At 36.9% G+C, this 115,343-nt stretch carries 121 protein-coding genes and 14 tRNA genes (1 of these 135 running past the window's edge); 22 read left to right on the top strand and 113 right to left on the bottom strand.

Features of this window, described 5'->3' with window-relative positions; all coding sequences use genetic code 11:
- The 15 genes from infB to rpsB all read right to left on the bottom strand — a co-directional run.
- Positions 1 to 57, bottom strand: partial view of a translation initiation factor IF-2 gene (infB, locus tag AC6UDG_RS03550; RefSeq protein WP_500706410.1) — the 5' portion only. It extends 2,457 nt beyond the left edge of the window; the window shows 57 of its 2,514 coding nt (coding positions 1-57); it begins with the start codon at positions 55 to 57; its stop codon lies beyond the left edge, outside the window.
- 23 nt (positions 58 to 80) lie between these two features.
- Positions 81 to 380: a L7Ae/L30e/S12e/Gadd45 family ribosomal protein gene (locus AC6UDG_RS03545; RefSeq protein ID WP_500693840.1), complete on the bottom strand. Its 300-nt coding sequence runs from the start codon at positions 378 to 380 to the stop codon at positions 81 to 83.
- Entirely contained in the window at positions 367 to 669 is a 303-nt protein-coding gene (rnpM, locus tag AC6UDG_RS03540; RefSeq protein ID WP_500695579.1) for an RNase P modulator RnpM, read from the bottom strand. Before rnpM ends, AC6UDG_RS03545 begins: the two co-directional genes overlap by 14 nt.
- 19 nt (positions 670 to 688) lie before the next feature.
- Positions 689 to 1,801, bottom strand: coding sequence for a transcription termination factor NusA (gene nusA / locus AC6UDG_RS03535; protein WP_500695578.1), 1,113 nt, complete (start codon positions 1,799 to 1,801; stop codon positions 689 to 691).
- Positions 1,802 to 1,814: 13 nt separating this feature from the next.
- A complete protein-coding gene (gene rimP / locus AC6UDG_RS03530; RefSeq protein WP_500695577.1) occupies positions 1,815 to 2,288 on the bottom strand; it encodes a ribosome maturation factor RimP in 474 nt (157 codons plus the stop codon).
- A gap of 117 nt (positions 2,289 to 2,405) precedes the next feature.
- Positions 2,406 to 6,716: a PolC-type DNA polymerase III gene (locus AC6UDG_RS03525; RefSeq protein ID WP_500706409.1), complete on the bottom strand. Its 4,311-nt coding sequence runs from the start codon at positions 6,714 to 6,716 to the stop codon at positions 2,406 to 2,408.
- A gap of 55 nt (positions 6,717 to 6,771) precedes the next feature.
- Entirely contained in the window at positions 6,772 to 8,478 is a 1,707-nt protein-coding gene (locus tag AC6UDG_RS03520; protein WP_500695575.1) for a proline--tRNA ligase, read from the bottom strand.
- An 18-nt stretch (positions 8,479 to 8,496) separates the two neighbouring features.
- Positions 8,497 to 9,768 carry an RIP metalloprotease RseP gene (gene rseP, locus AC6UDG_RS03515; RefSeq protein ID WP_500695574.1) on the bottom strand — a complete coding sequence of 424 codons (1,272 nt, stop codon included), beginning with the start codon at positions 9,766 to 9,768 and terminating at the stop codon, positions 8,497 to 8,499.
- A gap of 24 nt (positions 9,769 to 9,792) precedes the next feature.
- Positions 9,793 to 10,581 (bottom strand): phosphatidate cytidylyltransferase, encoded by a 789-nt coding sequence (locus AC6UDG_RS03510; protein WP_500693847.1) that lies wholly within the window; start codon positions 10,579 to 10,581, stop codon positions 9,793 to 9,795.
- A 10-nt stretch (positions 10,582 to 10,591) separates the two neighbouring features.
- Positions 10,592 to 11,329, bottom strand: a complete 738-nt coding sequence (gene uppS / locus AC6UDG_RS03505; RefSeq protein ID WP_500706408.1) for an undecaprenyl pyrophosphate synthase — start codon at positions 11,327 to 11,329, stop codon at positions 10,592 to 10,594.
- Positions 11,330 to 11,382: 53 nt separating this feature from the next.
- Positions 11,383 to 11,796 (bottom strand): hypothetical protein, encoded by a 414-nt coding sequence (locus tag AC6UDG_RS03500; RefSeq protein ID WP_500706407.1) that lies wholly within the window; start codon positions 11,794 to 11,796, stop codon positions 11,383 to 11,385.
- A gap of 20 nt (positions 11,797 to 11,816) precedes the next feature.
- The gene (gene frr / locus AC6UDG_RS03495) at positions 11,817 to 12,380 is read right to left on the bottom strand and encodes a ribosome recycling factor (protein ID WP_500693850.1); all 564 of its coding nucleotides are present in this window, start codon (positions 12,378 to 12,380) and stop codon (positions 11,817 to 11,819) included.
- A 1-nt stretch (position 12,381) separates the two neighbouring features.
- Complete coding sequence (gene pyrH, locus AC6UDG_RS03490) at positions 12,382 to 13,104, bottom strand: UMP kinase (RefSeq protein ID WP_500695573.1); 723 nt, start codon at positions 13,102 to 13,104, stop codon at positions 12,382 to 12,384.
- Between the two features lie 127 nt (positions 13,105 to 13,231).
- Positions 13,232 to 14,113, bottom strand: coding sequence for a translation elongation factor Ts (tsf, locus tag AC6UDG_RS03485; RefSeq protein ID WP_500693962.1), 882 nt, complete (start codon positions 14,111 to 14,113; stop codon positions 13,232 to 13,234).
- An 80-nt stretch (positions 14,114 to 14,193) separates the two neighbouring features.
- Positions 14,194 to 14,949, bottom strand: coding sequence for a 30S ribosomal protein S2 (gene rpsB / locus AC6UDG_RS03480; protein ID WP_500693852.1), 756 nt, complete (start codon positions 14,947 to 14,949; stop codon positions 14,194 to 14,196).
- Positions 14,950 to 15,169: 220 nt separating this feature from the next.
- Here rpsB and AC6UDG_RS03475 point away from each other — a divergent pair, with 220 nt between their 5' ends.
- The gene (locus AC6UDG_RS03475; RefSeq protein WP_500701140.1) at positions 15,170 to 15,868 is read left to right on the top strand and encodes an HAD family hydrolase; all 699 of its coding nucleotides are present in this window, start codon (positions 15,170 to 15,172) and stop codon (positions 15,866 to 15,868) included.
- Positions 15,869 to 15,910: 42 nt separating this feature from the next.
- On the opposite strand, the gene AC6UDG_RS03470 is transcribed toward AC6UDG_RS03475, so the two are convergent.
- From AC6UDG_RS03470 to AC6UDG_RS03460, 3 genes are read right to left on the bottom strand one after another with little or no spacing between them, the layout of a single operon-like run.
- Complete coding sequence (locus AC6UDG_RS03470; protein WP_500693854.1) at positions 15,911 to 16,912, bottom strand: D-2-hydroxyacid dehydrogenase; 1,002 nt, start codon at positions 16,910 to 16,912, stop codon at positions 15,911 to 15,913.
- 46 nt (positions 16,913 to 16,958) lie between these two features.
- Positions 16,959 to 17,240: a GIY-YIG nuclease family protein gene (locus AC6UDG_RS03465; RefSeq protein ID WP_500693855.1), complete on the bottom strand. Its 282-nt coding sequence runs from the start codon at positions 17,238 to 17,240 to the stop codon at positions 16,959 to 16,961.
- Positions 17,230 to 17,970 carry a tRNA1(Val) (adenine(37)-N6)-methyltransferase gene (locus tag AC6UDG_RS03460; protein ID WP_500693856.1) on the bottom strand — a complete coding sequence of 247 codons (741 nt, stop codon included), beginning with the start codon at positions 17,968 to 17,970 and terminating at the stop codon, positions 17,230 to 17,232. Before AC6UDG_RS03460 ends, AC6UDG_RS03465 begins: the two co-directional genes overlap by 11 nt.
- A 96-nt stretch (positions 17,971 to 18,066) precedes the next feature.
- Between AC6UDG_RS03460 and AC6UDG_RS03455 the strand changes: the two genes are divergently transcribed.
- Positions 18,067 to 18,711, top strand: a complete 645-nt coding sequence (locus AC6UDG_RS03455; protein ID WP_500693857.1) for a lysophospholipid acyltransferase family protein — start codon at positions 18,067 to 18,069, stop codon at positions 18,709 to 18,711.
- Between the two features lie 12 nt (positions 18,712 to 18,723).
- On the opposite strand, the gene AC6UDG_RS03450 is transcribed toward AC6UDG_RS03455, so the two are convergent.
- Together AC6UDG_RS03450 and AC6UDG_RS03445 are read right to left on the bottom strand one after the other, a co-directional pair.
- On the bottom strand, positions 18,724 to 18,942 hold the full coding sequence (locus AC6UDG_RS03450) for a YneF family protein (protein WP_500693858.1): 219 nt from the start codon (positions 18,940 to 18,942) through the stop codon (positions 18,724 to 18,726).
- A 69-nt stretch (positions 18,943 to 19,011) separates the two neighbouring features.
- Positions 19,012 to 19,263 (bottom strand): DUF896 domain-containing protein, encoded by a 252-nt coding sequence (locus tag AC6UDG_RS03445; RefSeq protein ID WP_500693859.1) that lies wholly within the window; start codon positions 19,261 to 19,263, stop codon positions 19,012 to 19,014.
- A gap of 147 nt (positions 19,264 to 19,410) precedes the next feature.
- Here AC6UDG_RS03445 and lexA point away from each other — a divergent pair, with 147 nt between their 5' ends.
- A complete protein-coding gene (gene lexA, locus AC6UDG_RS03440) occupies positions 19,411 to 20,046 on the top strand; it encodes a transcriptional repressor LexA (protein WP_500706406.1) in 636 nt (211 codons plus the stop codon).
- Positions 20,047 to 20,058: 12 nt separating this feature from the next.
- Here lexA and AC6UDG_RS03435 read toward each other — a convergent pair whose 3' ends face one another.
- From AC6UDG_RS03435 to AC6UDG_RS03390, 10 genes are all read right to left on the bottom strand, one after another.
- Positions 20,059 to 21,243, bottom strand: coding sequence for a hydroxymethylglutaryl-CoA synthase (locus AC6UDG_RS03435; protein ID WP_500706405.1), 1,185 nt, complete (start codon positions 21,241 to 21,243; stop codon positions 20,059 to 20,061).
- 46 nt (positions 21,244 to 21,289) lie between these two features.
- Positions 21,290 to 22,177, bottom strand: coding sequence for a triphosphoribosyl-dephospho-CoA synthase CitG (gene citG, locus AC6UDG_RS03430; RefSeq protein WP_500706404.1), 888 nt, complete (start codon positions 22,175 to 22,177; stop codon positions 21,290 to 21,292).
- Positions 22,170 to 22,712: a citrate lyase holo-[acyl-carrier protein] synthase gene (gene citX, locus AC6UDG_RS03425; RefSeq protein WP_500706403.1), complete on the bottom strand. Its 543-nt coding sequence runs from the start codon at positions 22,710 to 22,712 to the stop codon at positions 22,170 to 22,172. Before citX ends, citG begins: the two co-directional genes overlap by 8 nt.
- Before the next feature lie 60 nt (positions 22,713 to 22,772).
- Positions 22,773 to 24,272 carry a citrate lyase subunit alpha gene (gene citF / locus AC6UDG_RS03420; RefSeq protein ID WP_500706652.1) on the bottom strand — a complete coding sequence of 500 codons (1,500 nt, stop codon included), beginning with the start codon at positions 24,270 to 24,272 and terminating at the stop codon, positions 22,773 to 22,775.
- A 28-nt stretch (positions 24,273 to 24,300) separates the two neighbouring features.
- Positions 24,301 to 25,215, bottom strand: coding sequence for a citrate (pro-3S)-lyase subunit beta (gene citE / locus AC6UDG_RS03415; protein WP_500699429.1), 915 nt, complete (start codon positions 25,213 to 25,215; stop codon positions 24,301 to 24,303).
- A complete protein-coding gene (citD, locus tag AC6UDG_RS03410) occupies positions 25,215 to 25,508 on the bottom strand; it encodes a citrate lyase acyl carrier protein (RefSeq protein ID WP_500693865.1) in 294 nt (97 codons plus the stop codon). The genes citE and citD overlap by 1 nt, the downstream gene beginning before the upstream one ends.
- The gene (citC, locus tag AC6UDG_RS03405) at positions 25,498 to 26,550 is read right to left on the bottom strand and encodes a [citrate (pro-3S)-lyase] ligase (RefSeq protein WP_500706402.1); all 1,053 of its coding nucleotides are present in this window, start codon (positions 26,548 to 26,550) and stop codon (positions 25,498 to 25,500) included. The genes citD and citC overlap by 11 nt, the downstream gene beginning before the upstream one ends.
- Positions 26,551 to 26,574: 24 nt before the next feature.
- The gene (locus AC6UDG_RS03400) at positions 26,575 to 27,543 is read right to left on the bottom strand and encodes an AEC family transporter (RefSeq protein ID WP_500693867.1); all 969 of its coding nucleotides are present in this window, start codon (positions 27,541 to 27,543) and stop codon (positions 26,575 to 26,577) included.
- 11 nt (positions 27,544 to 27,554) lie between these two features.
- A complete protein-coding gene (locus AC6UDG_RS03395) occupies positions 27,555 to 28,745 on the bottom strand; it encodes an NAD(P)-dependent malic enzyme (RefSeq protein ID WP_500706400.1) in 1,191 nt (396 codons plus the stop codon).
- A gap of 161 nt (positions 28,746 to 28,906) precedes the next feature.
- Positions 28,907 to 29,695, bottom strand: a complete 789-nt coding sequence (locus tag AC6UDG_RS03390) for an alpha/beta fold hydrolase (RefSeq protein ID WP_500706399.1) — start codon at positions 29,693 to 29,695, stop codon at positions 28,907 to 28,909.
- Between the two features lie 118 nt (positions 29,696 to 29,813).
- On the opposite strand from AC6UDG_RS03390, the gene AC6UDG_RS03385 reads away from it, so the two are divergent.
- Positions 29,814 to 30,071 (top strand): hypothetical protein, encoded by a 258-nt coding sequence (locus tag AC6UDG_RS03385; protein WP_500693870.1) that lies wholly within the window; start codon positions 29,814 to 29,816, stop codon positions 30,069 to 30,071.
- Between the two features lie 40 nt (positions 30,072 to 30,111).
- Here the strand turns inward: AC6UDG_RS03385 and AC6UDG_RS03380 are convergent, their stop codons facing one another.
- The gene (locus AC6UDG_RS03380; protein WP_500693871.1) at positions 30,112 to 31,479 is read right to left on the bottom strand and encodes an FAD-dependent oxidoreductase; all 1,368 of its coding nucleotides are present in this window, start codon (positions 31,477 to 31,479) and stop codon (positions 30,112 to 30,114) included.
- A 235-nt stretch (positions 31,480 to 31,714) separates the two neighbouring features.
- Here AC6UDG_RS03380 and arsC point away from each other — a divergent pair, with 235 nt between their 5' ends.
- Positions 31,715 to 32,143 (top strand): arsenate reductase (thioredoxin), encoded by a 429-nt coding sequence (gene arsC, locus AC6UDG_RS03375; RefSeq protein ID WP_500706398.1) that lies wholly within the window; start codon positions 31,715 to 31,717, stop codon positions 32,141 to 32,143.
- A gap of 148 nt (positions 32,144 to 32,291) precedes the next feature.
- Here arsC and AC6UDG_RS03370 read toward each other — a convergent pair whose 3' ends face one another.
- The gene (locus AC6UDG_RS03370; RefSeq protein ID WP_500693872.1) at positions 32,292 to 32,504 is read right to left on the bottom strand and encodes a helix-turn-helix domain-containing protein; all 213 of its coding nucleotides are present in this window, start codon (positions 32,502 to 32,504) and stop codon (positions 32,292 to 32,294) included.
- A gap of 276 nt (positions 32,505 to 32,780) precedes the next feature.
- Between AC6UDG_RS03370 and AC6UDG_RS03365 the strand changes: the two genes are divergently transcribed.
- The 7 genes from AC6UDG_RS03365 to AC6UDG_RS03335 all read left to right on the top strand — a co-directional run bounded on the left by AC6UDG_RS03365 (position 32,781) and on the right by AC6UDG_RS03335 (position 37,319).
- Positions 32,781 to 33,407, top strand: coding sequence for a helix-turn-helix domain-containing protein (locus AC6UDG_RS03365; protein WP_500693873.1), 627 nt, complete (start codon positions 32,781 to 32,783; stop codon positions 33,405 to 33,407).
- Between the two features lie 167 nt (positions 33,408 to 33,574).
- Positions 33,575 to 33,781, top strand: a complete 207-nt coding sequence (locus AC6UDG_RS03360) for a hypothetical protein (RefSeq protein WP_500693874.1) — start codon at positions 33,575 to 33,577, stop codon at positions 33,779 to 33,781.
- 182 nt (positions 33,782 to 33,963) lie between these two features.
- Positions 33,964 to 34,284: a hypothetical protein gene (locus AC6UDG_RS03355; protein ID WP_500701145.1), complete on the top strand. Its 321-nt coding sequence runs from the start codon at positions 33,964 to 33,966 to the stop codon at positions 34,282 to 34,284.
- A 129-nt stretch (positions 34,285 to 34,413) separates the two neighbouring features.
- The gene (locus AC6UDG_RS03350) at positions 34,414 to 35,226 is read left to right on the top strand and encodes a PH domain-containing protein (protein ID WP_500706397.1); all 813 of its coding nucleotides are present in this window, start codon (positions 34,414 to 34,416) and stop codon (positions 35,224 to 35,226) included.
- Between the two features lie 166 nt (positions 35,227 to 35,392).
- Positions 35,393 to 36,151 carry a hypothetical protein gene (locus AC6UDG_RS03345; protein ID WP_500693877.1) on the top strand — a complete coding sequence of 253 codons (759 nt, stop codon included), beginning with the start codon at positions 35,393 to 35,395 and terminating at the stop codon, positions 36,149 to 36,151.
- Between the two features lie 68 nt (positions 36,152 to 36,219).
- Complete coding sequence (locus tag AC6UDG_RS03340; RefSeq protein ID WP_500693878.1) at positions 36,220 to 36,930, top strand: Arm DNA-binding domain-containing protein; 711 nt, start codon at positions 36,220 to 36,222, stop codon at positions 36,928 to 36,930.
- Positions 36,931 to 37,076: 146 nt separating this feature from the next.
- On the top strand, positions 37,077 to 37,319 hold the full coding sequence (locus tag AC6UDG_RS03335; protein ID WP_500706396.1) for a tyrosine-type recombinase/integrase: 243 nt from the start codon (positions 37,077 to 37,079) through the stop codon (positions 37,317 to 37,319).
- A gap of 250 nt (positions 37,320 to 37,569) precedes the next feature.
- Here the strand turns inward: AC6UDG_RS03335 and AC6UDG_RS03330 are convergent.
- From AC6UDG_RS03330 to rnz, 5 genes are all read right to left on the bottom strand, one after another.
- Positions 37,570 to 37,658, bottom strand: a tRNA-Ser gene (locus tag AC6UDG_RS03330).
- 72 nt (positions 37,659 to 37,730) lie between these two features.
- Positions 37,731 to 38,252: an adenine phosphoribosyltransferase gene (locus AC6UDG_RS03325; protein ID WP_500695562.1), complete on the bottom strand. Its 522-nt coding sequence runs from the start codon at positions 38,250 to 38,252 to the stop codon at positions 37,731 to 37,733.
- Positions 38,253 to 38,275: 23 nt separating this feature from the next.
- Positions 38,276 to 40,591 carry a single-stranded-DNA-specific exonuclease RecJ gene (gene recJ, locus AC6UDG_RS03320; RefSeq protein ID WP_500706395.1) on the bottom strand — a complete coding sequence of 772 codons (2,316 nt, stop codon included), beginning with the start codon at positions 40,589 to 40,591 and terminating at the stop codon, positions 38,276 to 38,278.
- 18 nt (positions 40,592 to 40,609) lie between these two features.
- On the bottom strand, positions 40,610 to 41,008 hold the full coding sequence (locus tag AC6UDG_RS03315) for a LapA family protein (RefSeq protein ID WP_500706394.1): 399 nt from the start codon (positions 41,006 to 41,008) through the stop codon (positions 40,610 to 40,612).
- The gene (rnz, locus tag AC6UDG_RS03310) at positions 41,005 to 41,952 is read right to left on the bottom strand and encodes a ribonuclease Z (protein WP_500706393.1); all 948 of its coding nucleotides are present in this window, start codon (positions 41,950 to 41,952) and stop codon (positions 41,005 to 41,007) included. Before rnz ends, AC6UDG_RS03315 begins: the two co-directional genes overlap by 4 nt.
- Before the next feature lie 106 nt (positions 41,953 to 42,058).
- Here rnz and AC6UDG_RS03305 point away from each other — a divergent pair, with 106 nt between their 5' ends.
- Positions 42,059 to 42,337: a hypothetical protein gene (locus AC6UDG_RS03305; protein WP_500693884.1), complete on the top strand. Its 279-nt coding sequence runs from the start codon at positions 42,059 to 42,061 to the stop codon at positions 42,335 to 42,337.
- 33 nt (positions 42,338 to 42,370) lie between these two features.
- Here AC6UDG_RS03305 and obgE read toward each other — a convergent pair whose 3' ends face one another.
- Together obgE and uvrC are read right to left on the bottom strand one after the other, a co-directional pair.
- Positions 42,371 to 43,675 carry a GTPase ObgE gene (gene obgE / locus AC6UDG_RS03300; RefSeq protein ID WP_500706392.1) on the bottom strand — a complete coding sequence of 435 codons (1,305 nt, stop codon included), beginning with the start codon at positions 43,673 to 43,675 and terminating at the stop codon, positions 42,371 to 42,373.
- Positions 43,676 to 43,693: 18 nt separating this feature from the next.
- Complete coding sequence (uvrC, locus tag AC6UDG_RS03295; protein WP_500706391.1) at positions 43,694 to 45,502, bottom strand: excinuclease ABC subunit UvrC; 1,809 nt, start codon at positions 45,500 to 45,502, stop codon at positions 43,694 to 43,696.
- 119 nt (positions 45,503 to 45,621) lie between these two features.
- On the opposite strand from uvrC, the gene AC6UDG_RS03290 reads away from it, so the two are divergent.
- Entirely contained in the window at positions 45,622 to 45,789 is a 168-nt protein-coding gene (locus AC6UDG_RS03290; protein WP_500695557.1) for an SPJ_0845 family protein, read from the top strand.
- 35 nt (positions 45,790 to 45,824) lie between these two features.
- Here the strand turns inward: AC6UDG_RS03290 and yihA are convergent, their stop codons facing one another.
- The 7 genes from yihA to rpsO form a co-directional block, all read right to left on the bottom strand.
- Positions 45,825 to 46,409, bottom strand: coding sequence for a ribosome biogenesis GTP-binding protein YihA/YsxC (gene yihA / locus AC6UDG_RS03285; protein ID WP_500693888.1), 585 nt, complete (start codon positions 46,407 to 46,409; stop codon positions 45,825 to 45,827).
- 16 nt (positions 46,410 to 46,425) lie between these two features.
- Complete coding sequence (gene clpX / locus AC6UDG_RS03280) at positions 46,426 to 47,712, bottom strand: ATP-dependent Clp protease ATP-binding subunit ClpX (protein ID WP_500699412.1); 1,287 nt, start codon at positions 47,710 to 47,712, stop codon at positions 46,426 to 46,428.
- A 143-nt stretch (positions 47,713 to 47,855) separates the two neighbouring features.
- Positions 47,856 to 49,193, bottom strand: coding sequence for a trigger factor (gene tig / locus AC6UDG_RS03275; RefSeq protein ID WP_500706390.1), 1,338 nt, complete (start codon positions 49,191 to 49,193; stop codon positions 47,856 to 47,858).
- A 166-nt stretch (positions 49,194 to 49,359) separates the two neighbouring features.
- A complete protein-coding gene (tuf, locus tag AC6UDG_RS03270; protein WP_500693891.1) occupies positions 49,360 to 50,547 on the bottom strand; it encodes an elongation factor Tu in 1,188 nt (395 codons plus the stop codon).
- Positions 50,548 to 50,725: 178 nt separating this feature from the next.
- The gene (locus AC6UDG_RS03265) at positions 50,726 to 51,634 is read right to left on the bottom strand and encodes a hypothetical protein (protein ID WP_500706389.1); all 909 of its coding nucleotides are present in this window, start codon (positions 51,632 to 51,634) and stop codon (positions 50,726 to 50,728) included.
- Positions 51,635 to 51,686: 52 nt separating this feature from the next.
- Positions 51,687 to 53,405 carry a ribonuclease J gene (locus AC6UDG_RS03260; protein ID WP_500693893.1) on the bottom strand — a complete coding sequence of 573 codons (1,719 nt, stop codon included), beginning with the start codon at positions 53,403 to 53,405 and terminating at the stop codon, positions 51,687 to 51,689.
- A gap of 171 nt (positions 53,406 to 53,576) precedes the next feature.
- Complete coding sequence (gene rpsO, locus AC6UDG_RS03255; RefSeq protein WP_500693894.1) at positions 53,577 to 53,846, bottom strand: 30S ribosomal protein S15; 270 nt, start codon at positions 53,844 to 53,846, stop codon at positions 53,577 to 53,579.
- A 236-nt stretch (positions 53,847 to 54,082) separates the two neighbouring features.
- Between rpsO and rpsT the strand changes: the two genes are divergently transcribed.
- On the top strand, positions 54,083 to 54,346 hold the full coding sequence (gene rpsT, locus AC6UDG_RS03250; protein ID WP_500695552.1) for a 30S ribosomal protein S20: 264 nt from the start codon (positions 54,083 to 54,085) through the stop codon (positions 54,344 to 54,346).
- A 13-nt stretch (positions 54,347 to 54,359) separates the two neighbouring features.
- Here rpsT and holA read toward each other — a convergent pair whose 3' ends face one another.
- From holA to AC6UDG_RS03185, 13 genes are all read right to left on the bottom strand, one after another.
- Positions 54,360 to 55,394 carry a DNA polymerase III subunit delta gene (gene holA, locus AC6UDG_RS03245; protein ID WP_500706388.1) on the bottom strand — a complete coding sequence of 345 codons (1,035 nt, stop codon included), beginning with the start codon at positions 55,392 to 55,394 and terminating at the stop codon, positions 54,360 to 54,362.
- On the bottom strand, positions 55,391 to 57,430 hold the full coding sequence (locus tag AC6UDG_RS03240) for a DNA internalization-related competence protein ComEC/Rec2 (RefSeq protein ID WP_500706387.1): 2,040 nt from the start codon (positions 57,428 to 57,430) through the stop codon (positions 55,391 to 55,393). Before AC6UDG_RS03240 ends, holA begins: the two co-directional genes overlap by 4 nt.
- Positions 57,431 to 57,648: 218 nt before the next feature.
- Positions 57,649 to 58,134 (bottom strand): ComE operon protein 2, encoded by a 486-nt coding sequence (locus AC6UDG_RS03235; RefSeq protein ID WP_500706385.1) that lies wholly within the window; start codon positions 58,132 to 58,134, stop codon positions 57,649 to 57,651.
- A gap of 65 nt (positions 58,135 to 58,199) precedes the next feature.
- Positions 58,200 to 58,883, bottom strand: coding sequence for a helix-hairpin-helix domain-containing protein (locus AC6UDG_RS03230; RefSeq protein WP_500706384.1), 684 nt, complete (start codon positions 58,881 to 58,883; stop codon positions 58,200 to 58,202).
- A 42-nt stretch (positions 58,884 to 58,925) separates the two neighbouring features.
- Positions 58,926 to 59,981, bottom strand: coding sequence for a SepM family pheromone-processing serine protease (locus AC6UDG_RS03225; protein ID WP_500693900.1), 1,056 nt, complete (start codon positions 59,979 to 59,981; stop codon positions 58,926 to 58,928).
- Entirely contained in the window at positions 59,978 to 60,457 is a 480-nt protein-coding gene (gene coaD, locus AC6UDG_RS03220) for a pantetheine-phosphate adenylyltransferase (RefSeq protein WP_500706383.1), read from the bottom strand. The genes AC6UDG_RS03225 and coaD overlap by 4 nt, the downstream gene beginning before the upstream one ends.
- Positions 60,458 to 60,468: 11 nt before the next feature.
- Positions 60,469 to 61,023 (bottom strand): 16S rRNA (guanine(966)-N(2))-methyltransferase RsmD, encoded by a 555-nt coding sequence (gene rsmD / locus AC6UDG_RS03215; protein ID WP_500706382.1) that lies wholly within the window; start codon positions 61,021 to 61,023, stop codon positions 60,469 to 60,471.
- Positions 61,024 to 61,032: 9 nt separating this feature from the next.
- Entirely contained in the window at positions 61,033 to 61,296 is a 264-nt protein-coding gene (locus tag AC6UDG_RS03210) for a YlbG family protein (RefSeq protein ID WP_500696605.1), read from the bottom strand.
- Positions 61,297 to 61,305: 9 nt separating this feature from the next.
- Complete coding sequence (locus tag AC6UDG_RS03205; protein ID WP_500706381.1) at positions 61,306 to 62,478, bottom strand: FtsW/RodA/SpoVE family cell cycle protein; 1,173 nt, start codon at positions 62,476 to 62,478, stop codon at positions 61,306 to 61,308.
- A gap of 113 nt (positions 62,479 to 62,591) precedes the next feature.
- A complete protein-coding gene (typA, locus tag AC6UDG_RS03200; RefSeq protein ID WP_500706380.1) occupies positions 62,592 to 64,427 on the bottom strand; it encodes a translational GTPase TypA in 1,836 nt (611 codons plus the stop codon).
- Positions 64,428 to 64,526: 99 nt separating this feature from the next.
- On the bottom strand, positions 64,527 to 65,321 hold the full coding sequence (locus AC6UDG_RS03195) for an inositol monophosphatase family protein (protein ID WP_500706379.1): 795 nt from the start codon (positions 65,319 to 65,321) through the stop codon (positions 64,527 to 64,529).
- On the bottom strand, positions 65,318 to 65,614 hold the full coding sequence (locus tag AC6UDG_RS03190) for a UPF0223 family protein (RefSeq protein WP_500706378.1): 297 nt from the start codon (positions 65,612 to 65,614) through the stop codon (positions 65,318 to 65,320). The genes AC6UDG_RS03195 and AC6UDG_RS03190 overlap by 4 nt, the downstream gene beginning before the upstream one ends.
- On the bottom strand, positions 65,598 to 66,530 hold the full coding sequence (locus AC6UDG_RS03185) for a Rossmann-fold NAD(P)-binding domain-containing protein (RefSeq protein WP_500706377.1): 933 nt from the start codon (positions 66,528 to 66,530) through the stop codon (positions 65,598 to 65,600). The genes AC6UDG_RS03190 and AC6UDG_RS03185 overlap by 17 nt, the downstream gene beginning before the upstream one ends.
- Before the next feature lie 187 nt (positions 66,531 to 66,717).
- On the opposite strand from AC6UDG_RS03185, the gene def reads away from it, so the two are divergent.
- A complete protein-coding gene (def, locus tag AC6UDG_RS03180) occupies positions 66,718 to 67,278 on the top strand; it encodes a peptide deformylase (protein ID WP_500693908.1) in 561 nt (186 codons plus the stop codon).
- A 25-nt stretch (positions 67,279 to 67,303) separates the two neighbouring features.
- Here the strand turns inward: def and AC6UDG_RS03175 are convergent, their stop codons facing one another.
- Positions 67,304 to 67,798, bottom strand: coding sequence for a hypothetical protein (locus AC6UDG_RS03175; protein WP_500693909.1), 495 nt, complete (start codon positions 67,796 to 67,798; stop codon positions 67,304 to 67,306).
- 184 nt (positions 67,799 to 67,982) lie between these two features.
- Between AC6UDG_RS03175 and AC6UDG_RS03170 the strand changes: the two genes are divergently transcribed.
- Together AC6UDG_RS03170 and rnjA are read left to right on the top strand one after the other, a co-directional pair.
- Complete coding sequence (locus AC6UDG_RS03170) at positions 67,983 to 68,198, top strand: DNA-directed RNA polymerase subunit epsilon (RefSeq protein ID WP_500693910.1); 216 nt, start codon at positions 67,983 to 67,985, stop codon at positions 68,196 to 68,198.
- 2 nt (positions 68,199 to 68,200) lie between these two features.
- The gene (gene rnjA / locus AC6UDG_RS03165; RefSeq protein WP_500693911.1) at positions 68,201 to 69,880 is read left to right on the top strand and encodes a ribonuclease J1; all 1,680 of its coding nucleotides are present in this window, start codon (positions 68,201 to 68,203) and stop codon (positions 69,878 to 69,880) included.
- Positions 69,881 to 69,988: 108 nt separating this feature from the next.
- On the opposite strand, the gene AC6UDG_RS03160 is transcribed toward rnjA, so the two are convergent.
- From AC6UDG_RS03160 to AC6UDG_RS03025, 28 genes are all read right to left on the bottom strand, one after another.
- Positions 69,989 to 70,984, bottom strand: a complete 996-nt coding sequence (locus tag AC6UDG_RS03160) for an aldo/keto reductase (protein ID WP_500693912.1) — start codon at positions 70,982 to 70,984, stop codon at positions 69,989 to 69,991.
- Between the two features lie 21 nt (positions 70,985 to 71,005).
- Positions 71,006 to 71,965, bottom strand: a complete 960-nt coding sequence (locus AC6UDG_RS03155) for a ribose-phosphate diphosphokinase (protein ID WP_500706376.1) — start codon at positions 71,963 to 71,965, stop codon at positions 71,006 to 71,008.
- A gap of 54 nt (positions 71,966 to 72,019) precedes the next feature.
- Positions 72,020 to 74,476, bottom strand: coding sequence for an SF1B family DNA helicase RecD2 (gene recD2 / locus AC6UDG_RS03150; protein ID WP_500706375.1), 2,457 nt, complete (start codon positions 74,474 to 74,476; stop codon positions 72,020 to 72,022).
- 10 nt (positions 74,477 to 74,486) lie between these two features.
- The gene (locus AC6UDG_RS03145) at positions 74,487 to 75,218 is read right to left on the bottom strand and encodes a tetratricopeptide repeat protein (RefSeq protein ID WP_500706374.1); all 732 of its coding nucleotides are present in this window, start codon (positions 75,216 to 75,218) and stop codon (positions 74,487 to 74,489) included.
- Positions 75,219 to 75,231: 13 nt separating this feature from the next.
- On the bottom strand, positions 75,232 to 75,888 hold the full coding sequence (locus AC6UDG_RS03140) for a histidine phosphatase family protein (RefSeq protein ID WP_500706373.1): 657 nt from the start codon (positions 75,886 to 75,888) through the stop codon (positions 75,232 to 75,234).
- Positions 75,889 to 75,987: 99 nt separating this feature from the next.
- Complete coding sequence (gene mnmA, locus AC6UDG_RS03135; RefSeq protein WP_500693917.1) at positions 75,988 to 77,112, bottom strand: tRNA 2-thiouridine(34) synthase MnmA; 1,125 nt, start codon at positions 77,110 to 77,112, stop codon at positions 75,988 to 75,990.
- Positions 77,113 to 77,220: 108 nt separating this feature from the next.
- Positions 77,221 to 77,565, bottom strand: coding sequence for a hypothetical protein (locus AC6UDG_RS03130; RefSeq protein ID WP_500706372.1), 345 nt, complete (start codon positions 77,563 to 77,565; stop codon positions 77,221 to 77,223).
- The gene (locus AC6UDG_RS03125) at positions 77,565 to 78,722 is read right to left on the bottom strand and encodes a cysteine desulfurase family protein (protein WP_500706371.1); all 1,158 of its coding nucleotides are present in this window, start codon (positions 78,720 to 78,722) and stop codon (positions 77,565 to 77,567) included. The genes AC6UDG_RS03130 and AC6UDG_RS03125 overlap by 1 nt, the downstream gene beginning before the upstream one ends.
- Complete coding sequence (locus AC6UDG_RS03120) at positions 78,715 to 79,437, bottom strand: 5'-methylthioadenosine/adenosylhomocysteine nucleosidase (RefSeq protein ID WP_500693920.1); 723 nt, start codon at positions 79,435 to 79,437, stop codon at positions 78,715 to 78,717. The genes AC6UDG_RS03125 and AC6UDG_RS03120 overlap by 8 nt, the downstream gene beginning before the upstream one ends.
- 19 nt (positions 79,438 to 79,456) lie before the next feature.
- Entirely contained in the window at positions 79,457 to 79,825 is a 369-nt protein-coding gene (locus tag AC6UDG_RS03115) for a hypothetical protein (RefSeq protein ID WP_500706370.1), read from the bottom strand.
- Between the two features lie 11 nt (positions 79,826 to 79,836).
- Positions 79,837 to 80,382: an NUDIX hydrolase gene (locus AC6UDG_RS03110; RefSeq protein WP_500693922.1), complete on the bottom strand. Its 546-nt coding sequence runs from the start codon at positions 80,380 to 80,382 to the stop codon at positions 79,837 to 79,839.
- 54 nt (positions 80,383 to 80,436) lie between these two features.
- Complete coding sequence (locus tag AC6UDG_RS03105; protein WP_500706369.1) at positions 80,437 to 80,640, bottom strand: cold-shock protein; 204 nt, start codon at positions 80,638 to 80,640, stop codon at positions 80,437 to 80,439.
- Between the two features lie 50 nt (positions 80,641 to 80,690).
- Complete coding sequence (gene ileS / locus AC6UDG_RS03100; protein ID WP_500706368.1) at positions 80,691 to 83,492, bottom strand: isoleucine--tRNA ligase; 2,802 nt, start codon at positions 83,490 to 83,492, stop codon at positions 80,691 to 80,693.
- Between the two features lie 209 nt (positions 83,493 to 83,701).
- Positions 83,702 to 84,382 carry a DivIVA domain-containing protein gene (locus AC6UDG_RS03095; protein WP_500693925.1) on the bottom strand — a complete coding sequence of 227 codons (681 nt, stop codon included), beginning with the start codon at positions 84,380 to 84,382 and terminating at the stop codon, positions 83,702 to 83,704.
- 11 nt (positions 84,383 to 84,393) lie between these two features.
- Positions 84,394 to 85,185: a YlmH family RNA-binding protein gene (locus tag AC6UDG_RS03090; RefSeq protein WP_500696592.1), complete on the bottom strand. Its 792-nt coding sequence runs from the start codon at positions 85,183 to 85,185 to the stop codon at positions 84,394 to 84,396.
- Between the two features lies 1 nt (position 85,186).
- Positions 85,187 to 85,468 carry a YggT family protein gene (locus AC6UDG_RS03085; protein WP_500699379.1) on the bottom strand — a complete coding sequence of 94 codons (282 nt, stop codon included), beginning with the start codon at positions 85,466 to 85,468 and terminating at the stop codon, positions 85,187 to 85,189.
- A 5-nt stretch (positions 85,469 to 85,473) separates the two neighbouring features.
- Positions 85,474 to 85,890, bottom strand: coding sequence for a cell division protein SepF (locus tag AC6UDG_RS03080; RefSeq protein WP_500693927.1), 417 nt, complete (start codon positions 85,888 to 85,890; stop codon positions 85,474 to 85,476).
- Positions 85,891 to 85,910: 20 nt separating this feature from the next.
- Positions 85,911 to 87,194 carry a cell division protein FtsZ gene (gene ftsZ / locus AC6UDG_RS03075; RefSeq protein WP_500706367.1) on the bottom strand — a complete coding sequence of 428 codons (1,284 nt, stop codon included), beginning with the start codon at positions 87,192 to 87,194 and terminating at the stop codon, positions 85,911 to 85,913.
- A gap of 20 nt (positions 87,195 to 87,214) precedes the next feature.
- Positions 87,215 to 88,570 (bottom strand): cell division protein FtsA, encoded by a 1,356-nt coding sequence (gene ftsA / locus AC6UDG_RS03070; RefSeq protein ID WP_500706365.1) that lies wholly within the window; start codon positions 88,568 to 88,570, stop codon positions 87,215 to 87,217.
- Positions 88,571 to 88,669: 99 nt separating this feature from the next.
- On the bottom strand, positions 88,670 to 89,485 hold the full coding sequence (locus AC6UDG_RS03065; RefSeq protein ID WP_500706364.1) for a cell division protein FtsQ/DivIB: 816 nt from the start codon (positions 89,483 to 89,485) through the stop codon (positions 88,670 to 88,672).
- A 12-nt stretch (positions 89,486 to 89,497) separates the two neighbouring features.
- Positions 89,498 to 90,610, bottom strand: a complete 1,113-nt coding sequence (gene murG, locus AC6UDG_RS03060; protein ID WP_500706363.1) for an undecaprenyldiphospho-muramoylpentapeptide beta-N-acetylglucosaminyltransferase — start codon at positions 90,608 to 90,610, stop codon at positions 89,498 to 89,500.
- Entirely contained in the window at positions 90,610 to 91,986 is a 1,377-nt protein-coding gene (gene murD, locus AC6UDG_RS03055) for a UDP-N-acetylmuramoyl-L-alanine--D-glutamate ligase (protein ID WP_500706362.1), read from the bottom strand. Before murD ends, murG begins: the two co-directional genes overlap by 1 nt.
- Positions 91,987 to 92,010: 24 nt before the next feature.
- Positions 92,011 to 92,967: a phospho-N-acetylmuramoyl-pentapeptide-transferase gene (gene mraY / locus AC6UDG_RS03050; protein ID WP_500701174.1), complete on the bottom strand. Its 957-nt coding sequence runs from the start codon at positions 92,965 to 92,967 to the stop codon at positions 92,011 to 92,013.
- Between the two features lie 21 nt (positions 92,968 to 92,988).
- The gene (locus tag AC6UDG_RS03045; RefSeq protein WP_500706361.1) at positions 92,989 to 95,130 is read right to left on the bottom strand and encodes a penicillin-binding transpeptidase domain-containing protein; all 2,142 of its coding nucleotides are present in this window, start codon (positions 95,128 to 95,130) and stop codon (positions 92,989 to 92,991) included.
- On the bottom strand, positions 95,127 to 95,510 hold the full coding sequence (ftsL, locus tag AC6UDG_RS03040) for a cell division protein FtsL (protein ID WP_500695530.1): 384 nt from the start codon (positions 95,508 to 95,510) through the stop codon (positions 95,127 to 95,129). The genes AC6UDG_RS03045 and ftsL overlap by 4 nt, the downstream gene beginning before the upstream one ends.
- A gap of 12 nt (positions 95,511 to 95,522) precedes the next feature.
- Positions 95,523 to 96,467 (bottom strand): 16S rRNA (cytosine(1402)-N(4))-methyltransferase RsmH, encoded by a 945-nt coding sequence (gene rsmH / locus AC6UDG_RS03035; RefSeq protein WP_500706360.1) that lies wholly within the window; start codon positions 96,465 to 96,467, stop codon positions 95,523 to 95,525.
- A gap of 16 nt (positions 96,468 to 96,483) precedes the next feature.
- Positions 96,484 to 96,909: a division/cell wall cluster transcriptional repressor MraZ gene (gene mraZ, locus AC6UDG_RS03030; protein ID WP_500696584.1), complete on the bottom strand. Its 426-nt coding sequence runs from the start codon at positions 96,907 to 96,909 to the stop codon at positions 96,484 to 96,486.
- A gap of 133 nt (positions 96,910 to 97,042) precedes the next feature.
- On the bottom strand, positions 97,043 to 97,432 hold the full coding sequence (locus AC6UDG_RS03025) for a DUF3397 family protein (RefSeq protein WP_500706359.1): 390 nt from the start codon (positions 97,430 to 97,432) through the stop codon (positions 97,043 to 97,045).
- 96 nt (positions 97,433 to 97,528) lie between these two features.
- Between AC6UDG_RS03025 and AC6UDG_RS03020 the strand changes: the two genes are divergently transcribed.
- Positions 97,529 to 97,654: a DUF4044 domain-containing protein gene (locus tag AC6UDG_RS03020; RefSeq protein WP_500693939.1), complete on the top strand. Its 126-nt coding sequence runs from the start codon at positions 97,529 to 97,531 to the stop codon at positions 97,652 to 97,654.
- A 49-nt stretch (positions 97,655 to 97,703) separates the two neighbouring features.
- Here the strand turns inward: AC6UDG_RS03020 and AC6UDG_RS03015 are convergent, their stop codons facing one another.
- Entirely contained in the window at positions 97,704 to 100,097 is a 2,394-nt protein-coding gene (locus AC6UDG_RS03015) for an FtsK/SpoIIIE family DNA translocase (RefSeq protein WP_500706358.1), read from the bottom strand.
- Between the two features lie 18 nt (positions 100,098 to 100,115).
- The gene (locus tag AC6UDG_RS03010) at positions 100,116 to 100,628 is read right to left on the bottom strand and encodes a tRNA (cytidine(34)-2'-O)-methyltransferase (protein ID WP_500695525.1); all 513 of its coding nucleotides are present in this window, start codon (positions 100,626 to 100,628) and stop codon (positions 100,116 to 100,118) included.
- Between the two features lie 129 nt (positions 100,629 to 100,757).
- Here AC6UDG_RS03010 and AC6UDG_RS03005 point away from each other — a divergent pair, with 129 nt between their 5' ends.
- Complete coding sequence (locus tag AC6UDG_RS03005) at positions 100,758 to 101,339, top strand: copper homeostasis protein CutC (RefSeq protein ID WP_500695524.1); 582 nt, start codon at positions 100,758 to 100,760, stop codon at positions 101,337 to 101,339.
- 80 nt (positions 101,340 to 101,419) lie between these two features.
- Here the strand turns inward: AC6UDG_RS03005 and AC6UDG_RS03000 are convergent, their stop codons facing one another.
- The 5 genes from AC6UDG_RS03000 to AC6UDG_RS02980 all read right to left on the bottom strand — a co-directional run bounded on the left by AC6UDG_RS03000 (position 101,420) and on the right by AC6UDG_RS02980 (position 107,391).
- Positions 101,420 to 102,217 (bottom strand): MucBP domain-containing protein, encoded by a 798-nt coding sequence (locus AC6UDG_RS03000; protein ID WP_500706357.1) that lies wholly within the window; start codon positions 102,215 to 102,217, stop codon positions 101,420 to 101,422.
- Positions 102,218 to 102,289: 72 nt separating this feature from the next.
- Positions 102,290 to 104,824 carry an SH3 domain-containing protein gene (locus AC6UDG_RS02995; protein WP_500706356.1) on the bottom strand — a complete coding sequence of 845 codons (2,535 nt, stop codon included), beginning with the start codon at positions 104,822 to 104,824 and terminating at the stop codon, positions 102,290 to 102,292.
- A gap of 248 nt (positions 104,825 to 105,072) precedes the next feature.
- Positions 105,073 to 105,954 carry an RluA family pseudouridine synthase gene (locus tag AC6UDG_RS02990; RefSeq protein ID WP_500695521.1) on the bottom strand — a complete coding sequence of 294 codons (882 nt, stop codon included), beginning with the start codon at positions 105,952 to 105,954 and terminating at the stop codon, positions 105,073 to 105,075.
- The gene (locus AC6UDG_RS02985) at positions 105,947 to 106,759 is read right to left on the bottom strand and encodes an NAD kinase (protein ID WP_500693946.1); all 813 of its coding nucleotides are present in this window, start codon (positions 106,757 to 106,759) and stop codon (positions 105,947 to 105,949) included. Before AC6UDG_RS02985 ends, AC6UDG_RS02990 begins: the two co-directional genes overlap by 8 nt.
- Positions 106,756 to 107,391: a GTP pyrophosphokinase gene (locus tag AC6UDG_RS02980; RefSeq protein ID WP_500693947.1), complete on the bottom strand. Its 636-nt coding sequence runs from the start codon at positions 107,389 to 107,391 to the stop codon at positions 106,756 to 106,758. Before AC6UDG_RS02980 ends, AC6UDG_RS02985 begins: the two co-directional genes overlap by 4 nt.
- A gap of 176 nt (positions 107,392 to 107,567) precedes the next feature.
- Between AC6UDG_RS02980 and AC6UDG_RS02975 the strand changes: the two genes are divergently transcribed.
- Positions 107,568 to 108,152 (top strand): DsbA family protein, encoded by a 585-nt coding sequence (locus AC6UDG_RS02975; protein ID WP_500693948.1) that lies wholly within the window; start codon positions 107,568 to 107,570, stop codon positions 108,150 to 108,152.
- 51 nt (positions 108,153 to 108,203) lie between these two features.
- Here the strand turns inward: AC6UDG_RS02975 and AC6UDG_RS02970 are convergent, their stop codons facing one another.
- The 5 genes from AC6UDG_RS02970 to AC6UDG_RS02950 all read right to left on the bottom strand — a co-directional run bounded on the left by AC6UDG_RS02970 (position 108,204) and on the right by AC6UDG_RS02950 (position 113,501).
- The gene (locus tag AC6UDG_RS02970; RefSeq protein ID WP_500706355.1) at positions 108,204 to 109,013 is read right to left on the bottom strand and encodes an aldo/keto reductase; all 810 of its coding nucleotides are present in this window, start codon (positions 109,011 to 109,013) and stop codon (positions 108,204 to 108,206) included.
- Positions 109,014 to 109,093: 80 nt separating this feature from the next.
- Positions 109,094 to 110,896, bottom strand: a complete 1,803-nt coding sequence (gene pepF / locus AC6UDG_RS02965) for an oligoendopeptidase F (RefSeq protein ID WP_500706354.1) — start codon at positions 110,894 to 110,896, stop codon at positions 109,094 to 109,096.
- Between the two features lie 15 nt (positions 110,897 to 110,911).
- Positions 110,912 to 111,988 (bottom strand): competence protein CoiA, encoded by a 1,077-nt coding sequence (locus tag AC6UDG_RS02960; RefSeq protein ID WP_500706353.1) that lies wholly within the window; start codon positions 111,986 to 111,988, stop codon positions 110,912 to 110,914.
- Between the two features lie 52 nt (positions 111,989 to 112,040).
- Complete coding sequence (locus AC6UDG_RS02955) at positions 112,041 to 112,745, bottom strand: adaptor protein MecA (RefSeq protein ID WP_500706352.1); 705 nt, start codon at positions 112,743 to 112,745, stop codon at positions 112,041 to 112,043.
- A gap of 15 nt (positions 112,746 to 112,760) precedes the next feature.
- On the bottom strand, positions 112,761 to 113,501 hold the full coding sequence (locus AC6UDG_RS02950; RefSeq protein WP_500706351.1) for an MBL fold metallo-hydrolase: 741 nt from the start codon (positions 113,499 to 113,501) through the stop codon (positions 112,761 to 112,763).
- Positions 113,502 to 113,604: 103 nt separating this feature from the next.
- Here AC6UDG_RS02950 and AC6UDG_RS02945 point away from each other — a divergent pair, with 103 nt between their 5' ends.
- On the top strand, positions 113,605 to 114,105 hold the full coding sequence (locus AC6UDG_RS02945) for a hypothetical protein (RefSeq protein ID WP_500693954.1): 501 nt from the start codon (positions 113,605 to 113,607) through the stop codon (positions 114,103 to 114,105).
- Between the two features lie 54 nt (positions 114,106 to 114,159).
- Here AC6UDG_RS02945 and AC6UDG_RS02940 read toward each other — a convergent pair.
- From AC6UDG_RS02940 to AC6UDG_RS02880, 13 genes are all read right to left on the bottom strand, one after another.
- Positions 114,160 to 114,234: transfer RNA gene (locus AC6UDG_RS02940), tRNA-Asp, on the bottom strand.
- 4 nt (positions 114,235 to 114,238) lie between these two features.
- Positions 114,239 to 114,312: transfer RNA gene (locus tag AC6UDG_RS02935), tRNA-Met, on the bottom strand.
- 24 nt (positions 114,313 to 114,336) lie between these two features.
- Positions 114,337 to 114,409, bottom strand: a tRNA-Glu gene (locus tag AC6UDG_RS02930).
- An 8-nt stretch (positions 114,410 to 114,417) separates the two neighbouring features.
- Positions 114,418 to 114,505 (bottom strand) — tRNA-Ser (locus AC6UDG_RS02925).
- A gap of 2 nt (positions 114,506 to 114,507) precedes the next feature.
- Positions 114,508 to 114,582: transfer RNA gene (locus AC6UDG_RS02920), tRNA-Ile, on the bottom strand.
- A 16-nt stretch (positions 114,583 to 114,598) separates the two neighbouring features.
- Positions 114,599 to 114,669: transfer RNA gene (locus tag AC6UDG_RS02915), tRNA-Gly, on the bottom strand.
- Between the two features lie 19 nt (positions 114,670 to 114,688).
- Positions 114,689 to 114,761 (bottom strand) — tRNA-Phe (locus AC6UDG_RS02910).
- A gap of 7 nt (positions 114,762 to 114,768) precedes the next feature.
- A tRNA-Asp gene (locus AC6UDG_RS02905) sits at positions 114,769 to 114,843 on the bottom strand.
- A 4-nt stretch (positions 114,844 to 114,847) separates the two neighbouring features.
- A tRNA-Met gene (locus AC6UDG_RS02900) sits at positions 114,848 to 114,921 on the bottom strand.
- A gap of 9 nt (positions 114,922 to 114,930) precedes the next feature.
- Positions 114,931 to 115,020, bottom strand: a tRNA-Ser gene (locus AC6UDG_RS02895).
- A 66-nt stretch (positions 115,021 to 115,086) separates the two neighbouring features.
- A tRNA-Ile gene (locus tag AC6UDG_RS02890) sits at positions 115,087 to 115,160 on the bottom strand.
- 9 nt (positions 115,161 to 115,169) lie between these two features.
- Positions 115,170 to 115,243: transfer RNA gene (locus tag AC6UDG_RS02885), tRNA-Met, on the bottom strand.
- A 25-nt stretch (positions 115,244 to 115,268) separates the two neighbouring features.
- A tRNA-Pro gene (locus AC6UDG_RS02880) sits at positions 115,269 to 115,342 on the bottom strand.
- Position 115,343: the final 1 nt, after the last annotated feature.

Raw genomic sequence — 115,343 nt, 5'->3', positions numbered from 1 at the left:
ACGTTTACTAGGTATATTAAGCTCTTTGGCTAATTCATAAATTCTTTTTTTGGCCATATAATCACACTCCTTTACTTGTATTATTTTAATTCTTTAAATTTTTTCGAAAATCCTTTATCCTTAATCGCTACGATTGATCGTTTCATCCCAATCGCGTCGCTAAGATCATCTTTAAGCATACCAGTATTAACTGGAACTTCATAGAATTTACTTTTATCGAGAAACTTCTTTTTGGTACTTGCACCACAGTCTGATGCAATAAACAGGTAATTAATCTGTCCCTTTTTAATTGCATTCAAGACAATCCCCTCACCTGAGATTATTTTACCAGCTCGTCTTGCAATTCCCAATAAGTTTAAGACTTTATTATAATTTGTCATTATCAATCAATTCCTGTCGAGCCTGCTTATGGTCGACGTAACTAATAAGTTCATCATAAAAATCATTTGTTAAAGTTACATCAAAAACTTGATCAAGGATTTTATCCCGCTTGGCTTTTTTGGCAATTGTTACGTCAATTTTTACGTAAGCTCCTCGACCAGATTTTTTCCCAGTTGGATCGACTGACACATTACCCTCTTTATCACGAACAATTCTTACTAATTGTCGTTTAGGTGCCATTTCACCCGACACCACATCTTTTCGCATTGGCACTTTTCTTTTTCTCATAACAGTACCTCCTCAAAAATTATTCCTCGTTTTCGTCTTCATTTGATGAAACATCATCAGTAGAATGATTATCTTCACTGTCACTTTCGTCAGTGCCATCCATTTCTGATTCGGATTTAATGTCAATCTTGTATCCAGTCAGTCTAGCGGCTAACCGTGCGTTCTGACCACGTTTCCCAATTGCTAACGACAACTGATCGTCTGGAACAACAACGGTACAAGAACGATCGTCTCCATCTTTAAAAATAACGTCAATAACGTCAGCGGGTTTCAATGCATTGGCAATGTACTCAGCTGGATTCTCATCCCATTGGACAATGTCCATATTTTCTCCACCAAGTTCATTTACAATTGTTTGCACTCTGGTTCCTCTAGGTCCAACACTAGTTCCCACTGGATCAATATCAGAACTATTAGAACGAACAGCCACCTTAGCACGGTCGCCGGCCTCCCTTGCAATCGAGACAATTTCAACTGTTCCATCATAAATTTCGGGAACTTCTTGTTCAAAGAGTCGTTTTAGCATTCCAGGTGCAGTTCGACTTACAAAAATTTGTGGTCCCTTTGAGGAATTTTCAACGTTTGTAACATACACTTTTAACTTGTCCTGTGGACGATAAGTTTCATTTGGCATCTGATCATTTTTAGCCATCACGGCCTCAACTTGACCAAGGTTCATATACACAAAACGACTATCTTGACGTTCTACTTCAGCAGTTACAAGTTCATCTTGATACTTACTGTACTTGTCATAAACGGTCTCACGTTCAGCTTCACGAACCCTTTGAGTAATAACTTGTTTAGCGGTTTGGGCAGCAATTCTTCCAAAGTTCTTTGGTGTAACTTCAAATTTAATTTCGTCACCAAGTTCGTATCCTTTATTAATCTTTAAAGCTTCATCCAAACTAACTTCCAAACGTTGATCTTCCACTTTATCAACGACTTTTTTGACGGCGTATACATGGATACTTCCAGTTTTTTCGTCGAAGTTAACTTCGACGTTCTGAGCCTGATCAAAGTTACGTTTGTAAGCCGAAGACAATGCTGCTTCTAAGGCATCGATCACAACCTCTTTTTTTACGCCCTTTTCTTTTTCAAGTTGATCAAGCGCACTTACTAATTCTTTACTCATTTTAATCTCCTAACTAAAATTCAATTGCTAATCTAGCTTTTGAAATTAATTTTCGCGGAATTTCAAGTTCACTAATTCGCGTTTTATCTTTAATTGCTAACGTTAATTTATCATCATCAACACTTTTGAGGGTTCCCTCAAAAGACTTTTTCCCATTGAGTTTTTGATATAAAGAAACGTGGATATAATCACCAATTGCATTTTGATAATCAGACTCCCGTTTTAATGGCCGTTCGGCACCTGGCGAAGACACCTCTAAGAAGTATGGTTCGTCAAATGGATCTGGATCCAATTCATCAAGTTTTTCACTTAACTGATCACTAACCAAAACACAGTCATCCAAACTAATTCCTTGGTCTTTATCAATATAAACTCGCAAATACCAGCTTCCACCCTCTTGAACATACTCAATGTCATAAAGGTAAAAATTGTTATCATCTAAAATCGGTTGAACGGTTTTAGTAACTCTATCAATAACTTCGCTCAAATACTTTACCTCCTAAAAAATACCAATAAAAAGAGCGAGCATTCCTGCTCACTCATCAGAAGAGTTTATTATTACTGGTATAACTATACCATATAACCCAAATAATATCAAAAAGCCCTAGATATCAAACAGACTTAACTGATTTTCATCGGGTAATTCACTTAAGACTCCATTTTGGGTCATAAATTCAATAATGGTTTTAGAAACTTTACCACGTTTAGCAAGATCTTCCTTTGAAATAAATGGTTTATCTTCTCGAGCCGCCACGATTTGTTTAGCAACGTTTAAACCTAATCCAGGAATTGCTCGAAATGGTGCGATTAATTTTTTACCATCAATTAACCACTCAGAAGCGTCCGAGCGATTAATGTCGACCATCTCAAATTCATAGCCCCGCTCCAACATTTCATTGGCAATTTCCAAAACAGTCAAAAGATTTTTCTCTTTAGTGGATGCTTCGGTCCCTTTATCGTTGATTGCCTTAATGCTTGATTTAACTGCTTCTTTTCCATGACTCATAGCCACAATGTCAAAATCATCAGCCCGAACAGAAAAGTAAGCGGCATAGTAAACGAGTGGAAAATAGACTTTAAAGTAAGCCACTCTTAGTGCCATTAACACATAAGCAGCCGCATGAGCTCGCGGAAACATATACTTAATCTTTAAACAAGAATCAATGTACCACTGCGGAACACCAACGTCTGTCATTTTATCCTGCCACTCATTCTTAATTCCACGACCATGTCTAACTTGTTCCATGACCTGAAATGAGGTTTCTGAATCTAACCCCCAGTTAATCAAGTCGGTCATGATATTATCACGACATCCAATCACATTCGCAATGGTAGCCGTCCCATCCTTAATTAGTTCTTCAGCATTTCCTAACCAAACATCGGTCCCGTGTGACAACCCAGAGATTTGCAATAATTCAGAAAAATTACTTGGTTTAGTTTCTTCAAGCATTCCCCGCACAAAACGCGTCCCAAATTCAGGAATTCCAAGTGTCCCTGTCTTTGAAAAAATTTGTTCAGGACTCACACCAAGAATCTTAGGACTAGCAAACAATGACATCACACCCGGATCATCCATTGGAATCGTTGTCGGATCAACTCCTGATAAATCTTGAAGCATTCTGATCATCGTTGGATCATCATGTCCCAAAATATCAATTTTTAAAATATTATCATGGATGGAATGAAAGTCAAAATGAGTCGTTTTCCATGCCGCATTTTGATCTTCGGCCGGATATTGTATTGGAGTGAAATCATAAATATCCATGTAATCTGGAACAACAATGATTCCTGCCGGATGCTGTCCAGTAGTTCTTTTAACACCAGTTGCACCCTTAGAAAGTCGATCAATTTCAGCATTTCGAAAACGTTTGCCGGTGTCCCGTTCATAAGCCTTTACGTATCCGTAAGCTGTTTTATCAGCAACGGTTCCAATTGTTCCGGCCCGATATACATTCTTTTCACCGAACAGAACCTTGGTATAATTATGCGCAATTGGCTGGTAGTCTCCAGAAAAGTTTAAATCAATATCCGGGACCTTATTTCCCTTAAATCCTAAGAAAGTTTCAAAGGGGATGTTGTGCCCATCACCAACCATAACTGTTCCACACTTTGGACACTTTTTATGTGGTAAATCAAATCCAGAACTATATTCACCTTTAGTGAAAAATTGCGAGTACTGACATTTAGGACAACGATAATGGGGAGGAAGTGGATTAACTTCAGTAATTCCAGACATAGTGGCAACTAAACTCGATCCAACTGAGCCCCTAGAACCTACTAAATATCCATCCTTGTTACTTTTAGAAACTAATCTTTGAGCAATTAAATAAATAACAGAGAAGCCGTTTCCAATGATACTTTTCAGTTCCTTATCAAGACGCTTCTGGACAATTTCAGGAAGCGGATTGCCATACAAACGATGCGCTGTATTCATCGTTCGATCTCTAATTTCGTCCTTAGCACCCTCCATTTTTGGTGTATACAACTTGTCTTTTAAGGGTTTTACATCATCAATTTCGGAAGCAATTTTATTAGTATTATCAACTACAATTTCTTCAGCTTTATCTTCACCCAGAAAATTAAAATCTTTCAACATTTCATCAGTGGTCCGAAAATGGAGATCTGGTAATTCTTGGCGATTCAGTGGGTTAGCTCCACCTTGAGAATTAATCAAGATCTTACGATAAATATAATCATGAGGATCAAGATAGTGAGCGTCACCAGTTGCTACTAACGGAATATCTAGCTCATGGGCAATTTCATACATATTACTAATAATTTCTTGTAACTTACCCCGATCACTAATTAATCCCTGATCGATTAGTGGCTGATACGCTGCTTGAGGTTGAACTTCAAGATAATCGTAAAACTTAGCCTTATCAAGCGCCTCTTTTTTACCCTTTTGCATCATCGCCGTAAACACTTCGCCGCTTGAACAGGCCGATCCAATCAATAGGCCATCCCGAAACTTCTTAAGCTGACTCCTAGGAATTCGAGGAACCCGATAATAATAATCAACATGAGCAAGTGATACCAGCTTAAACAGATTCTTTAAACCAGCTTGAGTTTTCGCCAGGATAATCGCATGGAATGGACGAGCATGCTTATAAGCATCATGCTCCTCCATATGATCATTAAGTTGATCGTGGTACTGAATGTTATATTTATCTTCAGCCTCTTTTAAAAAAAGATAATTTAAATGACCAGTTGATTCTGCATCATAAATCGCACGGTGATGGTGCTCTAATGAAACGTCAAACTTTTTAGCTAACGTGTTTAATCGATAACTCTTAAAATTAGGATACAGAAAACGTGCCAACGTCAAAGTATCAATAATTGGATTACTAATCCTACTCATGTCATGGCGTTCGTAACCAGTATTCATGAACCCAATATCAAAAGTAACGTTATGTCCTACAATGATTGCATCACCACAAAACTCACGGAACAACTTAAAGACTTCTTCTTCAGACTTAGAACCAGCCACCATATCATTGGTAATTGAAGTTAAATTGGTAGTTTGTTCAGACAATGGGAAACCAGGATTAATGAACTCCTCAAACTGTTCAATCACATTGTTATTTTGCATCTTTACAGCCGAAAGTTCGATAACCTTATCGTAAATTGCTGATAAACCAGTGGTTTCAACGTCAAAGACAACGTATGTAGCATCCTTTAAAGCAACATGTTTATCGTTATAAGCAATTGGTTCACCATCATCAACGACATTTGCTTCCATTCCATAAATCATTTTAATATCGTTATCAACTGCAGCATGATAGGCATCCGGAAAGGCTTGCACGTCGTCGTGATCAGTAATGGCAATTGCGGGATGACCCCATTTTTTGGCGCGACTAACATAATCACTAATCGAATTAGTAGCGTCCATCTGGCTCATGTTAGAGTGTAAGTGCAGCTCAACCCTTTTTTTATTTTCAGGGGCAGTATCTTTTCTTTCTTCGTGTTTAATTGGATTAATATCATAAGCATTAAGTGTCAATTCATGAGAGTAGTTATCTTCTTGAATGCTTCCACGAACTTTAACCCAATCTCCTACATTTAATGATGCAAATTCTTGTTCTTCGTCATCATTTTTGGAGAATTTTTTAACAACAATTGACGAAGAATAATCAGTAACCTTTAAAATCATCAATTGGCGGCCAGATCGTAATGATCGAATTTCTTTATCAAAAACATATCCACTAACCACGGCGGAACGTTCCTCTTCGGTTATGTCCACCATCTTAGTAATATCAACATCATCTTTGATTTTCTTTCCAATCATTTTAGAATGCTTACTTGAATGTGATTTGCCTGAGGAATTCTTTAAAGCCTGCATCGCCTTTTGAGCCAACTCAACGTCACGTTGTTGTTTCTTTTTCTTTAAATCATCTATTTTTTCTTGAGATGCTGTAGTATCAATCATGGTATGAATGGAAAATTTAGGAAATCCAACTCTTTGATAAGTTGATTCAATTGGTCCCAAAGCATTACCATTTAGAAAATCTTTGACGATTTCATTTTCAGCAAGAAAGGTAACTCGGTCATCAATCAGTTTTGGTAAATTATTATTACATAATTCATGCGTTAAATTTGAAGTAATTCCAGCGTGATTTACAACCCATTGCCAATAATCACCAAGCTTACGATTATCAAAACCACTATTCTTAGTTTTAATCTCGAAATCTACCTTAGCAATCCCATCGAAGGCCACACCCAAATGATGAAAAAATTCTATAAACTTTTCGTAAGGCATAATCTCTGGTAGTACCAAATGAAAATGCCATCGATTTGATTTCTGATGGACATCGATTTTGTCAATTTCAGCATTTTGAAAGTAAGATTGATCAGCTGAATCTTCTAATTTAATTTGCTGAAGTAATTTACTAAATAATTCTTTTTTATTTAAACTCACTTTGATCCTCTCTTTCATTAGTTTAAAAAAGACCAGTTAAAACCTGGTCTTTAATTTAAATCTCTTTAGACAAAATATCAATTGTATTACTTAAATCATCTTGTTTAGTCTCAATCGTTTCGCCAGTTTTACGAATTTTAACTTCTACAATTCCTTCATCCGCCTTTTTGCCGATTGTAACCCGAATTGGAATTCCAATAAGATCAGAATCAGCAAATTTAACCCCGGCACGTTCCTTACGATCATCAACCAAAACAGATAGTCCTTTTGATTCCAATTCTTTTTCAATTGAAGATGTCATCTCTAATTGCTCATCATTTTTAACATTCGTTGGGATAACATGAACATCATATGGAGCAATTTCTTTTGGCCAAACTAATCCATTTTGATCAGCTTGCTGCTCTGAAACTGCCGACAACAAACGACTGACACCAATTCCATATGAGCCCATGACAACCGGGATATTACGACCATTCTGATCGAGAATATCAGCACCCAATGTTTTGGAATATCGTGTTCCCAATTTGAAAATATGACCAATTTCAATTCCTTTGGTAAACTTCAATACTCCGCTACCATCAGGAGAAATGTCTCCTTCTTTAACTAAATGAAAATCCCCAAAGTCTTTTACTTGGTAATCACGGTCGTAATTAACGTTTTTATAATGCTTCCCGTTTTTGTTAGCCCCAGTAACACCATTACTAATACCTTTAACATACTGATCAGCATAAACAGAAACGTCATCTGGAACATTAATTGGTCCAACCGATCCAGGTTTAACGTCTAAGTATTTAGAAACCTCAGTTGGGCTAGCAAGTTCTGCCGAATCAGCATCAAAATAATTCTTAACCTTTGTTGGATTAATTTTTTGGTCTCCCCGAATCAAAATCATTACTGGCTTACCATCAACGATATAAAGCAAACTTTTAATAATCTGATCTTTTTCAACATCAAAGAACTTACTAACTTGATTAATGTTATTAACATCTGGAGTGTCAACTAATTCCAAATCATTTAATTCTTGATGTCCCTTTTGATCAACAAACATATTCGTTGCCATCTCCAGATTAGCAGCATAATCACTATCATCCGAATAGACAATCGTATCTTCACCAACCGCAGCAGGAGCAGAAAATTCTTTTGAATCGGAGCCACCCATTGACCCAGAATCACCAATGATGGTCCGATAATTTAACCCAATCCGGTCAAAAATTCTCTGAAACGCTGCTTCCATTTGTTTATAAATCTTATCCAAATCATCATCATCTTCAGAAAAGGAATAGACATCGAGCATAATAAACTCTCGACTACGCAACAATCCATAACGTGGCCGATCTTCATCACGATACTTAGGTTGAATTTGATATAAAATTAAAGGAAGCTTTTTATATGATTTGATATTATTTTTAATTAGATCTGTAAAAGTTTCTTCATGTGTAGGACCCAAAATAAAATCCGTATCATGTCGATTTTTAAATTTAAATAGTTCGGGACCATAAGTGTCATATCTACCCGAATCTTTCCATAATTTAGCTGGAATAACTGCGGGCATCAACATTTCTGCTGCATCGGTTTTATCTAATTCTTCACGAACAATTTTTTTGATGTTTTCAAGCACGCGATATGCCAGTGGTAAATATGCATACATACCTGCCGAAACCTGCCTAACGAATCCAGATCGAACTAGCATTTTATGACTAAGAGCTTCAGCTCCCGCTGGATCTTGTTTTAAAGTTGGTATCAATAATTTTGACTGTTTCATTTTATAACCCCTAAAGTTTTATCGAATAAAGTATCGCTCAATATCATTCCAAGTTACCAGTACCATCAATACTATCAGAATGGCAAAACCAATGAGCGTAATGATCGTTTCCGTTTTTTCCGAAACTGGTTTTCTTCTAATTGCTTCCACAATATTTAATAATATTTTACCACCATCCAAGGCTGGAATTGGTAACACATTTACAATGGCTAAATTAATGGATAAAAATGCTAAAAAGCTCAACAGTCCTAAAAAACCGCCCTTGGATGCGTTAGACGTCTCCGCAAAAATGGCAACTGGACCACCTAAGTCATTTAAAGAAAAATGGGTAAACATTGAACCCAACACACCAAACAATTCAGTTGTCATATCCCAGGTTCGAGTAAATCCAGAAAACAACTTAGCTGAAAAACTAGTGTCCATCGCCTGCTGAACTCCAATCATACCAACTTTTTGCTTCTGAATGGTTTTGGCTTCAGTCGTCATTGAAATATTTTTAACTTTTCCATCATGCTTAACCGTTAAAGTTACTTTTTTATCTGGGCGCTTCTGAATCAACGTGCCGATATCATTCCACGTGTTGGTTTTGTGACCATCAACAGCCAAAATATTACTATTATTTTGCAGACCAGCTTTTTTCGCAATTGAAACTTGTGGCGACAGGTTAACCTTGTTTGAGTTATTAGGAACTCCACCTTGCATGAAGGACAAAAGCATAAATGCCAAAATTGCCAAGACAACGTTGTTAAAAATTCCCGCGCAATTTACCAAAAGTCGTTTATACAAAGGTGCTGACTGAAATTGAACGTCAACCGGCGCGATTTGAACCTCGATCCCATCTTTTTCAATAATAGTAGCATCGTGATCAACAGAAAACTTTTTTTTCTCAGAATCATCACCATTTTCGTATCCTTCAATCCAGAGACCCCCTTCTAGATCGGATCCCGACACATCTAGTGGTATTCCTTGAAACAGTTGGCTTTTATTACTCAAATCAATTCTAGTAACAACACCTTTGCTATTAGTTTGAAGCCGAACTGGAGTCCCTGGCTGAATTTCTTCATCCTCATCATCACTACTTCCAGCCATTCGAACATATCCACCAATAGGCAGTAATCGTAGTGTATAAGTCGTGTGATTATGTCGATAGTAAAACAACTTGGGACCCATTCCAATCGAAAATTCACGGACCATGATTCCTGACATTTTAGCCACGATAAAATGACCAAATTCATGAACAAAAACTAATATTCCAAAAATGATTATGAAACTAATGATTGTAATTAACAATAAAGACCCAGTCCCTTCCAGATATTACACAATTCCAAATAAATGTAGTAGTGGTAGAACAAATAATAAACTATCGAATCGATCTAATATTCCACCGTGGCCTGGCAAAATCTTGCCGGAATCCTTAACTCCATAATAACGCTTTAAAGCTGACTCAACTAAATCACCAAATTGACCAAAAATGGAAAGAACAATCGTAATAAAGAACATACTTACAGTACCAATCCCATCAATTGGGAAAAAGCAGACAAAGATTGTACACAAAATGGCTGCTAGTGCTGTACCGCCAATCGATCCCTCCCAAGTCTTATTAGGAGAAATATGAGGTGCCAATTTGTGCTTTCCAAATGCCCTTCCAAAAAAGTAGGCACCAGAATCAGTTAACCACACAATAAATAGAGCGTACAACAGGGTTGTTAATCCATCAGTCCGGGCTTCAATAAAGTAATGAAATCCAAACCCAATGTACAAAATTGCCAAGGTAAAGACTCCAGCGTCATCAAAATTGAACTTATTTTTAGAAAATACGGTAAATAACATCAATAACATTATTAAAATGTAAATTGCAAATGGAGGCTTAATCCACAATGGTAAAAATGATAACCAGTTTGTCGGGATAATCATAGCAATTGTCGCAACAAACGCAATTAGTGTCTCTGGAGACACTAAAAGTCGTTTTTTCATAATAAAAATTTCTGCTAGGGCAATCAAACCTAACACGATAGCGGCTAAATCAATCCATATTCCACCAGCAATGATAATCGGTATAAAAATAATCAAAGCAATAACCGCTGTGATAATTCTCTGCTTCATAATAAATCTCCTATTTTGCGTCCAAACCACCAAATCGACGGTGACGCTGTTGAAATTGTATAATTGTTTTTTCTAGATCGGCAGGTGTGAAATCAGGCCAGTACTGATCAACAAACTCTAATTCACTGTACGCAATTTGCCATAACAAAAAATTAGAAATCCGTTCTTCACCACTAGTTCGAATCAATAAATCAGGATCAGAATATTCACCCAAAAAAGCGGTCATCAAATGATCTGAAATTGTCTGATCAGAAATTTCATCAACATTTATATTACCCCTTTTTACATTTTGCGCAATTTCCTTAACGCCACGCACAATCTCGTCACGACTACCGTAATTTAAAGCAAAATTCAAAACCATCCCGGTACAATCCTTAGTATCATCAATTGCGTCATAAACTGCTTTTTGGGTTCTTTTAGGTAATCCAGAAATGTCACCAATTGTCGTAACCTTAACATTGTGTTTAAGGAGGCTCGGAACAAAATCATCAAAAAATTTAGCTGGCAAACTCATCAAGTAGCCAACTTCCTTTGCGGGTCGCTTCCAGTTTTCAGTAGAGAATGCGTATAACGTTAATACTTTAACCCCAAGATTACTTGCTTTGGTAGTAATATCTTTTACTACTTCCATTCCGCGCTTATGGCCAGCAATTCTAGGTAAGTGTCTTTTTTTTGCCCAGCGCCCGTTTCCATCCATAATTATTGCAATATGATTAGGAATGTTTTTTATATCCAGTTCGTTAGTCATTTGAGTACCTCAATACTTTTACATAAATAAAGGATGAGAGAATCCTCATCCTTTTACTTTACTAATTTCCATTCTCCACGACCTGCGTCAACCAAAGTATTAAAATACTTTAAAATCTTATTAGCGTCTTCTGGGCTCTGTTCCCCGAGTTGATTCAATCCCTCACCGGTTGGGATTGGCTCTGACAGATCTGTAATCTCGTTTCCATTCTCAATCGTCGCTTTTGAGAAAGCAATAATCCAGTCATTTTCGATCAAGGGAGAAACTACAAAAAATAAGTTAAAGTCATCATTAATATAAGCGGGCATCACGTACACATTATCTTGAATTTTCTGTAATTGATTACCATCATAGTCCAGTGCACGCAGGTTTCCTTCGTTAACTGGCTGTTTCAAACGAAATGCCATGTGATCAAACTCAGGTGTGCCCGGTGTTACTTCTTTTTCGTTATCATTATCATCATCCATTAGAAAAACTCCCTATTTTATTAACCATTAAGAATCTCGTCTTCCTTTTTCGAGATAATGTCTTCCACTTCAGAAATTGACTTATCAGTGATTTTTTGAATTTTGTCCTCCAAATTATGAGACTCGTCATCCGTAAAATCACCATCTTTGTTACCCCGTTTAGCAGCGTCCATGCCATCACGACGAACATTTCTAACTGCTACTTTACTTTCTTCACCAGTTGCTTTAACTTTTTTCGCAATTTCTTTTCGACGATCTTCTGTCAACTGTGGGATCACAATTCGAATATTGTCACCATCATTCATCGGATTAATTCCAAGGTCAGCCTCTAAAATACCATGCTCGATGTCCTTTAACGAACTCTTATCATAAGGTGTAATTAAAATTACACGCGGTTCTGGAATTGAGATTGAAGCGACTTGGTTTAATGGCGTGGATGCCCCATAATAGTTAACTCTAACCGGACTTAATAAACTAGCATTAGCACTACCAGCTCGGATGTTTCCAAGTTCCCGCTGTAAGGCTTCCTCTGCTTTTTTCATTTTTGACTTAGTTGTGTCAATAATTTCATTTGAACTAGGCATATTATTTTCCTTCCACGATTGTTCCAATTTTATCACCTTGAACAACCTTCTTGATATTGCCAGGCTTATTTAAATTGAATACCACTAACGGGATATTATTATCCATCGAAAGTGAGCTTGCAGTAGTATCCATAACATGTAAGCCTTTGTTAATGATATCCATTTGCGTTAATTTCTCATACTTTTTAGCATTGGGATCGGTTTTAGGATCAGCTGAGTAAATTCCGTCAACTCCGTTTTTTGCCATTAAAATGGCATCAGCGTCAATTTCAGCAGCACGGAGGACTGCCGTAGTATCAGTTGAAAAGTACGGATTACCAGTACCTCCAGAAAAAATCACAATTCGTCCCTTCTCTAAGTGGCGAACTGCTTTACGCCGAATGTAGGGTTCTGCAATTTGCTTCATTTCAATCGATGTTTGAAGCCTAGTCGGAACATCCACTGATTCAAGGTTATCCTGTAAGGCTAAACCGTTCATAATGGTCGAAAGCATCCCAATATAATCGGCTTGAGATCTTTCCATTCCCATTTCTTCACCAGCTTCACCACGCCACATGTTTCCACCACCGACAACGATGGCAATTTGAATCCCTAAGTTATAAACATCTCTAATTTCTTCAGCAATCGTCTTGATAACGGGGGGATTAATTCCAAATCCTTTATCACCAGCAAGAGCTTCACCGCTTAACTTTAAAACGATCCGTTTGTACTTTAAATCTGCCATCAGATTTCCTCCAACAATATAAATTAACTACGATAATTTTAGCATATATTAACGTATAACAACAGTGCCCTGAAGTTAGGTATAACAAAAAAGCCAGTGCATTTAACACTGACTTTTTGCTGAAATATTATTGATTCATTTGTTGTTTAACTTCATCAGCAAAACTTTGAGTATCTTGTTCAATACCTTCACCAACTTCATATCGAACAAAGCCTTTTAGTTTACCATTATTTGATTCAACATATTGTTGAACAGACATATCAGGATCCTTAACAAAAGGTTGATCAGCTAAACTAATTTGAGCTAAGAATTTCTTTAAACGCCCATCAACCATCTTTTCAACGATCTTTTCAGGTTTACCCTCACTTAGAGCTTCCTTTTTAAGAACTTCACGTTCATGCTGCAACCGATCCGAAGGAATTTCATCTTGAGTTAAGAATTCTGGGTTTTCAGCAGCAACATGCATGGCAACATCCTTAGCAGTATTGTCATCTCCACCTTGAAGTTCAACCAAAGCACCAATTTCTCCACCATTATGAAGATAAAAGCCAAAACTATCATCATCATTTTTATTAAAGGTCTTGAAACGACGCAATTTGATTTTTTCACCAGTAACTTGGGTAGTATTAATGATGGCATCTTCGACGGTTCCATCGTTTAATTCAAGTTTCATTGCTGCATCTAAATCTTTAGGCTGATTTAAAGCAATTGCATCAGCAACAGCATCAATCAAATCCTTAAAGTCATCATTGCTGGCAACAAAGTCCGTTTGCGAGTTAATTTCAACGATCGCAGCCTTGTTATCATGAACAGCAACTCGAGTGAGGCCACTGGCAGCCACCTTTCCACTCTTCTTTTCAGCCTTTGCAACCCCATTTTCTCTAAGAATATCAATGGCTTTCTTTTCATCACCATCGGCGGCAACTAAAGCCTTCTTAGCATCCATCATACCAGCACTAGTCTTGTCACGTAACTCTTTAACTTGTTTAGCAGTTACTTTTGCCATAATTGTGATCTCCTTTGTTTTAATAAAAAACTGACTTAAATTAGGCCAAAAGGGTCTAAACAAAAGTCAGCCTATCACTTTAATTATTTAGTTTCTTCGGATTTTTCATCTTTTTGGTCAGCATTTTTATCAAAATCTTTTTCGCTAACTTCATCTTCACCCTGTTTACCCTCAATAATAGCATCAGCCATTGTTGAAGTAATCAATCTGATGGCACGAATTGCATCATCATTAGAAGGAATAACATAATCAATTCCATCAGGATCAGTATTAGTATCTACCATTGCTACAACCGGAATATTGAGCTTTTGAGCTTCATGCAAAGCAATTTGTTCCTTATGTGGATCAACGATGAACATTACATCCGGAATCTTAGGCATATCTTCGATACCGCCTAAGAATCTTTCAAGTTTGTCGGTTTGCTTCTTAAGCAAAGCAACTTCCTTCTTTGGTAAACGTTCAAAAGTGCCATCTTGAGCCATCTTTTTAAGTTTCTTCAAGTACTTAATTCGTTTTTGAATCGTGTTCCAGTTGGTAAGAGTACCACCTAACCAACGATGGTTAACGTAGTAAACACCAGCACGTTTTGCTTCTTCTTCAATTGAATCTTGAGCTTGTTTCTTAGTACCAACAAAAAGAATTACAGCATCATTTGCTGCTTCATCCTTCATAAAGTTGTAAGCACGGTCAATGCACTTAACCGTCTTTTGTAAATCGATGATATAAATACCATTACGTTCAGTAAAAATGTATTTCTTCATCTTAGGATTCCAACGACGAGTTTGGTGACCGAAATGAACACCAGCCTCAAGTAATTGTTTCATTGTAACTACAGCCATAATTAGCCTCCATATAAAAGTTTTTTCCTCCCTAGAATTATGCAAGGAACTCAAATGAGCACCACCTTACAAAACCTTCTAGGTGTGTATTGGTAATTAACACCAAGGATTAGTATACAAAATATCAACGTAAATAACAATAATATTTTGAGATTTAATCAAATCTTGCGTATAATATTAAAAATGTGTTACGGTTTTATTTATCTGAGGAGGAGTTTAAATGATAAAAGCTGTCGTATTTGACGTCGACGACACATTGTATGATCAAAAGCGGGTTTCAGAAGAGGCCTTTTTTAAGACGTTCCCTAATCATCCAATTATTGACTCAGCTACTTCATTTAAAAATTTTCAAATTCAAAGTCCCTTAGTTTATTCCAATATAATGTCTGGGACTTACAAGCAAAATGAACTAGTTTATCAAAACATCAAAAATGGTGTTAACGATCTTGATCCGGATAAAGAAGAAATTAAACATTTTAAGAAAAACTATCTAACTTGTATTAAAGAAATTTCATCTTATCACGATCTTTTAAAGACAATCCAAATGTTGTCAAATAATTTAAAAATTGGAATTATTGCTAACGGATCCAGTCAATTCTTAAATAACGAACTAAAGATCCTTGGATTAGATGATTACATTGATCCTAATTACATCATTGCTTCAGAGTCAGTTGGCATGTTAAAACCGGATCCTAAAATTTTTACCGTTATGAATCATAGATTAGATGTCAGACCATCCGAAGTAGCTTACATTGGCGATTCATTTACTGGTGACATCATTTCAGCCAAGCGAGCTGGTTGGCATGCCTTTTGGTTCAATCACCGCAAACGATCCGTCCCAGAAACAAACTTTGTCCCAGATCAAACGGTAACTTCTCAAAATGAGCTTTGTGAACTTTTAAAGGCTCTATCAAAATAAAAAGCGCACTTCATATCAAAGTGCGCTTTTTATTTTGAGTTCCTATTTAACTTCAACTGAGTTATCGGACTTACCGTTTTTAATCAATTGAACGTTTGAATCGAGTGCAATTTGAACCATGTTCTTAACCGCAGGCTTCGTATAAAATGCAATGTGTGGAGTGATTAAAACATTATCCCGTTTCATCAAGTTCTTCAATCTGTCATCTGGGATCTTATCAAAACTTCCAAAATCAACATTGAAAATACCCACTTCGTTTTCGTACACATCAAGAGCAGCTCCTGAGATCTTGCCACTGTCAAGGCCACGAATCAAAGCATCAGTATCAATTAAACTTCCACGGGCAGCATTGATAATTTTGATTCCATCTTTCATTTGCGCAATTGAATCATCATTAATCATATGATCATTTTCTTTTAATGCTGGAGCATGAAGAGTTATAATATCAGAATTTGCATACAATTCTTCAGGGGTATCAACGTAAATTCCCTCTTTTTTGAGCTCAGGGTTTGGATAAGGGTCATAAGCAATCACTTTGGCACCAAAACCTTGAAGGATTTTAACAACTTGGCGTCCGATTCTCCCAGTAGCATAGACACCAACGGTTTGCTTGTTCATTTCGTCAGCAATATCTGGAGCCCAGGTCATGTTACCATGGCGTTCCTTATCTTCAAACTTTTTAGTATGACGAAGTAACCGCATCATTTCTGTAACCGCTAATTCAGCAATAGCAGCTGGTGAATAAGCTGGAACGTTAGTGACATTAATGCCATCACGTTTAACAGCATCAGCATCAACATTATCCACCCCAACGTTTCGAAGTGAAAGTGATTTAATGCCAAAACTAGCTAATTTGTCTAAAATATCAGCAGTATAAGGCTTTTGCTGGTATGCAACCACACCATCAAATCCCTTTGCTTCGTCGACAGTGTCATTATCCAATAATTTTGATTCTGCTTTTACTTCAATGTCTGGATGAGCTTTATCCCATTGTTCTAAGTATGGTCGTTCATCGTCTCTAATTCCATATGCAATGATTTTCATAACTTAGTCCCCCTTTTCTTTTCACCATAATTATAACACCCAACCACTAATTACCCCAAAGAGTCGAGTCAATTCCATGGCTAATTAGAAAAAATTCTTTTTTTCTCCGAGTTTGATGCTTAAAAGCGTATTCTGCTTTCATGGCACTCCTTTTATCATTAAATTTTTCGTAGTACAGTAGCTTTAAAGGTCGCCTAGTTTTAGTATATTTGGCCCCTTTCCCAGCTTGATGAACCGCTAATCTACGATAAACGTCATCGGTAAACCCACCGTAAAACGTCCCGTCACAACAAAGTAAGACATACATATAGTAACTTTTACTTTCCATACAACATCTTTTTAACCTCTTTTGAATAACTACCATGGTCATAAACCGTAATCGGGTAATCGACTTTTAAACCAGCATTTTTTCCATCTTTAATTGCAGATACCAAAATCATGTTAGAATTCTTTCCCTCTTTAGGGTAAATAAATTGAATTTGCTTCATTGCTAGTCGAAAGTTAGTCATTAAGTTCATTAATTCATGTAGGCGATCAGGACGATAAACCATGTAAAGTTTCCCACCAGTTTTTAAAAGCTCACTACTAGTTTTAATAACGCTTTTCAAATTAGTTTTTACTTCGTGTCTTGCAATCGCTAAATATTCATTCGGATTTTTTTTACTAGTCGGAAGATTTGAAAAATACGGAGGGTTAACCGTAATAGTATCAACCTCATCTTTGCCAAAAATTGTGGTAGCATTAGCTAAATCATCATTATAAACGGATATCTGATCCTCTAAGCCGTTCAGTTGAACACTCCTAGTTGCCATATCACTTAGACGTGATTGAATCTCGACTTCGGCAATCTTACCATGTGTTTTTTTGCTTAAAAACAAACCAACGGCACCATTACCAGCACATAAATCAACCAAAAGACTATTCTTATTGATCTTAGGCTGAGCAAAATTAGCAAGCATTACGGCATCCAAAGAAAATGAAAACACACTTGGACTTTGAATGACTTTAATGTCCTGACTGTAGAGTTGGTCAATTCGTTCATCACCAATCAAGTTCACCTAGTTCACCACCATTTTTTAAATTTAACTTGTCACTTTTACCGTTAATAATATACTATTAAATTATACATCTTAAAAAAAGGAGCTTAAAATCTTTTGTGGTACTCGTTTTTATTTACAGTTGGCCAATTCATTTTAAGAATTATAAATGGACCAATGAATGTGATGCACAAGAATCGTATCCCAGACGGAAATTACGTGTTAATTGCTCCCCACCGGAGTTGGTTTGATATGATTCTAATTGCAACGGTAATTCGCCCTAAACAGTTGTGTTTCATGGCTAAAAAAGAACTATTCAAAAATCCAATGCTGGGATGGTTTTTGCGGCACGTCAACGTATTTTCGGTTGATCGTTCAAATCCAGGAATTTCAGCAATTAAAATTCCAGTTAGAACACTGAGAAAAACCAATCTATCACTCATGATGTTCCCGTCTGGTACGAGGCATTCCAAAAAACTCAAGGGCGGTGCAGCACTGATTGCCCAACTAGCTGGAGTGCCCCTGGTACCAGTTGTTTATCAGGGGCCATTGACCCTCAAAGAAGTTTTCAAACGCCAGAAAGTTTCAATTAACTTTGGTGATCCAATTTATATCAACAAAAAAGAAAGATTGGATGATAAGAATCAAAAATTAATTGAAAATCAAATGCAAGCCGCCTTTGACAAGCTCGATGATGAAATTAATCCCAACTACGTGTACATTGATGAATCAAAACCGCATAATAAAAAAACGTCGAAGTAATTCGACGTTTTTTTAATTTTGATGATGTTTCATTGCGTTCATCATTTGGTTAAGTTTCTTTTGTGATGGCTTTTGTCCCATCTGAAGCATCATCGCTTTAAGTTGTTCCTGGTTGATTGGTGGATTATCCTTCAAATACTTTTCCATGTACTTACGAGCACCGAAGAAGCCAATTAGTGCACCAGCTAGTAAAGCCAAAATCACTATTAAAATCCAGATCCATGTAGACAAATCATTGACCTCCCTTCAAGCCTTTTATTATTATTTTACACAATTAGCAAGGTTTTGAAAAGATTGGAATCAATCGTCTCGCAAATTTTTCTTTCGCTGAGATTCCTTGACTTTGTCTGAAGTAATTTCGTTCCCTTTTTTATCATAGACCTTAGTCATTTCAATCTGACTTTTAAAATTAGCCTTGAAACGATCTAAGTACTCTTTTCGTAACTTCTTCTGTTCTTCTTTTTCTTCTTCCGATAAACCTTCGTTTTTTGATTTTTTAGATAATTCGTTAATTCTTGGAATGAGTTTTTCTAATTCTTTATCTTCAGCCATGTTAACCTCTCCCTTCATCTGATATCATAATATCACGAAATAAAGCGTGAAAACAAGGATTTGTACACGAACAAACGTTTGCAAAATTCCGTTTTTGTGGTATTCTTATTTTAGCTAAAAACCAATTAGAAAGCACAGAGGTGCCTTATGTCGCAAGCATCACAAACAAAACAACATGATATTCTCGAATACATTTGGAAACAAGTTCGTGATCAAGGATACCCACCAACCGTTCGAGAAATCGGCGAACACGTTGGATTATCGTCAACTTCAACGGTCCATGGTCATCTCGCTCGTTTAGAAAAGAAGGGCTATATCATCAAGGATCCAACTAAGCCGCGTGCCCTTGAAGTTACTTCTGATGGAATGAACTATCTTGGTGTTTCTCAAGAATCAAAGCCGGACGAGATGCCTTTACTTGGAACCGTTGCTGCCGGAGAACCAATTCTTGCGGTTCAAGACGCAACTGATTATTTCCCAATTCCAACCGAACTCCAACGAAATTCTGATTCACTCTTCATGCTTACCATTAGTGGTACAAGTATGATCAATATCGGAATTTTAGACGGTGATCAGGTAATTGTAAAACGCCAAAATACCGCTGAAAATGGTGATATTGTCATCGCCATGAACGACGAAAACGAAGCCACCTGCAAACGATTCTTTAAAGAAAGTGACCATTTCAGACTCCAACCCGAAAACGATGACATGGCACCAATTATTTTAAAAAACGTAGTCATCTTAGGTAAAGTTGTCGGTTTATATCGAATTGGCATTAAATAAAAACCATTCACTTCAAAGTGAATGGTTTTTTTCTTGATTTAAATACTGACGTTTACCTTCTTTAACACCAGAAAAGACAAATTTAGCAGGATCATTACTTAGATCCAATTCATAATTATCATCCAAAAGACTAGGCAAACCATTGAATATTTGTTCATACTCTTCAATTGATAATTTCTTTCGACTGTCTAACAGCTCATTCATTAACTGTTTTCGCTTTTGATCTCTAAAGTTATCTTGTAATATTCCGGTATAAAACTCGCCCTGAGCCCCAGAACCATAACTAAACACGCCAACTTGGTCTCCTACTTTTAAATCTGAAGAATTATCCAGAAGTGAAAGAAGACTTAAATATAATGATCCAGTATACAAATTACCAACTCGTTTACTGTAAACCCGACTAGCCTCAAATTCTCTTAACAATTTCTCCTGTTCCCTAACTGAAACTTCAGGAAGAACTTGGCGTAATGCTTTTAACCCCATCTTAGTGTAAGGTAAATGAAAAACAATTGCCTTTAAATCATTAAAAGTAAGACCATGTCTTTTTAAATAATCATGAACGGTTTCATTAAAAAATTTTTCATAAATATCATTTGAGTAGTGTCCATCCACAAGGGCCTCAGTCTTTCCAATTGGCCGCCAAAAATCCATAATATCTTGAGAATAAACACTACTATCATCGCTTATAGTCATAATACGTGGGTTACTCGACACCGTCATGGCAACTGCTCCACCGCCTTGTGTAACCTCGCCAGCAGTTTGAACTCCGTATCTAGCAATATCAGATCCAACCACTAAAGCCTGCTTATCGGGATGCAAGTGAACATAGTCTTTAGCCATCTGTAATCCTGCAGTTGCTCCATAGCAGGCTTGTTTAATTTCAAATGCTCGTGCGTGTGAACTCAATTTTAACAGGTTTTGAACATAAATTGCTCCCGACTTAGAGTTATCAATTCCACTTTCTGATCCAAAAATAATTAAATCAATCTTATCTCGATTTTCTTGACTTACAATTTGGTCCGAGGCATTGGCTGCCAACGTAACAGAATCTTGGGTGGAGGGAATGACAGCTTGTTGAGTTTGTCCGATCCCAATTAAATACTTGTTTGGATCTTCATCACGCGCTTTGGCTAAATCCACCATATCAATAAAATAAGTTGGGGTATAAAAGCCAATTTTATCAATTCCAACTTTCACTAATACCACTCCATTTTCAATTTAATTTTCTAAACGTCACTCATGTTTAAAAATGATCAGTTATCTTACCAAAAAAGATGGTTAAAATTAATAAATCAGCTGAACCACCTAAGCTTAAATCTTGATTATCAAAGTTTTCACACATTTTTTCCAGTTGTTCTTTAACTAGAGCGGAATTAAAAGCTTCAGTGTTTAAAATTGAAGTAACCTGCCTGTGTACCTTTTCAACGATTTCAGGCGATCCAGCACGTTTAATCAAATTACTATCTTGACTATGAGCAACAATGTTAAGTAACGCTCGAAGGATCTTTTCATTTTTATTTCCATTAAAAGCGACCAAAGCTGGCAAGCCATGACCTGTCACAGTTTTGAATCCAGCCTCGGCTTCTCCACGAATTCCTGTCATCCCATATTCTAAAAATTGGTGCTCACCAGCGGTTAATTTGCTAGCAGATTTTCTTCTCACCTGCGAAAAGTCTGATTTAACGATTCCAGCAGTCATAGCTTTTTCTACATTAATTATATCTCCAAGTGTAAAGGAAGCTTTGGACTGAGAAAGATAGCCTAGTGACGCAACAATAATTCCCATTACGAAGATTGCACCCTTATGGGTATTGACACCGTTAGTCTCCCTAAACATATTTTTTTCAGCTTTAATTCCATCAGGTCGAATCAACTTCAATAATTGACTTAAGTCATCACTTAAAAAATTTTGTCCTCGTAAAAAAGCGGTTTCAAAATAAGGACGCATTGTAATAATGCTGTCAATGAATGTAAAGACATCCATATCAGGATGAGATTTATGAGAAACTGGATCAACCAATCCTGGTTTTGGATTAGAAACAACTTCATCTAACATTGATTCCATCACAGCGTTAACGGTTTTATTTTTTTGACAAATTTTAACTTTCCAATCCATTACCGCATTATTCATATCCGACATTCCTAAAATATATCTCGCTAATTTTTCGTTGCAAATCAGACACGGAATGAGTACGGTTTCTAGCGCATTCTTTAGAATTTCGATCACAAATCAGACATCTTCTGGGTCTCATTTTGACATCAGTCCGGGAGTAATGAGAATGATTATGATCCATTACGTCAATATCAAACAAACGTCCTAAACGATCATAATCTTCAAAATGAATTGCTCGTTTCTTCAAAACAAGCCCATCACCATCAACCACCAAAAACCGTTCTTTTCCCGCATCAGTGTTCCACCCCATTTTATCGATAATTTTCATATTGTACAACTGTGTTTTAAAGAATCGCTTATAGCCAACATCAAATAAGTTCATGATTTGCGGGTTGTTCTTGATGGGACCCGGAATATTTAACTTGATTGACACAATCGTATCCATTGGATACTGCTCCTTTAATTGAGCCTGTATGTGTGCCCGTCTGTCTTTGTTAGCAAGTACAGCTGGGATCCCCTGCACTTTCCCAGTTAAAAAAATATTATCTTCCAACTTATCAAACTCCTTAAAAAAACGGCTCCATCTGCCTTACAGATAGCACCGTCTTTAAAATTAATCTTTTACTTGTCGAATTGAATCAATGATCGTTCCATCCCGATACTCAACCAATCCAACCGTCTTATCAGTATACTTCAGTGGTTCTTCTTTGCCGACGATCTTTTCAGCTTTTTCAGCTAATTCTTGGATGCTGTATACATGCAAACTCGGAACATCCTTAAATTGCTTAATCAGGTCTGGACGATTAGGATTAACGGCGATTCCAAATTCGGTTACTAAGACATCAATCGATTGCCCTGGAGTAACAGCTGTACTAATATGATCTACCACCGTTGGAATGCGACCTCGTACCAGTGGAGCACAGATGATTGTCATCTTAGACGTAGCAGCATCCTGATGTCCACCAACCGCTCCTCTAATTACGCCATCAGAACCAGTTAACACATTAACGTTAAAATCAGTATCAATTTCCAAGGCACTTAAGACCGCAATGTCTAACTGAGCGACCATTGATCCTTTATTATCAGGATCAGCATACCATGACGCATCAATTTCCTGTTGGTTTTTGTTGTTCTTCATTGAATCAGCAGCGGCTTTATCAAAGTCTTGAACATCCATTAACTTATCAACTAATCCCTCTTCAAGCAAATCAACCATTGGTTTAGTAATTCCACCCAAACCAAACGAGGCATGAAGATGATTATCAAGCATTGCTTGTCTTAAGTAACGAGTAACGGCAAGGGCAGCTCCACCAGAGCCAGTCTGAAATGAGAAGCCATCTTTAAAGTACGGTGAATTAACAATCACTTGATTGACCGCTCTAGCAATGGTCAAATCTTTTGGATCCTTAGTGAAACGAGTAGCGCCAGAGCCAATCTTATTAGGATCACCAACTTTATCCACCTTAACGACATAATCGACTTGTGTTTGTCGAATTGAGGCAGGGGTGTTGGGATAGTCCACCACATTATCAGTTAATAAAACCACTTTATTAGCATAAGCTGCGTCCATTAACGCATATCCTAGTGAACCAAATGCGGCTGGACCTTCCATCCCGTTAGCATTACCACAACAGTCAGAATTAGGAACCCCTAAAAAGGCAACATCGATTTTGATATCACCGTTTTCAATGGCACGAGCACGGCCTCCATGGGATCTGAAAATCACTGGATTTTTAAGAATTCCATGAGAAACTTCGTCACCCAATGAACCACGCATTCCGGATGTGGTGATGTTAGTAACGGTTCCATTCTTGATGGCTTTAATTGCCATATCATTCATTACGCCGGTCAGTGAAGAAGGTGCTAAAGTTAGATCTTTAATTCCAAGGTCCATTATCGCCTTCATCACAAGATTAAAGATGTAATCACCATTACGTAAATGGTGATGAAATGAGATGGTCATCCCATCCTTCACGTTATCTTTAACAACCTGCTTTAAATCATCCTTTAATTTATCATGTCCATCTTGAACTTGGACTTTAGGAGCCGTTCTTTGAAAGACCGGGTTACCAATCTTAGTAGTTTCAAATGGTTTAAAGTGCAGTTCATTCATTAATTTATCGGGTAAATTACGACCTAATTTATTTTCCAATGTAATGACCCTCCTTATCAATCAAGCCAGAAGCTTTAGCTAGTTTCATAACTCTCTCAGCTCTAAGTGCAACTGGTCTATCAACCATCTGTCCGTTCATTGAGATAACTCCTGAGCCAGCTTTTCTTGCTTTTTCAATCGCAGCAAGTACATTTTCAGCATTCTTAATTTCATCTTCACTTGGGGCATAAACTTGGTTTACCAAAGGAATTTGGCGTGGATTAATAACTGATTTTCCGTCGTAACCCAACTCATGAATATACTCGGTTTCTGCCAAGAATCCCTTCACATTATCAACATCGGTGTAAACCGTATCAAAAGCGGCGATACCAGCTGCTCTAGCAGCATTTAAAATCATATTTCTGGCAAACTGTAGTTCCAAGCCATTTGGATAACGGTGTGTTTTTAAATCCGTTGTGTAATCTTCCGCCGATAAAGCAATCCCAATCATGCGATCAGAGGCTTTAGCAATCTCAAGTACATTCATGACACCTTCAGCGCTCTCAATTGCGGCCATTAAATGAGTGGTTCCAACTGGAATGTTGAACTCCTTTTCAGCGTCAACAACTAGACTCTCCATCTCTTCAACCATTGCCGCACTTTCAGTTTTAGGAATTCTAATAACATCGATGCCAGCCTTAACCATCATTTTGACGTCAGCTTCAAAGAAGTCAGTGTCGAGTCCATTAGTTCTAACAACTAATTCTGCATCACCATAATCAACCGTTTTTAAAGCCTCATAAACTAAGTTTCTTGCAGAATCTTTTTCCGCTAACGAAACTGAGTCTTCAAGATCAAACATGATTGAATCGGCGCCATAGATCCCAGCATCTTTGATCATCCCTGGATTGTTACCTGGAACAAACATCATCGTTCTTCTGAGTCGTTCACCATTTTCAGCCATTATAGTGCCTCCCATGCTGGTTGTTCGCTGTCGCCCATGGCCCGTTGAATTGCGGTAATCGTTCGAGCTTTAATTACGCAATCTAAAGCTCCCTGGTCAACTGCCTTAATATTGACATTATCTAATTCAAATTTGTTAACAACTTCCTTAATGGTAGCAATAATATCATCACCAAACCGTTTCTTAACATCAGATTCAAGATTAATTTGGATTCCGTTAGTACCCTTACTGACTGTGATCTGAATGTCAGAAGATTCCAGCGTTCCATCCATTGCCGTTTTATTAATTCCCATTGATCTTCATTCCCTTCTTAATTCTTTCCTGTAACGAATCCATATGTTTGGTAATAAACTCGTAAGTTGTTTTTGGGACAATCCCTTTAATTGATGTTAACTCACCATTCTTAATGGCCATCCGAACCGTTCGGGCCGAAATCACTTTTCCGGCTTCATCCTGATCTCGTTTAATAACTTTAACTTTGACTTCAGGCGGGAGAATCTTTTCTAAAATTTGATTATAGATTGAGGTCGTTTTGGAATTTGGCTCCGTTCCAAGAAACCGAACGTTAATGCCAAGATCTTTGGCAATCCAATCTTTAAAGATTAATGCATCAATGGTTGTCTGATACCGCACCTTGTCTGCTTGCGCCCCCAAAAAATACGAAGGAAAAGTGGCATAACTTACTAAGTAATCGCCACCCGGAACAACCATCACATTCTTTAAGTCAGAAACGCCCTCTTGAACAAGTTTTAATCGTTCTTGTGACGTAAACAGTGATTTATCAGTACTTACAACAAATACGTAAACGTTATCACTAACTTCTGACGCTTTTTCAACCAAATATCTATGACCATCGGTAAAAGGATTAGCATTCATGACAATCCCGGCATTATTATCAGTTTTATTAACTTTAGGCAGACTTTTAAGATAATCAGTAATACTATAATCACCGGTCTCTAAAAAGGCCGCATCATCACTTTGAACGAGTTCCTTAAACCCAACGTGTTCGAAACTTTCCGCATACATTGGCTTTGTAAAGACAAAGACATGAAAGACTCCACGTTGTCCCAAACTTGTTAAAAGATTCGAAATTACCTTGTTAAAATAAACCCCATTTTCAGTGTACTTATGACAAACACCAATGTACTTCAAAATGTTTCCAGAATATGAACCAGTACCAACTAATTTATTCCCATCAAAAAGTCCAACGGTATAATCTAAGGGATCAACCTCATCACCAGAAAAATTGGCGATGCCAAGTGATTTCAAAAAATCTCTCCACTGATTAAATTGGTCAGGAACCTCTAAATTAATTTCTCTAGTCTCAATATTCATATCCTCAATAATCTCCCGTTTCTACTAACCCATGATTAACATAATAATCGGAATTACGATGATAAAGAGGACTGAGGTAGATACAACCACGTTTGTAGCAAACTTAACATCACCATGATAAGTTTGTGCCAAAATTGGCAGAACTGCAAGTGAAGGCGTAGCAGCTTGAACAATCAAAGTCTTAGAGAAGGTTGGAACCATTGATGCTCCGAGTTTGAACCCAACAAAAATAATTGCAGCCATGACTAATGGTGAAATCACGAAACGGCCTGCTAAAGTCAAAATGACATCTTTATCAAAATGCATGTTTCTAAGACCAAATGATCTCAACATAATTCCAATATAGATTAATGCAAGTGGGGTAACCAGTGCCCCCAAATCAGTTAAGGTTGTTTGGACAAAATTAACCAATAAATGTTCCTGAAGCCATGGAATATACAAAAATGGAATGGCAACAATGAATCCCCATAATGGAGCCGGAATCAAATGGTGCCAATCAAATTTAGCTTTGGAACCATCTTTAGCGGTTGGATCGTCTGCAGCAATTACCCAAACACCTAAAGTCCAAATAATGATCGTATTTACAATATAGTAAACAAGTAAATAAGGGACTGATATCTCACCAAATAAAGCAACGTTTAAGGGCATTCCAATAAAAACGGTATTAGCACCGTTAATACCGGTCATCATCAGTCCTCTTCGACCCTTTTTAACTCTAAATAACTTAACTTCAATCCATGAAATAACGTAGCCTAAAAGGATAGCAAGCACAACATAGATTAATCCAGTTGACAAATTAGCTAGTTGTTCTGGATGAAAATATTTAAGCATTGCCACAAAAATAGAACATGGTAAAGCAACTTTCATAATAATCTTTGAGATTGAACCGGAAAATGATTCTTTAAACCATCCAAGTCCTTGTGTTACATAACCAACTGCAATCATAATTACAATCGCTAGCACACTCTGGATTGATGTAATAAATATTGCCATAATTGTACCTCTTATCCTTTTTCACCATATTTTATAATTGAATTTGTGACTGTTTTAACAACATTTTCATCAAAAACCCCAGGGACAATTTTATCTGGAGTAGGATCAGGAATCATGCTGGCTAACGCGTCAGCAACGACTTCCTCAATTTGGTATGTAACCTTTTTAATTCCACTCTTTAAAAGTCCTTTGAACAGACCTGGGAAAACCAAAATATTATTAACTTGATTTGGATACTTACTAGATCCAGTCGCAATCACTTTAGCACCACCAGCTTTAGCGTCTTGTGGAAGAATTTCCGGAACTGGATTAGCAAGCGCAAAGACAATCGGATCCTTTGCCATTCTTTTAACTTGACTAGTACTTAAAACATTAGCATCTGACAGACCGATAAAAACATCCTGATCATCAATTACATCATCCAGAGTTTGTCCTTCTTTTCCGTTCAAGGATTGGGCAAGTCCAGTTTGATATGAATTATAGTTCTCACTATTTGGCTTAACCACGCCATCGATATCAACCAAAGTAATATTTTTAATGCCAACATGCTCCAACAACGAGGCAGTAGCGACACCAGATGCTCCAACCCCATTGACGACGATCTTTAAATCTTTCAACTCTTTACCAACTACTTTACTAGCGTTGAGTAATCCGGCCAAAACTACAATAGCAGTTCCCTCTTGGTCGTCATGATAGACCGGAATATCTAATGTTTTACTCAAGATATCCTCTAACTCAAAGCATTTTGGTGCCGCAATGTCCTCCAAATGGATCCCAGCAAAGGTATCTTGAATACTTTTAATGTGAGTGGCCATTTTCTTGGCATCTTCCTGATCAATGGCAACTGGTAACGCATTAACATTGGCCAAGTCTTTATATAACAAAGCCTTCCCTTCAACAACCGGAAGCCCTGCAGCTGGTCCGATGTTACCTAATCCTAGAACTGCTGAACCATCAGTAACAACAGCAAGCAACTTTCCACTCATTGTGTACTTGTCCTTTAAACTAGGGTCTTTTTCAATGGCCTTGGAAATCTTAGCAACACCAGGTGTGTAAGCCTCACTAAGTTCTTCACGGTTTTTTACAGGAAATTCTGATTCCATTTCTAGCATTCCCGTGTGCTTTTCATGAATGGAATAAATATTATCAGCCACGTAAACCCCTCCAATTGTTTTTATTTTCACGCAGACACGATTGCTCATATCCGCTTACATTGTGATTATATTAACCAAAGTGCGTAAAGTCAACCAAGTTAACACTCTTTAACAAACCCAAATAAAAAACGACCTCATTAAAGTGAGACCGCTATTAAAAGGTTAAGTCTAATAATTCACACGATGATATTTCTTACCATTGTGATTTATTATATTCTTTTCACAAACTTCAACAAAATATCGTTAAACACATCTGGCTGTTCAGCCATAATAATATGCCCCGCATCTTCAACAATCTGATAATGACCATTATGAGCCATCCCAGCTGCAACTTTTGCAAAGTGATAATCAAAAAATGGTGATTTTCTTCCCGCTATAATCATCAATGGAACCTTCAAATCACTCAAAATGTCACGCCAATCTTGAAAAGCATGATCCACTAACAACGAATAGTTTAAGTCGGCGTCATATGGATACTCCTGTTTTAACGATTGAATCTTACTATATAAAAGATCATTAATTTTACTATAAGTCGAACGTCCAAATGGCTGCTTCAAAAATTCAGGAAAATTACTCCAGTCTAAAGCCTTAAATCCGTATGGCCATGACCGATCCGCAATCATCTTAGGACTCTGATCAACGTCTACAATGGCCTTAATTCCCTTATCAGTAAACAAAGAAACGTACGCAAACATGGTTGCTGCTCCCATTGAATTCCCAAGCAAGATTGGTTCTTTTAATTTTAGTTCATTCTGAATCTCATATAAATCCATCGCATGGCGCGACATTCGTTCATCCTTACTAGTACGCTCAGACATCCCCTGATTTCTAGCATCCACGTTAATAACCCTGAAACCGCTTTCGACTAATTTTTGGACAGTAAGGGTCCAAATCTCTTTATAGCCCCCAATTCCGGTAAGAATCATCACGGGTTGATTGCTTTTATTTCCCTCATCATCATAGTCTAATTCCACATTATCAGAAGTATAAAATTTCATTATCGCTTCACCATTTTCTTTAAGATTTATTTTATATGTTAGCACTTCTCTTACTACTAGATTCGTACCAATACCAAAAATTAATTGGTAGTATAATAACTACGAAAGAAGGGATGATATGAAACGGATTACTTTAACATTTCCAGCACCTGGAAATTCAGATACTAAAACCATTAAAGTTAACGATGACAATCAGTACGTCATGAAATTAACTACCTTAGATAATCTGGCTCCAGATGGCCATTCACTTGAAATTGAATTTCTTCCTAAGACCAGTGAAGATTTTCCAGAACGAGGTACTACCATTTATCTAAATGGTTTTGATAAAACGTTCAAATTGTCAAATGGTGATATTCTAGTAGCAAAAAGTATGTAATAAAAAGGGTCTGTTGATTAAGTCAACGGACCCTTTGGTTTTATTTGTGATCTAACTTATCTTGTGCTTTTTGAGCTGCGACGTTCATGATATTCCATGGACGGTCAAAACCTGGTTGGAAGAAGAAGTCAGCATATGCCAAGTCATCAACGGTCATGTGTTGTTGAATTGCTAATGAAATGGTATTGATATTAGCAGTTACATCCCGTTTTGACATGATTTGAGCACCTTCAACTTCACGAGTCTTTGGATCAAAAGTTAACTTGAAGTATACTTCTGCATTCAACTTGTCATCATGAACAAACGGAGGAACTGCAGTGTCAACAACAAAGACAGATTCAACGTCAACGCCAGCTTTTTCAGCAGTAACGTCCTTAAATCCAGTTGAAGCAAACTTGTAGTCAAAAACATGAAGTGCTGATGAGCCAGAAACTTCGGTAGTCTTACGCTTCTCATCGTTCAAGTTCATGGCAGCTGAGCGACCTTGACGTCTAGCGTTAGAAGCTAAAGCAATGATTTGCTTCTTGCCAGTAGGTGCAAAGGTAACCTCGGTAGAATCACCAACGGCAAAAATATCAGGTTGATTGGTTCTTTGATATTCATCGGTCTTGATCATGCCCTTTTCGTCGAGATCAACTTTACCTTTAAGCCAATCGGTAGCAGGACGAATTCCGGCAGTTTCAATCACTAGATCAGCATCCCATTGGTCACCATTAGTTGAAATAACTGAAGAAACGTTTTCATCATCGTCACCAACGTATTCCTTAACACTTTGGTTCAATGACAATTTTACGCCGTTCTTTTTAAGCTCAGCTTCAAGAATCTTAGTAAACTCTGGATCCAAGTAAGTAGGAAGAATGGTTTTACCAGTATCAACTAAGGTAACGTGCTTGCCAGCCTTAGCGAATGACTCAGCTGCTTCAATTCCAATGTATCCACAACCAACGACCGTGACGTTGTTGATACCTGGAGTAACTTCAGCTTCCTTCAATTTAATGGCCCAATCACGTCCACGCATTGCGTAGATATTACCTAATTCCTTCCCTGGAACTGGAAGTTGGAATGGATTAGCACCAACACTTAAAATTAATTTATCATATTTTTCAGTGCTCTCTTTGCCATCGTTAACGTTTAAAGCGGTTAATGTGTGAGCTTCAGGATCAATATCAGTGATTTCAGTATTAATGTGAACATTTACACCTAATTTTTCCATGCCTTCTGGAGTTGCATAACTTACAGAGTTAACATCTTTTACGACGTTTTGAAGATATAATTCAATTCCACAAGATAGAAAAGATACAAAGTCTCCCTTTTCGTACCATTCGATGTCAGCATCAGGGAAATCTTTTAAAACTCCTCTGACAGCTTCGAATCCACCATGAGATGATCCAATTACAGCTACTTTCATATCTGCTTCCTCCTTCAATTTTTAAATTGTCGTTCTCTATGAACATTTTTATAGTACCACGCAATTACATAATGAGACTACAAAATGTTCAATATTTAATAAATTATTTGCACACAATTTGATTGAACTACCCATAAGTTAAGCAATTGATAACCTATAAGATAAATTATTAATTGTATCCATAGTCATCATCTTTTGGTATCATGACTTATAAATTACTAAGGGATGAATCAAAATGAAAAAAATCTATTTTTTGTGTACGGGAAACTCGTGTCGAAGTCAAATGGCGGAAGGATTTGCCAAAAAATATTTCCCACGAAACTGGCAAATAAAAAGTGCAGGATTAAAAAAGCATGGTGTAAATCAAATTGCGGTTAAGGTAATGAAAGAACGCAGAATTGATATTTCTCACAATACATCAAAGTTAATTGACAAAAATTATTTAGTTAAGTGTGATTTAGTCGTTACGCTTTGCGGAGATGCTAAGGACAAGTGTCCGGTTACTCCAGAATCGGTTACGAAAATTCACTGGCCACTTAAGGATCCAGCACAAGCGAAGGGATCCAAACCGGAAGTAATCGAAACTTTTAGAATCGTCCGCAATCAGATTGACCAATTAGTAAAACAATTGTCAGTTGATGAAACTAAACAAACTAATTATTAGACGACAAAGGCCTAGATCAACTACTGCAACTGATCTAGGCCTTATTATCACTACACATACTAATACTAATTACAAACGTGAAAACAAGTAGTATTAATACATTTAGTTTATCTCATTGCTCTTTTATCACACGGATAACAAATGAAGATTACGAAACTTTGATATCTAGGTACTTAAAAATTTGCTTCCTAATTCTTTGAGATTTAGGACTCATCTCACCATGAATTGCCCGATTTAATTCAACTGGTGAGACATCAACAATTTTTGACATATCAACTTGAGTCAAGTCCTTGTTAATTAAAGCTACTTTGATCTTTTTAAATACTCTTTGAGCATTACGTTCCAATTCAACGTTAGCCATCATTGATCCCTCCTTTCACAATTTATTAATTAAGTTATTGACTATGTCTATCCTTTGGAATAAAATGTAAATATGATGAAAATAATGGACTGTACTTAAACTATTTTCTTCGTGGGAACTAGTTTAAATACTTTTAACCATTGATATTATTCTGGACTGACTGATCAATTACTTAACTAAATTAATTATCAATCATATAAAATAAAATGTCAATGATTTTCTCTATTATTTGAAATAACTTTTTTAACCACCAATTTCAGAAAAGGAGAAACAATTTTGACAACAATTGAACGAATTAAGAGACTTTCAAGAATGCGTGGATGGTCACTTCAGTTAGTGGCACAGAAGGCTGGGATTGGGATTAACAATATTTATACTTGGAACAAAAAAACTCCTAGTACAAAAAGCCTTGGAAAAGTCGCCAAAGTACTTGGAGTGTCGATCGATTACCTATTAGGAAATACTGATCAACTTAACTATCACAATGATAGTACAAGCGCTAAATCAAAAACTAATGAGGCAATTGATCTTCCTCTTATTGGCAGCATTGCTTGCGGAAAACCAATCTTTGCTGAACAAAACGTTACCGCGTACTTTCCAACCTTAAAAGAAGGACTGCCAAGTGGTGAGAATTTCTGGCTAAAATGTGACGGAGATTCAATGGCTCCTACCATTCAAAACGGATCGTACGTTTTGATTCATTATCAACCAGAGGTGGAAAATGGTGAAATTGCTGCTGTCCTATTAAACGATAACGAGGAAGCTACCCTTAAAAGAATTAGTACTCAAAAAGACCAAACCGTCTTAGTTCCTGATAACAAGGAATACCCACCGATTATCTTGAATAAAGATAATCCAGGTAAAATCATTGGAAAAGCAATCCGGATGCAATCCGAATTATAAGAGCTCAATACAACAAAAGGGCTATCAAAACTTGTGATTTTGATAGCCCTTTTGTTTTGTAACACATATTAAATATTAAAGGAGAGAAGGCATTAGTAGATTACGTAAAAAAGTAAACTACGTCCAATCAATTCTAACTGTAGTAATAAAATAAGGAGTTTCAATTTATGAATGAGTATATAAATACTGTGTATATAACAAAAAAAGACGATCCTCTTCCAATTATGATAAAAAGATATAATAACAATGGCATTTATGTAACTATCAATATCCAGCTTATTGGATTAGAACAAGGAAAACATAACCTTAAAATCGATGCAAAAAATAAAAATGATAAAAGCATAATGGATAATCATGAGCCCGACATTTTTTAATTTGATCTAAAAGATATTAAAGCAAAGCAGATGTCAAACAACTATATTGCAATGTTTGGAATAGCATTCTCGGCGACTCTAAAAGATGTTCAAAATACACCATATATTAATTTTGAAATCCAATTAGATGAAAATGAGAAAAAAAGTAAATTGACTTTATTTCTTAAAAGGGAGAATTCGTAATGGCTGAAAGTAAAAATAATATTATCTATCGGCCTTTTGAAGGAGAAAAAACGAACAATGATATAATTAATTCAAAGCCAAATGATAATGGAGGTAACGGAAATATGAAAAATTATGTAACACATGATGAATTAAATAGTGCCGTTGATAAACTCAGTAGTAAAATTGATTTACTTGGAAAAGACATTGATATTAAATTTGAAAAAGTAAATACTAAGTTTGCTGAACAAAAAACATGGTTAATTACTACTTTTATAGGAGTAGTTGGAACAATTATAGGAATTATTGGAACAATACTATCAATTTATAAATTCTTTTAAAGAGCCACAAGAAACGTGGCTTTTGTTTTACAAAAACGTCTTAAGAAATAATTAGACTATTTTAAACAAACTTAATATGTCCAATTCCTGATTGACTTAAAAAGCTGTTAATTTTTGGAGGATAATACTATGCGTACTTGCCCAATATGTAATAACAAAATCACTTTATTGCAATTTAATATGCTGGTTAAAGACGGCGATATTTGTGATAAATGTTGTAAAAAAATAGGAATAAATGCTAAAAAAGTTGGAATTGTAACGAGCATGGCCGCTCAAAACTTTGTAACTGTGGATATGGTAAAAGATGCCATCGCAAACGGAACTACAATAGACCCACTGAAATTAAAAGATGACTACAAACAAAAGAAACGCGAAGAAAAAGAAAGTAAACAACCAAATGGATCATCGCAAAATTCAGAAAGATTCGAACAAATTAAGCAACAATTAGATGAAGCTGGATTAACTGATACGTTTGGTACTAAACGTGAACTCAAAATGTTACCCGAAATTTTAAATGATGATGAAACCATTAAATATGCTACTTCTGGTTTTACTGAAAAAGATTCTCAAACGGTACTGATGGTTCTAACTGATCAACGTATTATTTTTATAAATAAGAATTTGCTTATTGGAAGTCAGACTTCAGATATTCCTATCTCACAAATAAATGGTGTGTCCAAGCATAAAGGAATGGCACTTGGAAGAATTGTTTTAATGAATGGAGTAACAGAAGTTGGAATAAAAAATATCTACAATAACAACGTAGAGATTATGGCTAAAAAGATTAACGAAGAAATTAATAATTCTAAAACTCCAACTGGTAATGTTGTTCAGTCTATTTCTAACGCAGATGAATTACGAAAATTCAAATCCCTTTTAGATGATGGAATTATTACTCAAGAAGAGTTCGACCAAAAGAAAAAACAACTACTAGGTCTTTAATTTTAATAATAGTAATAAAGGAGATATGAATGATGGATATTGGTCTGTTTAATTATTCTTGTAATCATATACGCAGTAAAAAGTTTTAAAAACACCTTACTGATATAAATGTAAACAACTTACGTCCAATTTCTGATCGACGTAAAAAGCTGTTTGTGGAGGACTTATGTATTTTGTAATAGGTTGGATTTTATTTATTTTTTTAGTTGGTCTCACTATCGGAGGAATCAAGCAATCTCTTGATGAAGCAAATAAAGACAACAAAGGTATGTTTTATGCTTCGTTAGTATTTGGATTAGTTGCAACGATGCTTTTAATCTTTTTATTATCAGTTGAAAAATCACTCGAAATTGTTTTACTTATTCTTCTAATAATTGCTTTAATTGTATCGGTATTAGAAATATTTGCCTCAAAATCAAAAAAGATGTGGATAACTTTAAGTGTTGTTTTTGCTGTGTTTGCTTTGATTTCAATGGGACAAATTAGTGCTTACGATCAACAACAGGCTGCTAAAGAACACGAAACAAAAATGGCCAATAAAAAAGCAGTCAAAGAAGATAAGCAAATTGATAAAGAAGTTAAAAGCAAACCAAATAATAGTGATAAAAATATCAATGGCTACAAACAAGCATTAGCTGATCTACCTAGTCAAACTAACGGAGATATCACTAACGCTAAAGTTGATTCAGCTGGAGAAACGGTTGTAACCTTAAGTGATGCAACAGCTAACTTTAATAGTCAACAATTAGAAAATGTCTCACATTCTGCTTATGATGCAATTGAACGAATTATGCAGCAATACAACATTCAAGATTCATACAGTTCAAAGGTAACTAGTTCAATTAGTATTCAAGATGGTTCTGGTAATCAGATTGCTAAAACATCCCTAACAAATAAATATAAATTTACTGGTCAAAAGCAGTAATATTACCCTACTTGGTAGCATGAAGTCAGTTCAATTCTGACTTTAGGGCTTTAATGGAGGTACATAACATGGCTAATTTTCAAAAGCGTGGCAAAGTCTGGCAAGCCCAGTTTAGATATAAAGGTCCAGATAAAAAATGGCATGCAAAATCTAAATCTGGTTTTTCAATTAAACAAGAAGCACAACTATATGCTTCTAAAATGGAATTGAGTAAAAATGATTTCTCTCTACAAAACAGTAAACCTAACTTATTTTATGAATACTTTTGGAATTGGTTTCAAACTTATAAAGAAACATCAGTAACTGAAAGAACTAAAAAGACTTATTTAAGAACATACGGTATTTTAAAGCGATACATCCCTAATGTTCAGGTCGATGCTATCGACCGTAATATTTATCAAAAACTATTAAATGATTATGGTAAAGACCACGCTAAAGAAACCGTTAGTAAATTAAATACAATGGTTCACTCTTGTGTTAAAGATGGTATCTACGATGGTGACTTTGAAAAAGATTTCGTCCAGCGAACCACAATGGTGTACGACCGAAGTAAGACCAGAAGGATTGAATATTTAAATGTCGACGAAATGGAAAGATTGACTAATTATCTGTTAGAGACTAAGAACAAAAACTTTACTTCTAAATATATGATTCTGTTAGCAATTTTCTCTGGGATGCGACTGGGAGAAATTCAAGCACGGATTTGGAAAGATGTTAATTTTAACTTTCGAACTATCAATATTAATAAGTCTTGGAATTCCGTATTAGAAAGTGAATAACCTACTAAAAACGAAAGCTCCAATAGAATTATTCGAATAAATGCTGATATTCTTGAAGTTTTAAAAGAGTTAAAGGAAAATGGCAACAACCATGTTTTTACGAATCAATATAAGACTATACGACTTCCTCAGCCGTCAACAAAACATTGAGGAAATTTTTAAACGAGTTAGGTATAAATTTCTACTCTCTCAGACACACTCACGTAGCTTATTTGCTTGCTAATGGAATTGATAACTACGTCATCAGTAAACGACTTGGTCACTCAGATATATCAACCACAACCCGAGTATATTCATACATGATTGATGAATATCGTCAACAAACTAATGATCAAATCGAAACATCACTAAATAAAATTATCAATAAAAAAAGAGCTACCAGAATTTAATCTGATAGCTCTTTCTATATATCGACCATAAATATTTAGCAGGAGACATCACACCCGGCTTAAATATAAATTTAGTATGGCACACTACTAAAAATTGGTATACCTCCGCTTTTAACCGGTTAACATTTTTTGTTAACAGATTGTTAACGGATTTTTATTTCTCTATAGTTTTCTAACTATCCACAGCTGCTTCTTTTGTTGATATAAAAACGTTTGATAACTATAGGAAACTATCCAAATTGCCCCTAAAAGGCGAGTACAGGATTTGAACCTGCGCGCCGGCTATAAACCGGTTCGCCGGATTTCGAGTCCGGTGCATTACCACTCTGCCAACTCGCCATAATTAACACCACTTAAGTATAATCGTAAAAGAAACGACAATCAACTTGAGAAGTGTGTTCAATTTAAAGCTTAATCATATTTAATCAGACTGAGAATATCATAGTCTTTAATCTTATCGCGACCCTTTAAGTCCATTAATTCGACAATAAAAGCCGTTCCAACTACTACTCCACCGAGATCCTTGACCAACTCAATGGTAGCTTCAATGGTACCACCTGTAGCTAGCAAATCGTCAGTCACAAGAACTCTCTGACCTGGTTTAATCGCATCATCATGCAAATAAAGTGATGACTGACCGTATTCCAAGCCATATGTAGCTTTGACAGTCTTGCCAGGTAACTTCCCTTTTTTTCTTGCAGGAGCAAATCCAATTCCAAGTTCATAGGCAACGGGACATCCCACAATAAAGCCACGCGCTTCGGGACCAACAATCATATCAATGTTCTTGCCCTTAGCATAGTTGACAATTTCGTCAGTAGCTTGACGATATGCTTCGCCACTTTCTAGCAATGGAGAAATATCTCGAAAAGTTACACCTGGCTCTGGAAAATTAGGATAACTTGCTACATAATCCTTTAAATTAAGGACCATAAAAAATACTTCCTTTCTTATTATCAGTTCCCAATCTTATTAATTATTTTCACCAAATCACTTGGGGAAACGTTAAAAAGAGCATCTTCCACCTTTAATTGCTCTTCTCGCAATTGGTAAGTTGGGGAAGTAGACAAGCTTTGCTTGTTTGGATTACTGATACCATTCAAAATTCCATCCCGAATGGTGATAAATCCCAGTTCATTAAATACCTGCAACATGAAAACCAGAATATTGGTTGGAACCTGCAAATGGTTTGCAACCTCACCAACATTCTTTGAAATTTGCACATTTTTATTAGTTTCAACGAACTTAAATAGTTTAGCATACTGTGAACGTTCTGGCATCCCTAAATTTAAAATATGATTCTTTTTATATAAATACAATATAATTTCAGGATTTTGGAAATGATTAACAACGCCCTTTAATTCACCAAGTGTTTCAGGACAATCAACAAGATAAACTACCCCATTCGTAATATCTTTTTTAACATCCGAAGCAAGCATAGCTTTAGAATTCTTACCAACATATGATTTTAATTGTTGATACAAGTTACGATGAAAGAAAATATACGTTCCCGCATTTACAAACATTGACTTAGTTAAGGTAGGGGTCCGTTTGTCAATAACAACGGTTCCGTCAACTTTAAGATCATCAACCATCAACTGAAGATTAGTACGACCCTTCCACTCATTTTCATTCAAGGTCGCTGCTACGTTAATATTAGCTGACAATTTAGAAACTTCAGTAGCAACATCACCCATCCCAAAGTCAATTGCAGAAATCCGTGAATGATTGCCAACAGCTTGAAATTTAAGGTGATCATGGGCTTTCCCAATTGCCTGAACATTAGTTAAAACAATCGGATCAACGTCAAATCGGGGGCATTCATTATCAGTCCCAAATGGACTCAAAATTTGAATTTGTTGAAATAACTTTTGATCAATTTCATCTGGAGTAACTTTAAAATCAATTTTTAAAGTTGGCTTTTGTGATAAATCAACCTGCTGTTTTGCTGCTGACCGTTCAAACCGCTCAGCTAGTGTTTTTAAATTATCAGCTGGAACCGTTAATCCAACTGCCATCGCATGTCCACCAAATGCATCCATCAGATCACGTTCACTATCTAAGGCTTTAAAAAGATCAAATCCTTTGACACTTCTTCCGGATCCCTTGGCGATCTTATTTTGGTCATCAACACTGACAACAACCGTCGGCTTATGAAATTTATCTTTAACTCGACTAGCTGCAATACCTAAAACTCCAGTATGCCAATCCTTTCCCACAATTAAAAGGGTTTCTCTCTTCTTATTCTCAGGTGAATCAGCTTGAGCGATTGCCTCGTCCGTAATTGAACTAACCAGTAACTTCCTCTGATCATTTTTTTGCTCAGTCTTCTTAGCTAGTTCGTTAGCTTGATCGTCGTCAACCGTAGTAAGCAGATCAACGCCCATATTGGCGTCACCCATCCGTCCAAGTGCATTTAATCTAGGAGCAATGTTAAACCCAATATCTTGTTCATCAACTTTTTCCAAATCAATTCCAGATCGTTTAATAAGGGCTTTTAATCCAGGTCGCACCGTCAAGTGAATGACATTTAATCCAAACTGAACGAGTGCCCGATTCTCTCCAGTTAACGATACTAAGTCAGCAACCGTCCCGATTGCGGCTAAATCTAGTTTATCTTGAGGAATTTCATCCATTAATGCCGTCGCCAACTTAAAAGATACTCCAGCTCCAGAAAGATACTGAAATGGATATTTAGGATCGCCCAACTGAGCGTGAACGATTGCATAGGCGTTTGGCAACTTTTCTGGTAATTCGTGATGATCGGTAATAATCACATCACAACTCAATTTATTAGCTTCCTCAATTGCATCAAAGCCGGCAACTCCATTATCAACAGTAACAATTAACGAAGTTCCACTATCAATAATTTTTTGAAAGGCCTTCACATTTGGACCGTATCCATCTTTAAACCGATTAGGAATATAATAACGAACTTCCGCTCCCATCTCGACTAGCGTTTCATATAAAATGGCGGTACTAGTAAGTCCGTCAGCATCATAATCCCCATAAACGGTAATTTGTTCACCGTTTTCAACTGCCAATTCAATCCGTTCAACCGCTTTTTGCATATCATGCATTAAAAAGGGATCGTTTAAGTCACTAGTATCCGGGTTTAAGTAATGTTGAATCTTATCGACATTATCATAACCACGTTCAAACAGTAAGCTAACAACTAACGGTTCAAGTCCCAAATCATTAGCTAGTTGATTAACAGCATCTTGGTTAAGATTATTTTGTTTTAGCTTCCAATTATACTTTGAAGAAAGCAAATATGGATCCTCTTTTCACTATTTTTCGTTGTCCTCTTGCTGTTTATTGATTACATTTTCAACGTTTCGATTATCTTGATTAACCTTTTGTTTACTAATTGAATTCTTTAACTGCATCTTTAGAGAATCAACTTGTTTATTTAAATCATTAATTTGTCCCTTTAATCCATCAATGGTTTTCTGTGAATCACGATTTTCTTTTTTCCGTTTGGAACCATTTTTAAATGAACTGATCATTGATAATAAAAACATGATTAAAGCCCCAATTAGTAATGTCAATAATAAGACTAAGATTAACGGCATTTTAACCGTCGTAAAACCAAAGTTAATCTCCGCACTTCCCATATTTAACAAAACAAAAATAGCGACAATCACAATCAAGACCATGCTTAAAATCATTGAAACTTGTTTCTTCATTGGACATTCTCCTCTCCCTTATTAAAGGGAATATCAATAAAATCAAAATCTTTAACTACTTTGGTATTTGGAAAAACTTGTTGAGCCTGCCTCTGTAACTCATGGGCCATTTTAGCAGTATACCTTGCAGAAATGTGCGTTAATAATAATCGTTTTACGTTGGCATCCCTGGCAGTATTAGCAGCCTGGATGTTCGTAGAATGATAGTAATTGTGAGCTAATTTTGCTTCGCCCTTCCCAAACGTACTTTCATGAACTAAAATGTCAGCATTTTGCGCTAACTTATTGATGGTAGCAACTTTTCTAGTATCCCCTAAAATGGTAACAATTCTCCCCTTTTGGGAATTACCAATGTAGTCCTTGCCATTAATGACTCTTCCGTCACTAAGTTTAACCGTCTTACCTTCCTTAAGCTTTCCGTACAGTGGACCAGACGGAATATTATCCTCCTGCAATTTATCAACAAGCAGTTCACCCGGATGATCATGTTCAACAATTCGAAAACCCCAACTTTGAACTTGATGATCAAGCTTTTCCGCATAAACTGTAAACTTTTTACCGTCAAAAATCTTACCAGGCTGGTCCAGCTCTACGTATTTTATTTTATACCCTAACTTAGTCTGCGTCACTTGCAAACTAGTCTGAACGTAATTTTTGATTCCAAAGGGGCCATAAATGGTAACCGGATCATCTCCGCCTTGAAACGAACGACTTGATAATAATCCCGGAAGACCATAGATATGATCACCATGAAGGTGGGTAATAAAAATCTTATTAATTTTTCGCGGTTTTAACGTTGATCGCAAGATTTGTTGTTGAGTACCTTCCCCCGCATCAAACAACCACACGGAATTAATCTCATCCAACAATCTTAAAGCGACACTAGAAACGTTTCGAAACTTACCAGGAACTCCCGCACCAGTTCCAAAAAACTCTAATTGCATATCCTATCGTTCCTTTTTGACACTCAAATTTTTACACTCGTGAAGAATTACTATACAATTGTAGCATACCACATTAGCAATAATAAGCTGAATCTAGGTGATAACTTTGAGATTAAACGAATTTTACGTCTCATCCGAAGATTTAAATAATTCATATAAAATATACGTTGAAATTAATAAGGTTATTTTACCAGTTTTTGACATTGAATTTTCGCAAAATAAAATTTTATTAGTACCAAGCAAAAACAAACGGTCACTAACCTTGAATCAATTTAATACCCGGACAAGAGAACTTGATGATCATCTATCACTTTTTTGTAAAACAATTGAAACTCCAAAACTATTCGGTTATCGTTTAAAAAATGATGAGCTTATTTTTGGATAATAAAAGACGATACCACAAGTATCGTCTTTTATATTATTCAACATATGAAAAGGTAAAGTCCGAAATTGATACCAGATCGCCATTCTTAGCGCCGGCATCCCGTAGTGCTTGATCAACACCCATTCCACGTAATTTTCGAGCTAATCTTAACACACCTTGTTCATGTTCAGTATTGGCCATTTGAATTACTCGTTCAATCTGATGTCCAGACAGAACCCAAGTTCCATCTTCATCTTTTGTCAAAGTAAACGGCTTTTCATCCTCATCGGGACGGTAAATGACTTCCCTAGAATCATTAAGCTCGTTAGCACCCACAATTGGAAACTTTGGTGCCTTATCAAGTTCACTACTCGTTTCTCGAATGAGATCATTAAGCCCTGAATGAGTAATGGAAGAAATGGGAATAATTTTGCCATTAACGTGGTCATTATGTTCACCTAATTCACGTTTAAACAACTTAAGATTTTCAGCCGAATCCGGCATATCCATTTTAGAAGCAACGATGATTTGGGGACGTTTCAAAAGACTTTTATCAAAATTAGCCAGTTCATGATTGATTTTTTCATAGTCATCATACGGATCACGTCCCTCAACTCCACTCATATCAACAACATGAAGGATAACTCGAGTTCTTTGAATGTGTCTTAAAAATTCAAAACCTAATCCCACACCCTTGGAAGCTCCCTCAATCAGTCCAGGCAAATCAGCAATCACAAAGTCACTTCCATCATGATTTCGTACAATCCCCAGATTAGGAACAATGGTCGTAAAGTGGTATTGAGCTACTTTTGGTTTTGACGAAGTAATTGCACTTAATAACGTGGATTTACCAGCCGATGGAAAACCGACTAAACCAACATCAGCTAATAACCTTAACTGAAGTTCGATCTCCATTTCTTGACCTGGTTCCCCATTTTCAGCAATTTCTGGCGCAGAATTTTTAGGGGTGGCAAAGTGAACGTTTCCTCTTCCTCCACGACCACCCTTTACAACTACAACTTCATCGTTTGCTTTAGTCAAATCCGCAATTGGCTCGCCGGTCTCTGAGTTATAAATCGTGGTGCCATCGGGGACATGTACTACCAAATCCGGTGCACTTGCACCCGTCATCTTTTTGTTAGCACCATTCCCACCGTTTTTGGCTTTAAATTGTTTTTTATACTTAAAATCCATTAAAGTTGACATTCCAGTATCAACTTTGAAAACAACATTACCACCATGGCCACCATCACCACCAGAAGGTCCACCATTTGGTACATATTTTTCCCGACGAAATCCGACCATTCCGTCTCCACCTTTACCGGCCTTAACTTTAAATTTTACTTGATCTACAAACATAATTTCTCCATTTTCATATTAGTTTTTCATCATCTTGGCCACTGGTGCAACGTTCTCAAAGGTCAATTTTACCGTCTGAGCAACTTTCTTTGAAATACCGACTGCTTGAATGTCTTCGATACTAGCATCCGCAATGTTTTTGGTGGAACCAAATTTTCGCAAAAGTTTATTTCTAGTTTTGGGTCCCACTCCCTTAATACTATCTAATCTAGAAGTCATCGAATTCTTATTATGGAGTTGATGATGATAGTTAATTGCAAAGCGATGCACTTCATCTTGAACCCTTTGGACTAGATAAAAGGCCTGACTTTTCGGATTTAAATTAACGTGATGATCATTACTTCCGTAAAGCAAATCAGCCGTCTTATGTTTCTCATTTTTCACCATTCCAGCTACTGGAATGTGCAGATTAAGTTCATTTTCCAAAACATCGGTAACGGCATTCATCTGAATCTCGCCTCCGTCCATTAGGATCAAATCTGGCATTTCAGCCTGTTCCTTTAATAAACGTGTGTAGCGCCTTCTAATCACTTCGCGCGTGCTGGCTGCTTCATCGGCATGATCAACGGTTCTTAACTTATATTTTCGGTACTTCTTCTTATTCGGTTTCCCATCTTCAAATACTACCATAGCAGAAACCAAATCAGCACCCGAAATATGAGAATGATCAAAAGCTTCGACTCGTCCGAGATGACCAATTCCTAAAACGTCGCCCAATTCATCCATTGCTCCGGTAGTCTTTTTACGATCCATTTCCATTAACTTAAACTGTTCGTTTAAAACCAATCGCGCATTATGCTCTGCCATGTCCAAAAGGGCTTTCTTCTGGCCACGTTGAGGGGTTCTAACTGGCACTCCGATCATCTTCGAAAGAACATCATGGTCGATTGAGTTAGGTACCAAAATTTCTTTGGGTGGAATCCGATCAGAATCGTTATAAAATTGAACAATATAGCTAGTCATCTCTTCATTGGCGGTACTGATAATCGGAAACAATTTTTTCTCACGTTTCATTAAACGTGCCTGCCGAATAAAGAAAACTTGTACAGAAAGCCATCCCTTATCAGCATAAAAATTAAACACATCTCGTGGGGTATTGTCATGTGAAATGATTTTTTGTTTCTCAACGGTCGCATCAATGTAATGCAGTTGATCGCGCAATTCAGCTGCACGCTCATACTCCATGTTATTTGATGCCGTATTCATTCGTTTAGTCAGTAGTTGTCTAGCAGGTCCCACACTACCGTTTAAAAATGACTTGATTTTCTTGATTTGAGCATCGTACTCTGACTTAGGTACTTTCTTAAAGCAAGCCCCCAAGCACTGTCCCATGTGGTAGTACAAACAAGCTCGTTTTTGATACCCATTACAACGTCTGAGTGGATACATCTTTTGTAAGAAATTCAAGGTTTCATCTGCAGCATAGACGTTTGGATATGGTCCAAAATAATATCCACCATCATTTTTAACGGTATTAGTAATCAACATTCGGGGATCACGTTCATTAGTAATTTTAATGTAAGGATACCCACTGTGTCCTTGCTTTAAACGAACGTTATAATAAGGCCGATGCTTCTGAATCAAAGTGATTTCAAGTAAAAATGCTTCTTTGTCATTTGAAGTAATGATTGTCTCAAAATCAGCAATGTTTCGCACTAATTTGGCTCGTCTCCCATACTGAGTACTCTTGAAATAAGAGCGAACTCGATTCTTTAGGTTTTTTGCCTTACCAATATAAATAATTTTGCCATCTTTATCTTTCATAATGTAACAACCGGGTTGATCCGGAAGTAACGTTAATTTTCGTTCAATTAAATCAGATGCCATAAACTCCCTCCTTTCCGATAAATACTACTGTTACAATTATAATGAATTAGTTACAGTTTGTATAACAAACTGACATGAAATGATTTTTTTGCTATGATGAGTTTAAAGGAGCGATCGATATGGGACTAAAAATTAGAAGAAATGAAGATCTTGATGCCATGTTCAGTAAATTCGCTAAAGAGAATCCGAAAGATCCTAACCGTACCAAGTTTTTGAATCATAAAAACAAAGAAGACCAGCGCGAATCAAAAAAGAATAAAATATTAGATCAAGACAAAACCAAATAAACACAAAATCAGCTGTTCTCACAGCTGATTTTTTATTACTTAATTTGTTGCTCAATCCAGTTCCAAATTTGATCTGCTCCGACCTTGGTTTTAGCAGAGAACATTATCAGCGGTTCATCTGCTTCAAGCTCCAACCCTTTTCGCAACGTCTGTTCTTGTTTCTTGATCTTACTTTTAGGAATTTTATCAACCTTAGTCGCTACATAAAGCACGGGAATTCCATAATACTCTAACCAATCACGCATCTGAATATCGTACTCACTCGGGGCGTGTCTACCATCAATTAAATTGATCACTCCCCGGAGCTGTTCACGTTGCGTTAGATAAGTCTCAATCATTTGAGCCCATTTTTCCCGTTCTGTTTTAGAAACCTTCGCATAGCCATATCCTGGAACGTCAACAAAATAGAGTTCATCGTTAACGCGATAAAAATTCAAAGTTTGAGTTTTTCCCGGTTGGCCAGACGTATGAGCGTAATCCTTCCGGTTAATCAACACATTCGTTAGTGAAGACTTGCCAACGTTAGATCGACCCAAAAAGCCAATTTCTGGATATCCAGTAGTGGGATACTGTTTGGGATCAACTGCACTCATTACAAGTTCAACATCATTTACGTCCATTATTATCTCCGTTTAATTACTTTGTTTCGCTTTTTAAGACCATCTTTGGTTCTTTACCACTATTTACTGAATCTGGGGTAACAATCACTTCTTTAACGTCATCACGACTTGGAAGTGAATACATAATATCTCTCATCACACTTTCAATCATAGAACGAAGACCACGAGCACCCGTATTTCTAGCAATGGCTTTTTTTGCCATGGCCTTAAGTGCAGCGTCTTCAAATTTAAGTTGGACACCCTCGAGTGATAAAAGCTTTTGGTATTGTTTTACTAACGCATTTTTAGGTTGAGTCAGAATTTTGACCAGATCATTTTCACTTAACTTATTCAAAGCGGTCAAAATTGGAAGACGACCGATAAACTCTGGAATTAATCCAAAATTCATCAGGTCTTCAGGAATTACTTTTTGCATAATATCTTCATCAGCAACGTCTTGGGTCTCATGATTATCAACCCCAAAACCAATTGTTTTATCACCTAAGCGTCGTCTAACAATATCTTGAATTCCATCAAAAGCCCCACCAACAATAAACAGAATATTCTTCGTATTAATCTTAATAAACTCTTGGCTCGGGTTCTTTCTACCACCCTTTGGTGGAACATTAGCGGTAGTTCCCTCTAAAATCTTTAACAGAGCTTGTTGGACACCTTCACCAGATACATCTCTTGTGATTGAAACATTTTCGGCTTTTTTAGCAATTTTATCAATCTCGTCAATATAAATGATTCCCTTTTCAGCCCGATCAACGTCATAGTCAGCGTTCTGTAAGAGTTTCAAAAGAATATTTTCAACATCTTCTCCAACATATCCAGCTTCAGTCAACGTCGTAGCGTCAGCAATTGCAAAGGGAACGTTTAAAATTTTAGCAAGTGTTTGGGCCAGATAAGTCTTCCCCGATCCAGTTGGTCCAATCATCGCAATATTACTTTTCTGAATCTGAGCATCATCATAAGCATGTCGTTCTTGGTTACCATCTTCACTTTCATCATCATCTTCAGAATCATTCAAAGCCTTAATTCTCATATAATGATTAAAGACAGCCACCGCTAGCGTTTTTTTGGCTTCATCTTGACCAATCACATACTCATCAAGTTTTTTAACAATTTCACTTGGGGTAAGCACATTGATGTCTTCAACATTGGTCTTGTTTAATTCATCACTCATGATTTGTTCACACAAATCGATACATTCATTACAAATATATACACCGGGTCCAGCAACAATTTTTTTTACTTGGTCCTGTGACTTTCCACAAAAGGAGCAAGTAATGGTCTCATTTTGATTTGAATCATCATACATGGTATCTCTCCTTTTTGTTAATTCGTTGTTAATTCGTCTCGTTGCCTGCAATTTGAAACTATACCATACTAATAGAACCTTTTAAAATAATTTGCTCTACAAAAAAAGACCCGCTCTAACAAGCGGATCCCATCTTGTATAAATTATTTCTTATTTTCTTTACTGGAATCCTTCTTTTCAGAAGCCTTCTTGGTAGTTGATTTTGGTTCTTCTTTAGCACTGTCAACCACAATGTCAACGGCTTTTTGAATACCAATATCATGTTTTAACATGTCATCAGATAATGCATTACGAACGGCTGTTTCTTCCATTCCGTATTGTTTAGCGAGGTTGCTAACTTCTTTTTGAATGTCTTCTTCACTAGGATCAATCTTTTCAGCTTTAACAATTGCTTCTAAGACCAAATTAGTTTTAACTCGACGATCTGCACCATCAGCAAATTGCTTCTTTAAGTCCTCTGGCTTAGTACCAGTGAGTTTGTAGTACATTTCAGCGTTAATACCCTGCTGCTGCATTCCAGCTAAGTACTGGTCCATTTGACGTTGAACGTCATCATTAATCATAACTTCTGGAATATCTTTAACAGTAGCATTATCTACTGCTTCACTAATAGCCGTATTTTCCTTGGCATCGTGAGCGGCTGATTCTTTTTGTTCCTTAAGTTCTTTTTTAACTTTGTCTTCCAATTCAGAAAGTGTATCAACATCTTCATCAACATCTTTAGCAAAGTCATCATCAAGCTTAGGAAGTTGTTTCTCTTTAACTTCATGGAGTTTAACCTTAAAGGTAGCTTCTTTGCCAGCTAGTGACTTTTCTTGATAATCCTTAGGGAAGGTAACTTTTACTTCGACATCATCGCCCGCCTTTTTTCCAATCAATTGATCTTCAAATCCTGGAATGAATGATCCTGAACCAAGTTCAAGAGAATAGTTATTTGCTTTTCCACCTTCAAAAGGCTTGCCATCAACAAATCCCTCAAAATCAATGGTAACAGTGTCACCTTTTTTGGCAGGACGATCAACTAGAACAAGTTCAGCTTGAGATTGACGCATTTTATCAATCTTAGCATCAACGTCTTTCTTGTAAACTCGAGTACTTTCCTTTGGAACGCTTAGTCCTTTGTATTGACCAAGTTTAACATCAGGTTTGACACTAACAGTAGCCTTTAAGACCCAAGGCTTCCCTTTTTCAATTGAATCAACACTAACGTCAGGTTGACCAACGGGTTCAATGCCAGCGTCTTTAATTGCTTCACTGTAAGCATCTGGTAATAACAAATTCAAAGCATCTTGGTATAAAGCTTCTTCACCATACATTTGGTTAAATACTTGTCTTGAAACTTTACCCTTACGGAATCCAGGAACTTTAATATTTTTCTTATTCTTTTTGAAAGCTCGATCTAATCCTTCTTTAATCTTATCAAGACCAATTTCAAAAGTTAATTCCCCATCATTGGTACCTTTTTTCTTCCAATCTGCCATAACATTTCCTCCAACATGAAAAATATTTACACACTTTTCCAAGTAATAGTATTCAAATAATATTCTAACTTAAGCGTCCTCAAAAGTAAACAGCGACGCTAAAACGGCCATAGCAATAAAAAAGAGATTGAAGACATTGTCTTCAATCTCTAAATAAAAATACTAATTAATCATCAATTTCGGTAACAACACCGGCACCAACGGTATGTCCACCTTCACGAATAGTGAACTTAGTACCCTTTTCAATGGCAACTGGCTTAGTTAAGTCAACGTGGAAAGTAACGTTGTCTCCAGGCATTACCATTTCAGTTCCCTTGTCTAATTCGATAACACCAGTAACATCAGTGGTGTGGAAGTAGAATTGAGGACGATAGTTTGAGAAGAATGGAGTATGACGTCCACCTTCTTCTTTGGTTAAGATATAAACTTGACCAGTGAACTTCTTGTGGGTTTGAATTGAACCAGGTGCTGCAAGAACTTGTCCACGAACAACTTGGTCACGATCAATACCACGAAGTAATGCACCGATGTTGTCACCGGCTTCACCCTTGTCAAGAGTCTTTCTGAACATTTCAAGACCAGTAACAGTAGTCTTCAATGTGTCAGGAACTAAACCAACAATTTCAACTTCGTCGCCGACTTTGATGCTACCACGGTCAATACGACCAGAAGCAACAGTTCCACGACCAGTGATGGTAAATACATCTTCAACAGGCATTAAGAATGGCTTGTCGTCATCACGTTCTGGAGTTGGGATGTATTCATCAACAACATCCATTAATTTCATGATGTTTTCTTCTTGTTCTTTGTCACCTTGAAGTGCTTTCAAAGCTGAACCACGAACAACCGGAACATCGTCACCATTGTAACCATATTCTGAAAGCAACTCACGAATTTCCATTTCAACTAAGTCGATCAATTCGTCGTCATCAACCATGTCAGTCTTGTTCAAGAAGACAACAATGTGGTCAACACCAACTTGTCTAGCAAGCAAAATGTGTTCACGAGTTTGTGGCATAGGACCATCAGTTGCGGCAACAACAAGAATGGCACCATCCATTTGGGCAGCACCAGTGATCATGTTCTTAACGTAGTCAGCATGTCCTGGGGCGTCAATATGTGCATAATGACGCTTTTCAGTTTCGTATTCAACGTGGGCAGTATTAATAGTAATACCACGTTCCTTTTCTTCTGGTGCAGCATCGATATCAGCAAAGTCTTCAGCCTTAGCCAAGCCTTTTTCTGATAATACTTTAGTGATTGCTGCAGTTAAAGTAGTCTTCCCGTGGTCAATATGGCCGATAGTACCAATATTAACGTGGGGCTTTGTTCTTTCATAATGTTCTTTTGCCATTTATGAAACCCTCCTGTCATTTTCGTAAGATAAACATCAGCAAAACGCCAATGTCTCTTTATTATTAATTATACTACATTTCCCCTAAAAGGCAAAATTGTCACCTTTTTGGGAATTCACTTTCATATTATATCCACTGACAAATTATTTGTAAACCAGATATAGACAATTTCTTAAATTACTTTAGTAATAAATTCATGATTTTATCAATTTTCACTAACCAATGATCAATTGATTTCATTTTTTCATCATCCACTACCATATTCGGATTAATGATATGCCGATGAATAGCGGTTACCCATTCATCAGGTTCCTTAATCACATCATCAATAAACGGATACAAAATCTGAGCATCATATTCGGCCGCGTTAGAAATTTGCTGATAACGAATTGGATCATTTTGTCCATAGCGTTCCCTAATTTCCTTTTGCATTGCTTGATACGCACTAGAATCCAATTCATCAACAAGCTGTGATGGTGTTAAAGTATACGTTTTTCCATCCATCCAAATATATTTAACTGGTTTATCATACTTTAACTTAGCTAAATTATTAAGTAACTGATTTCTCCATACCGGATTGACGTCTGGATCTACTAGGTTAAACTGTGCACCCTTCAAATATTGCTTATACGGGAGTTCTTCAGCCTTTTCCATTATGTCGCGCTGCTTGATTCCCGTTTGTCCACCCATGTGCATAAAATGCTTCAAGTTAGCCCGGTTAGATTCAGCTTGCTCAGAGTCATTGATTCTCTCTAAAGATTCGATTTTGCTTTTGACATCATCCTTATCTAATACATCAATTGAATCAACAATTATTCGTAATGGGATAAACTTCCGGTTTTTTAAGTAAATATTTATTAATAATTTAACGTCATTTTCAACAAAATAATTAAAGTTATCTTCTAATAATCGATATGATTCAACGTACTTTTTTTCATTAAAGAGCGAGTGTCCCAACAAATCAATCACATTGTAATCGTCAACTTCATCATACAAAGCCAACAATTCCTGTGAACTTTTCTGATAATGTTTTTGCCTAAAGTCTGTTTGTGCTTTTTTTAATCTTGCCTTTTGATGATCATTCAATCTATTATCCTCACATAAGAAAATAAAAAAATTGAGCCGGGGCTCAACTTCTTTAGTCTTCTTGATCGTTTTTATTGTTAGCTTTTTTTCTTCTATGGTGTTGATTGACTTCCATAATAACTGGAAGAATCACTGGTCTTCTCCCAGTCTTTTTGTATAGAAATTGTCCAAGGTCTTCTCTAACATCCTGTTTTAAATGACCCCAGTCAAACTCCTTGTTATTAAGGTTATTCTGGACTGCTTCAGATACAATATCAGCTGCTTCTTTAAGCAAGGATTTATCAGAATTAACGTAAACAAATCCCCGAGCCATGATTTTGGGCTCTGAAATAATTTTTTTCTTCTTACGGTCGATAGTAACAACTGCCACGAAGACACCATCTTCCGATAACACTTTTCGATCTCGTAATACAATGTTTCCAATGTCTCCGACACCAATCCCATCAATCATGGTGTCAGAAGCTGGGACAGCTTCTGACAAAAACATGTTTTCACCATCAAACTCAATTACATCACCTTTAGCGGGTAAAATAACGTGTGATGGTTTCATCCCAACTTCCTCAGCTAGCTCTTTTTGTGCTTCCATTAATCGATACTCACCTTGGATTGGAATTAAGTAATCAGGATGAATTAAATTAAGGAGCAGTTGAAGATCATGCTTGCTGGCATCCCCTGAAATATTCTTTTCATCAGCAATGCTCATGACCTCTCCACCAGCTTTATAGATCATATCGCGAGTCTTAGCCCATGGAGTGTCCATTGCACGGGATGGACTGGTAGCAATCAAGACCAGGTCACCTGGCTGAATATCAACGTCTCTGTCTCGGTTATCAGCCATTCTTTGAAGTGATTCCATTGGTTCACCGTTCTTACCGGTTTGTAGAATCAAAACTTCATGCGGATTCATTTGCTCTAACTCTTTTGCAGATTCAATAAACAAATCGTCAGAAGGTAACGTTAACTTGCCAAGTTTCAACGCAGTATCAATAACCTCTTCTAGACCCTTGCTGGTTAGATAAACTCTCCTACCTGACTTAGACGCAGCGTTTAATACTTCTTGAATTCTTAAAATATTATTAGCAAGACAAGCAACGATCACACGACCCTTCTGATAGTGAAAAGTTTCATAGAGATAGTCTCTGATCTCTTTCTCGTCAGTACTCTCTTCCGGATTGTCAGCATTTCTTGAGTCACTTAAAAGTGCCAACACGTGTTCTTTACCAATATCAGTAAGAGCTGAATAATCCGTTTTGTACCCGTCAGCAGCAGTCTGATCAAATTTAAAATCACCAGTATAAACAATGTTTCCGAGTTCAGTACTAATCACGATCCCAACTGAGTCAGGAATTGAATGAGTGGTATCAAAGAAACTAACCGTGCCATCCTCAAATACAATTTCGCTTTTACTATTAATGACGTGAAAATCATTAAATTTCTTAGTCTTCTTATTATCGGCAACCGCCAACTTTGCCAAACCAATCGTTAACTCCGTTCCAAACACGGGAACGTTAAATTCACTTAAAAAATATGGAAGTGCACCAATTGCATCTGCGTGACCGTGGGTAAGAAAAACCCCGACAATTTTATCGGCGTTATCCCTTAAATACGAAAAATCTGGGATTACAAAATCAATTCCTAACATTTCGTTTTGAGGGTATTTTAGTCCACAATCCAAAATAAAAATACTATTATCATTAATTTCAATGGCATAAAGATCCTTGCCATTTTCTCTCACTCCACCCAGTGGAATGATTTTGATGTTCTTTTTCATAATTACTTGTTCCTCTCAAAAAATTACTTACGATTAAAATTAACTATTTTATGCGAAGCTTGGCCTCTAAGCGCTCATGATATCTGTTAACAGTGTAACATATTTATATTAAGCACTAAATTATTTATGTATAAAAAAAGAGCGGAAAAATCCGCCCTATTAAAATCAAGATTAACGACGTAATCCTAATTCCTTGATTAATTTACGATAACTTTGTACATCATTGTTACGTAAGTAAGCAAGAAGATTTCTTCTGTGACCGATCTTCTTCATAAGTCCACGTTGTGAATGAAAATCCTTTTTGTGGGTCTTCATGTGTCCATTAATTTCATTAATATCAGCAGTCAGTACAGCAATTTGTACTTCTGTCGAGCCCGTGTCACCATCGTGTTGAGCAAACTTTTTAATAATATCGTTCTTTTGTTCTTTAGTTAAAGCCATTATTACATTCCACCTTTCTAATCTAATCCCTCAATCTGAGTAATACGTCAGTGACTCGCAAAACTAAGATTAAGTTACTTATTTAATATAACCTAAAAGAAAGCGTTATTCAAGTTATCATTAAAAAATTAGTCTTGTTTTTAGTGCTATTGCAATTAATCAATGGATTTTGTATAATTAGGAACGTCAAAAGATGTGAATAATTGAATTTATTTCACAAGGTGGAGGTGAACTTAATGCCAGTAATTAAATCTGCTATCGAACGTATGCGAACTAACGAAGAAGCTAGAAAGAAAAACGCATCTCAAAAGAACGAAATGAGAAGTGCAATCAAAAAATTCGAAAAAGCTGAAGCTTCTGGTGCCGATGATTTAGATAGTGTATACCGCAGTGCTGTTGCAGCAATTGACCATGCAAAATCTAAGGGTCTTATCAAAGCTAATAACGCTAACCGTAAGAAGTCTCATTTAGCAAATAAACTTGCTAAAAACGACAACTAAAAAAAGAATCCGATTAATCGGATTCTTTTTTTATACTCTGATTTAGTTTAACGGCAAACATTTCAAACAACAATTCTGGATCAATACTCGTACTTTTCAGTTGCTCTTCAATTTCTACCAAACTAATATATGCATCTCGTAGATATTCTCTAGGATACTTGCGATTGTTCCTGATTGCTAATTTTACTCGATACGGATGGACCCGTAAAGAACTTGCTAAATTCCCCTGACTATAGCCAAAATAATCTAAAATTTTAACTTGCAGTAATAATCTGAACTGACTAACTAAAATTGCATTGATTTGAATTGGCTCATGCTTCTGAGAAATTAAATCATGATAAAACTCGATTGCTTGCGTTGTTTTACCACTCATTAAATAATTAATTAAATCAAAAACGTTTTGATCCATCGATTTTGATACTAACGAATCGACTGCATCAAGCGTTATTTTTTTATCATTGATTTTGTATAAAAAGATTTTATCTAATTCATTCATAACACTAGCCAAATTACCCGACGTTCGAGAAAGAAGTTCTTCAAGTGCATTTCGATCGATCGAATATCCACTGTTCTTAATCTTACTTTGCACTAACTGCTTAATTTCCCTTTCAGAAAACCGATTTAAGTCGATTACTTCCGCACGTTTTAAAAGCTCCTTACTAACCTTTTTTCTAGCATCTAACTTTTGATATGGAGCAAAAAAAGCCAAAGTTGTTTCATCAGGAGCATTCTTCAAATAATTTATGAGTTCTTCTGAATGATGAACGGTTTTGCTTTTATTTTTTTCACCGGTTAAAAAATACGGATTCTTAATGAAGACTAGTCGTTTTTTCCCAAAAAAAGGAATTGACATCGCATCATTTAGTGCAACGGAAAGCGATGTTTCTTCCATATCATAAGTAGTAAAATTCATTGTCCGTTCATCATTTGGGATCAGAGACTTTAGTTTCTTTTGAATTATATCGATCCAATAATCATCATTTCCAAGGATTAAATAAATTGATTTAGGATCACTATCAATCTGATTAACTTGTTCTACGACACTCAACGACGTGCCACCTTCCACTTTGTTTCAAATTTTCCAATTTTGTTATTATTTTTGAACTTATATCTAATCATACCATTCTTTTTGGTACTGATAATTGCAACATGTTGTTGGTTCATTGTATCAATAGTTTCCTGATTTGGATGATTATAACGATTATGACGACCCGCAGATATCAGAGCAACTTTAGGGTTAATTGCCCTGATAAATCTAGGATCGGATGAAGTCCTACTTCCGTGATGACCTAGCTTGATCACATCAACTCGCAAATCAGGATATTTTTGGATAATCTTAAGTTCTTCCTCTCTGTTCAAATCACCCATAAAAATCCACTTCAAACCGCCAATTTTACCAAAAAGTACCATGGAATCTTGATTTTCACCAGACCCACTTTTCATCGGATGAACAACTTGAAATGGGGAATTTTTAATTCGATTTCCAGTCTTGGCATCAAGCAACTGAAACTGTCCTTGATACGGTCTAATTCGCCTTAAAAAGCTTTGATTATTAGTCATCCCCCACGGAACATAAACCCGATCAACCTTCATTTTACTTAAGAAGGCCGGCAAATCACCAACATGATCAGCATCTTGATGACTTAAACAAACATTATCAAGTTTTGAAATCCCAATGCTTTTTAAATATTGGATTGAAGTATCATTGGCTTGATAAATTTTGGCCCGCTTCTGTTTGCCAAAGAAATTAGGCTTTCCGCCAGTGTCAATCAACGTAATCGAACGATTAAATGGCTCTCTAACAAGAAAACTATCCCCTTGACCAACATCAAATGCATCAACTTCTCCATTCATTGGAAAATGAATCATCACAAAACCAATGCTAAAAAATAACACTAAAAGAATCATTCGCTTCATAGTTACTTTTTCAATGAGTAGTAAAGAAATTATTACCATTAATAAAACGATCCATACGTTTAGTTTCCCGATCACCAAATTTCCTGGAAGCCTTGAAAGAAAATTTAAAAGCTGGTCAAATGTCTTTAAGGTTGTATCAATTAATGAAACAATCAAATCAAATTTTAAAAATGACAGCAAATATCCAATTAACACAATTGGAAATATAAAGGTTGAAAAGAAAGGGACAAATAGCAGATTGGCAAATAAAGATAATGCATGCCATTCATACATATGGTACAAAATAATTGGCACGCTAATTAAGTTAAGTAGGATAGTTTGTTTTAAAAACCCACAGTTTTTCGTCAGGATTAACCCAAGTGATAATAAATATGAAAGCTGACATCCAAACTGAAAAATAAACAATGGATTAATCAGCAAGTTGATCATCACCGCACTGGACCAGATATCTAAGGGAGATATGTCAAGATACACTTTATCTAGACCCAAGCGTTCTTCGGCCATTATAATTGCCCGAAGTAAACTAGCTCCTGCACCAGCAATTACAAAGTAAAATGGAAGAAAAATGATTAAGAATGAATTAACCTGCTCCCTTCTCAATCGCAAAGTCGTCATAATCCACGTAATCAAACCAATTAAATAATAAACGTGCATCCCCGAAATTGTGAATAAGTGGATGAGACCCAAGCGTTGGACCCCGGTCAGTTCTTCTCTAAAATCACTACTCCGACTTCCATAAATGATACCCAAAACGTACATCCGTAGATGTTTAGGTAATTGATCACACGTTTTAATCATTTGAAACCTTAAGTCGTGAACCCGATTACCTAAACCTTGATTGCTACAAATCTGACGGTATTTAATTTGATCACATTTAATTTCACTCACAATTCCCTTAGCGCGATTAAAACTCTTGGAGTCAAATTGAGCAAAATTGGGTGGTGAATCAATCAAACTAAGTTGGCCATCAATAATAAATTCGCTGGTGTGATTAAGATGAAGCAAAGCATCTTTTTCACTCTTATTTTTTACAAACCCATAAATTAATACCCGCTGTTTTAGCCGGGGAATTTCTACAACTCCACTATACGTATCTCCATGAAGCTGTAATTCATCTGGATGGACCTTAGCTATCCAAGTCGAAGTCGTTTCTGTCTTAGGTATCACCCTAGCTTGTCGGTTAATGTGATTTTGCCAAATTCCAAAAAATATCAGTGGAATTAGCAGTGAGATGACACTTTTTGAAAAGAAACGGGGAATTCTTAAAAGAAAGATACGAATCAACCATAAAATTAATAAAACAATTCCAATTACGTGATTTCCAAAAAATGCGAATGCACCAAGCACCCACAAAATGGATGTAAAAACCAAAAAATTCTTTTTAATTATTTATCGACGGATAAGAATGATTCAAACGGTAGAATATTAACATCATTTTGATTAACATCAACTTTTTCTAAAGAGACATGTTTCATGTCCAATAACTTTTTAGCATACTCACTGTTATGATAATTTCTTAAATACTTGATTTTAATGATCCCGGCCTGAAGTAACATCTTTGTACACTGCAAACAAGGTACATCAGTGACGTATAACTCAGCATTATCAGTTGACTCACCAAACTTAGCACATTGTAGAATGGCATTCATCTCGGCGTGGATTGTTCTTTGACAATGACCATCTACTAAATAACACCCTTCGTCAATACAATGGACATCTCCTGATACTGAACCGTTATATCCACAAGCAATTACTCGCTTATTTCGCACCAATACCGCACCGACAGATCGTCGATTGCATGTACTTCTGGACGCAACTAACATCGCTTGCAACATGAAATATTGGTCCCACGGAATCCTTTTCTTTTTCATAACTGTCATCACCTTCACTAGAATAGTTAAATCTAGTATACCAATATTTATCTATCACAGTTGCTTCAAACAGTAATCGAACTTTTCAAATTTGCAACGGTCTTATCACCAAATCCAGGAACGTTTTTCAAGTCCTCAGGCTTTTTAAATGGGCCACTTTGTTTCCGATAAGCAATTATTTTATCAGCCTTCTTATCACCAATCCCATTTAGCTGTTGAAGTTTAGCTTTATCTGCTTCATTAATATTAACCTTTCCGCTATCAGAACCCTTATCACTTCCAGCCGAATTGCCTGATGAATCACTAGCAACTTGATTGGTCTTTGGTAATCCATTAATTTCTCCACGAATTGGGACATAAACAACCTGTTGATCAGACAATTTTTGCGCCAAATTAATGTGTTTAGCATCCGCTGAACGATTAAAACCACCTGCTAATTCAACTGCATCAGAAACACGCATGTTTTTACCAACCTGATAAACTCCTGGTTTATTAACTGCTCCCTTTACATCAACATACACTTGTTGGTGATCATCATTCCCATTGCCTGCCGAATTCTCTGCGGTTGATTTAGTAACGTTTTTTCTGCGATTTGCTTTGGCTGTTGTTTGCAAATTAGTCCGTGGTGCTTGCTCGCTACTATTTTGAGATGCAAAAACACAATATCCCAGCAGTCCTACCACAATAATTATCAATCCTCCAATAATTCTGTACTTGTATTCCTCAATAAATTCATATAACTTATCCATCTTTCTCTCCTTTCACATTTAAATACGAAAAAAACACAGCTTTTAGCTGTGTTTTTGATTTAAATAATTCAAAGCGTCATCAAAAGATGTGACCGGAACAATTTTCATTTTAGGGGCATACCTTTTGGCAGTTGCTTTAGCCACTTGGTAATTAGTCTTATGACCTTGCTCCATTCTCAAAATTGGCTCAGTCGGTTTAACGTATGGACAAAAGAAAACCTGTGCGCCACTCTTATTAGCAGCAATTATTTTCTTATCCACTCCACCAATTTCGCCCACTTGACCATTGGCGGCAATCGTCCCAGTTCCTGCAATTCGTTTGTAATCGTAATTCGTATGTTTTAATTCACTATATACTTGCAGGGCAAACATCAGACCACCAGAGGGTCCACCAATTTTTCCTGGGTTAATATTGGCCTTAGGATCAGTTTTAACACTCATATCATCAATCATTCCGATTCCAATCCCATAAAACCCCTTGACCAGTTGTTTCTTTGTGCCGATCGCCTGTTTATCTTTTCCATTCCGTTTAAAAGTAATTTTAAGTTGCGCATGCTTGGGTAAACTTTGAATGTACTTTACATATTCGGGACCCTTATATAATTTTTTTCCATTTATTGATTCAACCAAATCACCAGGCTTCAATTTATTAGCGAAATCGGATTGCGGATAAACGTTTAATACATACACACCATGATAACTTTGCTTAATTTTACCATGAGCTTTGTGGTAGCCAACATAAATTGCATTATTGATAGCCGTCTTCATATAAATATCTTGTACGTTATCATACTCTTGATTACTTTGATTTCCCATCACATCTGACGTTTTCTCAATTGAAACATGGGGATTCACTTTTGAATACAAGTAAGTGATTGGTCTAGCCTGCGACATTGAAACTGCAGTGATCATAAACTTATTCTTCTTATTTGGTTTAATTCCTTGAATTTTAACCATTGGTTGAATGTTAACGGCTTCACCAGGCGCTTCAATCAAAGCATTAAGCGGCCAAAAAAGGAACCACAATATAAAAATAATGATCCCTAGGAAAATCAAAAAATATCGGTTATGTTTAATCCATTTCCAGATTGTCTTCACTGATTTCTCTTCTCCTTTAATGCCTCACACACAACGTTAGGAACAAATTTTGATACATCTCCACCAAAATGATTAATCTCTTTAACCATTGAAGACGAAATCAATTCATAATCATGGTTGGCAAACAACAACACGGTCTCAATTTGCGAATCCAACATTTGGTTTAAACTAGCAATTTCCTGTTCGTTTTCAAAGTCTTTAGTATCCCGAATCCCTCGGATCAGGATATTGGCATGTTCTGCTTTTAAGAAATCAACCGTTAAATTAGAATAGACCTTAACAGTAACGTTTGAATAGCCAGCCACACACGTTTCAACCATTTCTTTCCGTTCTTTAGGGGTAAACAACCCCACTTTACTCGAATTGTCGCCAATGGCAACGACAACTTCGTCAAATAGTTGCGTTGCTCGCTTAATAATATTCAAATGTCCATTGGTAATGGGGTCAAAGCTACCCGGATAAATGGCTTTTCTCATAATTTTTCCCTTTACTTTAAAATTTGATAGATAGATATTACCGTTAAACCATAATCTTTTTGTTTAATGAGGCGATAGTTTTTAACATCATCAGACATATCAGTTTGATTGTCAGTCTCACAGATTACCATCCCATTATGACTTAACAAACCACTATTGCTAATTTCTTCTAGTTGTTTAACCATCTGTTGCTTTTTATATGGGGGATCCAAGAAAATATAGTCAAAGAAATGACCTTCTTCTTTCAATTTAACCAGTGCTGATTCGGCATTCATTTTCCACACAGAAAAATCAGCAGCATTCGGATCAATCGCAACGTTCTGTTTAATAGTTTTATACGCAGCATACTGTTTATCAATTAAAACGGCATGATCCATTCCCCTAGAAATGGCCTCAAGGGAGACGGCTCCTGATCCGGCATATAAATCCAGAAAATTACCGCCATCAAAGTATGGTCCGATCATGTTAAATAACGCTTCTCGCACTTTGTCGGTTGTTGGGCGCGTCCGATTCCCAGGGACTGGTTTAATTTTACGTCCTCCAAATTTTCCTGAAATTATTCTCATTTTTGTTTCCTACTCTTCAACGTTATTTTCAGCATTAATCTCACCAAAGGCAAGTGCCAAGTCAACGGTTGGAGATACCCCAACCTTTTTAACAAACCTAAGTTTACTAATTTCTTGGATAGTCGTATCTAAATCAGAACTATCAACAAAAATAATAACATAATGCATCTTTTTCGATACAAATCGAATATCACCAAATCTCTTTAGGTTTTTAATTTGACGAATCGAGTATGTTGAAACAATCAATTCCGTTCGGTCAGTTAATTTGGCCATGATTTCACCTTACTTCACTTTTTTATTACTACGTTCTCTTTTTTCCACTCTACTAATATAAAGGACTAGTCCAAGACAAATGGAAAGTGCCATTATACTTGAACCCCCGTAACTGATAAATGGAAGTGCAACTCCAGTTAAAGGAATCATACCGACCGCACCACCAGCATTAAATAAGGTCTGAATAAAAATGTAAGCTGCAGTTCCATAACAAATCGTACTATAAAAGGTATCGTTAGTTCGACTACCAACTGCGATGATTCTTAAAACAAGATACAACAAGAGTCCCAAAACAACTAAAATACCAACGATCCCGAGTTCCTCACCAATAACTGCAATTATAAAATCAGTATTTGGCTCTGACAAGTAACCCATCTTTTGAATACCGTTACCAATCCCGACACCAAACCAACCACCGTTACTAATTGCATAATAAGAATTCACCAATTGATGCCCGGTAGTCTGAATGTACTTAAAGGGGTCGGAAAAACTAATTAATCGTTGAAACTGGTAACTATGAAGATGATCTAAAATTCCATCAAAGGGTTTAATCCAAATCCTAAAACCTAAAATAAAGATGCCAATTACAACAATCCAAATTCTTGAAGCCTTAAAGTTACTTCCGGCTGCCAGAATCATCATTAAAATAATGAATAAGTTAATTGCAAAACCACCGGTATCAGGTTGGAAGAAAATTAAAACGAGCATGATAATTGGAAGTAGGCTTGGCTTAGCAACAGTTCTAAACTCTTTAAATAACCCAACGTTCTTAAAGAATGGTCTTTCGTGTGCTAAAACATTTGCGTAATACAAGATGAATAACGGCTTACAAAATTCAGCCGGTTGAATACTAACTGGTCCAATTCTGATCCATCCGGCTGCCCCATTCGTACTAGTACCAAAAAACTTCAAAAACACTAAAACAACGGCCATAAAAACCATTGCTAACACATAGAACTTTAAGTTACCCTCAAGCAATTTACTTCTTAGCCTTGAAAAAAACAACAGAACAATAAAACCAACAAACACAAATATCGATTGCAGAATCAGATAACGAAACGCCATATTAGTATGAGCGCTTAGCCCTTCACTAGATGAAAAGACCATGACAATTCCAATCAAACTCAGTAATAGGTACGGTACCATAATGTACCAGTCTAGCTGTTTTAAGTATTTAATCATATTAATCTCCAACTGAATATGTAAAATCCATGAATTAATACCTCTCATTATACTAGTATCACCAAATAAAAAAAGACTATTTAGCAATGGTTAAATAGTCTTAATTATTTTAATTAATTGTGACGACGCCTCTTAGCTGCCTTTTCACGTTCATTAGTATTTAAAATTCTCTTTCTCAATCTGATATGATCCGGAGTAACCTCACAAAGTTCATCCTCATTTAAGAATTCAAGTGATTCTTCAAGGGTCATATGAACTGGTTCCTTAACCTTCGCAATATCTTCGGATCCAGCCGCACGAACGTTGGTCTGATTACGACCACGGGTAATATTAACCGAAATGTCATTATCTCGTGCGTTTTCACCAACAATCATACCTTCATAAACATCGGTACCAGGATCAGTGAAAATCTTACCACGGTCTTGGACAGCCATGATGGCATAAGTAGTCACTTTACCGGAATTAATTGAAACCAAGGTCCCATTACGACGACCAGGATTCCAATTTTTGATAGCTGGAAGGTATTGACTGAATGAATGGTTCATAATTCCGTATCCACGAGTCAATGACAAGAATTGGGTGCTGTATCCAATTAACCCACGTGATGGAACTAAGAAAGTCATTCGAACCTGACCATTTCCAACGTTTTCCATGTTTTTCATCTCACCCTTACGTTGTGACAAGGTATCAATGATTGAACCAGAATATTCTTCTGGGGTATCAATTTGAACGGATTCAAATGGCTCACACTTAACTCCGTCAACATCCTTATAAATAACTTCAGGACGAGAAACTTGAAGTTCATAACCCTCACGACGCAAGGTTTCAATCAAGATTGAAAGATGAAGTTCCCCACGTCCAGAAACAACCCAAGCACCTGGATCATCAGTGTCTTCAACTCGAAGAGAAACATCCGTATGAAGTTCCTTCTTCAGACGATCGCCAAGTTGACGAGCAGTCAGATACTTCCCGTCTTGACCTACAAATGGTGAAGTGTTGGTTCCAAAAGTCATCCGAAGGGTTGGTTCGTCAATTCTCAAAACAGGAAGTGGTTCCTGCTTATCAGGGCTAACAACGGTTTCACCAACGTTAATGTCTTCCATTCCAGAGACAGCAATTAAATCTCCGGCCTTAGCCTCATTGATTTCAACTTTTTGAAGACCAATGAATCCCATCAATTTAGTAACACGAAACTTCTGAGTGCTCCCATCAAGTTTCATGAGAACAACATTATCCCCAACCTTGATCTTACCTCTGAAGACACGACCAATACCAATTCGACCAACGAAATCGTTATAATCAAGCATTGCAACTTGGAATTGTAATGGATCGTCTGAATTATCGATTGGTGAAGGGATGTTTTTGATAATGGTATCAAAAACCGGCTTCATAGTGTGTTCCTGCTTTGAAACGTCAGGATCATAACTTGAAGTTCCGTTCATAGCAGAGGCATAAACCACTGGGAATTCCAGTTGTTCTTCATCAGCACCTAATTCAATGAATAAATCAAGAACTTCATCAACAACTGCTTCAGGTCTTGCACCAGGCTTATCAACTTTGTTGATTACAACGATTGGAGTCAAATGTTGTTCCAAAGCCTTCTTTAAAACAAAACGGGTCTGTGGCATTGTTCCTTCGGCTGCATCAACAACTAAAAGGACACCATCAACCATTCGCATGATACGCTCAACTTCTCCACCAAAGTCGGCATGTCCTGGAGTATCCAAAATGTTAATTTGTTTGTCGCCATATTTAACGGCAGTATTTTTTGACAGAATGGTAATTCCACGCTCACGTTCAATCGCGTTAGAATCTAACGCACGATCTTGAATCTCAGTGTGATCATTCAATGTGTCAGATTGCTTTAATAATTCATTAACCAAGGTCGTCTTACCATGATCGACATGGGCAATGATGGCAATGTTTCTAATATCGTCTCTTGTTTTCAAAAATGTTTCCTCCTCAAAAAAGCAATTCAAAAATTTGCAATTTGATAAGTTAATAACCCAACTTCGATAAAAAAGCTGTGAGTCCATCACAGCTTTTGATTAACGCTTCGTCGAAATTTTCAGAATATCTTTTTGCGCCTTTTTTGTCGCTAACAAAACTGTGTTTGATGATAGCATATTTATGGGCTTGCCGTCAATAGTAGAAACGGTCATCCCAAGCGTTTCAGCAAGAACACGACCAGCAGCAATATCCCAAGGCCTTAAATGCGAAATATAACCGATTGTCTCCCCGCAAAGAGCAGCAACGATTTCGATCCCAGCACTACCATAAATTCGATAACCAGAACTAGCCTCTGCAATTTCTTGCATATGATAAACATCCCTAATAACAAGCGGACCACTCATTCCAATCAACCCATCTTCAAGAGAACCGTTAACTGGAGGATTCATTGTCTCAGAATTAACATAGATACCAATATCAGGGCCACCATGATACAACTTGTTATTTATAACATCATAAATGAACCCGAGGGTTGGTACGCCATCGACATAATAGGCAATCATCATTGCGAAGTGATTACGTTGCTTTACAAAATTCATCGTTCCATCGATTGGATCTACAATCCAAACCCGTCCGTTTAAATTGTCAATTTTGTCACCTAAGCCCTCTTCACCGAGAACTTTACTGTCAGGTTTAAGTGCTTTTAGCTGTTTTACAAAAAACTTTTCGTTGTCTTTATCAATGTTTGTAACTAAATCTTTCCTTCCAGTTTTTTCATCTACGTCTAAATGACCATTTAATCTTTCCATGACAAACGCCCGTGCGGTTTTTAAGACTTGGCAAACATCTTGATCAATTTTATTTAAATCATCTACTGTTGTGATGGAAATCATTCCTTTCGCTTAATGGTCTTTAAATCCGAGTTTTCTTTTGCTAATTTAATAACATGGTACACATCTAAACCAGACTGCTTTTCAAAATCTCTTTGTAAATTATTTTGTTCGACTCTTGCCGGATTAATCTCACAGAAGCGTCGATAACTATCCATTAGCTTCTTTCGATTAACTCCCTTATTATTATAAGCCATTTCAATATTTTCAAAGAAATGACAAACATCAATTAATTCTTTTCGACTCCAATCATCAACAATGGGATAAGAATAACTATCATTAGTTTTTCGAGGCATTTTTTCCTCCATTAATCACGGCTGCAATAATATTATTGGCCCATTCAACGTCTGAGTTTAACTTTTTTTGTTCGTCCTCTGAAAGCTGAAGTCGAATCGATTGAGCTGCTCCATTTCGATTAATTAGTTTGGGGCTAACATCCAGCTTTAGCTCATCTTTTTCTTTATCAACATTTACAACTGAACAAATTAACGACTGGCCTTCATACATCGAAAAAAGTAGTCGGACAATAGCTTTACTTTGAATCATTTCATTAATAACAACCCCCTGATCATCAATCACTTCCTGAACTTGAGTAATGATGTCACTACTATAGTTGTTACTATCATCAGCCAGGTATGAAAGCAAGGTTGCAGGACCAATGTAAACCCTACTCCACGCGACTAAATTATTAGTATTTAATCCTAAGACATTGACATTAATATCATCAGCACTAACGTCAAAATTCCTCTGGAGCTCATTCTTCAGTAGCATTTCTTGGGGAAGAGTTCCAACGCCAATGATATTTTGATTATCAAGTCCAGAAAAACTTGCTGCAAAATACGTAAAAACTTCATCATGTGGGGCATCAATAACTATTTTACCGCGAAATCCATTTGAGACACAGTCATTGATTAAATTCCTTAGTTTATCAATTTCCGGTCTCAAGTCTTCTGCAATTTGAGTAGCATCCGTCAACTTGGGATTATAGAAATCAATGTTTGGCAAATACAATAATGCATCGAAATTATTTAATTCTGGCTTACTTGCAATCTGGATTGACAAGTTATGACACATCTTACTAGAAAAGACGGTTGATCGAACTTGTTCACTATCGTCTACTTGGATGGTAACGGGAAAGTCTAAAACAATTAAAGCGTTCAAAAGTGATAAGATCCTGGTTATGCTTCCTTTAATTAATATTTTTGGTTGCATTCCAATTCCTCCATTCTTTGTTTTTAAAGAATTTATTAATTTTTTGCTTGTTAATAAAATACCATTTCAAATTTCTTTTTGCACATAAGAGTAAATTAAAATACTGAAATACCATGAAATTAACTGGTTTTGCGATTTATGATAAAATAACTGGTAGAAGCTGACATGAATTAGGAGGTAAAACGTTATGTACTTAATGAAAGACATAACTCGAGAGGGAAATCCTGTGTTACGGGAACAAAGTCAACCCGTTAAATTTCCACTTAGCGATGAAGATCGTAAATTAGGCGAAAAAATGATGAATTACTTGGAAGTTAGTCAGGATCCTGAACAATGTAAAAAGTACCATTTGCGAGCAGGAGTTGGTTTGGCAGCTCCACAAGTTGGACAATCCAAATCAATGGCTGCTGTTTTAACCCCACCAGAAGGCGAAGACCAAAAATCGCCCTTCAAGGCAATTATGATAAATCCAGTTATTATCTCAAACTCCGTTCAACGTGGTGCATTAACTGAAGGTGAAGGATGCTTATCGGTCGATCGTGATGTCCCTGGTTTTGTTCCGAGGGCAGACCGTGTTACGATTAAATATCAAGATTTGAGCGGTAAAGTTCATCAAGTCAGGTTAAAACACTACCCAGCCATCATTGCTCAACATGAAATTGATCATCTTCACGGAACTCTGTTTTACGATCATATCGACAAAGATGATCCATTTTCCAAAACCGAAGATGAAGTATTTTTTGATTAATATTGTTTTTTTGTGGGAGACGTTACTACGTCTCCCTTTCTTTTTCATTTAACTTATCCAAATCACTTAAATATTCATGAGTTGCAGGATTAATAACATTGGCTACATCAAAAACCATTACGCTTTTGTTCAACCAACAGTCAGTCACAATCAACGTTTTTTTATGATTGGAATCAATAAAACCATCTGAAATGGCATATTCAGATAGTTTTTGATTAAAAAGGTCCCGTAAGAGATCCGCATCATCATAGCCCTCTTTTACAACGCAACGATATTCAAAAACCATCACTCCCCTACCCCAGAAATCAGACAGTACTTGTGACCCAACGTAACTTTGCACAATTTCACGTTTGTCTTCAACCTCAAAGTATTTGACCACTTTATAGATTTCGCCATCAACGCTATGCTTCATTTTTAACTGATACCTTTTGGTCGGTAAAGTGACAAAAAAATAGTGCAAACAGTTATAAATTAAAAAAGCAACGACAATTGCAACGACCAATTCTAAAAATATTTTCACTGTTCTTCTCCCATTATTGATTATTAGGTAAATTTATAGATCAATTCTAACATGAAACATGTTTGTCGATTCACATGATTCTATACTTATTTACCATAATATGCTAAAATATGATTAATTGTTGCGTTCCTGCAACCTAATGTACGAAAAATAACATTAAATCAACAAAAAAGGAGTAATTATATTGATTTACAAGGTTTTATATCAAGATGAAAATAATTCTAACCCTAAACGTGAAGCAACTAAAACGATTTACTTAGAAGCTAAAACCGTTGCTGACGTTAGAACTAAACTTGAACAACACACAAAGTACAACATTGAATTCATTGAACCGCTCGAAGGGAAGCACCTTGAATTTGAAAAAAATGATCCCGGTTTTAAAATTACGGAGTTTAACTAGTTATGAAGAAATTAAACATCAAAAATAACGAAACTGCTATTTATGGTGTTGGTGGACTCGGAGAAATTGGTAAGAATACTTATGGTGTACAATTCCAGGATGAAATCATCTTAATTGATGCTGGAATCAAGTTCCCAGAAGATGATCAATTGGGAATTGACTATGTCATCCCAGATTATCAGTACTTAATTGATAATAAGGACAAAATTAAGGCACTTGTAATCACCCATGGTCATGAAGATCATATCGGTGGTGTGCCCTTTCTTTTAAAGGTTCTCAACGTTCCAATTTACGCTGGCCCGCTAGCATTAGCATTAATCAAAAACAAATTGGAAGAGCACGGCTTGTTAAAACAGGCTGAACTTCACGAGATTAATGATAAGTCAGTTTTGAAATTCAAAAAGACGAGTGTTTCTTTTTTTAGAACCACTCATTCGATACCAGATACAATGGGAGTCGCTGTTCATACGCCTGACGGTGTCATTGTGGAAACGGGAGATTATAAGTTCGATCTCACGCCTGTCACTAATCAGCCGCCTGATTTACAAGCCATGGCCAAACTGGGTGAGGAAGGTGTACTCTGTTTGATGGCTGACAGTACCAATGCCGAAAAGCCGGTTTGGACTAAGTCAGAAAAATGGGTTGGAAAATCCGTTCGTCATATTTTTGACGAAGTCAAGGGCCGTATTATTTTTGCTACCTTTGCTTCCAACCTCTCAAGAATTAAAACGGCTATTGATACGGCACTAGCTCATGATCGTAAAATTGCTGTATTTGGTAGAAGTATGGAAGCAGCCATTGTCAATGGTAGAAAACTTGGTTATCTAGACGTTCCCGACAGTGCTTTCGTCGATGCTCAAGAGTTAAAGCACTTACCGGCAGATAAGGTTATGATCCTGTGTACCGGCTCTCAAGGTGAACCAATGGCTGCTTTGGCTCGAATTGCTAACGGAACTCACCGACAAATTTCGATTCAACCAGGTGATACGGTTGTCTTTTCAAGTAACCCAATTCCAGGTAACACATTAAGTGTCAACCGGGTCATTAATGAGCTTGAAGAAGACGGCGCTAAAGTCATCCACGGTAAGATTAATAACATTCATACTTCTGGACACGGTGGCCAAGAAGAAGAAAAACTAATGCTTCGTTTAATGAAGCCAAAGTTCTTTGTTCCGATCCATGGTGAATACCGAATGTTAAAGATCCACACTAAACTTGCGCAAGAATGTGGGGTCCCTGCCGACCATTGTTTTATCCTAAAAAATGGCGAAGTACTTGCTTTAACAAAAGATAGTGCTCGTGTTGCTGGATACTTCAATGCTGGTGATGTTTATATTGATGGTAATGGCGTTGGAAATATTGGAGACAAAGTCCTAAGAGATCGTCAACTTCTTTCAGAAGAAGGTTTAGTAGTGGTGGTTGCTACCATCAACTTAAAGAACCAGGAAATCCAATCTGGTCCTGACCTTCTCTCACGTGGATTCGTTTATATGCGCGAATCAGGTGAATTACTTGATGAAGGACGAAAGTTAGTCTTTAGAACCATCCGTCGTGCCATGAAGAATAAAAATGCAGACGAAAAATCAATTAGTAAAGCAATTGTCAATGATTTATCAAACTTCTTATATGAAAAAACACAAAGAAGTCCCCTAATCTTGCCAATGCTAATCATGAACAATTAACAATAAGGGCTGAATCCAATTGTTTGGATTCAGCCCTTATTTTAGTCTCATATATTATTATTAGTCTTAATAACAAAAAGGTACGCTTAGTAAGCATACCTTTTTTAATTATTTATACTTAACGATTTTGTCAATTTCATCTAATTCATCTTGAGTAAAGTCAAGATTATCTAATGCTTTCAGGTTATCATCTAAATGATCGACTTTTGACGCACCAGTGACCACACTGGCAATCGTTGGATCGTGTAATAGCCATGCTAATGACATTTGGGCAAGTGTCTGGTCACGATTCTGTGCAATATCGTTTAATTTATTTAGTTTATTAACAGCACTTTCATCACCATTAGCCAAAATAAACTTGTTAGTCTTATGCAATTTAATGTTACTTGGAATCCCCTTTAGATACTTACTAGTCAAAAGGCCCTCTGCCAAAGGACCGTAAGCAATAAAGCCATCATGATTATCTGCTAAGGTCTTAAGGGTCCCATCATCTTCCGGCTCTCGATTAAGCATATTATATGAACTCTGGTTAACTACAAACGGAGTCTTCAGTTCCTTAAATAATTTAATCATTTCAGCAGTCTGATGGCCATCATAATTAGAAATTCCAATGTAAAGTGCTTTACCTGCACGAACTAATCCATCAAGGGCTTCAGCAGTCTCTTCTAATCGAGTATTAGGATCAAATCGATGGGTATAATAAATATCCACATAATCAAGTCCCATTCTTTGAAGACTTTGATCTAGCGCAGTAACGAGGGTCTTCTTTGAAGAATAGTTACCATAAACACCTGGCCACATATGAAATCCAGCTTTAGTGGTGATAATTAATTCATCACGGTAAGGCTTTAAATCGCGTCGATAAACTTGGCCAAACATTCTTTCAGCAGCACCTGAACCGGGCCCATAGTTATTAGCTAAATCAAAGCTAAAGATTCCCTTGTTGAAAGCATGGAGCATTACCTTTTCACTATCTTTAAAATTAGCATCGTCACCGAAGCTGTGCCACATTCCAAATGATAATGCGGGTAACTGCAGTCCCGTTGTTCCTGCACGTCTTACTTTCATATTATCGTAACGATCATCTTTTGCTCTAAATACCATTAGAATCCCTCCAAATTTATATTACTTAAACAATTTACTTGTTGATTGTTCGTTCTCAATTAATTTTAAGGCATCACCAATCAGCTTGCCAACTGAAACGATCACCATTTTATCAATTCTCTTATTCTGTGGAACGACAATTGAATCGGAAACGATCACCTGTTTAATGGCTGGATCGGAAAGGTTTTGTCTCGCTTCTTCAGTAAGAACAGGATGAGTAGCAACTACATAAACTGCTTTTGCTCCCGCATTCATAATCGCTTGAGCAGTGATTTTCATCTTCTCACCCGTCACAATCATATCATCAACAACAATTGCCTTTTTACCCTTTACATCACCAATAATCGTACTAGGAACCTGACTTAGATCCTCAGGATTTCGATTATCAACAATTGCAATCGGAAGGTTCAAGTAGCCAGCCATTCCTCGTGCCTTGGCGACACTATTATAATCGGGTGAAACCACAACGGCGTCATTACTAATATCATGTTCTTTTAGGTAATTACCCATTAACTCAAGTGACCGTAAGTGATCAACTGGGATATCAAAAAATCCCTGAATTTGTGCCGCATGCAAATCAAGAGTAATCACTCGATCTACCGCACTAGATTCAAGAAAGGTAGCAATTAATTTTGCAGTAATTGGTTCTCTGGAACGCGCCTTTCGGTCAGATCTTGAATATCCATAGTACGGGATTACCACGTTAATAGCATGGGGACTAGTTCTTCGAACCGCATCAATCATAATCATCAGTTCCATCAAATTATCATTAACAGGATCAGAAAGCGATTGAACGATGTACACATCATCTCCACGAATACTTTCATCAATTGAAATTTGAATTTCACCATCACTAAAATGATTAATGGTTGCTTTACCAAGGTCCATTCCACTATATTCAGAAATCTTTTCTGCTAACGGATGATTCGAATTCAACGCAAATATCTTTGCCGACTTTTTTTCTTTTTTTGTTTTCACCATCAAGTTTCCCCTCATAACCAACTAATTACTACCTACATTATAATCGAATTTAATTCATTTATCATTATTAAAATTTTGAGGGGTAATTCCCTGCATCCCAATCATGGGATCAATTGTATTTTCAATAATCTGATCCTCCGATAAAATAAAATCTGAGGGAGTTTTCTTTTTAAAAGTCGGTCTACCCTTTTTTGAATTTCCAATTACCTTTGGAGTAAACTCTTCGTCAATCACGTATTGTAACCGTTGCTTCAAAGTCGTTTTCCGATTAACCGATTCATTTTCAATACATTCTTCAAATGAATTTGGATCTCCAATCATAATCAACATTTTCGAAGCTCTAGTAACTGCAGTATACAATAAATTCCTTTTAAGCATCCTCTTATACTGAGGAACAATCGGTAAGATAACCATTTCGAACTCACTACCCTGAGCTTTATGAATCGAGGTACAGTAGGCAAGTGTTAACTGATTCCAGTCATTTCGAGTATAGGTAACCTCATTTTGATCAAACGCAATGACCAGTTTATCTAGATAATGCTTATTATCGCTATTAACTTCAATTCCAACGACTTTACCAATATCACCGTTAAAAATGTTATTCTCAGGGACATTTACAAGTTGAAGAACCTTATCGCCAATTCGATAAGTGGTTCCCCTAAAGTCAACTTCTTTCTGAGAGTCAGCCGTTTTAGGATTCATAATGTTTTGAATCTCAACGTTTAAACGATCAATCCCTGCAGTTCCACGATACATTGGAGCCAGTACTTGTACATCCGTAGAACTAAATCCTTTCGTTTTGGCCTTATTAACAATCTGCTTAATTACCGAATCAACTTGTTGGGTATTACAATTAATAAAGCTACGATCCCTTTGGTTTTTTAAAAGTGTTTTGGGCATCTCACCATTCTTGATATCATGGGCTAATTCTACAATGGTTGATCCGTCATTTTGACGATGAATTTGGTTTAATTCCACGCTAGGAATTGTGTGAGAACGGAGTAAATCATAAAAAACCTGACCGGGACCAACCGACGGTAACTGATCTTTATCACCAACAAAGATCACCTTCATACCGTTTGGAACCGCCTGGCATAAAATTTTAAATAAGTCTGTATCCACCATCGACATTTCATCAACGATTAACAAACCACCCTCCAAATCATTGGCAGCTTCTTCATCGCCATGACCAGTAAGACCTAGCAAGCGATGAATGGTACTGGCAGGAATTTTAGTTGACTCACTCATTTTCTTGGCAGCTCGCCCAGTAGGAGCTGCTAATAATACTGGATATGCTTGTTCTTTATAGTCATTAATATCTAAAGATAAATCATTAGCTTTGGCAAACGTTCTAACAATTCCGTTGATAATAGTCGTTTTCCCAGTTCCAGGACCACCAGTAAGCAAAAATGCAGGGTTTATCATTGCTTCATTAATGGCTTTTTTCTGAGAGTCGTCATACTCAATTCCGACCTCACTCTCAACTTTGCCAATTATCTTAGAAAAATCATTAGGTTGATCCTCCGCCTTTTTGCCACCCTGCTCAATTCGCTTGATGTTTTCAGCAATGCGTATCTCGTCATCGTATAGATTTTTTAAATAAATTTTATCTTCATCAACGACAATTTTTTGGTCTTTAGCTAAATCATACAATTCTTCACCTAACTTCTTATCGTCAATACTCTGCGTTCGATCGGTTTCAAGAATTCGAGTGCTTTCTTGCATCAATTCTCTAGTGTCAGAATACGTATTACCACTTTTAATGGATAAAGAGTCAAGAGCTGTCAGTAATCCGGCACGCAACCGTCCTTTATCGTTGTAATCTACTCCAACCTTATTCGCAATTCGATCAGCACGCTTAAAGCTAATTCCAGAAATATCTTCAACGAGTTGGTAAGGATTATTCTTAATGACTTCTAAAGCCTGCTCTTTATACTTTTTAAAGATGGCAGAAGCTAAGCTACTGCCGAAGCCATAACTATTCAGCCCAACGATGGTTTGTTCAACCCCATTATTTTCGTGAATTACTTTTGTAATTACATCCTTTTGCTTCTTGGTTAATCCAACTGAATTTAAAACCGCCGGGTTTTCTAAAACCTTCTCAATTAAATTCGTTCCCAATTTGTTAACAACTTTTTCGGCAGTCTTCGGCCCGATACCAGTAAATTCATCACCTGATAAATAATTAACCAAACCCTTTTTGGAAGTTTGACCAACCCGCTCGTAGTTTTCAGCTTGAAATTGCTTTCCATACTTGGGATGGTCAACCAACTTACCAATAAAACGATAGGTGATATCATCACTAATATCCGCAAAGTTACCAGTGATAACAATTTCATCTTCATGCCAATCTACATTGGTTTCATTAACCTTTACCAGCAAAACTTTGTAGAAACTATCTGAACTTTCAAAAAAAGTTGTCTGAACTTGTCCCTTCACAAATGGTTGCTCGTTTTGAGATGAATTATTCAATTTTTCGTTCGTTTGAAATAAATCCATGGATTCAGACAATTATTTTCTCCTATTTTTTGGAATCATTTGGTTTCGAGTCATCAGGGTGCTCATTTTTTTGTTTATTTAATTTAACGACTTTTTCAATGTCTTTTATCTGACTTTGTTTGGCATCAAAATTTTTCTTATCGTACTTTTCGGCTTTCTTGAAATAATCATCAAATGGTTCACCAATCACCATCGCAATTAATCCCCGATCGAAATTAGCTTTCCCATCATTTGGATTACTTTTTAGAACTCGATCGTAAAAATCGGCTGCTTGATCGAAATCACCAAGTGCCATTAGGCACTCCCCCATCATTCGATTAATTTCAGAATCTTGCTTTGCTAATTCTTGAGCCGTTAATAAAAACACTAAAGCTCTCTTATAGTCCTTTTTCCCCATATAACTTTGAGCCAACATCACGTAAGCGTCTTTTTTTAACTCAGGATCATTCACCTGCTGAAATTGTTGAATGGCTTTTTCATATTCACCAGCAGAATAATATACGTTACCTAAACCATATAACAGCGTGCTTTTTGCTTTTTTATTTGAATCGCCAAATAAACCCAAAGCCTTCATTAATAACTCTTCAGCCTGGGTATAACTTTTAAGCTCAACTAAAAACACACTTAAATCATAGTAAGTTCGGTAGTCCTTGGGGTGATCATCAATATCTTTTACTAACTTATGAAGTGTTTCCCCCGCTTGCTTTTGACGGGGATCTTCCGTTGGTTTATTTTCTCGTCCATTATCTGTCATAGCCTTACTCCTATTACACTAAATCTGATTTTTCAATTTCCCTATCTAAATAACTGGTGTCATTCCAATCCACCAATCGATACGTTTTGCCATGATTACTAGTTTCAATAACGGTAGTACTTGTATTAGCCAATCCACCACGTTTCCGTAAATCTCTCAGAGGGATTCCTAATAATGAATTAATCAAAGCATTTAGAGCTGCTCCATGACTAACAATTAAGATATTATCGTTATTACTATAATTTTGCGTAATTTCATTAATTTTACCTTGCATTCGTTTGATTAATTCAGGGAAATCCTCCCCACCAATCGTTTCAGGACGATATTGATCTGGATGGTTACGAAAGGCATCAAATTCTTCTGGGAATTTCTTTTGCACATCAGTAAATTTCATCCCTTCCATCTTACCGAGATGAAACTCTTCCAAGCGACTGTCCAGTGAAATGGAGACTGGAGATTTTAACCATTTTTGAATATGGAAAGCAGTAATTCGTGCTCTTTTGATAGGGCTTGCATAAATATGTGCAAATTGAACACCAGAAAGAAATTTACCCGCTTGATCCATTTCATGGTAACTTTCGTCAAGAAGCGGTGAATCACCTCCGGCACCTTGATACCTACTTTCAAGATTCCATTCGGTCTTCCCATGTCTCACAAAATAAAGTCTCATTTAAATCCCTCACACACATTGATATAGCTTTATTATGCCAGTTTAGAATTAAATTATCAAAAAAGTCCGACTCAAAACGAGTCGAACTTTGTTTAAATATTATACATATTGTAGTTCATGATCATTTTTAAACGCGGCATCAATCGTAGCGGTTCCTAAACATTCTTGACCGTCATAAAAAACCACTGCCTGTCCGGGAGTAATTGACCGAACTGGTTCATCAAAAGTTACCTTAACATGATTATTATCGTCATCAATATGAACGGTAACCCCAGTATCCTTTTGACGATACCTAAACTTAGCCGTGCAGTGAAAATCATTTCCTCGCGTATTGGAATCAATCCAAGAAAGACCAGAAGCAGTTAAATAATCAGCATATAAATGTTCATTGTCATAACCCTTTCCAACGTACAGAATATTCTTAGAAAGATCCTTACCAACAACAAACCAAGGTCGATTATCATAACCATCTCCACCAATACCGAGACCTTTCCTCTGACCAATTGTATAATACATCAGCCCATTATGATGACCCTTAACTTCACCATCAAAGGTCATCATTTTACCTGGTTTAGCAGGAAGGTATTTGCTAAGAAAATTATTAAAGTTGTTTGGACCAATGAAACAAACTCCCATTGAATCCTTTTTGTCGGCTACCCAAAGGTTAGCTTCTTTAGCAATTTTTCTAACCTCAGGTTTAGTCATTCCACCAACTGGAAACATTACTCGATCCAATTGATCCGCTGAAAGTTGACTTAAAAAGTAAGTTTGATCTTTATTAAGATCTGTGGAACGTAATAAGTGGTTGTGTCCTTCTTTATCACGTTTCAACTGAGCATAATGCCCCATTGCAATATAATCGGCACCAAGATCCATTGCATACTCGAGAAAAGCTTTGTACTTAATCTCAGTATTACAAATTACATCAGGATTAGGAGTACGTCCGCGTTTGTATTCCGCTAAGAAATACTTGAAGACCCGGTCCCAATACTCATGTTCAAAGTTAACAGAATAATATGGGATGCCGATTTCGTTAGCAACATGAGCAACATCCTTGTAGTCTTCAGTAGCGGTACAAACACCATCAGCATCGGTGTCATCCCAGTTCTTCATGAAGACTCCAACCACATCGTATCCCTGTTGTTTTAAGAGGTAGGCGGCAACTGAAGAGTCAACTCCACCACTCATACCAACAACAACACGTGTTTTACTGTTATCTTGCATAACATCACCATCATTCTTTAGATTCTGAAAATCTACGATTTGAAGGTCGCAATTCCAGTATTTACTATCATACTCTACTAACTAACATTCTTGCAACTTTTCACTCTTCTACACTTTTTGAAATACTTTTCTTAAAATCATATTCTGCATAATGAAATTAAACTGATCACGTTCTTCTTGATGATTATCATTAGAAAAGATATCCACATCATTCATTTCATTACCATCAACGACTGCCATCTTAAATTCACTCATATCAGAATTGATTGTAATCTTAAGCTTGATCGCCCTTTTATTGAATGGGAACTCAGGGTCAATGGATTTCTTATAGGAAAAATTGCCACTTTTAGTGGTGTTAAAACCAAGGTCAAGTAAAGTGTATTGTTTGATTTCTGGGTTCAACTCATATTTGTCAGTTCCACCCTTTAACTGGACTACCTTTGAAAATGCCATTACTTCTTGTTTCCCTTCTTCAAGCGATGAACAATCGCCGTAATCTCAGTAACTAATTTTTGAATGTCTTCATCAGTGGTATATGCCCCAAAACTAACTCGAATGGATTCTGAAAGTCTAGGACTATCTTTTCCAAACATTGCAGTTAAGACATGAGAAGGTTCTAAACTACCAGCGGTACATGCTGATCCACCCGACACGGCAATCCCCGCTAAATCTAAATTAGTCTGCATAACATAGGTAGAAATTCCCTTGATCCAAATGTTTAAAACGTGTGGCAGGGTATCACTCATCGATCCGTTTACATCAATGTCAATTCCGTTATTAGTTAATCCATCAACCACTTCGCGCTTAAATCGCATAAAATCTTCTCTTCGTTGCTTTTTCTTTTCACTAGGAAGGTTTCTAACGGCCGTAGCAAATCCTGATATTTGGGGAATATTTTCGGTTCCGGCACGTCGTTTGTCTTCCTGATCGCCACCCATAATATAACTGGTAAAATTAATTCCATTTCGTCGATACAAAAAACCAATCATTTTTGGACCATTTAACTTATGAGCCGATGTAGATAGTAAATCAATATGATCCCTTTTGACATCAATATCAAGTAGACCATAAGCTTGCACAGCATCAGTATGAAACCAAGCCTGATGATCTTTAAGTAGTTCCCCAATTTCATGAATCGGATTCTTACTACCCACTTCATTATTTCCCATCATGATTGAAACCAAAATCGTGTCATCATCAAGCGCATTCTTCAGATCAGTTAAAGAAATATTACCTTGCTTGTCAACCGGTAAATAAGTAACTCTAAATCCATGATCTTCTAAATATTTCATTGGCTTTAAAATTGCTTCATGTTCAATTGCAGTTGTAATAATGTGATTACCAAAACTATTTCGAGCCTCAGCGGTTCTAATTACTGCCGTGTTATCACTTTCGGTTCCACCACTTGTAAATACGATTTCGTTATCGTCCGCATTAATACTTTTAGCAATCACGTGTCGACTATCTTCCAAAATTTCTTTGGATTGTCTTCCAAGTTGATACAAAGTAGAAGCGTTTCCAAAGTTATTTTTAAACTTATCGTACATGTCATCCAACACTTCACTGGAGACTGGTGTGGTTGCGGCGTTATCTAAATAGATCTCACCCAATTAAATCATCCCTCTGAGCTTCTTTAGTATTCTTAAATAAATTTAATAGCATCTGTGCCGAACGTTTTCCGGCGTCAACAACAAACTCATCAAAACTCTGATTAGCGTTTTCATCACCAACATCTGACATCGCTCTAATAACGACGTACGGAATATTAAACTGGTGGGCAACTTGTCCTACTGCAGCGCCTTCCATCTCGGCCGATAAGGCATCTGGAAAGTTTTTCAGAATTTCATCGATCATTTTTTGTCCAGCAATGAATTGATCTCCGGTAACAATCAAACCCTTTTTAGGGTTAATTCCGGTATCTTTTGAAGCATCGGTAATTTTATTAATCCAAGTGTTAGAAGCGTCAAATCGAGCTGGCTGACCGGGTAATTGACCGTATTCATATCCTGCAGCAGTAGCATCAACGTCATGATAAGCAGTTTGAGTGGAGATTACTAAATCACCAACGCTCAGTCCTTCCCCAATGCCAGCTGCTGATCCAGAATGAATGATTACATCAACATCAAAATTCTCAAGTAAAAGGGCCGCTGTAATTCCTGCTTCAACTTTGCCAATCCCAGATTTTACTAAGACAACTTTTTGACCATCGATGGTCCCTTCATAAAACTTGATGCCATTAATATCTTTTTCTCTCTCATTTTTTAATGCTGATTTTAAAGATTTAATTTCTTCATCCATTGCACAAATAATTCCAAATGTTTTCATTTTCCCAAATTCTCCTAAATTATCCAACGAATCTCATAATTGCTAGCACGAGCACAATTAATAACAATAATAATAATATAACGATATTCAATCTTCTTCCGAGTCGTTTACGTTTGTACTCAGAAGCATCTTGTCTTTCTCTTTCATATGAGTCCGGTTGATCGGTATAATAATTCCCCGAAGATTCATCGGATTGACCCTTATTAGCACGATGAAACAATCGGTCAAACCAGCTTCGCTTTTTCAAACGGGCATGCCGAGTCTCTTGATTTTCTGATTCATTATCATAACGAGTACGGGGATCTCTTCTCCCACTATCACCATACATGCGCTGATACTCAGATCTAGTCATTTCAGACCGATCTTTTTCCCTATCATTAACTACCATATATTGACCGCCTATTTCTGCATCAGTTCCCAGTATTGGATTGCCATAATTGTCTTAGCATCAATGATTTTGCCACTTTTCATCATTTGTTTGGCTTCATCTAGCGTATACTCATTAATTTCTAAAAATTCACCAGGATCTCTAGGTAACTTTGTCTTCACTGGGGTTAATCCCTCCACTAAGTACAAATACATATACTCATCAGAAATTCCAACTGATGGATAAAATGAATAAAGCTCTTTAATTTCCTTAGCGTTATATCGAACTTCTTCATTTAATTCCCTTTTAACGGCATGAATCGGTGAATCATTGTCGCGATCATCCAATTTACCTGCAGGGATTTCAATCATCACTTGTTTTGCTGGGGCGCGCCATTGTTTCTCTAAAATCATTTTATTGTCTGAGGTGATTGCAAGCATTGCTACTGATTTACAGTGGTGAATAATCTCTCTAGAGGCTAACTGTCCATTTGGAAGCTTAACTTGCTGTTCTTCTACTTGAGCAATTGGTCCATTATAAACCGGTTTACTACTAATTACTTTTTCTTCAAAATCCATAATAATCACCTTCCAAAAATAGTTTAACCATAATATAACCCCAATGCAATTGCTTCAATCTTGATGTAAAACTACCTTAGCAGCCTGAAAGCCGTGTTGTCCCATGGCTTTCACAAAATCAACTTGATCACCGGGCTTAATTTGCTTTGGATTTCCAGAAATAATCCCAGTAATATGCATGAAAATGTCATCAGAATTAGGAACCCCAATGTACCCAAATCCCTTATCCCTTTCGTAACTTTTAATCGTACCTTTCATTTCGTTTTACCCCTTTGTTAATAAAAAATCGGGATCAAATCCCGATTCCATTACTTTTCTTCAAATCCGTCTGTTGCCGTTTCTGGAAACTCTTCTTTAACAATCTTAGCACAACGACCACAGAACTCTGGGTAAGCTGGGTCAGAACCAACATCCTGCTTAATGAGACGACAACGAACACAGGTCTCACCTTTGGCATGCTCTACTTTAATTGCTAAATTATCATCAAATCGATCTGCATCTGGGTCAACTTCATCAATTGATTTAACATCTAATTGAGAAACCATCAAGATTTGAGCAATATCCACATCTAAATCGTTAAACAGCTTCCTAGTTGCATCATCAACATACAAAGTCAATTTAGCTTCAGATGGTTTACCAATGACTTTACTATCTCGAGCCAGTTCCATGGCTTTCAACACGTTCTTTCTCAACTTCATAAATTGATCCCACTGATGCCTAATTTCATCTTCATTGTCAAAGTGCTTAACTTCTGGCATTTCAGCCAACTGAACAAACTCTTCTGGTTCATTTAAGAAATTCCAAATTTCCTCGGTCGTGTGGGGGATGATTGGAGTCATTAATTTCGTTAAAGCAACTAGGACCTCGTATAAAACCGTTTGCATTGAACGGCGTCTGTGACCATTCTTGGGATCAATGTACAAAATATCTTTTGCAAAATCCAAGTAGAAAGCCGACAAATCACTAGTAATAAATGACAGTAACTCCTTGTTAATACTCATAAAATCGTACTTGTTGTAGTCATCTTTAATGTTTTTAATTAATTGATTCAGGCGAAGCATCATGTACTGATCAGCATGGTTCATGTCTTCATACTTAACCGAATCTGATTCTGAATCAAAATCACTTGTATTAGCTAACATATACCGAATTGTATTTCTGATCTTTTTATAACTATCAGAAACGACTTTAAAATTACCCATTGATACCCGCACATCAGCTGAAGTATCAACAGTGGTAACCCACAAACGAACAATGTCAGCTCCCATTTGCTTGATAACATCACTTGGGGCGATCGTATTTCCAAGTGATTTACTCATTTTGTGACCTTTTTTATCCAGGGTAAATCCTTGTGATAAAACATGTTTGTAAGGTGCAATGTCGGCATAGGCAACACTTGTAATCAGACTAGAGTTAAACCAACCACGGTATTGATCGGATCCTTCAACAACGAGATCAGATGGATACGTCAATTCAGGTCGTTCCGCCAAAACGCCCTGATGAGAAGTACCCGAATCGAACCAAACATCCATAATGTCATTTTCTTTGGTAAACTTACCATTTGGTGAATGCTCACTAGTAAATCCGTCTGGTAAAAGATCATTGGCTTCCCTTTCAAACCAAATATCGGAGCCATATTTACCAAACAAACTAGCAACGTGTTCAATCGTCTCATCAGTAATGATTGGTTCTCCATCTTCACCATAGAAAATTGGTAGTGGAACTCCCCAAACTCGCTGTCTAGAAATGACCCAGTCACCACGATCACGAATCATGTTATAGAGTCGCTTTTGGCCCCAATCAGGGTTAAATCCAACCGTATCGAGGGCATCCAAGATTTCTTTTCTAATCTTATCAACTGAGGCAAACCACTGTGGGGTAGCACGATAAATGACCGGCTTTTTGGTTCGCCAGTCAAAGGGATAACTATGTTTATAAGGCATGTAATGAATTAACTGTCCCTGCTTTTTTAACTTATCCAAAGCAATTTGGTTAGCATCCTCATAAAAGACACCTTCAAAATCAGGACCGGCTTCTTTAGTAAGATACCCCTTAGCATTCACGGGTGCAAACACATTCAAGCCGTACTGCATCCCAATGTTATAGTCGTCCTCACCAAACCCAGGAGCAGTGTGAACTAACCCAGTTCCGGAGTCATTAGTAACAAAATCGCCGTTCATTACAACCAATTGACGGTCTTTATCAAACGGATGTTGGGCTTTAATGTTGTTTAAATCCTTCCCTTTGACCGTCTTTAAGGTTTTGATATCTTCCCAGCCGAACATTTCTGCGTCTTTATCAAGCAAATCGGTTCCGATAACATATTTTTTCGGGTCATCATCGTGTTGAATAATCGAATAGTTAAAGTCGGGTTCAACGGTAATTCCCTCAGAACCAGGAATCGTCCAGGGCGTCGTAGTCCAGACAACCATATAAGTATCATCATCTAAAATTCCATTTCCATCAATCACTTTTTCAGCAAAAAATGCCGACGGAGAAGTCACATCATGATACTCAACTTCTGCTTCCGCTAGTGCGGATTCCGATGACCAAGACCAAATTACCGGCTTGAGTCCTTTATAAATCAAGCCTCGATCAGCCATTTTACCAAAAACACGTACTTCAGCCGCTTCATATTCGGGCATTAAAGTAAGGTATGGATTATCCCAGTCCGCTGAAACGCCTAAACGTTTGAATTCATCACGCTGTTGGTCAACTTGTTTTAAGGCATAATCGTGACAAAGTTTACGAAAATCATTCGTAGACATCTCTTTGCGATTATAGCCCTTCTTTTTAAGTTGCTGTTCAATTGGTAGTCCATGAGTATCCCATCCCGGAACATAAGGAGCACGGTATCCATTCATGGATTTAAATCGAACAATAATGTCTTTGGTGATTTTATTCATGGCGTGTCCCATATGGATATCACCGTTAGCATACGGAGGTCCATCGTGTAATACAAACGATGGTTTGCCTTCATTCAGTTTTTGCCGTTGTTGATAAAGTTGATTATCTTCCCATACTTTTTCCCGTTCAACCTCTTTAACGGGAAGATTTCCTCTCATTTTAAACTTAGTTTTACCCAAGTTTAGCGTATCCTTAATTCTCATAGTATCCTCCTCAAAATAAAAAGACCTCATCCTAATAGGGACGAAGTCTTCGTGGTACCACCCAAATTCAAAATTAACAACCGTTAATTTTCTCATTGCATCATAGACTATTAACGAAGTGATCTTTTGCTAATAATTACTTTTTTAGGCTCACACTAACCCTAATTCGCTGAAAAGACCATTAGCAACTTTCTATCTTCAATCTATCATTATTTATGTAGCTTATCATTGGGATAAATTTCAACTGTCGGATCCGTGTATGGTCCTGAAACCGACTCCACAACAAATTGATCACCCTTTGAAGAATCATTACTAGATGAGTTTACACTGCCAATAGCCTGCTTGTCAAGATTCTTCACAGCATCTTGAATCTCATCATAATTGCTAAAATTACTTGAATCGAGTAATTTATTCCAATCTTCACTCTGGGCAAAGTCTAACTGACTTTTAAGCATTCCAATCATCTTTTGACGGAAATCCTTCACACTATTTCTAAAATCATCAGTCGCAATCGAAAGACTTTGAGCCTGTTTCGAAGTGTTACCCATGATTTCATTTGATTGAGCAGTAGCTTCAGTTAAAATAGAATCGGCTTGCTCTTGAGCCTTTTGTTTGATTTCATTTGCATCACTTTCTGCATCCTTTTTAACCTTATCAGCTGCTTCTTGGGCAACTAAAATCGATTGGTTCAAAGAATTCTTTAGGTCATCATAGTAAGTGAGGTCTTTTTTGGTTTTCTTTAATGATCTTTTAAGCTCCTCATTCTCATCTTGCAGAATTTGGTAATCTTTAGTGAGTTGATCTAAAAAGTCATTGACTTCATCAATGCTGTATCCTCTCATTTTTAGTGAAAACTTTTTATCATGAATATCTTGAGCCGTTAGCGTCATAATATCCCTCCTCATTTATTTTTTATTACGTTTAATTCAGCTTTTAATTTTCCCTTTTTCGAGTGGCCATTGTATCCCACTACCTTTATTCTACCGTATCCTCTGACAGAAATCATATCAGAAACTTTAATTTCATAATTTGATTTAGTAAACTCAAACCAATTTAAGCGAACTTTTTCATGCTCGATCAGACTCTTAGCCATACTTCTAGAGATATGAAAACCAATCGAAATAACAACGTCTAAACGAAATGATGGTAAAGTAACAAAATCTACTATCCAGTCATCTTTTTGCTGAACAATTTGACTAAAATTAATTTGGCTTAAATCAACCTTTACTTTACCAATACGATCAACTGATCTTATCAAATACTTAGCCATTTCATTCTCACAAATAAATTGCCAACGTTCTCCGTCGGTCAAAATATCGCCGAGAACCTTACGTTCAATTCCACTTCCCATCAAACTTCCAAGAACTTGATTGTGGTGGATAGACGCAAACTTTTCTGGATATTGAATCTCAATTAGTGATAATTCATAATCATCAAACTTCGGCACAAAATAGTCTGGATAAATCAGACCTCGTTTCATCTCAGCATTTTGATATCCACCAAACGTCGACAGCTTCAAACTAGGATAACGATTTACCAAAGTCTGAAGTAAATAGCACTCCCTTGAGTTGAGAAAACTAGTAAGAACTGGACGATACTCAGAATTCGCACTATCAATCCAATCACTTGCAGTTTGGAGGAACGGTAATTCGGATTTTCTAAAATGTTGTTCAATATTCTTTTCAACACCCATTTTATGCGACCAAACTTATGATAATATTTCCAATGTAGGTTACCCCAAACTGTAAAAGTTGAAGTACAACTAAGGCCAATATTGGCCCAAATCCTAACATCCCAATGTGAGCAAAATTAAAGTACTCTAAAAAAGGATTCACAATCCGACCCAAAAACTGACCAAATCGAGACTGTGAGGCACCTGGAAACCATGTCAGTAAAGCATCGATTACGATTGCCAACATATAGATCTGAATTGCATAATTAATAATCTGTGCAATCCAATTAATTACTGTAATCAACTAAATCATCCTAACCGACTATTGAACTTTTCGTCCATTGCGCCATCAATATCAAAATTGTTAGGAGCACAGAGAAAAATTTTCTCATCAATTCGTCTTATTTTTCCATCAATAGCGTAAATAGTCCCATTTAAAAAATCAACGATTCTTTTGACGGACTCATTACTAACCCCGTCCATTTTAACAATTACAGCATTCCCACCAATTAATTTACTGGCAATACTTTTTGCGTCAGCATAAATTCGGGGTTCCATAACAGCAATTTTACTATTAGAAATATCACTTTTACTCATTGATACGACCTTACGCGGATTATTTTTTACAGATCGAACGCTATCAACATTATTTTGGTTTGAGTCGTCGTCTTCATAAGTCTCGTTATTATCATCGAGACCAAAAAAACGCTTAAAATTATATGACATTACTAGCTCCTCTCCGAATACTATTGCTTATTATTTCGGTTCCGATATCTGAAGAATGGAGGGACATTATCATTGTCGTTTCCACTATCATTATTATTTGAATCAGAATTATTTCCAGCTTCAAATGGTTCAAAGTCTTGCTTTTCCACGTTCGAAAACTTGTCATTATCTGATGAATCAGCATTTCTAACTTCGTTTTGGTTATCACTAATGTCCCAGTTGTGAAGCGGATCATCATTACTAGAATCAGCTGAATTATCTTTAGTAGCATTATCAGTCTTGGGACTAGCAAAGGTACTCGAACGATTCTTCCTAGTTAGTGCTGGGCTAGCAGAACGGTCTGGATCCCCAGTCTGAATTCCAGTAGCAACTACTGAAACTTTAACTTCATCCCCCATGTTTTCATCGATCGAAGTTCCAAAGAAGATGTTAACATCATTTGACGTTGCATCAGACACGATATTAGCTGCATCTTGTGCCTCAGCAAGTGATAACTCTGGTCCAGCAGTTACATTCAGCAAAACTTGTTGAGCTCCGTCGATTGAAACTTCCAATAATGGTGAATTAATGGCCTTTTTAGTTGCTTCTTCAGTTCGGTTTTCACCGGTTGCTGCACCCACTCCCATAAGAGCGGATCCTTGATTCTGCATTACACTTGTTACATCAGCAAAATCCAGATTAACAACCCCGGGACTAGTAATTAAATCAGTGATTCCTTGAACACCCTGACGTAAGACATCATCGGCATCCTTAAAGGCTTCCATCATTGGAGTCTTTTTATCCACCATATCTAGTAAACGATTATTTGAAACCACCACTAAAGTATCAACGTTTTGCTTAAGGGCTTCAATTCCTTCAGTAGCGTTATGATCACGTTTTGGTCCCTCAAAAACGAAGGGACGAGTCACAACTCCAACTGTCAACGCACCAGCATCTTTAGCAATTTTGGCAACAATCGGAGCTGCACCAGTTCCAGTTCCTCCGCCCATTCCTGACGTAACAAACACCATGTCAGCATCGTGTAAGGCATCAGTAATGGCTTCTTCACTTTCTTCAGCTGCTTTTGATCCAACTTCTGGGTTTGATCCAGCTCCTAATCCTTTGGTGAGCTTGGGTCCAAGATTAATCTTAGTTTCTGCTTTAGAACTTCCTAAAGCTTGTAGGTCGGTGTTAGCGGCAATAAATTCGACTCCTTTAACGCCCTCTTCGATCATTCGATTAACGGCGTTTCCACCACCGCCACCAACTCCAATGACCTTAATTGTTGCACCATTATTTTTATTTGCATCCATTGAATAGTCCATATTTTATCAATACCCCCGCGTTACTCGAAAAAGTGGTGTACAATGCCACTTAATTTTTCGCCTAAATTCTTATCACTCTTTGGTTTCTTTTCACGTTTTTGTTTTGCAGTTTTATTCTGACGTTTTTGCTTAAAGGGAATGGATCCAGATACGCTTGGTTTAGATTGAGGTTCAACTTCTCTGGCATTTCCGTTGTCATTATAGGCGAATTCACCATGGTCAAATGCTGAACGTACTAACCGTTCAATTTGACTTAAATTACCACCATAATTAACTAATGATAATGCTAACGATAGTGAGGGATGTCTTAAACCAATTTGGTCGGGAATATAAACCCTGACATTAACACCAAAGGTATTAGCGGCTAATTCAGCAATCCCTGGCATAGAAGCTACTCCACCGGTTAGCACAATCCCACCAGGAAGACTTAATGCCTCAACTCCATCAAGATCATCTTTGAGTCTACCAAAGATTTGATCGATTCGTGCTTCGATAATTTCAGCTAATAATTTCTCACTTACATTAACTGGTTGTCCTTGGCCAACAACTTCGACTGGAAACTCATTATCTTCACTAGCTTGATCAACATCAGCATATCCATATCCACGCTTCAACTTTTCAGCGTTAGCGGCAGAAGTGTTTAATACTGAAGAAATATCTTTAGTTATGTATTGTCCACCCTCAAGATCAACATTGGCGTACTTGAGTTCAAAGTCATGAATAACCGCAACCGTTGATTGTCCTCCACCTAGGTCAATCAATATTGTTCCAAACTCTTGCTCTGATTCACTTAAAATATATTTTCCTTCAGCCTGGGGATCGACAACCAATGCCTCAATATTCAAGCCAGCATTAGTAACGGCTTTTTTAATATTATGAATAATAGTCTTAGGCCCACTAATCATTCGGCCATTCATTTTCAGACGATTTCCAACCATGCCCCGTGGATCTTGGATACCGTCAAAGCCGTCCACCATGAATTCATCTGGAGTTAGATCGATCACTTCACGTTCAGGTGGAAGGTTGGTGTCAATAGCAGACTCAGAAACGTCAACAACATCATCGTTTGTGATTTCCTCAGACTGGTCGGGGAGTTCAATCATCCCAGAACATTTATCAATTTTAATCTGATCAGCTGGGATGCCCACAATTACATTGCTAATTTTGACACTTGCCTTTTCTTCAGCCTGACTAACGGCCCGCTCAATAGCATTTGAAGCCTTATCAATATCAACAATAACTCCACGACTAACACCAGTTGATTTTTCATTACCAACTCCGATTACATTCATTTGACCATTAGCTTTTTCAGCCACAATCACTTTAATCGAAGTAGTTCCAATATCTAAACCAATGTACAAATTTGAATCGTTCATTATCTGGAACCTCCATATAAGGTCTATTGAAACAAATTATCCAATATACCATAATCTCACTTAATTTTAACACACATGATGAACGTTAATAAAGAGCTCTCATTCCCCCAAAGGATAGGAATATGCTCCCACTTCCATGTTAACCACGCTCTTTTGTTTCAGGCTCTTCGCAATTGCAGGATAGTAAGCCATCTTATCTGCCATAGTACTGATTTTGACGTAAATCTCATTTCCATCTTTCATCAAAATTTGAATCCGCTCCGGATTGCTTTTAGTATTAGCATTTTTTAACTCTTTAATCTGATTCCTAATTGATGGACTAATCTTTTTGTATTGCTTTAACACATTTCTAATTTCATTTCCTGGCTTAAATCCAGAAACAGTGCAGATATTGTTAGGATCATCAATTTTAACTGCTTCGCTGGAAACATGACCTGACGGATAGACTGGATAATACTTCCCAGCTTTAAAAATGTACTCCGGATTCGAATATCCATCTACACTTACCATCAATTGATTATGCTTTTTAAAAGAAAAATCAACGTGCTTAACCTGCGCATTATGAGTTAACACGTACTTTTGGGCCTTAGCTTTGTTTCTCTTTACCATTAGCAACGAATCTCCAACTCGAAATGGTATCTGATCTTTAATATTCTCGCCCTTTAACTGATGATTGGTTTGAATGTTAATCGATGAAACCCGACTGTATGGCAGTACCAAATAGAGCGAAACTAAAGCTACTACTATAAACAATAATAAGATTGGCAAAAATCCTCTAATTAATTGTTTGCGTTGTTGCTTTCTAATCCCAGGAATTTTGTGTCCAACTCGATACCGACTATTCTTCCTTTGTTTTCTCTCCTGGTACTTCTCCAACCGACCTGATGAATTGGAATCATTATCGCTAGTTTTCATTAAGATCACCCGTTAAGCTTTTTTATGATGCTTCTCAATTGCCTGCTCACAAACGCCTAAAAGTTTGTCAGCGGCATCACGAACTCCCATATCATATGAGTTAGTAGCCATTTGCTTTCTTAATTCAGTGTTATGCATTAAAGAATCGACTTTTGTCACTAAAGATTGCCCATTCAAATCTTTTTCAGTCAAAATCATCGCGGCATTATTTTTTACGAGACTCATCGCGTTCTTAGTTTGATGATCCGCGGTAACATAGGGACTTGGAATTAAAATGGCCGGAATCCCAATGGCAGTTATTTCTGCAATACTAGTGGCACCAGCACGTCCAACAATTAAATCAACTTTAGGCAGAACCGCTGGCATATTTGAAATATAAGGTAAAACGGCGATATTGTCGTTAATTTTAACGTTTTTTAAATCATTTTTAACACCTTGATATCGCTTCTGGCCGGTAACAAAAACAACTTGGTATTTTCGTCGGTCAAATTCAGGGATCGCTTCTACCGTTGATGAATTAATTTTTAGTGCTCCCTGGCTTCCACCAAATATCAACACCGTTGGAACATCATCTTTTAAACCAAACTCACTCCACTTAAAATCGCTTTTCATATTAGCCACCTGCTGCGCCCGTGGATTGCCAGTGAAAATAACTTTATTTTCGGGAAACTGTTTTCGAGCATCGTCAAAAGCAATGGCAATTTCATCTACATAACGACTCAAAAAGCGATTAGTGAGACCAACAACACTATTTTGCTCATGAATAACGGTTGGAATTCCTAACTTAGCTGCAGCATATACTACGGCTCCACAAACATACCCACCGGTGCCAACCACAACATCAGGTTTAAACTTTTTAATGATTTTTTTTGATTCTTGGACGCTTTTTAAAAACAACCAAATCGTTTTAAAATTATACAGACTAAACAACTTCCGTTTGAATCCTTGAATTTTTAAGGCATCAAATTTTATTCCCCTTTCTGGAACAATTTTACCTTCCAATCCGCGATCGGACCCAACGTACAAAACCTCTGAATGAGGCTTTTGAGCTTTTAACGCGTCAATTAGGGCAAGTGCTGGATAGATATGTCCACCAGTTCCTCCCCCGGATACAATCATTCTCATTATTTAGTCTCCTTTTTACCAGTTAACTTCTCTACATCTTTGATGAATTCATTCCCACGATCACGATAAGTTGCAAATTGATCCCAACTTGCGTTAGCCGGTGACAGCAATATGATATCACCTGGTTTACTCATCTTAACCGCCTCTGGTACGGCTTCATCAAGGTCTTTAACTTTTTTAATTTGTGGAACACCGGCTTTTTTGGCAGCATCTTCTAACAAGTCAGCGGTTTCACCAAATAAAACAATTCCCGCTAAATTAGATTTAAAATCAGGAACCAGTTTATCAAAAGTATAGCCACGATCTAATCCACCTGCTAACAAAACGATCGGTTCATCAAATCCTCTTAGAGCCATTTGGGTGGCCTCAATGTCGGTTGCCTTAGAATCGTTATAGAACTCACGATCGTCAGCAGTTAAAACGTATTGAACACGATGTCTAACTCCACCAAAATTCTTTAATACTGAAACAATCGCTTCAGTAGAGATTTTATACAGTTTAGCTACCGCAATTGCGGCTAAGGCATTTTGAACGTTTTGTTCACCCGGAACCCGAATGTCTTTTTTGTGCATAATAAATTCATCTTTAAAGTAAATATCGCCATTAGAAACGTAGGCTCCATTTTTGTACTTATCAGTGAGTGAAAATGGAACGATTTGAGCTTTACTACGCTTGCTTAATTCTCGCCATTCAGCACTATCAAAATTCATGACAAGAAAATCATCTTTGGTTTGATTTTTAGTAATCTGCATCTTAGCATTTACGTAATTTTCACGTGTTTTGTGGTAATCCAAATGGTTGGAAAAAATATTAGTAATGACAGCAATATGCGGATGAAGTTTAGGAGTCCCCAGTAACATAAAACTCGAAATTTCTAATACTAAGACATCATTCTTATTAACTTCTTGAGCTACCTTGGTGGCAGGAATTCCAATATTTCCACCATCTAGGGCCCTTCCATCTCTTTTGCCCGCTTGCAACATTTTAGTAATCATGGTGGTAGTGGTGGTTTTTCCGTTACTACCCGTGACCCCAACAATCGGAGCATCTGAGATTTCTGCTGCAAGTTCCAATTCCACAATGATCGGAATGTTTTTATCTTGAGCGGCTTTAACCAAATCATTATCGTATGGAATGCCAGGATTTTTGACCATTAGATCAATTCCATCTAATAGGGAAAGAGGTGATTTACCTGCTACTACTCTTACACCATCTGCTTTTAATTCATCATATTCTTTAATTTGATCAGCTGGTTTTGCATCAGTTAAAGTGACATTTGCTCCCAGCTTAACCAATAGTTTAGCAGCATTGGTTCCACTCATGCCAGCCCCAAAAACTAAAATATTTTTATCTTTATAATTGTCCACGTTTTTCATAATTAAAATTAAGCTCCCTAAAAATTAAATCATTGTAATAACGCCAGTGATCGCAGTAAACAAACCTACTAGCCAAAAGACAATATCAATCTTCCATTCACTCCAGCCCATCAACTCAAAGGTATGATGAATGGGAGTCATCTTAAAAATTCTTTTTCCAGTTAGTTTAAATGATGTAACTTGTAAGATGACACTGGCAGTTTCAACAACGAATACTAATCCAACCCATAATAACGAAAGTTCATGGTGAAGCAAAATTGAAACGGCAGCTAAAGCACCACCCAATGCTAGGGAACCCATGTCACCCATAAAGATTTTAGCAGGCTTGTGATTAAAAAGCAGAAATGCGATAAGCGCACCTGCAACTGCCATGCAAAAAATTTCAACCTCAAACTGGTGTTGGAAATGAGCGACAACGGCATAAGCTCCAAAAGCTATAATTGATAATCCACTTACCAATCCATCCAATCCATCCGTGAGGTTAACGGCGTTAGAAAAGCCCGCAAGCCAAAAAATGATAAACAAAACATAGAAATACCCTAATGGAATCTCGCCGAGGTTAAAAAAGCGAATTGACATTGGAAATCCATCAGCATAGTAAACCCAAGCAAATACCAGTGCTCCAATGACTTGAAGCAAGAACTTTTGCCAAGCTTTGAATCCTTCATTTTGACGCTTAAAAAGTTTAATTGAGTCATCCCACATCCCAATTAGTCCATAAAAAACAAGAACAAAGATTAGGATGAGTAACGTTGACTTCAATTGGCTAACTACTAATCCATAGATCAAGCACGTAATGACGATTGCAATTATGAAACCTAATCCTCCCATTGTGGGTGTTCCACTCTTACTTTCATGCCAGCTGGGACCTTCCTCCCTGATCATCTGACCTTCATGCTTTGATCTAAAATAACTTATTAATACTGGCGTTAGTCCCAGTGTAATAATAAATCCTCCAATTAGTGGAATTAACCAATCCATCACTTTTCATCCTCTCAAAATTTATTTTAATTTAACTGTCAACGTAGCTTTGGGGGTAATTCTTTGACCTACATTGATACTCTGACTTTCTACTTTTCCCTTACCGCTAGTACTTAATTTGATACCCAATTGATCACTAAGCGTTTGAACGTCTTTTTCGCTCCAACCTTTAAGACTAGGCATCTTTAATACTCCGCTAGTGATCAAAATAACGTGATTATCTCCTGAACCAGCACCGATCGCCGTTGGACTTTGCTTAGTAACCGTGTCACCATCACCAATCACAATTGGCTCCAGATGACTTTTACTAAGTTGCTCTTTAGCCCCATCAGTCTTTTGACTAACGACATCTGGAACTTGCGCATCATCAGCTGTATTTTGGGTTAATGCCCGCTGCATAACTGGATTGAAGATTTGCGCCATCAATTGGGTAGCGGTCTTTCCACCATTTAAAGTGGGTTGTTTCATACTTACGTACATAATGTATCTTGGGTTTGAAGAAGGTACCATTCCAGCAACCGAATACAAGTAACTATCGTCACCATTCTCATAACCGCCAGATCCATTACTTACCTGAGCAGTACCAGTCTTTGCAGCTACTCGATATCCAGGAATCTTGTAATCTTGACCGATCCCATATGGCTTATAAACAACATCTTCCATATGCTTTCGAACAGCTTTAGCAGTTGAGGGTTTAATGGGATGTCCCAACGTTTCTTCCTTATAATTCTTAACCACCTTATTGTGATCATTGGTTATATCATCAACAAACCTTGGCTTGATCATTTTGCCGTTATTAGCAACTGAAGTCATGGCTTGCACCATCTGCAAAGCAGTTACTTGAATACCTTGACCAAAGGCAGTATTAGCCTGTTCAATTGGTAACTTAAATTGCATATTCCCCGAATCATCATCACCAAAAACTGAATTAGTATTCTTCAGAAACTGAAACCGATTAATGTAATCTTTCCAAGTATTTGGCCCCATCTGTTGTTCCAAATGTGCCATGGCAACGTTACTAGACAAGGCAAATCCCTTATTATAAGTGATCATTCCCCATCCTGTTGGTAGCCAATCTGGCACAATCTTACCATCAATATCATATTTACCTGATAGATAGCGCTCATTTCCATGGAAATTACCACTATCAATTGAAGCGGCTAGCGTAAAAATCTTCATGGTTGAACCTGGCTCAAAAGCATCTTGGGTCAATGTATTCCGCCAAATTCCACCTAATCCCTTGCCAGTTGTAGCATTGAAAGTTGGTCGTTGAGCAGCGGCTAAAACTTTCCCAGTCTTAGCATCAATCAGCATGGCATTCATACTCTTTGGATGAACCTGTGATTGTACCTCACTCATCTGGTTTTCAAGTAGAAATTCTAATCGAGAATCAATTGTGGTATGAACACTATTCCCGTTAACCACTGGTCGTTCTTTTTTATTATCATCAGGTACTTCGTAACCATAATTATCATGTCTTACTTCTTCATACCCATTTTTCCCATTCAGAACTTTATTAAATGACTTTTCAAGGCCCATTTGTCCCACTAAGTTTGTTTCCTTAGTCTTGTTATTGGTAACTGGAGAAGCCAACCCAACAATGTGAGATGCAAAGACCCCATTTGGATATAATCGACTCTGTTGTTGAACAAATTTGATGCCGGGCAAATGATGAGAAACAATTTTTTGTTTATCAACTAAAGAAATGTTTTTTCCCGGATTTCCAAATTCAACCTGAAAGGCTTGTTTCTTTGGTTTAAGGGTCTTAAGGGCATCTTTGTAACTAATCGGCAAGTTTTCAGAAAGGACCCTAGCGGTTTTTTCAGGATTAGTTACGTAATCTGGTTTATCATCTTTAGTCTTTTGCGACTTGTTTAAAATAGCATAAATCGAGTAAGTACTGGTATCCTCAGCCAACGCTTGATTATTGTTATCATAGATGGTTCCACGTTTAGACTTAATCACGTTAGTTTGGGCATACAAACTCTTTGTTTGCTGTGCCAAATTAACGTGATTCGCACTTTTGAAAATTGCTTTTTTAAAAAAAAAGCCGAAAATCAACAGGAAAACTACAATTACTAAAATCCGAAAATACATCCCAAATTTTTTTCGATTAGCAATCGCATTTTTCCGATTTTTTATCTGCTCTTGTTTTTTATTCATTTTGTGACGTTCCTTATTTGATCATTTGAAAGTTTTAATCCCGATCCTTTAGCAACCTTATCTAAACGTGAACTACTTTGAAGTTCATCAATCTGTTGCTTAAGTCCGGTATTGGTATTATGTATTCTTGTTGATCGACTCTCAGTATCTTGCAACGTTTGTTGGGCCCCTGAAAGTGAAATTCTTGTCCAAACCAATGCGACCGACATTAAGAATATCATCGCACATCCAACTACTAAAATTGTAATTTCCAGCTTAGGACTGAACTTATGTTCTCTTTGGGGAGTAGTAACACGCTTTGAATTGATCTGATTTCTTCGATATGTTTCATACGCGTTTCCATTTGAATATTCTTTTTTTGCTAGACCATTTTGTGCCAAAGTTCCCACCTCCTATTTAATTTTCTCAATGATTCTGAGTTTGGCACTGTGCGATCGATGATTTTGACTAAGTTCATCAGCACTGGGTAAAATTGGTTTTCTTTGGACCATTTTAAACTTTGGTTGCATTGAATCCGGTATGACTGGTAAATCATGAGGTAAATCTTGAATGGTGGTTTTTTCTTTAAAAATCCCCTTTACCAAACGATCTTCAAGCGATTGAAACGTGATTACACTAATCCGACCATGAACATTTAACATATCTAACGCCTGCTCAAGTGAATCTTCTAAAGCGCCTAGCTCATCATTAACGGCAATTCGTACGGCTTGAAAAACGCGCTTAGCTGGGTTACCACCATGTCTTCGTGCTGGAGCTGGAATGGCATCCTTAATGATTTCAGCTAACTGACTTGTAGTATCAATTGGATGATCAGCTCTAATTTTTTCAATACTACGAGCAATTTGTTTAGAAAACTTTTCCTCACCATACCGATAAAAAATTTTTACTAACTTTTCATACGACCAGTGATTAATAACTTCCCAAGCATCTAGATCATTTCTTTGATCCATCCGCATATCAAGACGAGCATCCTTTTGATAACTAAAGCCTCGCTCGGCATCATCAAGTTGAGGTGAAGAAACTCCTAAATCATAAACAACCCCATCAATTCCAACGACATCATAACGCTTCAAATCACGTTTAAAATTTCTAAAATTATCATGAATAAAAGTAGTTTCATTATCTTTTAAGAACTTTTCTAAATGTGACTGATTATAATCAATGGCAACTTGATCTTGATCAAAAGCGTATAAATGACCCTTTTTTAGTTCCGACAATATCTTAGAACTATGGCCTCCGCCTCCAAGAGTACAATCAACATAGATTCCATTGGGCTTAACATTCAGACCACGAATAGCCTCATTTAATAAAACCGTTTGATGTTTAAACGTAGACATTAAAATTCACCTCAAGTTAGACATCAAGTAAATTTTCAGCAATATCGCTGAACTCACTCGCAGCCTCATCCGTATAACTATCCCACTTAGAAGCATCCCAAATTTCAAACCTAGTCGATACTCCAGCCAAAACACAGCTTTTGGTCAGGTCGGCATACTTACAAAGAGCGGTCGGGATATTGACTCGGCCTTGTTTATCAATATCACATTCAGTGGCCGCAGAAAAGAAAAAACGTGCAAACATTCGCGCATCTTTTTTGTTAAAGGGCAGTTCATTAATCTTATCCTGAACTTTTTGCCATTCATTCTCGGTATACCCAAAAAGACAGCCATCTAAACCACGAGTAATGACAAATTTATCTCCTAATAAATCTCTAAATTTAGCGGGAATGATGAGACGTCCCTTGGCATCGATGTTATGTCGATATTCGCCCATGAACATAATTCATCATTCCCTTCTCCCCTAAATATAAATTTAGTTTACCACAATAAACCACTTCCTACCACTTTGCCTCCATAAAAATCCACAAAAAATAAAAGCACTCCGGAAAACAAATCCCAGGAATGCTTTTATATCAGTGTATTATAATAATTTTTACAATCAAAGAAAATATAAAAATAATTATCCAATAAATGTCACTTATTCGCCAAAAATTAACTAAAAATTGTTTTGGCAACAACTGTCCTTCATCGGTCACTCGGTAAAACAAAAAGATAATCCCAATTATCATCCAAGCCAAAATGAATAATGGCAAAAACGAAAATCCATGACTCGTCATAGTAATGACATGAACTAACCAAATTCCAATGATTGGAAATGAATCAAGAACACTCAGCCGTTGAAACATCCGATTTTTAGTAATGCGCTTAAAAAAAATAATAATAAAACCAATAATAATGAAAAGTAATAAAGGCTTAATTAATGACTCCACTAATAAATGTAGATTAGATATATAATTGACCATTTTTAACCTCGTAAATTAGGTATAATAAGTGATTTGCAATATTTTTAGTTCAAAGTTAGAATTGTGACAGTATGAATACTGAAAGTGGTGGATACTTTGAATAAATGGAAAGATAAAACAACGTTTCAAAAGATCTTAATGATCTTTGTTTGGTTAATGATTATTGCAACCATTTTATCAGTGGTTGCTGGATCAGCAGCTGCTTTCTTTGGTGGCATGTAAATTAATAATATCGTTTTAGGGCATTCTGAAGCAAATTCAGAGTGTCTTTTTATTTTTCATCATCAGAAGAAGGCTTCTTATAGACGTCTCTAGGTTTACTTCCATGCTGTGGTCCAATATACCCACGTTGTTCCATATCATCAACAATCCGAGCCGCCCGATTATAACCAATTCGAAACTGACGTTGAATCATCGACGTACTGGCTTTTTGTTCTTTTACAACAAATTTCAGAGCATCATCAAATAGATCATCCTCATCATCGTCTTTTTCTTCTTCTTTAATTTCAGCATCAGTAACCATCATTGAGTCATCATATTCTGGCTCAGCTTGTTTCTTGACAAAATCAATCACGTTTTCAACATCACTATCAGAAATAAAGGAACCTTGGACACGCGCTGGAATGTTTTGATCGATCGGGAGATACAGCATATCACCCCTCCCAAGTAATTTTTCAGCTCCATTCGTATCTAAAATTGTTCTTGAATCAACTCCACTTGATACCGCAAAAGCGATTCTTGATGGGACATTAGCTTTAATCAATCCGGTAATAACATCAACTGACGGACGTTGAGTTGCCAAAATCATATGAACCCCAGCTGCTCTTCCCATCTGAGCTAGTCTAATGATGGCACTCTCCACTTCATTTGAGACCGTCATCATTAAATCAGCTAGTTCATCAACAACCACTACAATGTATGGGAGAGTTGGAAGAGCCGTACCTTCAGTCCGATTCTTTTCTTGAATATACTTATTATATCCACTAATTTTACGTTGACCTGTCTGGGCAAACATCTCATAACGATGTTCCATTTCATCAACCACTTTATGAAGAGCGCGAGCGGCTTTCTTAGGATCTGAAACCACTGGGCTTAAAAGATGAGGAATCCCGTTATAAACACCCAACTCAACTTTCTTAGGGTCAATTAACATAAATTTAACCTGGTCGGGAGTAGCTTTTAAAAGAATACTAGTGAGAATTGAATTAATTGCAACCGACTTACCACTTCCAGTTGATCCCGCAATTAACAAATGAGGCATCTTGGTAATATCGCAAGAAACAACGTCACCGTTAACGTTTTTACCCAAAGGAACATTTAAAATACCATGGTTATTGCCGGTCTGATTTTCAAATACATCCCGAAACGAAACGGTCGAAATTGCTTTATTAGGAACTTCGATCCCAATTAAAGATTTGCCTGGAATTGGTGCTTCAATCCTGATGTCTTTTGCTGCTAATGCAAGTGCAATATCATCACTCAAATTGACAATTTTAGAAACTTTTACACCAATTGCTGGATGCAACTCATATTCGGTAACCGATGGTCCTAAGCTTACATTTTTTACCTCAGCATCAACCCCGAAACTCTTTAAAGTCTTTTGTAGAATTTTCGTATTTTTATCGATCGCATTATATTCTGCAGTCTGATCTTGCTCTGGCACTTTAGTAAGGAGATTAGTTGAAGGAAGTTGATAGTGGTTACCAGAAGAATTATTTTCAAAAGTTGGTAAACTCGTTTTGGTTTCATTATCAAAATGATTCCGTTTAGGCTTCTTACTTGCAACCGTTATGTGAGGAGTATTCTCATCTTGTTTAACACCAACATGTTCCCTTGGCTTATTGACTGGAACAGTTGGTGAATTAACGGATGCTTGAGACCGCGAACTGTTCTTCTCATTTTCTTTTTGATGTCCTAGATAATCTTGAAACTGATTTGTCTTTGCTGATTGCTGCTTTTGTAATTTTCGATTATTTCGTCGCTCTTGATTATTCAGGTGCGCCCGATTAAATGACGCAATAATCGCAGTAAACCACTTAGCTGACCAAGTCAAAAAGCCTTTGAGCCACTTAATAACTGGTAGTTTAAAGAAGATGATCGCTCCAACGACCATTAAACTGTAAGCAAGGATCAAAGTCCCAACTAACGAGATAAGGGTATCGAAAAAAGATAATAACGTAGCGCCAATCATCCCACCCCCAACGTTACTAGTAGAGACACCGTTAGTAATATCAGAAAGTAACGCATTGAAGGTGGTGGACACAAAGTTAACATGGGAATTTAAAGAATTCGAAAAGGTAATGGATAAGTTTAAAATCCAACCAATAAATGCTATCAAAAAACCCAAAATATAATGGTAATCGATTCGAGGAATCTTAATTCCTAGAAGCAATAAGATGCCAAAAACACCTAGAAAAATTGCCAAAACCTGGTAGGCGTTCCCAACCACTAACCGAAATACATTAGCAAACAGGGTCCCCGCCATTCCTAAGCTGAAAAAGCCTAAAACGGCGATCAACATAAAAATCAAACCAATGATATTTAATTTCTTTTCACCGCAAAAGTTCTTTAATTTGTTCCAAACAGAATTTCTTTTTTTCCTTGGACGACGTTTTCTCGTTATTTTACGCTTTGTAGTTTTACGTTTTGTTTTTCGTTGAGCCAACTAAGGCACCCCTTCGCATTATTTTAATTTATCGTGCTCATAAGTATGAGTCACTTCAAGTCCAGCAAATTTCTGTTGCCTTAAAGCCTCATATATTACAATCGCACAAGTGTTCGATAAATTCAATGCTCGAATATGAGAATCATCTTGAGGAATTCTAATAGCTTGTTTGGAATACTGACGTTCAAAGTTTTCGGGCAATCCCGTCGTTTCTTTTCCAAACAAAAAATAATAATCCACGTTATCATCACTATAATTTGGATCTGTATACACCTTTTTCCCAAACTTTGAAACCAAAAACAACCTTTGCTTGTCTGGAATGGTTTTTAAAAATTCAGGAAGATTTTCGTGATAATTGATCTTAACCTTATCCCAGTAATCTAATCCAGCTCTCTTTAAGTGTTTATCATCAACCGAAAAACCCAACGGTTTAATTAAATCAAGAACGGTATCAGTTCCCGCACATGTTCTTGCAATATTGCCAGTATTAGCTGGCATTAATGGTTCAAATAATGCAATATGATTAGTCATTTACATCCTCCAATAATTCGTTCAATAACTTTCTTTTTCAATTATATCACGCGTCTAATTTCATTTAAGCGCAAAATCGATGTCAATTCAGATCTATAATAGTTATAATTGTTGCAGGAGGTAGTTTATATGACAATCGTTGAACCACTTGTATCAAAATTTAGAGAGGTATCTGCTGAACTTGAAAGTTCTCAATTAAAAATTGCAATTAATCAGGAAATGATGACCCCCAGTCGTGGATTTATCGCAGAAGCATGTAAATATGCTCACGAAAAAAAGCGAAGCCTCGACGTCTTAATTTCATCAAATAATAATACTAGTACCTTTAATGATTCTGAGATAAAAATCATGGAAGATGATCTTTTCCAATGCCAAGAGTTAGGTGTTGATGGTGTCATTATTGGTGCTTTAAATGACCAAAATAAAGTCGACTTAGAGGCCATGGAAATTTTGATGGCAGCAGCAGGCGGCATGCAACTGTATTTTTCACCTGCATTTGATCAAATAATTGAAAAAAATTGGACTGATACTCTGAACTGGATTGATAACAATAACTTTGCTGGAGTAGTTGCATCAACCAGAATAGAAAGTTTATCTGCAAAAATAAAAAATTATCAGAATCTTCAGTTAATTCCACTCGTAGAGTCCAAAGATGAATTGGATAAGGTCCAAAAGATTGCTGATCCCAATATTATAATTAACAAAAAATAGCTTCAGCTATAAAAATAATCCCGTACCGCTAAAAACTAGCGTTACGGGATTATTTGTTTTTCTCCAATCAATGAACTTTTTTAATGCTCAAAATGACGTGGTCCTCTGAACTTGTGCCATATAAAAGCCCCAACTCCAGCAACTACCACCACAATAATTCCTCCAACTACCCAGGGAGTAATGCTCCCATCTTTTTTCTCGTGCTTAGCATCATTTTTGTCATGATCTTTTTTTGCCTTTTTATTTTTCTGATTCTTCTTATCAGATTGATTCTTTTTATCCTTGGCATTCTTATCAGCATTGGGTTTTTGGGAATTATCTTTGGCCTTTGATTGATCCTTGGCTTTTTCATTTGTCTGATTATTACTAGTAGCATTCTTCTGGGTGCCAGTAGCTGAACTATCACTAGTCCCGTTATTATTTTTATTCTTACCATTAGTCTGACTACCATTATTACCATTGGAACTCACACCAGCATTAGCACGGTTAGGTTGTTTATTATTTGCCGTACTGTTACCAGTTGATGAATAAATAATCGTCATTTCCATAATATCTGTTGAACTATCACTACCACCAAATGTCATTTGGGGGCCATTACTATTATTTTGTCCATTTTGAATACTAGAATACTTGTATCCAGGAATGTTAGGAATCGACGCAATATAGGTACTACCAGTTGCTCCCATGGCGGTGGTTGCAGGACGAATTACTTGACCATTTTGATCAACGTAGTGAACTACAATCTCCCCTTGACCACTATTACCCTGCGCAAATTGAGTAGTTTGCGCATTAACATGTCCCACATTAGGCACAAACACTCCCATGGTGACCACTGCAAAACTAATTAAAATTAGTGAGGTTACTTTCTTTAAGTTCATAATCCATACTCCATTTCATTTATTTGAAAATGTTTAAGGGTGTTTCTAAAAATTATTTTCACCTAATTAATTTTAGTTCAAGTCGGCAACGTAGCGATATGCACCTGAAGCTGCTCGGTATCTTAACCAAGTATAACCATTAGCAATTACTTTGCCATCATAAACAACGCTTTCTCCAGCATCATATTGTCCCACAACTTGTGAACTAGTACTTGGTGAAGTTCTAATGTTAGTAACGTGTCTGAAAGTAAATCGGCCAGAAGTGGGAGTAACGTCTGATTGGTTGTTACCAGAAACAGAACCATTTCCTAATTCAGCAACATAACGGTAGGCACCTGATCCACCACGATATCTTAACCATGTGTATCCATTAGCAATTACTTTGCCATCGTACACTACTCGTTCACCAGCATTATATTGGCCTACGACCTGTGAATTAGTATTTGGAGCAGTTCTGACGTTTGTAGTTTGACCAAAGGTATATGTTCCTGATGTTTCAGTAACACTTGGTTGGTTGGTTGGAGTTGAAGTATTGTTATCTAGTTTGGCAACATAACGGTAGGCACCTGAAGCTGCCTTATATCTTAACCATGTGTATCCACCGGCATTAACAGTACCATCATAAACAACTCGCTCACCGGCATCGTACTGTCCCACAACTTGTGAACTAGTACTTGGAGCAGTTCTAATGTTGGTAGTTTGATTAAAGGTATACATCCCTGATTCTTGCTTAACGTTTGCATCTGGGTTAGGTGCGGGAGTGGAAGTATTGCTTAATTTAGCAACATAACGGTAGGCACCTGATCCACCACGATATCTTAGCCACGTGTATCCATCGGCTTGGACAGTACCATCATAAACAACTCGTTCACCGGCATCGTATTGACCTACAATCTGAGAACTAGTACTTGGGGCAGTTCTAATGTTAGTAGTTTGACCAAAAGTATAGGTTCCAGAAGCTGGTGTGACATTTGACTCTGGCTTTGAGGCTGGTACGTCGCTTACCTTAGCAACATACAAATCATCACCAGAATATGATTTGTATCTTAACCATGTATATCCATCAGCATCAACAGTACCATTGTAAACGACACTTTCTCCAGCCTTATATTGTCCTACAACTGGAGCACTTAGGCTTGGTGAGGTTCTAATATTGGTGGTTTGACTGAAGGTATAAGTACCAGAAGCTGGCTTAACATCAGGAGCTGGTAGTGGATTACCTTCATCTTGAAAGGCGATTTGATCGATGCTAGTTAAATTATAGTTACGGACACAGTTAATAAGTGTCTGAGCATAACTAGGATCAGTCGCATATCCATCATTTTGTAAAGCATAGGCTACACTCACGTAATCTCTTACGCCAAGTAAGTTGCTGTAACGTGGGTTGTCTCTTAAGAAAGCACCATGGTCTTCAATGCTTGCAGCCCAGCTTGGATATAATCTAAAGGCTGCTTGAACAGTAACCCAGTGTCCATTGATGTATTCTTGAGTTGGAAAGTAGATTGATTGACCGTTATAAGAACCTTTGATTCCAAATAAATTGTTACCCTTAACGGCTAATCCAGATCTCCCCCAACCACTTTCAATGATGGCCTGAGCGATTGAAATTGATGGTAAAACACCATATTTCTTCCATCCAGCAATTGCACCAGGAGTCACCTTATTGATAAAGTCCTGAGTATAACTGGCAAAATTAGTGTTATTTGAAACATTAAAATTAGTATATTGTGATGGGCGTTGCACGTTTTGATTTACGTTGTTTTCAACGCTTGAATCATAATAACCAGGACCAATCTGCTTATCTGGAGTGGCAACGTCAGCCTTTAAGTTCACGTTTTGATTTTGATCTACATTCTGTTGATGCTCATTATTATTTTCAGAAACTTTGTTCTCGTTTTCAGCATTATCCGTTACCTTAAGAGCAACTTCAGAGTCCTGTGCTGATTGTTGACTGGCATCAGCTTTTGGAGCTTTTGTTACTTGCTGTTGATCACTAGTCTTTGAAACTTTTGGTGATTGTTGCTGTTCATTAGAATCATTCTGATCTTTGACATTATTAGTCTCAGTCGATTTTGAAACAGCATTACTATCATTTAATGAGTTAGTTTGAGCTGACTGATCAGTCTTAGTTGGTTGTTGATTATCAGTAATAACTTCATTTTCGTTCTGAGATTGTTTAGAATCACTTGATTGTAATGTTGGTGTATGTACATTTGTTTCAGAAGAATTCTTAACTTCTGTATTTGTCTCACCATTTACTGATCCTGCTTGTTGTAACTGTGTGGCAGTCTTATTAGTGTTTTCCACTTGGGTTGAACCACTATCGTTTTGGGTTTGATTAGTGTTTGCAACTGTTGGTTGTTCTTGAACAATTTCCTTCTTTGGTTGAACATTTGAAGCCGGTTCACTTTCAGAAACTGGGACAGTACTTACCTTATCAGCATTTACTGAACTATTTAAGTTAAACGTGAACAATGCCGCACTGGCAAAGACCGTACCCATAGCTACTTTCATCCAGCCCTTTTTGGTTTTCACCAATTTGTTACGGCGTTTAGTCTCTCCAGTACTAAGAGCCATTTGGTTGTGCTTCTTAATGAGCTTCTTCATCAATTATCTCTCCTTTTCAAAACTGTAACATCATAATTAAGTATAACATCTAACGATCAAAAATTAATAAAAATATAAACAATATTAATAGTAATTATTCTAAAGTGAAATCTTAAAAATGTCTACCCCAATTTACTTAATTATTTATTTTGGCTCATCTTTAACTCATGAAAAAATATAATTCTAGGACACCAGTGTCCTAGAATTATACGTTTTAGCTAACCAAATATTATAAAAATCAATAAATCTTAATTCAATAACTCTTTAAAATCACTGGGAATTTGGGATTCGACTTTGACGTCTTTTTTTTCAAACGGATCAAAAAAAATTGTCTGATAACAATGCAATTTTTGCCGTTTATTGCTGTGTTCGTAAGGATTATATAGCCAGTCTCCCACAAGCGGATAGCCAATTCTTGCAAAATGAACCCGAATTTGATGTGTTCGCCCCGTATGCAACCTAATTTTGACCAACGACATTCCATTATTAACCTTCAATGTCCAAAATTCAGTTCGACAATATTTGCCGTCATTTCTGACTTCTCGTTCGATAAATGATCCTGGTTTTCTACCAATTGGGAGCACAATCTGCCCGTGCTTGATGTTAAGTTCACCTAACACAACGGCAACATAATATTTTTTTACCTGTCGGTCTTTCAGTTGCTTATCAAGTACCGAATGAGCTAAATGATTCTTAGCAAAAATAACCGGACCACTCGTATCACGATCAAGCCGATTAACGATGTGAACCTTCTTACTTGGATAATCATTACGAACATAATAACCTAAAACACGATTTAAAATTGTGTCATTAGGATAAATATGTGAAGGAACTGAAGCAACTCCGACCGGCTTATCAATTACCAAAAAATTATCATTTTCAAATAAAATCTTAATCGGTAAATTTGAAACCTGCAAAAAATCATTTTGTTCTTCAGGTGGCAAAATAACCTTAACTCGATCACCACGTGATAATTCAAAACTAGTATAAACATCCCTACTATTTACCATCAAGTGACCACCATGATAACGAATACTTTTAAGCAGCGACCTGGTAACCCCATTTTTCATCACAAACGTTCTGACTTTCATGGGTTTATATTCATCATAAATCCAATCAAAACTAATCATCGTCAAGGGTTTCCCCAATGAATGAATTACTTACCCGCTGCCAAAAATGAGTGTGACGATATTTGGCAAAATAAATTCTTCGTTTGGAAATTTTGAATTTAATGGACTTAATTGGACGATCTTTAATTAATAACTGGTCGTATGTTAGAACGTTATGGAGTGACACCTCCGGCACAATCGTAATGGACTCAGTTGGTGGAATAATGATCGGTGAACCAATCGTTCGAAAAACCCGATTATTAATTGAAGCCATCTCAGCCACTTGAATTGAATTGAACTTAGGCGAAATAATTGCTCCCCCTACCGATTTATTGTATGCGGTTGATCCAGTGGGAGTTGAAATACATAATCCATCGCCACGAAAGTTTTCAAAAAGTTCTCCCTTGATGAAGACTTTGGCCACCATCGTTCCAAACAATTTTTTAAACGTCGCTTCATTAAGGGCAATCATATAATCTGGCTGTCCCCCATCAGCATAATCTACTTCGATATCTAATAAGGGATAGCTAACACTTTGACCATTATCATGCTTCAAACTTTCAACCAACTGAGTCACCTCAGTATCACGCCAGTCAGTATAAAATCCCAAATGACCCGTGTGAATTCCAACGAACCTAATCTTGTCAGTCAAATCATCGTAATGATGAAAAGCAGAAAGTAACGTACCGTCTCCACCAACGGAAATTACAATTTCAGGATTAAGTTCATCAATTTCTAAATCTTTTGCATTTTCAATCTCTTTTGATAATTCCGATGCAATTCGACTCGAGGTCTCACCATCGTTACTATAAATTGCAATTTTCATTTTTGGTCCCTCGATTCGTGTTTATCGTTTTGATCCTTAAGATCTCGATCTAACTCTTGTTTAATCTCTAACATTTCTTCATCCAACTTATAAGCGGTTTCCGATGCCCCCTGTAACCTCTTATGAACTTCAGGAGGAAAAACATCAGGATGCTTATAATTTAAAGAATGTTCAATGGTAGCCCAAAAGTTCATTGCTAAAGTTCTAATTTGAATTTCAGCCAGAATATCCCTTTGCCCATCGACTAACTGCAAGGGATAACTAAATACAATGTGGTATGAACGGTAGCCACTGGCTTTCTCATTATTAACGTAATCCCGTTCTTCTAAAATATTAATGTCATTTCGTTTTCTGAGAATATCTACTACCGTGTAAATATCATCAAGAAATTCACACATAATGCGCAACCCACAAATATCTTCCATGTCTTCAGACAAACGTGATTCTTCAATGTGACGTCGCTGCATCTTTTCCTTGATACTATCGATTGGCTTAATTCTACTAGTAACAAACTCAATTGGTGAGCGTTCACCACGTTCTAAGTACTCTGAGCGAATCCCACGTAATTTTAATTTTAATTCATTTGAAGCTTCTTGATATGGAAATAAAAAGTCATCCCAATTCTTCACCATAAAACAACAATCTCCAGTCTGTCATATTGTTCCAGAAACATAATACCACACTTAATTATCATCCCAGTATAATAAGAGTACTAAAACAAATTTATTGAATTTTTATAAAAAAATGATAATCTAGTAAGTGCGTCGTTATAGAAGAGAAAGATAACAAACTAGGAAAGGAAAAAGTTATGATTGAACTATATTTATTTGTAGACCCAACTTGCAGTGATTGTGCTGAATCTGAACAAACTATTGATCGTTTATCAAAGCAATTACCCTGTAAGACATCATTTCGAATCATTCCGATCATGAACCTTAGCGTTATATCTGGTAATAAGGAAGCTCACTCACAACTTCTTCCATATAAACTAATCCTTGATTATAAAGCAGCACTATTTCAAGGAGCAAAAAAAGGTCGAACATTTTTATTTGCACTACAGCACGACATTCTAAAAAGAAACATGACTTACTGTGATAGCTTAGTTTACGACATTGCCCAAAAAGCTAATCTAGACTTGGAAATGTTTAAAGAAGACCGTCGTTCAAAATTAACTGAGAGCACCTTTCAATCTGATCAACAAATGATTTCAGAAATGAATATCTCAAATCATGGTAATCTAGTAATATTCGACTGTGATTCTTCAGACAACGGTTTACTAATTGATAAAGTTGACTACCAAGAGTTATTTGATATTTGTAATCACATAATTCAAAAGGAATCACGAGAACTTGATGGTAAAATTAAACAAACAAATAATCTAAGGGTCCTCTAGAATAAAAAAAGTGGTCTCGCACCTAATAGGTGCGAGACCACTTTTTTGTTACTAAAGCCAACCAAACTGGCTCTTTTCAGTATCTAGTTTATTAATTTCTTTCATTTCATCGGGTGTTAACTCAAAATTGAAAATATCTAAATTACTTTTAATCCGATCTGGTTTAGTGGATCGTGGTAAAACAATAATTCCATTTTGAATTAAGAAGCGAAGACCAACCTGACCAATGGTCTTATCGTGAGCTTGAGCAATCTTTCCCAACGTTTCATTGGTAAAGAAGCCGTTACGACCTCGTGCAAATGGTGACCAAGCTTCCAGTCGCAAATCATCTTTTTTAGCAACTGGCAAAAAGTCTTTTTGTTGACGAAATACATTAGTTTCAACTTGATCGACAACTGGTGCAATGTTAGCGTTCTTTAAAATTTTATCTAAATCATCACCATAGAAATTAGATAATCCAATACTCTTTAATTTACCCGCCTTAACGGCATCTTCCATGGCACGATAAGTTTCAGTTAGATCGCCTGCAGGCCAATGATACAACATTAAATCAATGTAGTCAGTTTGTAATTTTTCTAATGCTTCATCAATCATTTTAGTTGCTTCATCGTAAGATTCTGGGCTTTCAATCTTAGTGGTTAGAAAAATATCATCACGGTTAACATCACTGTTCTTGATTGCATTTCCAACTTCACGTTCGTTGCCGTAATCACGCGCAGTATCGATCCCAGGATAACCATCCTTTAATGCTTGATCGACACTCTTTTCCGTCTCTCTAGCTGGAATTTCATAGGTTCCAAAAAAAATCTTGGGAATCTTAATCCCATTATTTAAAGTAAATGTTTCATCTCTAGCTGTCATGCAAACACCCCTCCTTAATTAATTACAAGTACAGCATATTCCTCTCACATAATATTTCAAACATTGTGCTTATAGTAGATCTAAAGCATTTTTTCCAGTTCATCTAAGCGTCTTTCAAACTTATCAAATGCTTGATTTAAATAATCCGGTTTAGTCATATCCACCCCAGCTGCTTTCATAATAGTAATCGGATCTTTACTACTACCTGATTTTAAATAGTTCAGATACGAATCAATCTTTTTAGGATCTCCACTAATAACTCGATCTGATAATGCAGAAGCAGCCGCAAAACCAGTTGCGTATTGATAAACGTAGAAATCATAGTAAAAATGAGGAATCCTGGACCATTCAAGTCGAATCTCAGGATCAGAAACAACGTCTTTTCCATAGTACTCTTGGTTCAAATTAAAGTAATATTTGTTCATAAATTCCGCGGTTAACGACTTTCCTTCTTGTTCTGATTGATGGATAAACTCTTCAAATTCAGCAAACTGAGTTTGACGGAAAATCGTTCCCTTTACCCCATCTAAATAAGAATTAAGGACGTATTTGCGGACTTCTGGATCAGAATTATTCTTAAGTAAGTAATCAGTCAAGATGTTTTCATTAGTAGTTGACGCAATTTCGGCCACAAAAATTGAATAATCGCCGTACTGGTATGGTTGGTTATGAGAAGTATAGTAACTGTGCATACTATGTCCTGTTTCGTGCACCAAAGTGTATAAATTATCAAGATTATCTTGCCAATTAAGCAAAACAAATGGATTCGTATCATACATCCCAGATGAGTATGCTCCTGTACGTTTCCCTTTATTTTCAACTACATCAATCCAACGGTTATTAAATTCTTCTTTAACATGTTTAACGTAGTCAGGACCGTAAACACTTAGTGCTTTTAAAGCTTCATCCTTGGCTTGACCAAAGGAATACTTAAGACTTGGTTTTCCACTTAATGGCACGTACATATCATACATGTGTAATTCAGAAACATTTAAAGCTTTTTTTCTAAGCGCAACGTACCGATGAAATAACGGTAGGTGTTCATGAACACTTTTTACTAAGGTTGTATAGACAGTTTCAGGAATCTCATTTTCACTCATTGCCATTTGTCTTGCTGAATCATATTTTCTCGTCTGTGCTTCAAAGTTATGAACAGATACTTCTGCTGACAAAGTTGAAGCAAGCGTGTTTTGAAATTGATCAAAGGTTGAGTAAAAGGATTTGAAAGCATTCTTTCTCACTTTTCGATCTTGCGACTCCAAGAGTAAACTATAAATACCGTTAGAAAGCCGTACTTTTTTACCCGACCCATCATTCACCTGAGGAAATTTAAGGTCAGAACTATCTAAGATTCCAAATGTCTTTTCGGGTGCCTCAAAAATTGTTGAAGCCCTAGCCATCAACTTTTCTTGGCCCTCAGGTAAGACATGATCCTGATTAACTAAAATCTTATCAAAAAATCTTCGATATTCTTCTAACTTTGGATTTGCCCTAATAAACTGTTCGATGCTTTCAGACCCTAAGGAAATGATTTCGGGTTCTAACCAAGACTGTGCCTGACCAACTTTGCTTCCTAATTTATTAACCCGGTCCATGTCACTTTGAAGGTCATTATTAGTAGTATCAACATCACTTGCTGACTGAGCATAAACATATAATTTTTCATATTTTCGATTCAAGTCCAATACTTGCTTAATTACACTTAAAAGCGATTCACTATTTAAGCCAAGTTGCCCTTTTAATTGACTAACTCTTCCAACTAAATCATTAACTTCACTATATGCTCGTTCAAACTCCGCATGATCCTTATACACAGTAGTCAAATCCCAAGTTAATTCTTTTGGAACCTCGTTTCGTTTTGGCAAATCATTTATCTTTGACATTTTACAATCTCCATTTCATGAACGTTTCTTAATCATGCTTATCTTAGCATAAACATCTCTATACCACGTAAATTCTTCAACTCGTTCAATCTTTCCATCATCAATCACCAACAGCTTATTATGAATCAAACAAGCCACAAATCTTTGAATATAAGCCTTCCTTACATTTTCAACATTGGTTAGAAAAACAAATTGATTGTTTGGATCAGCAAAATGGCTTTCTTGATATACTTTATCCATAAATTGAAAAATACTTTTACCAACCCACTTTTTTAGTTCACAGACGAAAATTATTTCCCAAGTCAACCACTGGTGACCAAAAACTGGAGGCAACATCCGATAATGATGACAAATAAGTGGACATCCAGTCACCGTCTTGCCATTTAGGTAGCAGTATTCCTGTAAAGCCATCATCTCCTGATCACGATAGTGAACTTTCTTCTCAATTTGTTTACATACTTTGATTAAATTGGGCTGCTTTAATTTATCAGATTGCTTTTTGTTAAAAAATTCAAACATTGAATACCAGCGTTTAAATGACTTCTCTCGGTAACGATAGACCCCATCAACTTGATGAATTTGGTAGCGGATAAAATATCGTGATCTAAAAGAATTCATATAAACAAGATAGTACCCCGTGTTTTTATGATATCTAATGAATTGAAGTACCGAAGGACTCGAAACCTTCTTTTTATAATATTTCATTCCCAAAATCCAAGAAGATTCCAGACCAATTGAATGGTAACCAGCTGCCCGCTTACTCAACTGTTGAAAGCTAATAGGACTGCATTGATACTCAATTGCCATATTACTCAAAAGAATATCCGCTCGTTGTTTTAAAGCTGGTAAATATACCTCTACATCAGCATCACATGGTAACGAGTTTAATATGATGTCTTTGCCAAGTGTATGCGCATAAGATTCACCGGCTCCCGTTTTACACTTCGAATTTGCTTGATGAGCAAAATGTGGAATTTTATTAATACCCTTTTTCAAAACCACCAATTCACCACAATCACAGCAATAATATTTATGATTCTTTTTGGCATCTCGTGCCATAATTAGCTTTCCATTTTCTAAAGCCATTAACATAAAAAAGACCCTTCGCAATATACGAAAAAAGATTCGCTAAATGCGAATCTTTTTACTTAAAATAATATGCAATTGTTTCAAGTGCATCACCAACCGTAATTTGCTTACCATACCTCTTTAATTTGTCTTCAGTCAGTGGCGCAATTTTCCCATACTCATAAACAATTCCCATTTCATCATTAATCATATGATTAAGGTCATCAAGATTAGAATTACCCTCACTATCGTACTGACCATTCAAATAGTATCTAAACATAATAATATACGAATTTTGATATTGATACAAATCAGTTTTTAATTCTACTGAATGGCGGGGAGTAACTTCCTTCCATTTATTGGCAAGCCCAATTAAATCATCAAATGAATTGAACTTGATTGGAATTAGTCGTTTACCAGCTTTTTTATCAAAAATATCATACATCTTGCGAATATCATTAACGTTTTTGCTAGTTCGTTGCTGCCTATTTTCATTTAATGGGGGTAACATCCCACCATTATCACCAATTTGATTTGAAATATTCTTATCTTTACTGATAAATAACTCTAATCCATCTTGGCTAGGAAGAATTTGAAACAAAACCGTATCTGTATCCGTAAAGTCTTTTTCAACGTCAGCTTCATCAAGAATGCTATAGAAAAATTGTTCACATTTTTCTCGATTCCCTAAAAGATCAAGCATCCCAATTCCATGCTTTTTTAAGTCTTCTTTGTTAATCAGTACACGGATTGTATCTTTGTTAACACGATGGAATTTCATAAAACAAATCGCCTCCTAAATCCTAATTGCCCTTCTTATTTTAGGCAATTCAACATTAACATTTTTGCCAGCGGCTTGTTGTGCTTGCTGTAACAATTTTACGTGACTACCATTTTGAGGAAGATGACTTATTAACAGGTTCTTACTATCTGACAATCGAGCTAAGTGACCAGATTGTTTAGAGGTCATATGCCACAATTTACCATCTACGTCCTCAAAGAAATTCGTATCTGATATTAACATATCAGAGTTCTTAACAAAATTAATTAGACCATCAAAATAACGTGTATCAGCTGTGTAACTCAATACTTTTCCAGATGATCGTTCAACAATCTTCATCGCAAAGGCTGGCACGGGATGAATCGTCTTTAAAAATGTGACTGTAAATGGTCCCACTTCAAGTTCACTATCAGCACTAAAGGGTTCTTTCTCAGTCGAATTGGGCCAATCTAACTGGTTGTAATGAATCTGATCGGTTGTATTTCCGTAAATCGGTACAACATCTGTATCATAACGTTTATCATGTAACTGCCAATAGTACTGTAACACCCCAACATCAGCGATGTGATCTGCATGATAATGTGACAAGATAACTGCATTTAATTTTAGTGGATCTAAAACCCTTTCTAATGAAAGCATTACTCCGCTCCCACAGTCAATTAACAAATTAAAGTTACCGCTAGTAACTAAATATCCACTAGTACCAATTCCATCATAAGGATAACCACCATAATCACCTAAAACCGTAAGTTTCATTTTTATCCCCCATTTCCAAAAATTAGGACATTTTCCTTTTAACTCATTAGGATTTATTCTAAACTAATTATGAAGCAATTTACATCAAAAGGAAGTTAATAATATGATAAGACAAATTTCTGTAACATTTGGCACGAAGAATGTATTAGTGCACATCATGAAAAGTAATCCTGAAAGGGATTTAGCACTATTCTCCACCAACAATAATGATTCAGGCCTCCAGCTCCTGGATTACAGTGGAAAGGAATCAATTTTCAAAAGTCCCATCACTTATGACGTCCTTTCACATGTTGGCGAAGACAACTGGAGTTATTTCATTAATTATGTGGAACTTTCACCATCAGATGACCAACGTAAAGTTTTAGATGCAAACATGAACACCTTCATGAGCAGTCCTGAATTACCAAGCGGAATGTTTTCGGGGTATTATATGTCAGATTCAAAGGATCATACTAAGCGTATTATTCTCACTTTATGGCGTGGAGCATACGCATACAATGATTGGGCTAATCGTCCTGAAAGTATTGTTTCTAAATTTAAAAACGATCCTAACATTGATTACCGCTCAGCCAGTTATCAACGGGTTGCACCAACAAATAATTAATAGATATAAAAAAAGAGATGAATAATTCATCTCTTTTTTTATATGATAATGATACGGTTCGTACGAGACTCGAACTCGTGATCTCCTGCGTGACAGGCAGGCGTCCTGAACCAACTAGACCAACGAACCAAAATTGCGGGAGCTGGATTTGAACCAACGACCTCCGGGTTATGAGCCCGACGAGCTACCAGACTGCTCTATCCCGCGATAATTATATAGTAAAAATAATGATGACCCGTACGGGATTCGAACCCATGTTACTGCCGTGAAAGGGCAGTGTCTTAAACCACTTGACCAACGGGTCATAATAAACGGAGAAGGAGAGATTCGAACTCTCGCGCCGCTTGCGCGACCTACACCCTTAGCAGGGGCGCCTCTTCAGCCACTTGAGTACTTCTCCAATGGGTCTAGGTGGACTCGAACCATCGACCTCACGCTTATCAGGCGTGCGCTCTAAACCGACTGAGCTATAGACCCAAATAAAACAAATAAAAGCGGGTGACGAGAATCGGACTCGCGACAGTAGCTTGGAAGGCTACGGTTTTACCACTAAACTACACCCGCATAAAAATATTAAATTAAGTGGCGCGGGACAGAATCGAACTGCCGACACACGGAGCTTCAATCCGTTGCTCTACCAACTGAGCTACCGAGCCATTTAAGCGGTTCGTACGAGACTCGAACTCGTGATCTCCTGCGTGACAGGCAGGCGTCCTGAACCAACTAGACCAACGAACCAAAATTGCGGGAGCTGGATTTGAACCAACGACCTCCGGGTTATGAGCCCGACGAGCTACCAGACTGCTCTATCCCGCGATAATATAAAGGAGGATGAGAGATTCGAACTCTCGCGCGATTTGACTCGCCTGACGGTTTTCAAGACCGTTCCCTTCAGCCAGACTTGGGTAATCCTCCAAAAACAACAAAGTAATTGTAACATATAAGTCAATAAACCTCAATGCCCACCAAACAGCGTTCGGATGGACCTTGTAGGACTCGAACCTACGACCGGACGGTTATGAGCCGTCTGCTCTAACCAACTGAGCTAAAGGTCCAAGACCTAATCGCGGCAGAGGGGATCGAACCCCCGACCTCCCGGGTATGAACCGGACGCTCTAGCCAGCTGAGCTACACCGCGATTTAAGATACATAAAAGTATCTAATCGGGAAGACAGGATTCGAACCTGCGACCCCCTGGTCCCAAACCAGGTGCTCTACCAAGCTGAGCTACTTCCCGA

The sequence above is a fragment of the Fructilactobacillus sp. X2R1C1 genome (genome assembly GCF_059901435.1).
This window is presented reverse-complemented; position numbering and strand designations above follow the sequence as displayed.

What these genes read in the sequence shown, in the direction of transcription:
- AC6UDG_RS03545 (WP_500693840.1), bottom strand. Translation starts at nt 380, where the DNA reads ATGACAAATTATAATAAAGTCTTAAACTTATTGGGAATTGCAAGACGA.
- rnpM (WP_500695579.1), bottom strand. Translation starts at nt 669, where the DNA reads ATGAGAAAAAGAAAAGTGCCAATGCGAAAAGATGTGGTGTCGGGTGAA.
- nusA (WP_500695578.1), bottom strand. Translation starts at nt 1,801, where the DNA reads ATGAGTAAAGAATTAGTAAGTGCGCTTGATCAACTTGAAAAAGAAAAG.
- AC6UDG_RS03520 (WP_500695575.1), bottom strand. Translation starts at nt 8,478, where the DNA reads ATGAAACAGTCAAAATTATTGATACCAACTTTAAAACAAGATCCAGCG.
- AC6UDG_RS03510 (WP_500693847.1), bottom strand. Translation starts at nt 10,581, where the DNA reads ATGAAGCAGAGAATTATCACAGCGGTTATTGCTTTGATTATTTTTATA.
- uppS (WP_500706408.1), bottom strand. Translation starts at nt 11,329, where the DNA reads ATGACTAACGAACTGGATATAAAAAACATTCCTAATCATATTGCAATA.
- AC6UDG_RS03500 (WP_500706407.1), bottom strand. Translation starts at nt 11,796, where the DNA reads ATGGATGATGATAATGATAACGAAAAAGAAGTAACACCGGGCACACCT.
- frr (WP_500693850.1), bottom strand. Translation starts at nt 12,380, where the DNA reads ATGCCTAGTTCAAATGAAATTATTGACACAACTAAGTCAAAAATGAAA.
- pyrH (WP_500695573.1), bottom strand. Translation starts at nt 13,104, where the DNA reads ATGGCAGATTTAAAGTACAAACGGATCGTTTTAAAGTTAAGCGGTGAA.
- rpsB (WP_500693852.1), bottom strand. Translation starts at nt 14,949, where the DNA reads ATGGCTGTAGTTACAATGAAACAATTACTTGAGGCTGGTGTTCATTTC.
- AC6UDG_RS03475 (WP_500701140.1), top strand. Translation starts at nt 15,170, where the DNA reads ATGATAAAAGCTGTCGTATTTGACGTCGACGACACATTGTATGATCAA.
- AC6UDG_RS03470 (WP_500693854.1), bottom strand. Translation starts at nt 16,912, where the DNA reads ATGAAAATCATTGCATATGGAATTAGAGACGATGAACGACCATACTTA.
- AC6UDG_RS03465 (WP_500693855.1), bottom strand. Translation starts at nt 17,240, where the DNA reads ATGGAAAGTAAAAGTTACTATATGTATGTCTTACTTTGTTGTGACGGG.
- AC6UDG_RS03445 (WP_500693859.1), bottom strand. Translation starts at nt 19,263, where the DNA reads ATGGCTGAAGATAAAGAATTAGAAAAACTCATTCCAAGAATTAACGAA.
- lexA (WP_500706406.1), top strand. Translation starts at nt 19,411, where the DNA reads ATGTCGCAAGCATCACAAACAAAACAACATGATATTCTCGAATACATT.
- citG (WP_500706404.1), bottom strand. Translation starts at nt 22,177, where the DNA reads ATGAATAATGCGGTAATGGATTGGAAAGTTAAAATTTGTCAAAAAAAT.
- citF (WP_500706652.1), bottom strand. Translation starts at nt 24,272, where the DNA reads ATGAATGAACTGCACTTTAAACCATTTGAAACTACTAAGATTGGTAAC.
- citE (WP_500699429.1), bottom strand. Translation starts at nt 25,215, where the DNA reads ATGGCTGAAAATGGTGAACGACTCAGAAGAACGATGATGTTTGTTCCA.
- citD (WP_500693865.1), bottom strand. Translation starts at nt 25,508, where the DNA reads ATGGGAATTAATAAAACGGCAATGGATGGAACGCTGGAATCTTCTGAC.
- citC (WP_500706402.1), bottom strand. Translation starts at nt 26,550, where the DNA reads ATGAATATTGAGACTAGAGAAATTAATTTAGAGGTTCCTGACCAATTT.
- AC6UDG_RS03400 (WP_500693867.1), bottom strand. Translation starts at nt 27,543, where the DNA reads ATGGCAATATTTATTACATCAATCCAGAGTGTGCTAGCGATTGTAATT.
- AC6UDG_RS03395 (WP_500706400.1), bottom strand. Translation starts at nt 28,745, where the DNA reads ATGAGCAATCGTGTCTGCGTGAAAATAAAAACAATTGGAGGGGTTTAC.
- AC6UDG_RS03390 (WP_500706399.1), bottom strand. Translation starts at nt 29,695, where the DNA reads ATGAAATTTTATACTTCTGATAATGTGGAATTAGACTATGATGATGAG.
- AC6UDG_RS03385 (WP_500693870.1), top strand. Translation starts at nt 29,814, where the DNA reads ATGAAACGGATTACTTTAACATTTCCAGCACCTGGAAATTCAGATACT.
- AC6UDG_RS03380 (WP_500693871.1), bottom strand. Translation starts at nt 31,479, where the DNA reads ATGAAAGTAGCTGTAATTGGATCATCTCATGGTGGATTCGAAGCTGTC.
- arsC (WP_500706398.1), top strand. Translation starts at nt 31,715, where the DNA reads ATGAAAAAAATCTATTTTTTGTGTACGGGAAACTCGTGTCGAAGTCAA.
- AC6UDG_RS03370 (WP_500693872.1), bottom strand. Translation starts at nt 32,504, where the DNA reads ATGGCTAACGTTGAATTGGAACGTAATGCTCAAAGAGTATTTAAAAAG.
- AC6UDG_RS03360 (WP_500693874.1), top strand. Translation starts at nt 33,575, where the DNA reads ATGAATGAGTATATAAATACTGTGTATATAACAAAAAAAGACGATCCT.
- AC6UDG_RS03355 (WP_500701145.1), top strand. Translation starts at nt 33,964, where the DNA reads ATGGCTGAAAGTAAAAATAATATTATCTATCGGCCTTTTGAAGGAGAA.
- AC6UDG_RS03350 (WP_500706397.1), top strand. Translation starts at nt 34,414, where the DNA reads ATGCGTACTTGCCCAATATGTAATAACAAAATCACTTTATTGCAATTT.
- AC6UDG_RS03345 (WP_500693877.1), top strand. Translation starts at nt 35,393, where the DNA reads ATGTATTTTGTAATAGGTTGGATTTTATTTATTTTTTTAGTTGGTCTC.
- AC6UDG_RS03340 (WP_500693878.1), top strand. Translation starts at nt 36,220, where the DNA reads ATGGCTAATTTTCAAAAGCGTGGCAAAGTCTGGCAAGCCCAGTTTAGA.
- AC6UDG_RS03325 (WP_500695562.1), bottom strand. Translation starts at nt 38,252, where the DNA reads ATGGTCCTTAATTTAAAGGATTATGTAGCAAGTTATCCTAATTTTCCA.
- AC6UDG_RS03315 (WP_500706394.1), bottom strand. Translation starts at nt 41,008, where the DNA reads ATGAAGAAACAAGTTTCAATGATTTTAAGCATGGTCTTGATTGTGATT.
- rnz (WP_500706393.1), bottom strand. Translation starts at nt 41,952, where the DNA reads ATGCAATTAGAGTTTTTTGGAACTGGTGCGGGAGTTCCTGGTAAGTTT.
- obgE (WP_500706392.1), bottom strand. Translation starts at nt 43,675, where the DNA reads ATGTTTGTAGATCAAGTAAAATTTAAAGTTAAGGCCGGTAAAGGTGGA.
- uvrC (WP_500706391.1), bottom strand. Translation starts at nt 45,502, where the DNA reads ATGGCATCTGATTTAATTGAACGAAAATTAACGTTACTTCCGGATCAA.
- AC6UDG_RS03290 (WP_500695557.1), top strand. Translation starts at nt 45,622, where the DNA reads ATGGGACTAAAAATTAGAAGAAATGAAGATCTTGATGCCATGTTCAGT.
- yihA (WP_500693888.1), bottom strand. Translation starts at nt 46,409, where the DNA reads ATGGACGTAAATGATGTTGAACTTGTAATGAGTGCAGTTGATCCCAAA.
- clpX (WP_500699412.1), bottom strand. Translation starts at nt 47,712, where the DNA reads ATGTATGATGATTCAAATCAAAATGAGACCATTACTTGCTCCTTTTGT.
- tig (WP_500706390.1), bottom strand. Translation starts at nt 49,193, where the DNA reads ATGGCAGATTGGAAGAAAAAAGGTACCAATGATGGGGAATTAACTTTT.
- tuf (WP_500693891.1), bottom strand. Translation starts at nt 50,547, where the DNA reads ATGGCAAAAGAACATTATGAAAGAACAAAGCCCCACGTTAATATTGGT.
- AC6UDG_RS03260 (WP_500693893.1), bottom strand. Translation starts at nt 53,405, where the DNA reads ATGAAAAAGAACATCAAAATCATTCCACTGGGTGGAGTGAGAGAAAAT.
- rpsO (WP_500693894.1), bottom strand. Translation starts at nt 53,846, where the DNA reads ATGGCTTTAACTAAAGAACAAAAGAACGATATTATTAAAAAGTTTGCT.
- rpsT (WP_500695552.1), top strand. Translation starts at nt 54,083, where the DNA reads ATGCCAGTAATTAAATCTGCTATCGAACGTATGCGAACTAACGAAGAA.
- AC6UDG_RS03235 (WP_500706385.1), bottom strand. Translation starts at nt 58,134, where the DNA reads ATGAAAAAGAAAAGGATTCCGTGGGACCAATATTTCATGTTGCAAGCG.
- AC6UDG_RS03230 (WP_500706384.1), bottom strand. Translation starts at nt 58,883, where the DNA reads ATGGATAAGTTATATGAATTTATTGAGGAATACAAGTACAGAATTATT.
- coaD (WP_500706383.1), bottom strand. Translation starts at nt 60,457, where the DNA reads ATGAGAAAAGCCATTTATCCGGGTAGCTTTGACCCCATTACCAATGGA.
- rsmD (WP_500706382.1), bottom strand. Translation starts at nt 61,023, where the DNA reads ATGAGAATAATTTCAGGAAAATTTGGAGGACGTAAAATTAAACCAGTC.
- AC6UDG_RS03210 (WP_500696605.1), bottom strand. Translation starts at nt 61,296, where the DNA reads ATGGCCAAATTAACTGACCGAACGGAATTGATTGTTTCAACATACTCG.
- AC6UDG_RS03205 (WP_500706381.1), bottom strand. Translation starts at nt 62,478, where the DNA reads ATGATTAAATACTTAAAACAGCTAGACTGGTACATTATGGTACCGTAC.
- AC6UDG_RS03195 (WP_500706379.1), bottom strand. Translation starts at nt 65,321, where the DNA reads ATGATTTCCATCACAACAGTAGATGATTTAAATAAAATTGATCAAGAT.
- AC6UDG_RS03190 (WP_500706378.1), bottom strand. Translation starts at nt 65,614, where the DNA reads ATGCCTCGAAAAACTAATGATAGTTATTCTTATCCCATTGTTGATGAT.
- AC6UDG_RS03185 (WP_500706377.1), bottom strand. Translation starts at nt 66,530, where the DNA reads ATGCAACCAAAAATATTAATTAAAGGAAGCATAACCAGGATCTTATCA.
- def (WP_500693908.1), top strand. Translation starts at nt 66,718, where the DNA reads ATGTACTTAATGAAAGACATAACTCGAGAGGGAAATCCTGTGTTACGG.
- rnjA (WP_500693911.1), top strand. Translation starts at nt 68,201, where the DNA reads ATGAAGAAATTAAACATCAAAAATAACGAAACTGCTATTTATGGTGTT.
- AC6UDG_RS03160 (WP_500693912.1), bottom strand. Translation starts at nt 70,984, where the DNA reads ATGGTATTTAGAGCAAAAGATGATCGTTACGATAATATGAAAGTAAGA.
- AC6UDG_RS03155 (WP_500706376.1), bottom strand. Translation starts at nt 71,965, where the DNA reads ATGGTGAAAACAAAAAAAGAAAAAAAGTCGGCAAAGATATTTGCGTTG.
- AC6UDG_RS03145 (WP_500706374.1), bottom strand. Translation starts at nt 75,218, where the DNA reads ATGACAGATAATGGACGAGAAAATAAACCAACGGAAGATCCCCGTCAA.
- AC6UDG_RS03140 (WP_500706373.1), bottom strand. Translation starts at nt 75,888, where the DNA reads ATGAGACTTTATTTTGTGAGACATGGGAAGACCGAATGGAATCTTGAA.
- mnmA (WP_500693917.1), bottom strand. Translation starts at nt 77,112, where the DNA reads ATGCAAGATAACAGTAAAACACGTGTTGTTGTTGGTATGAGTGGTGGA.
- AC6UDG_RS03130 (WP_500706372.1), bottom strand. Translation starts at nt 77,565, where the DNA reads ATGGCATTTTCAAAGGTAGTCCAGTTAAAGGGTGGAACTGACAAATAT.
- AC6UDG_RS03120 (WP_500693920.1), bottom strand. Translation starts at nt 79,437, where the DNA reads ATGAAAACATTTGGAATTATTTGTGCAATGGATGAAGAAATTAAATCT.
- AC6UDG_RS03115 (WP_500706370.1), bottom strand. Translation starts at nt 79,825, where the DNA reads ATGGTAGTTAATGATAGGGAAAAAGATCGGTCTGAAATGACTAGATCT.
- AC6UDG_RS03110 (WP_500693922.1), bottom strand. Translation starts at nt 80,382, where the DNA reads ATGGATTTTGAAGAAAAAGTAATTAGTAGTAAACCGGTTTATAATGGA.
- AC6UDG_RS03105 (WP_500706369.1), bottom strand. Translation starts at nt 80,640, where the DNA reads ATGAAAGGTACGATTAAAAGTTACGAAAGGGATAAGGGATTTGGGTAC.
- ileS (WP_500706368.1), bottom strand. Translation starts at nt 83,492, where the DNA reads ATGAGAATTAAGGATACGCTAAACTTGGGTAAAACTAAGTTTAAAATG.
- AC6UDG_RS03095 (WP_500693925.1), bottom strand. Translation starts at nt 84,382, where the DNA reads ATGACGCTAACGGCTCAAGATATTCATGATAAAAAGTTTTCACTAAAA.
- AC6UDG_RS03090 (WP_500696592.1), bottom strand. Translation starts at nt 85,185, where the DNA reads ATGGGTGTTGAAAAGAATATTGAACAACATTTTAGAAAATCCGAATTA.
- AC6UDG_RS03080 (WP_500693927.1), bottom strand. Translation starts at nt 85,890, where the DNA reads ATGTCATATAATTTTAAGCGTTTTTTTGGTCTCGATGATAATAACGAG.
- ftsZ (WP_500706367.1), bottom strand. Translation starts at nt 87,194, where the DNA reads ATGGACTATTCAATGGATGCAAATAAAAATAATGGTGCAACAATTAAG.
- ftsA (WP_500706365.1), bottom strand. Translation starts at nt 88,570, where the DNA reads ATGAACGATTCAAATTTGTACATTGGTTTAGATATTGGAACTACTTCG.
- AC6UDG_RS03065 (WP_500706364.1), bottom strand. Translation starts at nt 89,485, where the DNA reads ATGAAAACTAGCGATAATGATTCCAATTCATCAGGTCGGTTGGAGAAG.
- murG (WP_500706363.1), bottom strand. Translation starts at nt 90,610, where the DNA reads ATGAGAATGATTGTATCCGGGGGAGGAACTGGTGGACATATCTATCCA.
- murD (WP_500706362.1), bottom strand. Translation starts at nt 91,986, where the DNA reads ATGAAAAACGTGGACAATTATAAAGATAAAAATATTTTAGTTTTTGGG.
- mraY (WP_500701174.1), bottom strand. Translation starts at nt 92,967, where the DNA reads ATGGATTGGTTAATTCCACTAATTGGAGGATTTATTATTACACTGGGA.
- AC6UDG_RS03045 (WP_500706361.1), bottom strand. Translation starts at nt 95,130, where the DNA reads ATGAATAAAAAACAAGAGCAGATAAAAAATCGGAAAAATGCGATTGCT.
- rsmH (WP_500706360.1), bottom strand. Translation starts at nt 96,467, where the DNA reads ATGTCTACGTTTAAACATCAAACGGTTTTATTAAATGAGGCTATTCGT.
- mraZ (WP_500696584.1), bottom strand. Translation starts at nt 96,909, where the DNA reads ATGTTCATGGGCGAATATCGACATAACATCGATGCCAAGGGACGTCTC.
- AC6UDG_RS03025 (WP_500706359.1), bottom strand. Translation starts at nt 97,432, where the DNA reads ATGGTCAATTATATATCTAATCTACATTTATTAGTGGAGTCATTAATT.
- AC6UDG_RS03010 (WP_500695525.1), bottom strand. Translation starts at nt 100,628, where the DNA reads ATGACTAATCATATTGCATTATTTGAACCATTAATGCCAGCTAATACT.
- AC6UDG_RS03005 (WP_500695524.1), top strand. Translation starts at nt 100,758, where the DNA reads ATGACAATCGTTGAACCACTTGTATCAAAATTTAGAGAGGTATCTGCT.
- AC6UDG_RS03000 (WP_500706357.1), bottom strand. Translation starts at nt 102,217, where the DNA reads ATGAACTTAAAGAAAGTAACCTCACTAATTTTAATTAGTTTTGCAGTG.
- AC6UDG_RS02995 (WP_500706356.1), bottom strand. Translation starts at nt 104,824, where the DNA reads ATGAAGAAGCTCATTAAGAAGCACAACCAAATGGCTCTTAGTACTGGA.
- AC6UDG_RS02990 (WP_500695521.1), bottom strand. Translation starts at nt 105,954, where the DNA reads ATGATTAGTTTTGATTGGATTTATGATGAATATAAACCCATGAAAGTC.
- AC6UDG_RS02985 (WP_500693946.1), bottom strand. Translation starts at nt 106,759, where the DNA reads ATGAAAATTGCAATTTATAGTAACGATGGTGAGACCTCGAGTCGAATT.
- AC6UDG_RS02980 (WP_500693947.1), bottom strand. Translation starts at nt 107,391, where the DNA reads ATGGTGAAGAATTGGGATGACTTTTTATTTCCATATCAAGAAGCTTCA.
- AC6UDG_RS02975 (WP_500693948.1), top strand. Translation starts at nt 107,568, where the DNA reads ATGATTGAACTATATTTATTTGTAGACCCAACTTGCAGTGATTGTGCT.
- AC6UDG_RS02970 (WP_500706355.1), bottom strand. Translation starts at nt 109,013, where the DNA reads ATGACAGCTAGAGATGAAACATTTACTTTAAATAATGGGATTAAGATT.
- pepF (WP_500706354.1), bottom strand. Translation starts at nt 110,896, where the DNA reads ATGTCAAAGATAAATGATTTGCCAAAACGAAACGAGGTTCCAAAAGAA.
- AC6UDG_RS02960 (WP_500706353.1), bottom strand. Translation starts at nt 111,988, where the DNA reads ATGTTAATGGCTTTAGAAAATGGAAAGCTAATTATGGCACGAGATGCC.
- AC6UDG_RS02955 (WP_500706352.1), bottom strand. Translation starts at nt 112,745, where the DNA reads ATGAAATTCCATCGTGTTAACAAAGATACAATCCGTGTACTGATTAAC.
- AC6UDG_RS02950 (WP_500706351.1), bottom strand. Translation starts at nt 113,501, where the DNA reads ATGAAACTTACGGTTTTAGGTGATTATGGTGGTTATCCTTATGATGGA.
- AC6UDG_RS02945 (WP_500693954.1), top strand. Translation starts at nt 113,605, where the DNA reads ATGATAAGACAAATTTCTGTAACATTTGGCACGAAGAATGTATTAGTG.